The organism is Citrobacter sp. MGH 55 (assembly GCF_016906145.1).
GTDB classification, from domain to species: Bacteria; Pseudomonadota; Gammaproteobacteria; order Enterobacterales; family Enterobacteriaceae; genus Citrobacter_A; species Citrobacter_A amalonaticus.
Window position 1 is genome coordinate 4,619,643 of sequence record NZ_CP070239.1, and the last position, 115,343, is coordinate 4,734,985.

The 115,343-nt window shown below is 54.2% G+C and carries 110 protein-coding genes and 3 tRNA genes (2 of these 113 cut by a window edge); 71 read left to right on the plus strand and 42 right to left on the minus strand.

Going from position 1 to position 115,343, the window contains the following annotated elements; all coding sequences use genetic code 11:
* The 4 genes in view from sdhB to sdhC are tightly spaced (at most 15 nt apart) and all read right to left on the minus strand, a layout consistent with a single transcriptional unit that may run on beyond the window.
* On the minus strand, positions 1–566 hold the 5' portion of the coding sequence (gene sdhB / locus JTI98_RS19240; RefSeq protein WP_216081680.1) for a succinate dehydrogenase iron-sulfur subunit SdhB. Its footprint begins 151 nt before the window's first position; the window shows 566 of its 717 coding nt (coding positions 1–566); the start codon lies at positions 564–566; its stop codon lies off the left edge, out of view.
* A 15-nt stretch (positions 567–581) separates the two neighbouring features.
* Complete coding sequence (sdhA, locus tag JTI98_RS19245; RefSeq protein ID WP_043001369.1) at positions 582–2,348, minus strand: succinate dehydrogenase flavoprotein subunit; 1,767 nt, start codon at positions 2,346–2,348, stop codon at positions 582–584.
* The gene (gene sdhD / locus JTI98_RS19250; RefSeq protein ID WP_043001370.1) at positions 2,348–2,695 is read right to left on the minus strand and encodes a succinate dehydrogenase membrane anchor subunit; all 348 of its coding nucleotides are present in this window, start codon (positions 2,693–2,695) and stop codon (positions 2,348–2,350) included. Before sdhD ends, sdhA begins: the two co-directional genes overlap by 1 nt.
* On the minus strand, positions 2,689–3,093 hold the full coding sequence (sdhC, locus tag JTI98_RS19255) for a succinate dehydrogenase cytochrome b556 subunit (protein ID WP_043001371.1): 405 nt from the start codon (positions 3,091–3,093) through the stop codon (positions 2,689–2,691). Before sdhC ends, sdhD begins: the two co-directional genes overlap by 7 nt.
* Positions 3,094–3,787: 694 nt before the next feature.
* On the opposite strand from sdhC, the gene JTI98_RS19260 reads away from it, so the two are divergent.
* A complete protein-coding gene (locus JTI98_RS19260; RefSeq protein WP_043001372.1) occupies positions 3,788–5,071 on the plus strand; it encodes a citrate synthase in 1,284 nt (427 codons plus the stop codon).
* 186 nt (positions 5,072–5,257) lie between these two features.
* Positions 5,258–6,304: an AbrB family transcriptional regulator gene (locus JTI98_RS19265; protein ID WP_216081681.1), complete on the plus strand. Its 1,047-nt coding sequence runs from the start codon at positions 5,258–5,260 to the stop codon at positions 6,302–6,304.
* On the opposite strand, the gene nei is transcribed toward JTI98_RS19265, so the two are convergent.
* The 11 genes from nei to JTI98_RS19320 all read right to left on the minus strand — a co-directional run bounded on the left by nei (position 6,301) and on the right by JTI98_RS19320 (position 15,509).
* Positions 6,301–7,092: an endonuclease VIII gene (gene nei / locus JTI98_RS19270; RefSeq protein ID WP_058587804.1), complete on the minus strand. Its 792-nt coding sequence runs from the start codon at positions 7,090–7,092 to the stop codon at positions 6,301–6,303. The genes JTI98_RS19265 and nei overlap by 4 nt on opposite strands.
* Before the next feature lie 23 nt (positions 7,093–7,115).
* Positions 7,116–7,760: a pyroglutamyl-peptidase I gene (gene pcp / locus JTI98_RS19275; RefSeq protein ID WP_044327590.1), complete on the minus strand. Its 645-nt coding sequence runs from the start codon at positions 7,758–7,760 to the stop codon at positions 7,116–7,118.
* Positions 7,761–7,769: 9 nt separating this feature from the next.
* The gene (locus JTI98_RS19280; protein WP_044256564.1) at positions 7,770–8,765 is read right to left on the minus strand and encodes a DUF979 domain-containing protein; all 996 of its coding nucleotides are present in this window, start codon (positions 8,763–8,765) and stop codon (positions 7,770–7,772) included.
* Positions 8,762–9,490 (minus strand): DUF969 domain-containing protein, encoded by a 729-nt coding sequence (locus JTI98_RS19285; RefSeq protein ID WP_043001377.1) that lies wholly within the window; start codon positions 9,488–9,490, stop codon positions 8,762–8,764. The genes JTI98_RS19280 and JTI98_RS19285 overlap by 4 nt, the downstream gene beginning before the upstream one ends.
* Positions 9,491–9,567: 77 nt before the next feature.
* Positions 9,568–10,302, minus strand: a complete 735-nt coding sequence (pxpA, locus tag JTI98_RS19290; RefSeq protein ID WP_216082271.1) for a 5-oxoprolinase subunit PxpA — start codon at positions 10,300–10,302, stop codon at positions 9,568–9,570.
* Complete coding sequence (gene pxpC, locus JTI98_RS19295; protein WP_044327592.1) at positions 10,292–11,224, minus strand: 5-oxoprolinase subunit PxpC; 933 nt, start codon at positions 11,222–11,224, stop codon at positions 10,292–10,294. The genes pxpA and pxpC overlap by 11 nt, the downstream gene beginning before the upstream one ends.
* Positions 11,218–11,874 (minus strand): 5-oxoprolinase subunit PxpB, encoded by a 657-nt coding sequence (gene pxpB, locus JTI98_RS19300; RefSeq protein ID WP_043001379.1) that lies wholly within the window; start codon positions 11,872–11,874, stop codon positions 11,218–11,220. The genes pxpC and pxpB overlap by 7 nt, the downstream gene beginning before the upstream one ends.
* 21 nt (positions 11,875–11,895) lie before the next feature.
* On the minus strand, positions 11,896–12,639 hold the full coding sequence (gene ybgI, locus JTI98_RS19305) for a radiation resistance protein YbgI (protein ID WP_043001380.1): 744 nt from the start codon (positions 12,637–12,639) through the stop codon (positions 11,896–11,898).
* 175 nt (positions 12,640–12,814) lie between these two features.
* Positions 12,815–14,233: a deoxyribodipyrimidine photo-lyase gene (gene phrB / locus JTI98_RS19310; protein WP_216081682.1), complete on the minus strand. Its 1,419-nt coding sequence runs from the start codon at positions 14,231–14,233 to the stop codon at positions 12,815–12,817.
* A gap of 21 nt (positions 14,234–14,254) precedes the next feature.
* On the minus strand, positions 14,255–15,208 hold the full coding sequence (locus JTI98_RS19315) for a 2-thiouracil desulfurase family protein (RefSeq protein ID WP_044327594.1): 954 nt from the start codon (positions 15,206–15,208) through the stop codon (positions 14,255–14,257).
* A gap of 94 nt (positions 15,209–15,302) precedes the next feature.
* Positions 15,303–15,509 carry a YbfA family protein gene (locus JTI98_RS19320; protein WP_043001383.1) on the minus strand — a complete coding sequence of 69 codons (207 nt, stop codon included), beginning with the start codon at positions 15,507–15,509 and terminating at the stop codon, positions 15,303–15,305.
* 308 nt (positions 15,510–15,817) lie between these two features.
* Here JTI98_RS19320 and kdpF point away from each other — a divergent pair, with 308 nt between their 5' ends.
* The 9 genes from kdpF (at position 15,818) to potE (ending at position 27,744) form a co-directional block, all read left to right on the plus strand.
* Positions 15,818–15,907 carry a K(+)-transporting ATPase subunit F gene (kdpF, locus tag JTI98_RS19325; protein WP_042285393.1) on the plus strand — a complete coding sequence of 30 codons (90 nt, stop codon included), beginning with the start codon at positions 15,818–15,820 and terminating at the stop codon, positions 15,905–15,907.
* Positions 15,907–17,586, plus strand: a complete 1,680-nt coding sequence (kdpA, locus tag JTI98_RS19330; RefSeq protein ID WP_044327930.1) for a potassium-transporting ATPase subunit KdpA — start codon at positions 15,907–15,909, stop codon at positions 17,584–17,586. Before kdpF ends, kdpA begins: the two co-directional genes overlap by 1 nt.
* Positions 17,587–17,605: 19 nt before the next feature.
* Entirely contained in the window at positions 17,606–19,654 is a 2,049-nt protein-coding gene (gene kdpB, locus JTI98_RS19335) for a potassium-transporting ATPase subunit KdpB (RefSeq protein WP_044327929.1), read from the plus strand.
* Between the two features lie 8 nt (positions 19,655–19,662).
* Positions 19,663–20,238, plus strand: coding sequence for a potassium-transporting ATPase subunit KdpC (gene kdpC, locus JTI98_RS19340; RefSeq protein WP_216081683.1), 576 nt, complete (start codon positions 19,663–19,665; stop codon positions 20,236–20,238).
* Positions 20,228–22,915, plus strand: coding sequence for a two-component system sensor histidine kinase KdpD (gene kdpD, locus JTI98_RS19345; RefSeq protein WP_044327927.1), 2,688 nt, complete (start codon positions 20,228–20,230; stop codon positions 22,913–22,915). The genes kdpC and kdpD overlap by 11 nt, the downstream gene beginning before the upstream one ends.
* The gene (gene kdpE / locus JTI98_RS19350) at positions 22,912–23,589 is read left to right on the plus strand and encodes a two-component system response regulator KdpE (protein ID WP_043001388.1); all 678 of its coding nucleotides are present in this window, start codon (positions 22,912–22,914) and stop codon (positions 23,587–23,589) included. The genes kdpD and kdpE overlap by 4 nt, the downstream gene beginning before the upstream one ends.
* Before the next feature lie 278 nt (positions 23,590–23,867).
* A complete protein-coding gene (gene speFL, locus JTI98_RS19355) occupies positions 23,868–23,972 on the plus strand; it encodes a leader peptide SpeFL (protein ID WP_114149115.1) in 105 nt (34 codons plus the stop codon).
* A 257-nt stretch (positions 23,973–24,229) separates the two neighbouring features.
* The gene (gene speF / locus JTI98_RS19360; protein WP_046401512.1) at positions 24,230–26,428 is read left to right on the plus strand and encodes an ornithine decarboxylase SpeF; all 2,199 of its coding nucleotides are present in this window, start codon (positions 24,230–24,232) and stop codon (positions 26,426–26,428) included.
* Complete coding sequence (gene potE, locus JTI98_RS19365) at positions 26,425–27,744, plus strand: putrescine-ornithine antiporter (RefSeq protein WP_044256569.1); 1,320 nt, start codon at positions 26,425–26,427, stop codon at positions 27,742–27,744. The genes speF and potE overlap by 4 nt, the downstream gene beginning before the upstream one ends.
* 56 nt (positions 27,745–27,800) lie before the next feature.
* On the opposite strand, the gene pgm is transcribed toward potE, so the two are convergent.
* Positions 27,801–29,441 (minus strand): phosphoglucomutase (alpha-D-glucose-1,6-bisphosphate-dependent), encoded by a 1,641-nt coding sequence (gene pgm / locus JTI98_RS19370; protein ID WP_044266360.1) that lies wholly within the window; start codon positions 29,439–29,441, stop codon positions 27,801–27,803.
* 23 nt (positions 29,442–29,464) lie between these two features.
* A complete protein-coding gene (gene seqA, locus JTI98_RS19375; protein ID WP_043001391.1) occupies positions 29,465–30,010 on the minus strand; it encodes a replication initiation negative regulator SeqA in 546 nt (181 codons plus the stop codon).
* Positions 30,011–30,200: 190 nt separating this feature from the next.
* Here seqA and ybfF point away from each other — a divergent pair, with 190 nt between their 5' ends.
* The 8 genes from ybfF to tcuC all read left to right on the plus strand — a co-directional run bounded on the left by ybfF (position 30,201) and on the right by tcuC (position 37,839).
* Positions 30,201–30,974, plus strand: a complete 774-nt coding sequence (ybfF, locus tag JTI98_RS19380; protein WP_043001990.1) for an esterase — start codon at positions 30,201–30,203, stop codon at positions 30,972–30,974.
* 128 nt (positions 30,975–31,102) lie between these two features.
* Entirely contained in the window at positions 31,103–31,396 is a 294-nt protein-coding gene (gene ybfE / locus JTI98_RS19385; protein ID WP_043001392.1) for a LexA regulated protein, read from the plus strand.
* A gap of 149 nt (positions 31,397–31,545) precedes the next feature.
* Complete coding sequence (gene fldA / locus JTI98_RS19390) at positions 31,546–32,076, plus strand: flavodoxin FldA (RefSeq protein ID WP_003022839.1); 531 nt, start codon at positions 31,546–31,548, stop codon at positions 32,074–32,076.
* 280 nt (positions 32,077–32,356) lie between these two features.
* Positions 32,357–32,803 (plus strand): ferric iron uptake transcriptional regulator, encoded by a 447-nt coding sequence (gene fur / locus JTI98_RS19395; RefSeq protein ID WP_216081684.1) that lies wholly within the window; start codon positions 32,357–32,359, stop codon positions 32,801–32,803.
* A gap of 132 nt (positions 32,804–32,935) precedes the next feature.
* Positions 32,936–33,862 (plus strand): tricarballylate utilization LysR family transcriptional regulator TcuR, encoded by a 927-nt coding sequence (gene tcuR, locus JTI98_RS19400; protein ID WP_044326664.1) that lies wholly within the window; start codon positions 32,936–32,938, stop codon positions 33,860–33,862.
* Between the two features lie 97 nt (positions 33,863–33,959).
* Positions 33,960–35,363 carry an FAD-dependent tricarballylate dehydrogenase TcuA gene (gene tcuA / locus JTI98_RS19405; RefSeq protein ID WP_216081685.1) on the plus strand — a complete coding sequence of 468 codons (1,404 nt, stop codon included), beginning with the start codon at positions 33,960–33,962 and terminating at the stop codon, positions 35,361–35,363.
* The gene (gene tcuB, locus JTI98_RS19410) at positions 35,350–36,489 is read left to right on the plus strand and encodes a tricarballylate utilization 4Fe-4S protein TcuB (RefSeq protein WP_216081686.1); all 1,140 of its coding nucleotides are present in this window, start codon (positions 35,350–35,352) and stop codon (positions 36,487–36,489) included. Before tcuA ends, tcuB begins: the two co-directional genes overlap by 14 nt.
* A gap of 54 nt (positions 36,490–36,543) precedes the next feature.
* The gene (gene tcuC, locus JTI98_RS19415) at positions 36,544–37,839 is read left to right on the plus strand and encodes a tricarballylate/proton symporter TcuC (protein WP_216081687.1); all 1,296 of its coding nucleotides are present in this window, start codon (positions 36,544–36,546) and stop codon (positions 37,837–37,839) included.
* Between the two features lie 52 nt (positions 37,840–37,891).
* Here tcuC and chiQ read toward each other — a convergent pair whose 3' ends face one another.
* The 4 genes from chiQ to nagE form a co-directional block, all read right to left on the minus strand.
* Positions 37,892–38,224, minus strand: coding sequence for a ChiQ/YbfN family lipoprotein (gene chiQ / locus JTI98_RS19420; protein WP_044256579.1), 333 nt, complete (start codon positions 38,222–38,224; stop codon positions 37,892–37,894).
* Positions 38,225–38,273: 49 nt separating this feature from the next.
* A complete protein-coding gene (gene chiP / locus JTI98_RS19425) occupies positions 38,274–39,680 on the minus strand; it encodes a chitoporin (RefSeq protein ID WP_043001399.1) in 1,407 nt (468 codons plus the stop codon).
* A 438-nt stretch (positions 39,681–40,118) separates the two neighbouring features.
* Positions 40,119–41,786 (minus strand): glutamine--tRNA ligase, encoded by a 1,668-nt coding sequence (gene glnS, locus JTI98_RS19430; protein WP_058587796.1) that lies wholly within the window; start codon positions 41,784–41,786, stop codon positions 40,119–40,121.
* Positions 41,787–41,974: 188 nt separating this feature from the next.
* Entirely contained in the window at positions 41,975–43,990 is a 2,016-nt protein-coding gene (gene nagE, locus JTI98_RS19435; RefSeq protein ID WP_216081688.1) for an N-acetylglucosamine-specific PTS transporter subunit IIBC, read from the minus strand.
* Positions 43,991–44,314: 324 nt separating this feature from the next.
* Here nagE and nagB point away from each other — a divergent pair, with 324 nt between their 5' ends.
* The 8 genes from nagB to JTI98_RS19475 all read left to right on the plus strand — a co-directional run bounded on the left by nagB (position 44,315) and on the right by JTI98_RS19475 (position 50,850).
* The gene (gene nagB, locus JTI98_RS19440; protein ID WP_043001402.1) at positions 44,315–45,115 is read left to right on the plus strand and encodes a glucosamine-6-phosphate deaminase; all 801 of its coding nucleotides are present in this window, start codon (positions 44,315–44,317) and stop codon (positions 45,113–45,115) included.
* Positions 45,116–45,173: 58 nt separating this feature from the next.
* Entirely contained in the window at positions 45,174–46,322 is a 1,149-nt protein-coding gene (nagA, locus tag JTI98_RS19445; RefSeq protein ID WP_043001403.1) for an N-acetylglucosamine-6-phosphate deacetylase, read from the plus strand.
* 8 nt (positions 46,323–46,330) lie between these two features.
* A complete protein-coding gene (nagC, locus tag JTI98_RS19450) occupies positions 46,331–47,551 on the plus strand; it encodes a DNA-binding transcriptional regulator NagC (RefSeq protein ID WP_156595408.1) in 1,221 nt (406 codons plus the stop codon).
* Positions 47,552–47,597: 46 nt separating this feature from the next.
* Positions 47,598–48,350 carry a ribonucleotide monophosphatase NagD gene (gene nagD / locus JTI98_RS19455; RefSeq protein ID WP_042320681.1) on the plus strand — a complete coding sequence of 251 codons (753 nt, stop codon included), beginning with the start codon at positions 47,598–47,600 and terminating at the stop codon, positions 48,348–48,350.
* A gap of 254 nt (positions 48,351–48,604) precedes the next feature.
* Positions 48,605–50,269 (plus strand): asparagine synthase B, encoded by a 1,665-nt coding sequence (gene asnB / locus JTI98_RS19460; protein ID WP_043001405.1) that lies wholly within the window; start codon positions 48,605–48,607, stop codon positions 50,267–50,269.
* A gap of 223 nt (positions 50,270–50,492) precedes the next feature.
* A tRNA-Met gene (locus JTI98_RS19465) sits at positions 50,493–50,569 on the plus strand.
* 47 nt (positions 50,570–50,616) lie between these two features.
* A tRNA-Gln gene (locus JTI98_RS19470) sits at positions 50,617–50,691 on the plus strand.
* Between the two features lie 84 nt (positions 50,692–50,775).
* A tRNA-Gln gene (locus JTI98_RS19475) sits at positions 50,776–50,850 on the plus strand.
* Between the two features lie 95 nt (positions 50,851–50,945).
* On the opposite strand, the gene ubiF is transcribed toward JTI98_RS19475, so the two are convergent.
* Positions 50,946–52,121, minus strand: a complete 1,176-nt coding sequence (gene ubiF / locus JTI98_RS19480; RefSeq protein WP_054176136.1) for a 3-demethoxyubiquinol 3-hydroxylase — start codon at positions 52,119–52,121, stop codon at positions 50,946–50,948.
* A 145-nt stretch (positions 52,122–52,266) separates the two neighbouring features.
* Here ubiF and miaB point away from each other — a divergent pair, with 145 nt between their 5' ends.
* The 10 genes from miaB (at position 52,267) to rihA (ending at position 62,596) form a co-directional block, all read left to right on the plus strand.
* A complete protein-coding gene (gene miaB / locus JTI98_RS19485; protein ID WP_043001407.1) occupies positions 52,267–53,691 on the plus strand; it encodes a tRNA (N6-isopentenyl adenosine(37)-C2)-methylthiotransferase MiaB in 1,425 nt (474 codons plus the stop codon).
* Positions 53,692–53,900: 209 nt separating this feature from the next.
* On the plus strand, positions 53,901–54,950 hold the full coding sequence (locus JTI98_RS19490; RefSeq protein WP_043001408.1) for a PhoH family protein: 1,050 nt from the start codon (positions 53,901–53,903) through the stop codon (positions 54,948–54,950).
* Entirely contained in the window at positions 54,947–55,414 is a 468-nt protein-coding gene (gene ybeY / locus JTI98_RS19495; protein ID WP_044326656.1) for an rRNA maturation RNase YbeY, read from the plus strand. The genes JTI98_RS19490 and ybeY overlap by 4 nt, the downstream gene beginning before the upstream one ends.
* 98 nt (positions 55,415–55,512) lie before the next feature.
* Positions 55,513–56,391, plus strand: a complete 879-nt coding sequence (corC, locus tag JTI98_RS19500) for a CNNM family magnesium/cobalt transport protein CorC (protein ID WP_054176134.1) — start codon at positions 55,513–55,515, stop codon at positions 56,389–56,391.
* A 23-nt stretch (positions 56,392–56,414) separates the two neighbouring features.
* Complete coding sequence (lnt, locus tag JTI98_RS19505) at positions 56,415–57,953, plus strand: apolipoprotein N-acyltransferase (RefSeq protein ID WP_216081689.1); 1,539 nt, start codon at positions 56,415–56,417, stop codon at positions 57,951–57,953.
* Between the two features lie 379 nt (positions 57,954–58,332).
* Positions 58,333–59,241: an amino acid ABC transporter substrate-binding protein gene (locus tag JTI98_RS19510; RefSeq protein WP_216081690.1), complete on the plus strand. Its 909-nt coding sequence runs from the start codon at positions 58,333–58,335 to the stop codon at positions 59,239–59,241.
* 163 nt (positions 59,242–59,404) lie between these two features.
* On the plus strand, positions 59,405–60,145 hold the full coding sequence (gltJ, locus tag JTI98_RS19515) for a glutamate/aspartate ABC transporter permease GltJ (RefSeq protein WP_044256590.1): 741 nt from the start codon (positions 59,405–59,407) through the stop codon (positions 60,143–60,145).
* Positions 60,145–60,819, plus strand: a complete 675-nt coding sequence (gene gltK, locus JTI98_RS19520; protein ID WP_043001414.1) for a glutamate/aspartate ABC transporter permease GltK — start codon at positions 60,145–60,147, stop codon at positions 60,817–60,819. The genes gltJ and gltK overlap by 1 nt, the downstream gene beginning before the upstream one ends.
* A complete protein-coding gene (gene gltL / locus JTI98_RS19525) occupies positions 60,819–61,544 on the plus strand; it encodes a glutamate/aspartate ABC transporter ATP-binding protein GltL (protein ID WP_043001415.1) in 726 nt (241 codons plus the stop codon). Before gltK ends, gltL begins: the two co-directional genes overlap by 1 nt.
* 116 nt (positions 61,545–61,660) lie before the next feature.
* Positions 61,661–62,596 carry a pyrimidine-specific ribonucleoside hydrolase RihA gene (gene rihA, locus JTI98_RS19530; RefSeq protein WP_216081691.1) on the plus strand — a complete coding sequence of 312 codons (936 nt, stop codon included), beginning with the start codon at positions 61,661–61,663 and terminating at the stop codon, positions 62,594–62,596.
* A 90-nt stretch (positions 62,597–62,686) separates the two neighbouring features.
* Here the strand turns inward: rihA and JTI98_RS19535 are convergent, their stop codons facing one another.
* Positions 62,687–63,169 (minus strand): zinc ribbon-containing protein, encoded by a 483-nt coding sequence (locus tag JTI98_RS19535; protein WP_043001417.1) that lies wholly within the window; start codon positions 63,167–63,169, stop codon positions 62,687–62,689.
* Between the two features lie 234 nt (positions 63,170–63,403).
* On the opposite strand from JTI98_RS19535, the gene leuS reads away from it, so the two are divergent.
* From leuS to nadD, 4 genes are read left to right on the plus strand one after another with little or no spacing between them, the layout of a single operon-like run.
* A complete protein-coding gene (gene leuS / locus JTI98_RS19540) occupies positions 63,404–65,986 on the plus strand; it encodes a leucine--tRNA ligase (RefSeq protein ID WP_216081692.1) in 2,583 nt (860 codons plus the stop codon).
* A 14-nt stretch (positions 65,987–66,000) separates the two neighbouring features.
* Complete coding sequence (lptE, locus tag JTI98_RS19545; protein WP_044328083.1) at positions 66,001–66,591, plus strand: LPS assembly lipoprotein LptE; 591 nt, start codon at positions 66,001–66,003, stop codon at positions 66,589–66,591.
* Positions 66,591–67,622 carry a DNA polymerase III subunit delta gene (gene holA / locus JTI98_RS19550; RefSeq protein ID WP_216081693.1) on the plus strand — a complete coding sequence of 344 codons (1,032 nt, stop codon included), beginning with the start codon at positions 66,591–66,593 and terminating at the stop codon, positions 67,620–67,622. Before lptE ends, holA begins: the two co-directional genes overlap by 1 nt.
* Before the next feature lies 1 nt (position 67,623).
* The gene (gene nadD, locus JTI98_RS19555; protein WP_080343225.1) at positions 67,624–68,265 is read left to right on the plus strand and encodes a nicotinate-nucleotide adenylyltransferase; all 642 of its coding nucleotides are present in this window, start codon (positions 67,624–67,626) and stop codon (positions 68,263–68,265) included.
* Here nadD and cobD read toward each other — a convergent pair.
* A complete protein-coding gene (gene cobD, locus JTI98_RS19560; RefSeq protein ID WP_058587789.1) occupies positions 68,240–69,325 on the minus strand; it encodes a threonine-phosphate decarboxylase CobD in 1,086 nt (361 codons plus the stop codon). The genes nadD and cobD overlap by 26 nt on opposite strands.
* 97 nt (positions 69,326–69,422) lie before the next feature.
* Between cobD and JTI98_RS19565 the strand changes: the two genes are divergently transcribed.
* The 11 genes from JTI98_RS19565 to lipA all read left to right on the plus strand — a co-directional run bounded on the left by JTI98_RS19565 (position 69,423) and on the right by lipA (position 80,155).
* Positions 69,423–70,034, plus strand: a complete 612-nt coding sequence (locus JTI98_RS19565) for an adenosylcobalamin/alpha-ribazole phosphatase (protein WP_044328080.1) — start codon at positions 69,423–69,425, stop codon at positions 70,032–70,034.
* A 258-nt stretch (positions 70,035–70,292) separates the two neighbouring features.
* Positions 70,293–70,610, plus strand: a complete 318-nt coding sequence (gene rsfS / locus JTI98_RS19570; RefSeq protein WP_012904988.1) for a ribosome silencing factor — start codon at positions 70,293–70,295, stop codon at positions 70,608–70,610.
* Positions 70,611–70,613: 3 nt separating this feature from the next.
* Positions 70,614–71,081, plus strand: a complete 468-nt coding sequence (gene rlmH, locus JTI98_RS19575) for a 23S rRNA (pseudouridine(1915)-N(3))-methyltransferase RlmH (RefSeq protein ID WP_216081694.1) — start codon at positions 70,614–70,616, stop codon at positions 71,079–71,081.
* A gap of 29 nt (positions 71,082–71,110) precedes the next feature.
* Positions 71,111–73,012, plus strand: a complete 1,902-nt coding sequence (mrdA, locus tag JTI98_RS19580; RefSeq protein ID WP_043001424.1) for a peptidoglycan DD-transpeptidase MrdA — start codon at positions 71,111–71,113, stop codon at positions 73,010–73,012.
* A gap of 2 nt (positions 73,013–73,014) precedes the next feature.
* Positions 73,015–74,127 (plus strand): peptidoglycan glycosyltransferase MrdB, encoded by a 1,113-nt coding sequence (mrdB, locus tag JTI98_RS19585; RefSeq protein WP_044328079.1) that lies wholly within the window; start codon positions 73,015–73,017, stop codon positions 74,125–74,127.
* A gap of 10 nt (positions 74,128–74,137) precedes the next feature.
* Positions 74,138–75,253: an endolytic peptidoglycan transglycosylase RlpA gene (gene rlpA, locus JTI98_RS19590; protein WP_216081695.1), complete on the plus strand. Its 1,116-nt coding sequence runs from the start codon at positions 74,138–74,140 to the stop codon at positions 75,251–75,253.
* A 148-nt stretch (positions 75,254–75,401) separates the two neighbouring features.
* Positions 75,402–76,613: a D-alanyl-D-alanine carboxypeptidase DacA gene (gene dacA, locus JTI98_RS19595; RefSeq protein WP_043001427.1), complete on the plus strand. Its 1,212-nt coding sequence runs from the start codon at positions 75,402–75,404 to the stop codon at positions 76,611–76,613.
* Positions 76,614–76,720: 107 nt separating this feature from the next.
* Complete coding sequence (ybeD, locus tag JTI98_RS19600; RefSeq protein WP_042320704.1) at positions 76,721–76,984, plus strand: DUF493 family protein YbeD; 264 nt, start codon at positions 76,721–76,723, stop codon at positions 76,982–76,984.
* A gap of 102 nt (positions 76,985–77,086) precedes the next feature.
* Positions 77,087–77,728 carry a lipoyl(octanoyl) transferase LipB gene (lipB, locus tag JTI98_RS19605; RefSeq protein ID WP_216081696.1) on the plus strand — a complete coding sequence of 214 codons (642 nt, stop codon included), beginning with the start codon at positions 77,087–77,089 and terminating at the stop codon, positions 77,726–77,728.
* Positions 77,729–78,027: 299 nt separating this feature from the next.
* Positions 78,028–78,981, plus strand: coding sequence for a YbeF family transcriptional regulator (locus JTI98_RS19610; RefSeq protein ID WP_216081697.1), 954 nt, complete (start codon positions 78,028–78,030; stop codon positions 78,979–78,981).
* A gap of 208 nt (positions 78,982–79,189) precedes the next feature.
* Positions 79,190–80,155 carry a lipoyl synthase gene (gene lipA, locus JTI98_RS19615; RefSeq protein WP_044328687.1) on the plus strand — a complete coding sequence of 322 codons (966 nt, stop codon included), beginning with the start codon at positions 79,190–79,192 and terminating at the stop codon, positions 80,153–80,155.
* 97 nt (positions 80,156–80,252) lie between these two features.
* On the opposite strand, the gene tatE is transcribed toward lipA, so the two are convergent.
* Complete coding sequence (gene tatE, locus JTI98_RS19620; RefSeq protein WP_043001430.1) at positions 80,253–80,456, minus strand: twin-arginine translocase subunit TatE; 204 nt, start codon at positions 80,454–80,456, stop codon at positions 80,253–80,255.
* A gap of 129 nt (positions 80,457–80,585) precedes the next feature.
* A complete protein-coding gene (locus JTI98_RS19625) occupies positions 80,586–81,374 on the minus strand; it encodes a deaminated glutathione amidase (protein WP_216081698.1) in 789 nt (262 codons plus the stop codon).
* Between the two features lie 90 nt (positions 81,375–81,464).
* Between JTI98_RS19625 and crcB the strand changes: the two genes are divergently transcribed.
* Entirely contained in the window at positions 81,465–81,848 is a 384-nt protein-coding gene (crcB, locus tag JTI98_RS19630; protein WP_043001432.1) for a fluoride efflux transporter CrcB, read from the plus strand.
* A 53-nt stretch (positions 81,849–81,901) separates the two neighbouring features.
* Here the strand turns inward: crcB and cspE are convergent, their stop codons facing one another.
* Together cspE and pagP are read right to left on the minus strand one after the other, a co-directional pair.
* A complete protein-coding gene (cspE, locus tag JTI98_RS19635; RefSeq protein ID WP_000034826.1) occupies positions 81,902–82,111 on the minus strand; it encodes a transcription antiterminator/RNA stability regulator CspE in 210 nt (69 codons plus the stop codon).
* 173 nt (positions 82,112–82,284) lie between these two features.
* Positions 82,285–82,863, minus strand: coding sequence for a lipid IV(A) palmitoyltransferase PagP (gene pagP, locus JTI98_RS19640; RefSeq protein ID WP_043001433.1), 579 nt, complete (start codon positions 82,861–82,863; stop codon positions 82,285–82,287).
* A gap of 446 nt (positions 82,864–83,309) precedes the next feature.
* On the opposite strand from pagP, the gene dcuC reads away from it, so the two are divergent.
* A complete protein-coding gene (gene dcuC, locus JTI98_RS19645; protein ID WP_043001434.1) occupies positions 83,310–84,695 on the plus strand; it encodes an anaerobic C4-dicarboxylate transporter DcuC in 1,386 nt (461 codons plus the stop codon).
* Positions 84,696–84,751: 56 nt separating this feature from the next.
* On the opposite strand, the gene dpiA is transcribed toward dcuC, so the two are convergent.
* Complete coding sequence (gene dpiA, locus JTI98_RS19650) at positions 84,752–85,429, minus strand: two-component response regulator DpiA (protein WP_043001435.1); 678 nt, start codon at positions 85,427–85,429, stop codon at positions 84,752–84,754.
* Positions 85,398–87,059 (minus strand): sensor histidine kinase DpiB, encoded by a 1,662-nt coding sequence (dpiB, locus tag JTI98_RS19655; protein ID WP_043001436.1) that lies wholly within the window; start codon positions 87,057–87,059, stop codon positions 85,398–85,400. The genes dpiA and dpiB overlap by 32 nt, the downstream gene beginning before the upstream one ends.
* A 389-nt stretch (positions 87,060–87,448) precedes the next feature.
* Between dpiB and citC the strand changes: the two genes are divergently transcribed.
* The 8 genes from citC (at position 87,449) to rna (ending at position 95,108) form a co-directional block, all read left to right on the plus strand.
* Complete coding sequence (gene citC, locus JTI98_RS19660; RefSeq protein WP_044327616.1) at positions 87,449–88,525, plus strand: [citrate (pro-3S)-lyase] ligase; 1,077 nt, start codon at positions 87,449–87,451, stop codon at positions 88,523–88,525.
* Positions 88,522–88,818 (plus strand): citrate lyase acyl carrier protein, encoded by a 297-nt coding sequence (gene citD / locus JTI98_RS19665; RefSeq protein WP_043001438.1) that lies wholly within the window; start codon positions 88,522–88,524, stop codon positions 88,816–88,818. Before citC ends, citD begins: the two co-directional genes overlap by 4 nt.
* On the plus strand, positions 88,815–89,723 hold the full coding sequence (gene citE / locus JTI98_RS19670; protein ID WP_044256612.1) for a citrate (pro-3S)-lyase subunit beta: 909 nt from the start codon (positions 88,815–88,817) through the stop codon (positions 89,721–89,723). Before citD ends, citE begins: the two co-directional genes overlap by 4 nt.
* Positions 89,724–89,733: 10 nt before the next feature.
* Positions 89,734–91,266 (plus strand): citrate lyase subunit alpha, encoded by a 1,533-nt coding sequence (gene citF / locus JTI98_RS19675; RefSeq protein ID WP_216081699.1) that lies wholly within the window; start codon positions 89,734–89,736, stop codon positions 91,264–91,266.
* A 3-nt stretch (positions 91,267–91,269) separates the two neighbouring features.
* Positions 91,270–91,821 (plus strand): citrate lyase holo-[acyl-carrier protein] synthase, encoded by a 552-nt coding sequence (gene citX / locus JTI98_RS19680; RefSeq protein WP_181628245.1) that lies wholly within the window; start codon positions 91,270–91,272, stop codon positions 91,819–91,821.
* Positions 91,793–92,701: a triphosphoribosyl-dephospho-CoA synthase CitG gene (gene citG / locus JTI98_RS19685; RefSeq protein WP_044256616.1), complete on the plus strand. Its 909-nt coding sequence runs from the start codon at positions 91,793–91,795 to the stop codon at positions 92,699–92,701. The genes citX and citG overlap by 29 nt, the downstream gene beginning before the upstream one ends.
* 25 nt (positions 92,702–92,726) lie before the next feature.
* Complete coding sequence (gene citT / locus JTI98_RS19690) at positions 92,727–94,190, plus strand: citrate/succinate antiporter CitT (RefSeq protein ID WP_043001443.1); 1,464 nt, start codon at positions 92,727–92,729, stop codon at positions 94,188–94,190.
* Positions 94,191–94,301: 111 nt separating this feature from the next.
* A complete protein-coding gene (rna, locus tag JTI98_RS19695) occupies positions 94,302–95,108 on the plus strand; it encodes a ribonuclease I (RefSeq protein ID WP_044266403.1) in 807 nt (268 codons plus the stop codon).
* A gap of 38 nt (positions 95,109–95,146) precedes the next feature.
* Here rna and JTI98_RS19700 read toward each other — a convergent pair whose 3' ends face one another.
* Together JTI98_RS19700 and JTI98_RS19705 are read right to left on the minus strand one after the other, a co-directional pair.
* Positions 95,147–95,770, minus strand: coding sequence for a flavin reductase family protein (locus JTI98_RS19700; protein WP_043001445.1), 624 nt, complete (start codon positions 95,768–95,770; stop codon positions 95,147–95,149).
* Positions 95,771–95,866: 96 nt separating this feature from the next.
* Positions 95,867–96,703 (minus strand): alpha/beta fold hydrolase, encoded by an 837-nt coding sequence (locus JTI98_RS19705; RefSeq protein ID WP_044328660.1) that lies wholly within the window; start codon positions 96,701–96,703, stop codon positions 95,867–95,869.
* A 274-nt stretch (positions 96,704–96,977) separates the two neighbouring features.
* Between JTI98_RS19705 and rnk the strand changes: the two genes are divergently transcribed.
* The 3 genes from rnk (at position 96,978) to uspG (ending at position 98,164) form a co-directional block, all read left to right on the plus strand.
* The gene (rnk, locus tag JTI98_RS19710) at positions 96,978–97,388 is read left to right on the plus strand and encodes a nucleoside diphosphate kinase regulator (protein WP_043001447.1); all 411 of its coding nucleotides are present in this window, start codon (positions 96,978–96,980) and stop codon (positions 97,386–97,388) included.
* Positions 97,389–97,535: 147 nt separating this feature from the next.
* Positions 97,536–97,625, plus strand: a complete 90-nt coding sequence (yldA, locus tag JTI98_RS21360; RefSeq protein WP_272482625.1) for a small membrane protein YldA — start codon at positions 97,536–97,538, stop codon at positions 97,623–97,625.
* 110 nt (positions 97,626–97,735) lie between these two features.
* Complete coding sequence (uspG, locus tag JTI98_RS19715) at positions 97,736–98,164, plus strand: universal stress protein UspG (protein ID WP_043001448.1); 429 nt, start codon at positions 97,736–97,738, stop codon at positions 98,162–98,164.
* 77 nt (positions 98,165–98,241) lie between these two features.
* On the opposite strand, the gene ahpF is transcribed toward uspG, so the two are convergent.
* Together ahpF and ahpC are read right to left on the minus strand one after the other, a co-directional pair.
* The gene (gene ahpF / locus JTI98_RS19720) at positions 98,242–99,807 is read right to left on the minus strand and encodes an alkyl hydroperoxide reductase subunit F (protein ID WP_044266406.1); all 1,566 of its coding nucleotides are present in this window, start codon (positions 99,805–99,807) and stop codon (positions 98,242–98,244) included.
* Positions 99,808–100,050: 243 nt separating this feature from the next.
* The gene (gene ahpC, locus JTI98_RS19725) at positions 100,051–100,614 is read right to left on the minus strand and encodes an alkyl hydroperoxide reductase subunit C (RefSeq protein WP_002894394.1); all 564 of its coding nucleotides are present in this window, start codon (positions 100,612–100,614) and stop codon (positions 100,051–100,053) included.
* Positions 100,615–100,990: 376 nt separating this feature from the next.
* On the opposite strand from ahpC, the gene dsbG reads away from it, so the two are divergent.
* The 3 genes from dsbG to JTI98_RS19740 all read left to right on the plus strand — a co-directional run bounded on the left by dsbG (position 100,991) and on the right by JTI98_RS19740 (position 103,894).
* Positions 100,991–101,737 carry a thiol:disulfide interchange protein DsbG gene (gene dsbG, locus JTI98_RS19730; protein WP_044328661.1) on the plus strand — a complete coding sequence of 249 codons (747 nt, stop codon included), beginning with the start codon at positions 100,991–100,993 and terminating at the stop codon, positions 101,735–101,737.
* Between the two features lie 331 nt (positions 101,738–102,068).
* On the plus strand, positions 102,069–103,292 hold the full coding sequence (locus tag JTI98_RS19735; RefSeq protein WP_216081700.1) for a phosphoadenosine phosphosulfate reductase: 1,224 nt from the start codon (positions 102,069–102,071) through the stop codon (positions 103,290–103,292).
* The gene (locus JTI98_RS19740; RefSeq protein ID WP_044326974.1) at positions 103,277–103,894 is read left to right on the plus strand and encodes a ParB/RepB/Spo0J family partition protein; all 618 of its coding nucleotides are present in this window, start codon (positions 103,277–103,279) and stop codon (positions 103,892–103,894) included. Before JTI98_RS19735 ends, JTI98_RS19740 begins: the two co-directional genes overlap by 16 nt.
* Before the next feature lie 48 nt (positions 103,895–103,942).
* Here JTI98_RS19740 and JTI98_RS19745 read toward each other — a convergent pair whose 3' ends face one another.
* The 7 genes from JTI98_RS19745 to entC all read right to left on the minus strand — a co-directional run bounded on the left by JTI98_RS19745 (position 103,943) and on the right by entC (position 111,323).
* Positions 103,943–104,140, minus strand: a complete 198-nt coding sequence (locus tag JTI98_RS19745) for a YbdD/YjiX family protein (protein ID WP_043001453.1) — start codon at positions 104,138–104,140, stop codon at positions 103,943–103,945.
* A 57-nt stretch (positions 104,141–104,197) separates the two neighbouring features.
* Positions 104,198–106,303 (minus strand): pyruvate/proton symporter CstA, encoded by a 2,106-nt coding sequence (gene cstA / locus JTI98_RS19750; protein ID WP_043001454.1) that lies wholly within the window; start codon positions 106,301–106,303, stop codon positions 104,198–104,200.
* 185 nt (positions 106,304–106,488) lie between these two features.
* Entirely contained in the window at positions 106,489–106,902 is a 414-nt protein-coding gene (gene entH, locus JTI98_RS19755) for a proofreading thioesterase EntH (RefSeq protein WP_043001455.1), read from the minus strand.
* Positions 106,903–106,904: 2 nt separating this feature from the next.
* Positions 106,905–107,660, minus strand: coding sequence for a 2,3-dihydro-2,3-dihydroxybenzoate dehydrogenase EntA (gene entA / locus JTI98_RS19760; RefSeq protein ID WP_216081701.1), 756 nt, complete (start codon positions 107,658–107,660; stop codon positions 106,905–106,907).
* Entirely contained in the window at positions 107,660–108,517 is an 858-nt protein-coding gene (locus JTI98_RS19765; protein WP_044326716.1) for an isochorismatase, read from the minus strand. The genes entA and JTI98_RS19765 overlap by 1 nt, the downstream gene beginning before the upstream one ends.
* A gap of 13 nt (positions 108,518–108,530) precedes the next feature.
* Positions 108,531–110,138, minus strand: a complete 1,608-nt coding sequence (gene entE, locus JTI98_RS19770) for a (2,3-dihydroxybenzoyl)adenylate synthase EntE (protein ID WP_216082272.1) — start codon at positions 110,136–110,138, stop codon at positions 108,531–108,533.
* A 9-nt stretch (positions 110,139–110,147) separates the two neighbouring features.
* Positions 110,148–111,323 (minus strand): isochorismate synthase EntC, encoded by a 1,176-nt coding sequence (entC, locus tag JTI98_RS19775; protein WP_216081702.1) that lies wholly within the window; start codon positions 111,321–111,323, stop codon positions 110,148–110,150.
* A 184-nt stretch (positions 111,324–111,507) separates the two neighbouring features.
* On the opposite strand from entC, the gene fepB reads away from it, so the two are divergent.
* Positions 111,508–112,446, plus strand: a complete 939-nt coding sequence (gene fepB, locus JTI98_RS19780; RefSeq protein WP_043001460.1) for a Fe2+-enterobactin ABC transporter substrate-binding protein — start codon at positions 111,508–111,510, stop codon at positions 112,444–112,446.
* Positions 112,447–112,495: 49 nt separating this feature from the next.
* On the opposite strand, the gene entS is transcribed toward fepB, so the two are convergent.
* Positions 112,496–113,734 carry an enterobactin transporter EntS gene (gene entS, locus JTI98_RS19785; RefSeq protein WP_216081703.1) on the minus strand — a complete coding sequence of 413 codons (1,239 nt, stop codon included), beginning with the start codon at positions 113,732–113,734 and terminating at the stop codon, positions 112,496–112,498.
* A gap of 111 nt (positions 113,735–113,845) precedes the next feature.
* On the opposite strand from entS, the gene fepD reads away from it, so the two are divergent.
* Both fepD and fepG read left to right on the plus strand, forming a co-directional pair.
* Positions 113,846–114,850, plus strand: a complete 1,005-nt coding sequence (fepD, locus tag JTI98_RS19790; RefSeq protein ID WP_044326712.1) for a Fe(3+)-siderophore ABC transporter permease — start codon at positions 113,846–113,848, stop codon at positions 114,848–114,850.
* Positions 114,847–115,343 carry the 5' portion of an iron-enterobactin ABC transporter permease gene (fepG, locus tag JTI98_RS19795; protein ID WP_109739989.1) on the plus strand. It continues 496 nt past the right edge of the window, so the window shows 497 of its 993 coding nt (coding positions 1–497); its start codon is at positions 114,847–114,849; its stop codon lies beyond the right edge, outside the window. Before fepD ends, fepG begins: the two co-directional genes overlap by 4 nt.

The window sequence follows — 115,343 nt, forward strand, 5'->3', positions numbered from 1 at the left end:
TCGGTATCACGGCTGTCGATCAGGAAGCGATAGGCCGCTAACAGACCCGCCGGACCGATAAACTTATCCGGATTCCACCAGAAGGATGGGCAAGACGTTGAGCAGCAGGCGCACAGAATGCATTCATACAGCCCATCGAGTTTTTCCCGCTGCTCTGGCATCTGTAAATGCTCACGAGCCGGAGGATTTTGCCCATTATTCAATAAGTAAGGCTTAATCTTCTCATATTGTGCATAGAATTGCCCCATGTCTACTACCAAATCGCGGATCACCGGCAAACCAGGCAGCGGACGGATAACAATTTTCTTACCGGGCTGAACCAGCGCTGATACCGGCGTGATGCAGGCCAGACCGTTCTTCCCGTTCATGTTCAGACCATCTGAACCACACACGCCTTCACGGCAGGAGCGGCGGAAAGAGAGACTGGGGTCTTTCTCTTTGAGCTGCATCAACGCATCCAGCAGCATCATGTCACGCCCTTCTTCGCCTTCCAGGGTGTAATCCTGCATGCGCGGAGCGTCATCAACATCCGGGTTATAGCGATAAATTGAAAACTCGAGTTTCATTGTCCTGTCTCCGCATTAGTATGTACGAATCTTCGGCGGGAATGCCGGGCGCAGTTTCGGTTCCATGTTGACTTCACGTCGGGTCATGGATTCCGTCTCTGGCAGATACAGGGAATGGCACAGCCAGTTTTCATCATCACGCTCCGGGAAGTCGAAGCGACTATGCGCGCCACGGCTCTCGGTACGGAAGTTGGCGGATACTGCGGTGGCATAGGCAGTTTCCATCAGGTTATCCAGCTCCAGACACTCTACGCGCTGGGTGTTGAATTCGCTGGAGGTGTCGTCCAGACGGGCATTTTTCAACCGCTCGCGGATGGCTTTCAGCTCTTCCAGACCTTTTGCCATCGCATCGCCTTCACGGAAGACCGAGAAGTTATGCTGCATACATTCCTGCAGCGCTTTGCGAATCACTACCGGATCTTCACCATCACGGTTATTGTTCCAGCGGTTCAGACGCGCCAGGGACGCGTCGATTTCGTCTTCTGTGGCATCGCGTAGTTCACCCTGCTCGGCGATAGATTCCTGCAGATGCAGACCGGCCGCACGACCGAAGACCACCAGATCCAGCAGCGAGTTACCACCCAGACGGTTAGCGCCGTGTACCGATACGCAGGCGATTTCACCCACCGCAAACAGCCCCGGAACCACCACGTCTTCACCCTGCTCGTTCACCGTCAATGCCTGACCGGTCACTTTGGTCGGAATACCGCCCATCATGTAGTGACAGGTTGGGATAACCGGAATCGGCTCTTTCACCGGGTCAACGTGTGCAAACGTACGGGACAATTCCAGAATGCCCGGTAGACGGGATTCGAGGACGTCTTTACCCAGATGGTCAAGTTTCAGTTTAGCGTGCGGACCCCAAGGACCATCGCAGCCGCGACCTTCACGGATTTCGATCATGATGGAACGCGCCACCACGTCACGGCCCGCCAGGTCTTTCGCATTCGGCGCATAACGCTCCATAAAGCGCTCACCGTGTTTATTCAGCAGGTAACCGCCCTCACCGCGGCAGCCTTCTGTTACCAGCACGCCCGCACCGGCAATCCCGGTTGGGTGGAACTGCCACATTTCCATATCCTGAACCGGAACACCGGCACGGATTGCCATCCCCACGCCGTCGCCGGTATTGATATGCGCGTTAGTGGTGGACTGATAAATGCGGCCTGCGCCGCCGGTGGCCAGCACGGTTGCACGGGCTTTGAAGTAAACCACTTCACCGGTTTCGATGCACAGTGCGGTACAACCGACCACTGCGCCATCGGCGTTTTTGACCAGATCCAGCGCATACCACTCGGAGAAAATGGTGGTGTGGTTTTTCAGGTTCTGCTGATACAGCGTATGCAGCAGCGCGTGACCGGTACGGTCAGCTGCCGCTGCGGTGCGTGCCGCCTGCTCACCGCCGAAGTTTTTCGACTGGCCGCCAAACGGACGCTGATAGATACGACCGTCGTCGAGACGGGAGAACGGCAGCCCCATATGTTCCAGTTCCAGAATCGCTTCCGGACCGGTTTTACACATATATTCGATAGCGTCCTGGTCACCAATGTAGTCCGACCCTTTCACGGTGTCGTACATGTGCCATTCCCAGTTATCTTCATGGGTATTACCGAGCGCAACGGTGATGCCACCCTGCGCAGATACGGTATGGGAACGGGTTGGGAACACTTTGGACAGCAGCGCACAGGTCTGGCCGCTCTGGGAAATTTGCAGCGCCGCACGCATACCTGCGCCGCCTGCACCAATGACTACAGCATCAAATTCTCTGACTGGCAGTTTCATTACACACCCCACACCACAACAAATCCATAAATCACGTAAACCACCAGTGCAACGACGATAGCCAGTTGCAGCGACAACCGAATTGCCAGCGGTTTAACGTAGTCGGTCAACACCTGCCACATGCCGATCCAGGCATGAATCAAGATGGAGAAGAGTGCCAGCAGGGTGAACACTTTGGTGAAAGCCGATGAGAAGAAACCGGTCCAGACTTCCCAGGTCAGTTCGCCGCTTGTGGCGAAGAATCCCACCATATAGATGATGTATAACGTCAGAACGATAGCGGTAGCACGGACCAGGATGAAGTCATGTACGCCATTGCGTCCTAGTGCGGAGGCGTTGCTTACCATACGAGGACTCCTGCGAGAAGTGAAAGCACGACAGTGATAACAAAAGAGATTTTGGCTGAGCGTTTACCCGCTTCGAATGTTTCTTCCAGATAGCCAAAATCCATCATCATGTGACGAACACCGACCACGACGTGATACGCCAGCGCGGTAAGGATGCCCCACATAATAAATTTAACAAAAAAGCTACCCATGATGGCGGATGCCTGCTGGAATCCTTCAGGGGAAGAGAGGCTGGTGCCCAGTAACCACAACAGGATCCCGACCGCCACAAAGGTGATCACTCCGGAAACGCGATGGAGAATGGACGCTATCGCCGTGATTGGGAACCGGATCGTTTGCAGATCCAGATTGACAGGTCTTTGTTTTTTCACATTTCTTATCATGAATAACGCCCACATGCTGTTCTTATTATTCCCTTTGGACTTCGGGTACAGAGAGTGAATCACCTGTAGCCTGAAAGACGACGGGATTTCCTTCCTCCGGTCTGCGTGCGGGTCAGACAGCGTCCTTTCTATAACTGCGCGTCATGTAAAACACTGCTTCCAGTTGCTAAAACGACACGTTACAACGCTGGGTGGCTCGGGATTGCAGGGGTTTCCGGAGACCTGGCGGCAGTATAGGACGTTCACAAAATCATTACAATTAACCTACATATAGTTTGTCGGGTTTTATCCCGAACAGTGACATAGGTCACGATAACAACATTTATTTAATTTTTAATCATCTGATTTGACAATCATTAAACAAAGTTGTTACAAACAACACCAGAAAAGGCATATAATGCGTAAAAGTTATGGGGTCACTCTTTAACCTGCAAATAAGTTATGTAACAGTAGGAAGATATTGACCGATCCCTTCAGTACAGTTAATAGTGATAGACAGGTTGAATAATTCGGATTGCTAAGTTGTTGATTTGTTGCTAATTCACCATGAGTTAACTGATTTACCTGCAAGCGCCCATTGCTCTGTACCCTGGTTTCTCCTCTATCCAGAGCGGCGAGCCGAATAACAAACTGGTAACGGTTGATTGATGTATCGATGGCAAATCTCACCTGAGTAGTCTTAAGCAATAAGGCGCTAAGGAGACCGTAAATGGCTGACACAAAAGCAAAAATCACCCTAAATGGTGATACGGCTATTGAACTGGATGTGCTGAAGGGCACGCTAGGTCAAGATGTTATTGATATTCGTAGCCTGGGTTCGAAGGGGATGTTTACTTTTGACCCTGGTTTCACCTCTACTGCATCCTGCGAATCCAAAATTACGTTCATCGACGGCGATGAAGGCATTTTGTTGCATCGCGGCTTCCCTATCGATCAGTTAGCCACCGAGTCTAACTATCTGGAAGTATGCTACATCCTGCTGAACGGCGAAAAACCGACGCAAGCAGAGTACGACGCGTTCAGAACCACCGTGACTCGCCATACCATGATCCATGAGCAAATCACCCGTCTGTTCCACGCTTTCCGTCGCGATTCACATCCAATGGCGGTCATGTGCGGGATCACTGGTGCGCTCGCCGCGTTCTATCACGACTCTCTGGATGTTAACAATCCGCGCCACCGCGAAATCGCCGCATTCCGCCTGCTGTCCAAAATGCCGACAATGGCGGCGATGTGTTACAAATATTCTATCGGCCAGCCGTTTGTTTATCCGCGTAACGACCTCTCCTACGCCGGTAACTTCCTGAACATGATGTTCTCCACGCCGTGTGAAACCTATGAAGTGAACCCGGTACTGGAACGCGCAATGGACCGTATCCTGATCCTGCATGCCGACCATGAACAGAACGCCTCCACCTCAACGGTACGTACTGCTGGCTCGTCTGGCGCGAACCCGTTTGCCTGTATTGCTGCGGGTATTGCATCCCTGTGGGGACCGGCGCACGGCGGCGCGAACGAAGCGGCGCTGAAGATGCTGGAAGAAATCAGCTCGGTTAAACACATTCCGGAATTCGTTCGTCGTGCGAAAGACAAGAATGACTCTTTCCGCCTGATGGGCTTCGGTCACCGTGTTTACAAAAACTACGATCCGCGTGCCACCGTGATGCGTGAGACCTGCCACGAAGTGCTGAAAGAGCTGGGTACCAAAGATGACCTGCTGGAAGTGGCGATGGAGCTGGAACACATCGCGCTGAACGACCCGTATTTCATTGAGAAGAAACTTTACCCGAACGTCGACTTCTACTCCGGTATCATCCTGAAAGCGATGGGTATCCCGTCTTCCATGTTCACCGTGATCTTCGCCATGGCGCGTACCGTCGGCTGGATTGCGCACTGGAGCGAAATGCATACCGATGGCATGAAAATCGCGCGTCCACGTCAGCTGTACACCGGCTACGAAAAACGCGATTTTAAATCTGACCTTAAGCATTAATCGTCAGACTGCCGGATGGTGACGCGACTGCGTCTTATCCGGCCTACGGTTGTCAATTCGTAGGCCGGATAAGTATTAGCGCCATCCGGCAACTTCCCTACCTTTTCTTGACCCTCGCTATATTAATCTTCTCCGCCCTTCTCTATGATTTACGGATAGTTTGTTCATTTCTTCCGGGAGCACAGGATGCCAGTTCTGCAGTGGGGCTTGTTGTTTTTGCTGTCACTCCTTCTGTCCCTGCTCTTTCTCAGCATTCATCTTCCGGCGGCGTTACTGCTCGGCCCGATGATCACCGGTATTCTGTTTAGTCTTCGCGGTATCTCACTAAAGCTTCCTCGCTGTACGTTCCTCGGTGCGCAAGCCATTCTTGGCTGTATGATCGCGCAGAATTTGTCAGGCTCATTATTAACGACGCTGGCGGCAAACTGGGTAGTGGTGCTGGCGGTTCTGCTGGTGACGCTGCTCTCCAGTACGGTCGTTGGCTGGTTACTGGTTCGCTACAGTTCACTCCCTGGCAATACCGGCGCGTGGGGCTCATCTCCCGGCGGTGCGGCGGCAATGGTCGCGATGGCGCAAGACTACGGCGCCGATATCCGCCTGGTCGCCTTTATGCAATATCTGCGGGTACTGTTTGTTGCTGGCGCAGCAGTGCTGGTGACGCGGTTTATCATGGGCGAAAGCGCAGAAGCCGTCAGCCAGCAGATTGAGTGGTTCCCGCCGCTGAGCGGCAATCTGTTCACGACGCTGCTGTTAGCGACGGTTGCCAGTGTTGTCGGTCGGGTGCTGCGCATTCCCTCCGGTACCATGCTGGTGCCGATGCTGGTAGGCGCTCTGCTGCACGCAAGCGGCGTGATGGTGATTGAACTGCCGGAATGGCTGCTGGCGATAGCGTATATGCTTATTGGCTGGCAGATTGGTCTCGGATTCGACAAGCAGGTCTTCTTTATGGCGCTGCGACCGTTGCCGCAAATCCTGCTCTCTATCTTCGCCCTGCTTGCCATTTGCGCAGCAATGGCCTGGGGAATGACCCACTATATGCAGATTGATTTTTTAACCGCCTATCTCGCCACCAGCCCCGGCGGACTGGATACGGTTGCGGTCATTGCCGCCGGCAGTCACGCCGACATGTCGCTGATCATGGCGATGCAAACCCTGCGGCTGTTCAGTATTCTTCTCACTGGCCCTGCCATCGCCCGTTTTATTTCAGCCAAAGCGCCGCGACAAGCGCATTAATGCTGGCAATGTGGACACCAGTAGAACGGCCGTGAGGAGAGCGTGGTTTTCTCGATGATCCCGCCACAACGTTCGCAAGGTTCACCGTCGCGGTGAAACACCTTAAAGCGAAACAGCGCGCCATGATGCTTATTTTCGTCGACCTGCCCACGCGTGGTGTAGGATAAGCGCGGAATATCCAGTAGCGCATGGGATAACGCCGTCAACTGCGCATCGCTGAGATCGCGGGCTTTATGCTGACCGGTTATCCCCACCTGCCAGAGGATCTCCACCCGCAGATAGTTTCCCAGCCCGGCGAGAAAAGCCTGATCCAGCAACAGACCGGAAAACTGGCGATTGCGAAAACGCGGCAAGAGTAACCGGGCTTTCACCGCGTCAGGCGTCAGACGCGGGTCCAGCACGTCCGGCCCAACCCGTTGCAGGAAGGGATGGATAGTGAGCTGTTCCGGCGTCAACATCTCAATGTCAGACGCGCTATAAAGCAGAATAGTTTTATCCGCAGTTTGCAGTTTAACGCGCAGAATACGGGTGGTGTGCGGCATGTCGCCACTGTCCACCACGCGCCAGACGCCATACAGCTGATTATGGCTGTAGAGCGTCAGACCCGCGGAAAAATGGGTCAGCAACGCTTTGCCGCGCGTCTCCATCGCCGTGACGGTCTGCCCCACCAGTGTGGATTGATACGGTTTTAACTGCGCAAAGGCAAACCAGACATCCGTCAGGGGTTTGCCTTTGATCGCCGCCTCCAGGCTATCCGCTGCGCGGCGGATCTCCGGGCCTTCAGGCATGGTTCTGTCCTTATCTGAGAAGATTAATGCGTGGCACCACCTGTCACGGCGATGTCATCGTCAACCTGCAATGCGGTAGCGATCGCCACCTCCAGCGCCAGACGCACCGTTTCCGCCGCCATACTGGGCGCCCCCGGATGCGCCACCGCCTGCTGCGGCAGATAAGGGATATGGATGAATCCCCCCTTCACCTCCGCGATGCCGCTCAGTTTGTGGAGCAATCCGTACATCACATGGTTGCAAACAAATGTCCCCGCCGTCTGTGAGACCGACGCTGGCACACCGGCTTCACGCATCGCCGCCACCATGGCTTTGACTGGCAGCGTGCTAAACCAGGCCGCTGGTCCACCAGCAACAATCGGCTCATCCACCGGCTGTTGGCCTTTATTATCCGGAATACGGGCGTCGTCGACGTTGATCGCCACGCGCTCAACGGTAATATCGGTCCGTCCGCCCGCCTGTCCGATGGCCAGCACCAGCGATGGAGAGAGCGTATCAATGGCGGAATTCAGCACACTGAGCGACTCGCCAAACACACACGGCAACTGACGCGCCACCACGCGGCACCCGGCGATGATAGCATTGTCGAGCTGCGAGACCACTTCCCAGGAAGGGTTAATCTGCTCGCCGCCGAAGGGCTCAAATCCGGTGATTAATACCGTTTTCATCCGTCCTCCTTACAGGAACATCAGGAAATACATCAGGAACACGTTGACTAGCAGCAACAGTATGCCGGTTGGCACCTGCGCTTTAATGACCGCGTTTTTATCTGGCAGTTCCAGCAGCGCGGCGGGCACGATGTTGAAATTTGCCGCCATCGGCGTCATCAGCGTACCGCAATAGCCGGAGAACATCCCGATAGCCGCCATCACCGCCGGGTTGCCACCGTGCTGAAGCACCAGAATCGGAATGCCAATTCCCGCCGTGACAATCGGGAAGGCGGCAAACGCATTGCCCATCACCATCGTTAACAGCGCCATCCCAATGGTATACACCGCCACCGCGATAAAGCGGCTGTCGACGGCCAGATACTCTTGAGTAAGATACGAAATGCCACTGCCAACGCCTGCCGCCGTAAACAGCAGTCCTAACGTTGCTAGGATCTGCGGTAAAATAAATGCCCAGCCGATGGAATCCAGCAGGCGGCGCGCCTCCTGAATCGGCTGATGCACCTTCTCATGGGTCATTTTGATAGCCATACCGAGACCAATCAGTGAGCCTGCGGTCATCGAGAACAGCGTCACCAGCGTGGCATGATTACCCGGTCCAAACAGAGCGTCCTGCAACCCCGGAATGTGATTGAACATCAGTACGCCAATCACGGTGACGACCGGAATGGCCAGCGCCGGGTAAAACAGGCGGTTACCCAGACGCGTCGCGCTCTCTTCCCGCTGCTCGCGGGTGCGCTGATGATAACTGCCCAGCTTGACGCCGCCAAAACCGGCGATCAACGCCATGATCACCACCGCGACACCGACGGCAATGTTGACTGTACGTTTGTCGCCCACCAGTTGATACGTCCAGTCGCCCAGCAGGAACAACAGCCCGTAGACGCCCCAGAATAACCCGGTCGTTAACCGACGCGGATTAGCTTTATCCTGCCAGGACATAATGGCGACAATCAGCAGCACGATCCCCGCGAGCCAGTAGAGGTAGCTTTGTTGAAAATTCATTGCGCCTCTCCTTTGCGGGTGTCAACAGAACCGGCTTTCGCCATTTCGCGTTGCAGATAATTATCCAGCCGCCACAGGCGCGTACCATGGATCACGAAGGCGCACAGGGCCGTTGGGATCCCCCATAAGGCAATGTGCAGCGGTTCGGTCTGAATACCGCCGGACTCCAGCATAAAGTTGTGCATGAAGATAATCGCGCCGAACGCGACGAAGATATCCTCACCAAAAAAAAGTCCCACGTTATCCGTCGCCGCCGACATCGCTCGCAGACGGTAGCGCACCGCGCCGGGCAATGCCCCATACGTTTTCTCCGCCGCCCCTTCCGCCATAGGCGCTAACAACGGACGCACCATTTGCGGGTGACCGCCCAGGCTGGTCAGCCCCAGCGCAGCAGTGGCTTCACGAATAAACAGATAGACGATCAGCAAGCGACCTGACGTAGCGCTTTTAATCCTGGCAATCCACGCCTGGGCGCGCTCTTTCAGCCCGTGACGCTCGAGCAGGCCAATAACCGCCAGCGGGATCAGCAGGATAAACGGCAGGTTGCGGGTGTTGAGAAAACCTTCACCCAGCTTTTCGAGGATCGTGGCGATCGGCATTTGTGCCGCCAGTCCAGTGACGATCCCGGCGACAATAACCACCAGCACCGGGTTAAAACGTAAAAGAAATCCAACCACAATGACGGCGATGCCCATCAGTGGCCAGAGCGTTATTGCATCTCCCATAATCCATTCCTGTATGTTGTGTTTTGTTGTGGTGTTTTTATATGCGCAACCCCTCTATGGAGGCTGCGTCAGTGTGCTCAGGCAACAATGGTGATTCTGCGGGCTTCAAACGCCGAGCGTAAACGTCGGGCGAAGGCCAGCGCGTGTTCGCCATCGCCATGAATACAAACCGTTTGCGCCACCACGCTTGTCCATTCACCGGTAATGCTTTTCACGCGTCCGGTTTCCACCATTCCCAGCGTTTGCGCCAGCGACTGGTCCTCGTCTTCAATCAGCGCGCCCAGCTGCGTGCGTGGCACCAGACTGCCGTCCGCCTGATAACCGCGATCGGCGAACACCTCCTGGCGCGTGACGAGACCGTAACGCTCACCCGCACGGACAAGCTCACTTCCCGCCAGGCCGACCAGAATCAGTGCCGGATCGCAGGCGTACACCGCTTTGGCAATGGCATCTGCCAGTTGCGGATCTTTCGCCGCCTGATTGTAGAGCATGCCATGCGGTTTCACGTGCCGCATGACGCCCCCCTCCGCCCGGGCTATTGCCGCCAGCGCGCCGATTTGATACAGCGTTTGCGCGTACACCGTTTCCACAGGCAGCGTCATCGCCGTGCGGCCAAAGTTTTCCCGATCCGGAAAGCTCGGGTGCGCCCCAATGGCTACACCATTTTTCAGCGCCTCGCGCACGCTGGTCAGCATGGTTTGCGCATCGCCGGCATGAAAGCCGCAGGCAATGTTGGCCGATGAGACCAGCGTCAACAGTTCTCCATCGCTGGCGCAGCCTTCGCCGAGATCCGCATTTAAATCAATGTTCATCATTGAGTCGCCATGTGAGTTGTTCCAGATAGCGCTGTTGGTCCTGCCGCGCTTTCAGCGCCTCCTCCAGCGAACACTGAACAAAGTGAATGGGTTGACCGAGCGGGATCTGCGCCAGATGGTACATGTCTGCCTCGATTATGCAGGCAATGCGCGGATAGCCGCCGGTCGTCTGGGCATCGTTCATCAATACAATCGGCTGCCCGTTGTGCGGAACCTGAATCACGCCAGGCAGCAGACCGTGCGACACCAGTTCCCGATCCGTCGTTCGCATCAGCGGTTGTCCCTGCAGGCGGTAGCCCATCCGGTTACTCTGCGGACTGAGATGCCACGGCGATCGCCAGAACGACTCCTGCGAAACGGCGTCAAATTCGTGGTATTCCGGCCCCGGCAGCGCCCGAATGCGATTCCCCCATAGCAGTTGTTTTACCCCTCGCGCTTCCAGGAACGTCCGTCGGGGTTTGCCGGTCGCCAGCCGGTCGCCGTCTTTCAGCAGGCGTCCTTCCAACCCGCCGATGCCCACTTTGAGATCGGTACTGCATGACCCCATCACTTCCGGCACGTCGATACCGCCCGCGACGGCAAGATAGCTGCGCATACCGTGCTGCGGACGTTTTAGCACCAGACGCTGGCCCGCTTTCACCGGCAGACGCCAGCCCGTCCAGACGGGGTGATTATCCAGCCGCGCTTCGCATCCCGCACCGGTCAGGGCAAACCAGCTGTCGGTTTCAAATTCCACAACCAGTTGTCCGAGGGTAATTTCCAACACCGGAGCACTGGCCTCATTACCCACCAACAGGTTAGCGATTTGCATCGCCGGTTTATCCAGCGCACCGCAGTGGCTAACGCCTGACTGACGAAAACCGTGACGACCGCCATCCTGAACGGAGGTGTACAATCCCGCGCGAATAATATTCAGCATACCCCCTCCTTCTGCGGGATAAAGCGCACGCTATCGCCAGGGCGCAGGAGAACCGGTTCCTCTTTTTTCGGGTCGAACAAGGCCTGCGAGGTATGACCAATCAACTGCCAACCGCCAGGCGTTGGCAGCGGATAAATACCGGTTTGCGGTCCGCCGATACCCACCGATCCAGCCGGAACGATCAGCCGCGGCTCAGCGCGCCTGGGCGTGTGCAGTTGTTCCGGTAAGCTACCGAGATACGGGAATCCCGGCTGAAAACCTAAAAACCAGACCACATACTCGACCGACGCGTGCAGCTCCACTACCTGCTTTTCGCTCAGGCCGCTATGGCGGGCAACGTCCGCCAGATCGGGACCACCTGCGCCGCCGTAGGTCACCGGAATTTCGATATAGCGTGAGTCTGGCTCCAGCGCCTCACTCTCCTCCCACCAGCGTTGCAGGCGTTCAATCGCATCCAGCGCCAGCGTTTGCGGGTCGCGTAGGATCACGGTGATATTGTTCATTCCCGGAATCGCCTCGACCACGTTTGGCGTCTCAACCAAACGTTGCGCCAGACGCCAGATACGTTTCTGGCTCGCCAGCGTCACCGGCGGCTCAAGCTCCAGCACTACCGCCGTTTCACCTAACAGATAACAACGCGCTCGTTGCACTTGCATTCCTCTTGTTTTTATTTATGCCGGGTTTGGAATATCAATAAACGTCACATCCAAATCGGTGTTCTCCGTCAGCCATTCGCTGAGCGCACGGATCCCGCCGCGTTCAGTGGCGTGATGCCCGGCGGCGTAAAAATGCAGTCCCTGTTCACGGGCTGAGTGGATGGTTTGTTCGGAAACTTCACCGGTGATAAAGGCGTCAACGCCAGCCTGCGCGGCGCTGTCGATGAAGCTTTGCCCGCCGCCAGTGCACCAGGCGACACGTTTGATGGTATCCGGCCCGGTATCACCGCACCATAACGGCCTGCGTCCAAGACGTGCTTCAATCCACGACGCCAGTTCCAGCCCAGGGACCGGCATCGTCAGTTCGCCCCAGGGAACCAGCGGCTCAATTTCTCCCATCACGGTGATCCCCAACAGGGCCGCCAACTGTGCGTTGTTGCCCAGTTCGGGATGCGCATCCAGCGGGAGATGCCAGCCGTAGAGGTTAATGTCATTCGCCAGCAGCGTTTTCAGGCGATTGCGCTTCATCCCGCGAATCACCGGAGATTCGCCTTTCCAGAAATAGCCATGATGAACGATGACCGCATCAGCCTGCAGACGCACCGCTTCATCCAGTAACGCCTGACTGGCGGTCACACCGGTGACGATTTTTTGCACCGTTTCTTTGCCTTCAACCTGCAAACCGTTTGGCGCGTAGTCGCTGATGGCGGCGCTGTTCAGTTTCTCGTTGATCAGTTGTTCCAGTTCGGTGTTTTTCATCATCGATCCCTTGTTTATTTATGCACTCCGTTAACATAGCGTCCCTGTGGCGGTTCGTCGATAGACAATTATTAGCCATATTAAGAAACCATCACCCCGTTCTTAGCCATAAAAAAAGGGGCGTATTTACGCACCTCTTTATGAATAGTTATGGCGTCAGGCCGCATAGCCACCGTTAGTTCTTTCGCGCGGCCTCATACGCGGCAAGCGTCTGCTGGCGCGCCAGTTTGTGATCGACAATCGGCTGCGGGTAGTCGAGCGTGATGCTTTCTTTGATCGCCCATTTCCACGGCTCGTGAATCGCCTTGCCCGGTACATCGCGCAACTCAGGGATCCACCGGCGGATAAACTCCCCGTCTCTGTCGAACTTTTCGCCCTGTGTCGTGGGGTTAAAAATGCGGAAATACGGCGCGGCGTCGGTTCCGGTAGAGGCCGCCCACTGCCAGCCGCCGTTATTCGCAGCGAGATCGCCATCAATCAGTTGCGACATGAAATAGCGTTCACCTTTACGCCAGTCAATCAGCAGATCTTTGACCAGGAAGCTGGCCGCAATCATCCGCAGACGGTTGTGCATCCAGCCGGTGACGTTCAGTTGCCGCATCGCCGCATCAACAATCGGATAACCCGTTCTCCCCTCCTCCCAGGCCTGTAAATCTTCCGCTCGATCCCGCCAGCGCACGCGATCGGTCCAGAGAATAAAGGGGCGGTGTTTGCACAGATTGGGATGGTACGTCATCAGATGGCGATAAAACTCACGCCAGATAAGTTCGTTCAGCCAGACACTGCCCGCGCCGCCGTCCAGCGCCTGCGGCTGTTCCGCCAGCAGGCGATGCAGACACTGGCGCGGCGATAAGCCACCGGTAGTAAGACTGGCGGATAAACGACTGGTGCCCTCAATGGCCGGGAAGTCGCGACATCCGTCGTACTCTCCTGCCCCCTGTTGGCAAAACTGGCGTAACCGGGCAATTGCGGCTTTTTCTTCGGCGGGAAAAAGGGCTGTGTCGAATTCCTGTTGCGGATAGTGAAGGTTAATCGGCACCAGCGCAGAAGAAACACTACCGTTCTCCCGGCGGGCCGGTGCGGATACGCACTCCGGCATCCCCTCCTTCAGCCGTTTTAACCAGGCGTTTTTAAACGGCGTGAAGACTTTATACATCTCATGATTTCCCGTCGTCACCGCACCTGGCGGCAGGATCACGCTGTCATCAAACCCTTCGCAAACCACTTGCGGCAGCGCCTTTTCTACCGCCGCATCGCGTTCACGCTCGTTCACTTCATACTGATAGTTATAAAACAGGTGGCTGACGTCATGCTGTTCGCACACCGCTTTCACCGTTTCGATACTGCCCGCGAAGTCATCGACTTCCTCAAACAGCAGCGGAATGCCTTTTTCCGCCAGCGCCTGTTGTAAAGCGTTTAGCTGAGCCTGGATAAAGGCGGCCTGACGCGGTGACATGACGTGATTCTTCCACTGCTCAGGCGTGGAGATAAATAACGCCACAACGCGCGCGGCGCGGTGGCGGCAGGCGGCGGCGAGGGCAAGATTGTCATGCAGACGGAGATCGCGACGAAACCAGACCAGATGGGTGGACATAACACTCCCGAATGAAAAAAATCAACTCCCGTAGCGCAGCCGCAGGGCTTCCGGCCAGGGATCAAAATAGCGTTGCCCGGAGAGATACGCATCCGGATATTCCGCCATATAGTGTTTGAGCAGCGTCACAGGCGCAAGCAGTGGCTGCGTAGCGCGTCGGTAACCGTCAATAAGGGAAGCCAACTCTTGCCGCTGACGGGCATTGAGCTGTTTGCGAAAATAGCCCTGAACGTGCATCAGGACATTGGTATGGTTACGCCGGGTGGCAGGATGGGACATCAATTTCATCAGACGCAGACGATATTCAATGAAAAAGTCATCAAGGCTCTCCCACTCGTAAAGCGCAGCGACAAAGCGCCCCAGCTCGCGGTATTCCGGCTGTGAATGGGCCAGCAGCAACAGTTTATAGCGGCTGTGATAGTCAATCAGCGCGCCACGCGTGAGTCCTTGTTGCCGCAATCCATGCAATTCATGCAGGGCATAAATCCGCGCGACAAAATTTTCCCGTAATTGTGGATCGTGCAATCGCCCGTCCTCTTCAACAGGGAGCCACGGATAAGACGCCATCAGGATTGAGGTAAAGATACCGCGACCGGCTTTGCGATTGTTTTTCCCATCGGCGTCATAAACACGAACGCGTTCCATGCCGCAACTTGGGGATTTCGCACAGACAATATAACCACAAAGGTGTTCGAAACGACTGACACGTTCTTCACTGAACGCGGTCATCGCCTGGGTTAAATCGCCCTCGCGCCGGTCACTGAAACGCAGTGCAATTGCCTCTTCCATTTTGACTAAGCGCAATGCAGGACGCGGCACCGGCAGGCCGATCGCCATTTCCGGACAGACGGGTTCAAAGTGCACCCACGGTGAAAGTTCTTCGACTGCAAAGGGCAGGCGTTTGTGTCCACCATCAAAGCGAACCGCCTCCCCTAACAAACAAGCGCTAATGCCAACAGGGATTTTCTCGCTCATGATGTCTCCTTTTCCATTTCTGAAATAAGTGTAGACACAGAGACATAAAAAAACCGCCACATTGCTGTTGGCGGTTTTTCTGAACGCGATGCGCTTAATAGAAATCGCAGGTGGCTTTTTCAGCCTGATCCATCCACACGGGTTTATCGCTGGTTTTTGACCACACGCGGTGTAGATAGCTATAAAAACGGGCGCGGTCTTTCCAGAACAGCATGACCGGTAGTGCCAGCACCCCAGCCACGACGGCGAAAGTACGGCGTAACAATACAACATGTGCTGGATATTCTTTGTACAACTCCATGATTCTCTCCCCTTTATCTGGCCGGTAATCATCACCGGTAAAGTCAAATTGGTTATCTGCTGAAAATAGTACCGCTTTGCGTGTAATTTTACTACTCATCCGACCACTTATTTTTAGCTATTTACGCTTTATTTATCTTTATCGCGTAATTAAGTTACAAAAAAGTTAAATTAATACTAATCATTAGTTAAATAATGGTCTTTGCCATTTTTATACTTTTTTTACACCCCCGACGTCGATTTTTGCGAAATCTTTGCAGGCAGATATTTACGCTTTGTTTATCACATTTATGCCACGGGAGGTGCGCTGTGAGTGCAGGCGTGATAATCGGCATCGTGCTGATTTTCTTATTATTAGGTTACCTGGTATATGCATTAATCAATGCGGAGGCGTTCTGATGGCTGCGCAAGGATTTTTACTCATCGCCAGTTTTCTGCTGATTCTGTTCGTGCTCGCCAGGCCGTTAGGCGCGGGCCTGGCACGGCTGATCGGCAACCATTCGCTGCCTGGTACCGCGAGGGTTGAACGCCTGATCTGGCGCGGTCTGGGCATTTCGACAGACGAGATGAACTGGAAGCAGTACCTGCTGGCGATCCTCGCGTTGAATGTGCTGGGGTTGACGCTCCTGTTCCTGCTGTTGTTGTGGCAACACCTTCTGCCGCTGAATCCACAGCAGTTGCCCGGTCTGCCCTGGCATCTGGCGCTTAATACGGCGGTGAGTTTTGTTACCAATACCAACTGGCAGGCTTACAGCGGGGAAACCACCTTAAGCTATTTCAGCCAGATGGCCGGGCTGACGGTACAAAACTTCCTGTCCGCCGCGACCGGCATTGCGGTGGTGTTCGCGCTGATCCGCGCCTTTACCCGCCAGAGCATGAATACGCTGGGCAATGCGTGGGTCGACCTGGTGCGTATTACCTTGTGGATTTTATGCCCCATCGCGCTGGTGATTGCGCTGTTCTTTATTCAGCAAGGCAGCCTGCAAAATCTGCTGCCCTATCAGACTTTCACTACTCTGGAAGGTGTGCAGCAACTGCTGCCGATGGGGCCGGTGGCCTCGCAGGAAGCCATCAAGATGCTGGGGACCAACGGCGGCGGCTTCTTTAACGCCAACTCGGCACACCCGTTCGAAAACCCCACCGCGCTGACCAACATGGTGCAAATGCTGGCCATCTTTTTAATTCCAGCCGCGCTCTGTTTCGCGTTTGGCGACGCGGCAGGCGATCGCCGTCAGGGGCGGATGTTGCTGTGGGCCATGTCGCTCATCTTCACCGTCTGCGTGGCGGTGGTGATGTGGGCGGAGGTCCAGGGCAACCCCCATCTGCTGCAATTTGGCGCAGATTCCACTCTTAATATGGAAGGCAAAGAGAGCCGCTTTGGCGTGCTGGTGAGCAGTCTGTTTGCGGTAGTAACGACAGCGGCCTCCTGCGGGGCGGTGATCGCCATGCACGACTCGTTTACCGCGCTGGGCGGCATGGTGCCAATGTGGCTGATGCAGATTGGCGAAGTGGTGTTCGGCGGCGTTGGTTCGGGCCTTTACGGCATGCTGTTGTTCGTGCTGCTGGCGGTGTTTATCGCCGGACTGATGATTGGCCGCACGCCAGAATACCTGGGCAAAAAGATCGACGTTCGCGAGATGAAAATGACCGCACTGGCGATTCTGGTCACCCCTGCGCTGGTTTTACTCGGCACCGCGCTTGCCATGATGACCGATGCGGGACGCAGCGCCATGCTCAACCCTGGTCCACACGGCTTTAGCGAAGTCCTGTACGCCGTCTCTTCCGCCGCCAACAACAACGGCAGCGCCTTTGCTGGTCTGAGCGCAAACACCCCGTTCTGGAACTGCCTGCTGGCGTTTTGCATGTTCGTCGGTCGCTTCGGGGTCATCATCCCGGTGATGGCGATTGCCGGATCGCTGGTGGCGAAAAAGAGCCAACCGGCCAGTCCCGGCACCCTGGCGACCCACGGCGCGCTGTTTGTCGGTTTACTGATCGGCACGGTGCTGTTAGTCGGCGCCCTGACCTTTATTCCTGCACTGGCGCTTGGCCCAGTCGCTGAACACCTTTCCTTACGCTAAGCGATGCGGAGCAAATGTTATGAGTCGCAAACAACTGGCGCTGTTCGAACCGTCTCTGGTCGCTCAGGCGCTGATGGACGCAGTGAAAAAATTAAGCCCACATACCCAGTGGCGCAACCCGGTGATGTTCATTGTCTGGATGGGTAGCCTGCTGACCACCGTGATTACCGTTGCGATGGCGACAGGACAGATGGCCGGCAGCGCGCTGTTTACCGGGGCGATCAGTCTGTGGCTGTGGGTCACTGTACTGTTTGCCAACTTTGCGGAAGCGCTCGCCGAAGGGCGCAGTAAAGCACAGGCCAACAGCCTCAAAGGAGTGAAAAAGACGGCCTTTGCCCGCAAACTGCGCGAGCCGAAGTACGGCGCGAAAATGGATCACGTTCCGGCCGATGAGCTACGCAAAGGCGACATCGTGCTGGTGGAAGCAGGTGATATCATTCCCTGTGACGGCGAAGTCATTGAAGGCGGCGCCTCCGTGGATGAAAGTGCGATTACCGGCGAGTCTGCGCCGGTCATCCGCGAATCCGGCGGCGATTTCGCCTCGGTGACTGGCGGGACGCGCATTCTCTCCGACTGGCTGGTGATCGAGTGTAGCGTGAACCCCGGCGAAACTTTCCTTGACCGGATGATCGCCATGGTCGAAGGCGCCCAGCGTCGTAAAACGCCCAACGAGATCGCCCTGACCATTCTGCTGGTAGCCCTGACGATTGTCTTTTTGCTGGCAACCGCCACGCTGTGGCCGTTTTCTGCCTGGGGCGGTCACGCGGTCAGCGTCACGGTGCTGGTCGCCCTGTTGGTTTGTCTGATCCCAACGACAATCGGCGGGTTACTCTCCGCGATTGGCGTCGCCGGGATGAGCCGTATGCTCGGTGCGAACGTCATCGCCACCAGTGGACGCGCGGTGGAAGCCGCAGGCGACGTGGACGTATTGCTGCTGGACAAAACCGGCACCATTACTCTCGGTAACCGTCAGGCCTCGGACTTCCTGCCTGCGCAGGGTGTCGACGAAAAAACGCTGGCCGACGCCGCACAGCTTTCGTCGTTAGCCGATGAGACGCCGGAAGGTCGCAGTATTGTGATCCTCGCCAAGCAGCGCTTTAATCTGCGCGAACGTGACGTGCAGTCGCTGCATGCCACCTTCGTCCCCTTTACCGCCCAGAGTCGTATGAGCGGTATTAACATCGACAACCGGATGATTCGTAAAGGTTCCGTCGACGCCATCCGTCGCCACATAGAAGCCAGCGGTGGCCAGTTCCCGGCGGATGTCGAGCAGAAAGTGGACAGCGTCGCCCGTCTGGGCGCCACGCCGCTCGTGGTGGTGGAAGGTTCCCGGGTGCTAGGCGTGATCGCGCTGAAAGATATCGTCAAAGGCGGGATAAAAGAGCGTTTTGCCCAGTTGCGTAAAATGGGCATTAAAACGGTGATGATCACTGGCGATAATCGCCTGACCGCCGCCGCCATCGCCGCCGAGGCGGGTGTGGATGACTTTCTTGCCGAAGCGACACCGGAAGCCAAGCTGGCGCTCATCCGTCAGTATCAGGCGGAAGGCCGCTTAGTGGCGATGACCGGTGATGGTACCAACGACGCCCCGGCGCTGGCCCAGGCCGATGTCGCGGTAGCAATGAACTCCGGTACGCAGGCGGCAAAAGAAGCGGGCAACATGGTCGATCTCGACTCTAACCCCACCAAGCTTATCGAAGTGGTGCACATCGGCAAACAGATGCTGATGACGCGTGGTTCACTGACCACGTTCAGTATCGCCAACGACGTGGCGAAGTATTTTGCGATCATTCCGGCCGCGTTCGCCGCGACCTATCCGCAACTGAATGCGCTGAACATCATGCGTCTGCATTCGCCGGACTCGGCCATTCTGAGTGCGGTGATCTTTAACGCCTTGATCATTGTCTTTCTGATCCCGTTGGCGCTGAAAGGCGTGAGCTACAAACCGCTTTCCGCCTCCGCCATGCTGCGCCGTAACCTGTGGATTTACGGTCTGGGGGGGCTGGTGGTGCCGTTTATTGGCATCAAAGTAATTGATTTGCTGCTGACCCTGCTGGGTCTGGTGTGAGGTGTCTGATGAGTGCTTTACGTCCGTTGTTTTCAACACTGATTTTCCTGCTGCTGCTGACGGGCGGTGCGTACCCGCTGCTGACCACCGCGCTGGGGCAATGGTGGTTCCCGTATCAGGCCAACGGTTCACTGATTCGGGATGAGCATGGGGTGCGGGGTTCTGCGCTGATCGGGCAGAACTTTACCTCTGAAGGCTATTTCCAGGGACGGCCTTCGGCCACCGCTGAAATGCCCTATAATCCCATGGCATCCGGCGGCAGTAACCTCGCCGCCAGTAACCCGGAACTGGATAAACAACTGCAAAACCGGGTCGCCACCCTGCGCGCCGCCAACCCGCAGGCCAGTCGTAACGTACCGGTGGAACTGGTTACTGCCTCCGCGAGCGGTCTGGACAACAACCTGACGCCCGCCGCGGTGGCGTGGCAAATCCCCCGCGTGGCGCAGGCTCGTCATCTGACCATTGAACAGGTGACGCAACGGGTTGCAGAATACACGCAGAAACCACTGGTGAGCTTTATCGGTCAACCGGTCGTAAATATTGTCGAACTCAATTTAGCGCTGGACAACATGAATGGCGAATAGTGAACCAGTACGCCCCGATCCCGATCGCCTGCTTGAGCAGGCGGTCGCCCCCCATCGGGGAAAACTAAAAATCTTCTTCGGCGCCTGTGCGGGCGTCGGGAAAACCTGGTCGATGCTGGCTGAAGCCCAGCGCCTGCGCGCACAGGGACTCGACATCCTGATTGGCGTGGTGGAGACCCATGGACGCAAAGAGACCGCCGCCCTGCTGGATGGTCTCAGCATTCTGCCGTTGAAACGCCAGGCGCGCCACGGACGTCATATCAGTGAATTCGATCTCGATGCCGCGCTCGCACGCCGTCCGGCGCTGATCTTAATGGATGAACTGGCGCACAGTAATGCGCCGGGTTCACGCCATCCCAAGCGCTGGCAGGACATTGAAGAACTGCTCGACGCCGGTATTGATGTCTTTACCACCGTCAACGTGCAGCATCTCGAAAGCCTGAACGATGTGGTCAGCGGCGTGACGGGGATTCAGGTGCGCGAAACCGTACCGGATCCGTTTTTTGACGCTGCCGACGAGGTGGTGCTGGTCGATTTACCACCTGACGATCTGCGCCAGCGCCTGAAAGAGGGCAAAGTCTATATTGCGGGACAAGCCGAGCGTGCTATTGAACACTTTTTCCGTAAGGGTAATTTAATCGCGCTACGCGAACTGGCGCTGCGCCGCACCGCCGATCGGGTGGACGATCAGATGCGCGCATGGCGCGGTCGTCCGGGTGAAGAGAAGGTCTGGCATACCCGCGACGCCATACTGCTCTGCATTGGTCACAACACCGGCAGTGAAAAACTGGTGCGTACTGCCGCACGACTGGCGTCGCGACTGGGCAGCATCTGGCACGCCGTCTACGTCGAAACCCCCGCGCTGCATCGCTTGCCGGAAAAGCAGCGGCGCAATATTCTGCACGCCTTGCGACTGGCGCAAGAGCTGGGCGCGGAGACCGCCACGCTATCCGATCCCAGCGAGGATAAAGCGGTGGTCCGCTACGCTCGCGAGCATAATCTGGGAAAAATAGTGCTGGGGCGAACGTCAACGCGACGCTGGTGGCACCGGGAGTCGTTTGCCGATCGGCTGGCGAAACGCGCCCCTGAGCTGGATTTGATGGTGGTCGCCCTCGATGAGCCGCCGGTGCGGACGCTGTCGTCCCTGCCCGATAACCGCGCCTTTAAAGACAAGTGGCGGGTGCAAATTCAGGGCTGTCTGGTTGCCGTTGCACTCTGCGCTCTGACAACATTTATCGCCAGCCAGTGGCTGGCCGCCTTTGATGCCGCAAACCTGGTGATGCTCTATCTGCTCGGTGTGGTGGTCATCGCCCTCTTCTATGGTCGCTGGCCGTCGGCGTTTTCCACCTTTATTAGCGTGGTCAGCTTTGATCTGTTCTTCATTGCGCCGCGCGGCACGCTCGCCGTCTCGGACGTGCAGTATCTCCTCACCTTCGGCGTCATGCTGACGGTTGGACTGGTCGTGGGTAACCTGACGGCGGGCGTGCGCTATCAGGCTCGCGTTGCGCGCTACCGGGAACAGCGAACTCGTCATCTTTATGAGATGTCGAAAGCGTTGGCGATGGGGCGCAGTGCGCAAGACATCGCCAGTACCAGCGAACAATTTATTGCCTCCACCTTTCATGCCCGCAGCCAGATTTTATTGCCGAATGAAGAGGGCAAACTGGCCGCCCTCACCCACCAGCAGGGAATGACCCCCTGGGATGATGCGATCGCTCGCTGGAGTTTTGACAAAGGGTTACCGGCAGGCGCTGGCACCGATACCCTGCCAGGCGTGCCGTACCAGATCCTGCCGTTACGTAGCGCCGACAAAACCCACGGCCTGGTGGTTGTCGAACCCGGCAATCTGCGTCAGTTAATGATCCCCGAGCAGCAGCGACTGTTGGAAACCTTCACTTTGCTGGTGGCGAATGCGCTGGAACGTCTGACCTTAACGGCCAGCGAAGAGCAGGCGCGGCTGGCCAGCGAACGGGAAAGCCTGCGCAACGCTCTGCTCGCGGCACTTTCTCACGACCTGCGCACCCCGCTGACCGTGCTGTTTGGTCAGGCGGAAATCCTCACGCTCGACCTCGCCAGCGAAGGCTCGCCTCATGCCAGACAGGCCAGCGAAATTCGCCAGCATGTACTGAATACCACCCGTCTGGTGAATAACCTGTTGGATATGGCGCGGATTCAGTCCGGTGGTTTCAACCTCAAAAAAGAGTGGCTGACGCTGGAAGAAGTAGTGGGCAGCGCGCTGAAAATGCTGGAGCCAGGCCTGGTTCATCCGGTAAACCTTTCCCTGCCCGCGCCGCTGACCCTCATTCACGTCGATGGCCCCCTGTTCGAACGGGTACTGATTAATCTGCTGGAGAATGCCATTAAATATGCCGGACCGCAGGCGGAGATCGGCATCGACGCGCACGTTGAAGACGAACATCTGCAACTCGACGTCTGGGATAATGGGCCAGGCATTCCACAAGGACAGGAGCAGCGCGTGTTCGATAAATTCTCACGGGGGAACAAAGAGTCGGCGGTGCCGGGCGTCGGGCTGGGGCTGGCCATTTGTCGGGCGATAGTGGAAGTGCATGGTGGGTCAATTGCCGTCTATAATCGCCCTCAGGGCGGTGCCTGTTTCCGTGTTACACTGAGGCAAGACGCTCCACCAGAACTTGAAGATTTTCATGAGGATATGTGACAAACGTTCTGATTGTTGAAGATGAGCAGGCCATTCGCCGCTTTCTGCGTACCGCGCTGGAAGCCGATGGGTTGCGCGTGTACGACGCCGAGACGCTTCAGCGTGGTTTGCTGGAGGCGGCAACGCGCAAGCCCGATCTCATTATTCTCGATCTCGGCCTGCCGGATGGTGACGGCATCGATTTCATTCGCGACCTGCGACAGTGGAGCGCCGTCCCGGTGATCGTGCTCTCTGCACGTAGCGAAGAGAGCGATAAAATTGCCGCGCTCGACGCCGGTGCCGACGACTACCTGAGCAAACCGTTTGGCATTGGCGAGTTACAGGCACGTCTGCGCGTCGCCCTGCGCCGTCATTCTGCAACACCCTCTCCTGAGCCGGTGGTACGCTTTTCCGATGTGGTCGTCGATCTCGCCGCGCATCTGATTCATCGCGGAGAAACAGAAATCCATTTAACACCGATTGAGTTTCGCCTGCTGGCCGTGTTGCTCAACAACGCCGGGAAAGTGCTGACCCAGCGCCAGTTGTTGAACCAGGTCTGGGGACCGAACGCCGTCGAGCACAGCCACTATTTGCGTATTTATATGGGTCACCTGCGACAGAAACTGGAGCGTGATCCCGCGCGCCCCCGCCACTTTATTACCGAAACCGGTATTGGCTATCGTTTTATGCCATGAATGGTTATTCATTATTTTTAAATAAATCTTAAAATTAATTTTTATTATTCTTACTTAGCCGAAATTATATTAATTCGGGTATTTAAGATTTTCCACAAAATTAAGAAATACAGAATTATAACAAATAATAAACAAAACGATATCTTATCGCCAGCCATGCATAAAAAACGACTAAATATTTTGCGAATGATCGTTTTTTATTGATCTCCTTCACGGATCAGGCCGTTTTCCTGGATAAAATACCTTCACCTTCTACTGATAAAGAAAAGGTAATCAAAATGGAAAACAATAGCCGTACTATGCCACATATCAGGCGGACAACACATATTATGATGTTTGCCCACCGTAATAGTTTTGACTTTCATTTCTTTAATGCCCGTTAGTCTTTCGACTATGGGCACTCCAGCATACAGGTCTTCCTGACTCGCTGTATCGCAGGCTCACGCCTGTATTCCTCAGTGCTCACTCTGCTTAAGCCTTGATTTGCCTGTGACCGGACAGGTAAGGTTTTTTGCATCCTGAAAAAAAGCAATTTACTGATTTATTTATCAGGGGACACACTTTGCTTTTATTCCGGCGTTATCAGTTTCTCATTCGGGAAATTGAGGACCTGCTATTATCTGAAAATAAAGAGATGAAAATGTCTGAATTAAAAATTGCCGTGAGTCGTTCTTGCCCTGACTGTTTTTCTACACAACGCACGATTGTGAATGTTGATGAAAGTAATTTTATTGATGTCGCTGCCGTCGTGTTGTCTGTCAATGATATTGAACGTGGGAAGCTCGATGAAATTGACGCGACCGGATACGGTATTCCGGTATTTATCGCAACCGAAGAGGAAGAGCGCGTTCCGGCAGAACATCTGCCGCGCATTTCGGGCGTATTCGAATGCAATGAAGCCCGTACCGCTTTCTACGGTCGTCAGTTAGAAACGGCAGCCAGTCATTACGAAACACAATTACGACCACCGTTCTTCCGCGCGCTGGTTGATTATGTAAACCAGGGAAACAGCGCCTTCGACTGCCCCGGACATCAGGGCGGCGAGTTTTTCCGCCGTCACCCGGCAGGTAACCAGTTCGTGGAATATTTCGGCGAAACGCTTTTCCGCTCCGACCTGTGCAATGCTGACGTAGCAATGGGCGATTTGCTGATCCATGAAGGCGCACCGTGCATCGCCCAGCAACATGCCGCGAAGGTTTTTAATGCCGATAAAACCTACTTTGTGTTAAACGGAACCTCTTCGTCTAACAAAGTGGTGCTGAACGCACTGCTGACTCCGGGCGATCTGGTGCTCTTCGACCGTAACAACCACAAGTCAAACCACCACGGCGCGTTATTGCAGGCGGGCGCAACGCCGGTCTATCTGGAAACCGCACGTAACCCGTACGGCTTTATCGGCGGGATCGATGCCCACTGTTTTGAAGAGAGCTATCTGCGCGAACTGGTCAGCGAAGTGGCACCGCAACGGGCTCGTGACGCACGTCCATTCCGTCTTGCCGTTATCCAGTTGGGCACCTACGACGGCACGATTTATAACGCCCGTCAGGTGGTGGATAAAATTGGTCACCTTTGCGATTACATTCTGTTCGACTCCGCCTGGGTGGGCTATGAGCAGTTTATCCCGATGATGGCGGATTGTTCTCCGCTGCTGCTGGAACTGAACGAAAACGATCCGGGCATTCTGGTGACGCAGTCCGTTCACAAACAGCAAGCGGGCTTCTCCCAGACCTCGCAAATTCACAAAAAAGACAGCCATATCAAAGGTCAACCGCGCTATGTGCCGCATAAGCGCATGAATAACGCGTTCATGATGCACGCCTCCACCAGCCCGTTCTATCCGCTGTTTGCCGCACTGGATATTAACGCCAAAATGCACGAAGGCGTCAGTGGCCGCAACATGTGGATGGACTGTGTCGCCAACGGTATCGACGCCCGTAAGCTGATCCTTGATAACTGCCATCATATCCGTCCCTTTGTTCCGGAACTGGTTGATGGCAAACCGTGGCAGTCTTATCCGACTGCGGAAATCGCCAACGATCTGCGCTTTTTCCACTTCGTCCCTGGCGAACACTGGCATGCGTTTGAAGGTTACGCCGAGCATCAATACTTTGTTGACCCCTGCAAACTGTTGTTGACCACTCCGGGTATCAACGCACGCAATGGCGAGTACGACACCTTCGGCGTCCCGGCGACTATTCTTGCCAACTTCCTGCGTGAAAACGGCGTGGTCCCGGAAAAATGCGACCTCAACTCGATCCTGTTCCTGCTGACCCCGGCGGAAGACATGGCGAAACTGCAACAACTCGTCGCCCTGCTGGTGCGTTTCGAGCGCCTGCTGGAATCTGACGCACCGCTGGCGGACGTTCTGCCGTCTATCTACAAACAGCACGAAGCGCGTTATGCCGGTTACACCCTGCGCCAGTTGTGTCAGGAGATGCACGACCTGTATGCGCGTCACAACGTGAAACAACTGCAAAAAGAGATGTTCCGTAAGTCCCATTTCCCGCGCGTCAGCATGAACCCACAAGATGCCAACTACGCCTATCTGCGTGGTGAGGTGGATCTGGTGCCGCTGCCTGAGGCCGAAGGCCGTATTGCCGCTGAAGGCGCGCTCCCTTACCCGCCGGGTGTGCTGTGCGTGGTTCCTGGGGAAGTCTGGGGCGGTGCGGTACTGCGTTACTTCAGCGCACTGGAAGAAGGGATCAACCTGCTGCCCGGTTTCGCGCCGGAACTTCAGGGTGTGTACATCAACGAGTGCGATGGTCGCAAACAGGTGTGGTGCTACGTGATTAAACCGCGTGAAGCACAAAGCGACCTGTTGAAAGGAGAAGCATTATGAGTAAAGCCAAATCCAATAAAATGGGCGTGATGCAGCTCACCATCCTGACCATGGTCAATATGATGGGCTCCGGGATCATCATGCTGCCGACCAAACTGGCTGAAGTCGGCACCATTTCAATTATTTCCTGGCTGGTGACAGCCGTCGGGTCCATGGCGCTGGCCTGGGCGTTCGCCAAGTGCGGAATGTTCAGCCGTAAAGCCGGCGGGATGGGGGGCTACGCAGAATATGCGTTTGGTAAATCCGGTAACTTTATGGCGAACTACACCTATGGGGTATCGCTGTTGATTGCCAACGTCGCCATTGCCATCTCCGCCGTGGGTTACGGTACCGAACTTTTCGGCGCCACCCTCTCCCCGGTGCAAATCGGTCTCGCCACCATCGGTGTACTGTGGATCTGTACGGTCGCGAACTTTGGCGGTGCGCGCATTACCGGGCAGATCAGCAGTATCACTGTCTGGGGAGTGATCATTCCGGTGGTCGGCCTGTGCATCATCGGCTGGTTCTGGTTCAGCCCAACGCTGTATGCCAACTCGTGGAACCCACATCATGTACCGTTCTTTACCGCCGTCGGTTCATCTATCGCGATGACGCTGTGGGCGTTCCTTGGTCTGGAATCAGCCTGTGCGAACGCGGAAGTGGTGGAAAACCCGGAGAAGAACGTACCGATTGCCGTACTGGGCGGGACGCTGGGCGCGGCGGTGATCTACATCGTCTCTACCAACGTGATTGCCGGGATTGTGCCTAACATGGATCTGGCTAACTCCACCGCACCGTTTGGTCTGGCGTTCGCGCAGATGTTCACACCGGAAGTGGGTAAAGTGATCATGGCGCTGATGATCATGTCCTGCTGTGGTTCATTGCTGGGCTGGCAGTTCACCATTGCGCAGGTCTTTAAATCCTCTGCCGATGAAGGCTATTTCCCGAAAATCTTTTCTCGCGTGACCAAAGTCGATGCGCCGGTTCAGGGGATGCTGACGATTGTTATCATCCAGAGTGGCTTATCGCTGATGACCATCAGCCCGTCGCTGAACAGCCAGTTTAACGTGCTGGTCAACCTGGCCGTGGTGACGAATATCATTCCGTATATTCTGTCGATGGCCGCACTGGTGATCATCCAGAGAGTGGCGAACGTTCCGCCGTCAAAGGCGAAGATGGCAAACTTTGTCGCCTTCATCGGTGCGATGTACAGCTTCTATGCGCTCTACTCGTCAGGTGAAGAAGCGATGTTGTATGGTTCCATCGTGACCTTCCTCGGCTGGACGCTGTACGGCCTGGTATCACCACGCTTTGAACTGAAGAATAAGCACGGTTAAGGCTAGCCAAACAAAAAAGGAGCCTTTCGGCTCCTTTTTTAATTCAGTGGTACAACTCAGGCGTTTTTCAGCACTTCGCTGACGATTTCGACCGCTTCTTTCTCGATCTGCTTGCGATGTTCTTCGCCAAGGAAGCTCTCGCAATAGATCTTGTACGCATCTTCCGTACCCGAAGGGCGTGCCGCGAACCAACCGTTGTCGGTCATGACTTTCAGACCGCCAATCGACGCACCGTTACCGGGAGCCGCCGTCAGACGTGCTGTGATCGGGTCACCGGCCAGCGTACTGGCGCTGACCATCTCCGGAGACAGTTTAGACAGCGCCGCTTTCTGTGCCGATGTTGCGCCAGCCTGCAGACGGTTGTAGCTCGGCGCACCAAAACGGGCGGCAAGCTCGTTGTAGTGCTCCTGCGGGTTCTTCCCGGTGACGGCAGTAATTTCTGCTGCCAGCAGACACATGATGATCCCGTCTTTATCAGTAGACCACGGCGTACCGTCGAAACGCAGGAAGGATGCCCCCGCGCTCTCTTCGCCGCCAAAGCCGAAGCTGCCGTCAAACAGACCATCAACAAACCATTTAAAGCCCACCGGAACTTCAACCAGTTTACGCCCCAGATCGTTAACCACGCGGTCAATCATTGCCGACGAAACCAGCGTCTTACCGACAGCCACGTCTTTGCCCCACTGCGGACGATGCTGGAACAGGTAGTTGATAGCTACCGCCAGGTAGTGGTTTGGATTCATCAGCCCCGCCGGAGTGACAATACCGTGACGGTCATAATCCGGATCGTTAGCGAACGCCAGGTCGAACTTATCGCGCAGCGCCAGCAAACCGGCCATGGCACATTCAGACGAACAGTCCATACGGATTGCGCCATCTTTATCGAGATGCATAAAGCGGAAAGTCTGATCAACCTGATCGTTTACGATGGTCAGATTCAGTTTGTAATGCTCTGCGATGCGCTTCCAGTATTCAATACCGGAGCCGCCCAGCGGATCCACACCCAGCGTCAGACCGGCTTTCTGAATCGCCGCCATATCGACGATATCAGCCAGCCCCTCAACGAACGGCTGTACCAGGTCCTGCTCTTTGACATGACCGGACGCCAGCGCCGCATCCAGAGAAATGCGCTTCACGCCTTTCAGATCGTCAGCCAGCAGCGCATTCGCCCGATCTTCCACCACTTTCGTGACGTTGGTATCTGCCGGGCCACCATTAGGCGGGTTGTATTTAATGCCACCATCTTCTGGCGGGTTGTGGGACGGGGTAATCACAATACCGTCAGCCAGCGGACCGCCTTTTTTGTTGTGAACCAGAATGGCATTTGACACAGCGGGTGTTGGGGTAAAACCGTTGTTCTCCTGAACAATCACATCAACACCGTTCGCGGCGAGCACTTCCAGCACGGAGATAAACGCCGGTTCAGACAGTGCATGGGTATCTTTCCCCACGTAGCATGGACCCGTAATACCATTTTTTGCACGTTCTTCCGCGATAGCCTGCGCAATCGCCAGAATGTGGGGTTCGTTGAAGCTATGACGGCCTGCACTGCCACGGTGTCCGGAGGTGCCGAACTTCACCGCGTGTTCCGCATTTCCTTTTGCGGGCTTCAGTACATAGTATTGTGACGTCAGTTGCGCGACGTTAATCAAATCACTCTGTTGCGCAGGTTTACCTGCACGGTCGTGGATTGCCATTGCCTGGTCCTTTTCTGCATGGATTAAATTGTTCCGCAAACCTTTTCAATCAATTCCGCCGGGAATTGCATTGACTGCATGATGTGCTCAATCATGCTGCATTTACGGCCGGTGTTGGTGTTGGTGATCACCCAATACGGCGTGCCGGGCACGTGTTTTGGTTTGGTTTGGTTACCGTTTTTCAGTAGCGTCTGTTCATCAGCCGCGAAGTAGACACGCGTACGGCCATGCAACGATTCGGTTGCCTCAGCAAACGCGTGCTGATCCAGTGTATAGAGTGTAGTCAGCACCAGCATAAAGCGGTTAACGGCCTTCTTCTGTTCCGCATATTCATCGGACAGAAGCAGCTCACGCATAGCGCGCACTTTATCTTTGACAAGATTGACGGGTTTCGCCTCAGCAACAACCGGTTGCGCAGCGCGAACCTCTTTTGTCACTGGCGTGACGGGCTGTGATGCGGCGGAAAACTTCAACATACGCCGTAAAATCTCGGATGCGCTCTCGCCGATATGCTTCGTGTGGCTGGCAATATAGCTGTAGAGTTCATCATCAACTTCAATCGTTTTCATCTTAATCCAGTGCGGTGTCTTATCTGATCTGAAATACAAATCGTTGGGAGTATAGGAGCAAATCCCAACAGCGAATAGCGTCAAACCCGGCTGAACAAAAAACTCGGAGAAAACCGAAGTGGTTGCAGCCCAGTGGCAGAATGGTCAACATAATACCCTAACCCGACAGAGCGAAAAAAAGAACTTTGCCATGAAATTGAATATCCGAGCGCAATCCGCACAAAACCTGCACAATAATTCTCCCATCGTACTGGTTCACGGTTTATTTGGCAGTCTGGACAATCTGGGCGTGCTTGCTCGTGATCTGGTGAACGACCATGACATCATCCAGGTCGATATGCGTAACCACGGTCTCTCTCCTCGCGACCCGGTGATGAACTACCCGGCGATGGCGCAGGATCTGCTGGATACGCTGGATGCGCAACACATCGAAAAAGCCACCTTCATTGGCCACTCGATGGGGGGTAAAGCGGTGATGGCGCTCAGTGCGCTGGCACCGGAACGCATCGATCGCTTAGTGGCTATCGATATCGCCCCGGTGGACTATCATGTCCGCCGCCACGACGAAATTTTCGCGGCTATCAACGCGGTGACGGCATCAGCGGCAAAAACTCGCCAGCAGGCGGCAGCGGTCATGCGCGAACATCTTAATGAAGAAGGCGTGATTCAATTTTTGCTGAAATCGTATGTTGACGGCGAGTGGCGCTTCAACGTGCCGGTACTGTGGGAACAATATCCGCATATCGTCGGCTGGGAGACAATTCCCGCCTGGAATCATCCGGCGCTGTTTATCCCCGGCGGCAACTCCCCATACGTCACCGAGGCGTATCGCGACGATTTACTGGCACAGTTTCCGCAAGCACGTGCGCATGTGATTGCCGGGGCCGGTCACTGGGTGCATGCCGAAAAACCGGAGGCGGTGTTGCGCGCCATCCGTCGTTATCTTAATGAAACAGCTAACTGATTAAAAACTCAGCGTCCGTGCGCGATTACGCGTGTGAACGTTGGCGCGCCTCATTCGCTGATGTATGATGGCGCGCTATCCATCCGGGCAGAGGCCTGGCTGATTGTTTCCCCGAAGTCACCAATATCATGGCCAAAGAACAAACGGACCGTACGACACTAGATCTGTTCGCGCACGAGCGTCGCCCGGGACGACCGAAAACCAATCCGCTTTCACGCGATGAACAGCTGCGCATTAATAAGCGTAATCAACTCAAACGCGACAAAGTTCGCGGTCTTAAGCGTGTCGAACTCAAACTCAACGCAGAAGCTGTTGACGCGTTGAATGAGCTGGCGGAATCCCGAGAGATGAGCCGCAGTGAACTGATCGAAGAGATATTGATGGCCCAACTGGCAACGCTACGCGGCCAGGATCTCGCCTGAAATTATCCTCTCTCCCACTTTCGTGTAGCATGGAGTGCACTCGTATGCGTTTGCTATTTCCGCATACCTGACTGTTCTGCTATGATTGCCCTTATCTGTGGGCAATTCGCCACCACCATTTCAATAAGTTTCAAGAGGTTACTTTACTCATGGCAATCACTGGCATCTTTTTCGGCAGCGACACCGGGAATACCGAAAATATCGCAAAAATGATTCAAAAACAGCTTGGTAAAGACGTTGCCGATGTGCATGACATTGCAAAAAGCAGCAAGGAAGATCTCGAAGGTTATGACATTCTGCTGCTTGGCATCCCAACCTGGTACTACGGTGAAGCGCAGTGCGACTGGGACGACTTCTTCCCTACTCTCGAAGACATCGATTTTAACGGTAAACTGGTCGCACTGTTCGGCTGCGGCGATCAGGAAGATTATGCAGAATACTTCTGCGACGCGTTAGGCACAATCCGCGATATCATTGAGCCACGCGGTGCAACCATCGTGGGTCACTGGCCGACCGCTGGCTATCATTTTGAAGCCTCCAAAGGTCTGGCGGATGATGACCATTTTGTCGGTCTGGCGATTGACGAAGACCGTCAGCCGGAACTGACCGCCGAGCGCGTGGAAAAATGGGTGAAGCAGATCTCTGAAGAATTGCACCTTGATGAGATCATCAACGCCTGATGTACGGCGGCGCAGACAAGGTTTGCGCCGCATCAATAGACAGAACCAATCAAAATAATTGCTACAAATTTGTAACTTTCTTGCCCATCCCTGTACAATGTGCGGGAGTTTTTAGGTGGCGCTCTCATTTCAAGGCAATACCGACTATTTATTAACATTTGCCAGAGGCTTGCAGTTTTCATTTAGACGCGGCAGTCCTATAATGAAACGCATTATCCCGAGTGCAATTTCTGTCACTTCTTGTATGAAGTGAATCGTTTAGCAACAGGACAGATTCCGCATGACTGACAACAATACCGCATTAAAGAAGGCTGGCCTGAAAGTAACGCTTCCACGTTTAAAGATTCTGGAAGTTCTTCAGGGACCGGATAACCATCACGTCAGTGCGGAAGATTTATACAAACGGCTGATCGACATGGGTGAAGAAATTGGTCTGGCGACCGTGTATCGCGTGCTGAACCAGTTTGATGACGCCGGTATCGTAACCCGCCACAATTTTGAAGGCGGCAAATCCGTTTTCGAGCTGACCCAGCAGCATCATCACGATCACCTGATTTGCCTTGATTGCGGCAAAGTGATCGAATTTAGCGATGAGTCTATTGAAGCGCGCCAGCGTGAGATCGCGTCGAAGCATGGCATTCGTCTGACGAACCATAGCCTCTACCTCTATGGCCACTGCGCTGAAGGCGATTGCCGCGAAAACGAACACGCGCATAACGCGAAATAATCTGCATTATTCTGAAAAGCCAACCTGCCGGTTGGCTTTTTTTATGCCTGCCATTCCCTACTCAGCGCTTTCTTCTGCCTGCATGTTGCTTTAATGTAAAATATCTTACCCTGCTTCGTCCGGAGAATCGAAATGGAACTTCGCCAGCTACGTTACTTTGTCCGTATTGTAGAAACCGGCAGTATGGGCAGCGCGGCGCTCGATCTCGACATCGGCGTGTCCGCCCTGAGCCAGCAGATGACGCGGCTGGAAAACGAACTCGCGATCCGCCTGTTGCAGCGAACCTCGCGCGGCGTCACGCCCACTAACGCCGGTCTGGCCTTTTATTCACAAGCGCAACTGGCGCTACGTCACGCCGATGATGCGATCCTGGCCGCTCGCGAGGCGCGTCTCTCGGGACACGTCAGCGTCGGCATGGCCCCCAGCACCGCCTCCATCCTGGGAATACCGTTTATTCATGCCATGCGGGAACATTACGCCGACGTTCGCCTGCATGTGGTGGAAAGCCTGTCGGGTAATCTGGAACGGATGATCAACACGCGCCAGATTGATCTGGCGGTCGTGTTTCAAAAAGAGAAGATCCTGCGCTGGAGCGCCAGACCGGTTCTTGAGGAGCGCCTGTTTCTGATTGGCACACACGAGCTGCTGGCGGATATTCCGGATGACACCATAATGCCTGCTCAACTGGCGAATATTCCCCTGATTATGCCAAGCCAGGGACACGGCCTGCGTGGCAGACTGGAAGCCATCTGTCAGGAACACGGACTGAAGGTCGATATTGCCACGGAAATTGACGGCCTGACGTTACTGATGCGCGCCGTTGGCAGCGGACTCGGCGCCACGCTGCAACCCGGTGCAGCCATTTCGCATCTTGAGAGGGAAGCGCTGAGAGTGATCGGCGTCCATAATCCCGTCCTCAGCCGCCCCAATTTTCTGGTCAGTCTGTCGGACGATGAACTCACCCCTGCCGGTCTTGCAGCCCGCGTAATACTCACAAAAGTCATGCGTGAACTCGTTGAAACCGGTCATTGGCCGGGCGCGACACTTTACGCTCCCTAAACCCCTCTTTAGCTATTCGTCATAGCGCCCATACAATCAGCACGTATACATTTCAATTACAAATTTAACAAATAGTTAAATGGTAATGGAGTAGACGATGGTTGATGTACTGGTGATTGGCGGTGGTAATGCCGCGTTATGTGCCGCCTTAACCGCCCGTGAGGCAGGAGCTTCCGTGCTGCTGTTAGAGGCTGCGCCCCGGGAATGGCGCGGCGGGAATTCCCAACACACGCGCAATTTACGCTGTATGCACGATGCACCACAGGATGTGCTGGTCGAGAGTTATCCCGAAGAGGAGTTCTGGCAGGATCTCTGGCGTGTCACCGAAGGCAATACCAATGAAGCGTTGGCGCGACTGGTGATCCGGACCTCTTCCCAGTGTCGCGACTGGATGCGTCAGCACGGCGTTAATTTTCAGCCTCCGCTCTCTGGCGCGCTGCACGTGGCGCGTACCAATGCCTTCTTCATGGGCGGCGGTAAAGCCCTCGTGAACGCTTATTACCGCAGCGCAGAAAAACTGGGGGTACAGATTCGCTACAACACGCCGGTACAGGCACTTGAACTGCACAACGGCGAATTCATCGCAGCCCTGGCAGGTCACGAGCGCATTGAGGCGAAAGCCTGCGTACTCGCCGCCGGTGGATTTGAATCCAACCGCGAATGGCTGCGCGACGCCTGGGGAGAGAACGCTCGTGGCGAATGGCCAGCCGATAACTTCCTCATTCGCGGCACCCGCTTTAATCAGGGCGTCTTGCTCAAATTTATGATCGATGCCGGTGCTGACATTATCGGCGATCCGTCTCAGTCCCACTGTGTGGCGATTGATGCCCGGGCTCCGTTGTACGACGGCGGCATTTGTACCCGCGTGGATTGCGTCTCACTGGGTGTGGTAGTCAACCGGGACGCGGAGCGCTTTTACGATGAAGGCGAAGATTTCTGGCCGAAACGCTATGCCATCTGGGGGCGTCTGGTTGCCCACCAGCCGGGGCAGATTGGCTACTCCATTATCGACAGCAAAGCGATCGGTCACTTTATGCCGCCGGTTTTCCCCGGCGCACAGGCCAATACGCTGAGTGAACTGGCCCGCCAGTTGGGGTTGGATCCCGAACGCTTTACCCATACCGTGGAGCACTACAATCAGGCCTGTCAGCCGGGTCAGTTTGATCACACGAAGCTGGACAACTGCGCGACGCAGGGCATGACGCCACCGAAAACGCACTGGGCGCGGCCTATTGATACGCCCCCCTACTACGGTTATGCCCTGCGACCGGGGATCACCTTTACCTACCTGGGACTGAAAGTGAATGAACACGCTGCGGTCCACTTCGCAGGCGCCCCCAGCCGTAACCTGTTCGTTGCCGGTGAGATGATGGCTGGCAACGTACTGGGCAAGGGCTATACCGCCGGTGTCGGCATGTCCATCGGCACCACGTTTGGTCGCATCGCAGGTAAAGAAGCCGCGCAGGCAGCACGTAAGGAGGCACATCATGAAGCAGCTTGAAAAACTGATCATCGAGGCCAAAATTCTCACCGAGCCAGAAGCTGAAGTCGAGCGGGTGATGCAGGTGTGTAATGCCTGTCGCTATTGCGAAGGGTTTTGCGCCGTGTTCCCGGCGATGACTCAGCGACTGGAATTTAGCAAAGCCGACATTAACTATCTGGCAAACCTGTGCCATAACTGCGGCGCCTGCCTGCACGCCTGCCAGTATGCGCCGCCCCATGAGTTTGCGATCAACGTGCCGAAAGCAATGGCGGAAGTGCGTCTGGAAACGTATCAACACTACGCGCAACCGGCGGCCTTCGGGGCGCTGTATCGCCAGGCTGGCGTCACCGTGACGCTGGCTCTGGTCTTTAGTCTGATCCTCTTTTTACTCCTCGCGATGGGGCTGAAGGGATCGCTAATCCATCCGCCGCTGGCCGGTGATTTCTACCAAATCTTCCCGCACAACCTGCTGGCATGGATGTTTGGATCGGTTTTCATGCTGGCGATCGGTTTACTGATGGCTGGGGTGATCCGCTTCTGGCGCGAGATCTCTCCCGTCGGGCCGCGTCCGGCGGAAATTGCCGAAGCGTCGCACAACGCGCTGACGCTGAAATACCTCGACGGCGGACATGGCAAAGGCTGCAACGAGGCGGACGATGCTTTCACATTGATGCGTCGTCGTTTCCACCATTTCACCTTCTACGGCTTTATGCTCTGTTTCGCCGCGACCGTGGTGGCGACGGGTTACCACTACTTCGCCGGCTGGGAAGCCCCCTACCCGTTCTTCAGCGTGCCGGTCATGCTTGGCACGCTCGGAGGAATCGGTTTAATTGTCGGCCCGGCAGGCCTGCTGTGGTTAAACCTTAAGCGCTCGCCACTGCATGGCGACGCGCGACAGAAACCGATGGATCGCGGTTTTATTTTACTGCTGCTCCTGACCAGCCTGACCGGTATAGGTTTGCTGGCGGGAAGAGACACCTCATGGATGGGGATCCTGCTTGCCATCCATCTTGGCGTGGTCATGGCGCTTTTTTTGACCATTCCATACGGAAAATTTGCCCACGGATTTTACCGCTGCGCGTCTTTACTCAAATGGGCGATTGAGAAGCGCCGTGGAAAACAGGCGGGGGTCGCAGGCGACTAACCCGCAAACTCTTACCTCTATACATAATTATGATAAGACAGTGGAGCAACTTCAATGACTCAACAACCATCGCGCGCTGGCACGTTCGGCGCAATACTGCGTGTGACCAGCGGTAATTTTCTCGAACAGTTCGATTTTTTCCTGTTTGGTTTTTACGCCACTTATATCGCAAAGACGTTTTTTCCTGCCGAAAGTGAGTTTGCCGCATTAATGCTTACTTTTGCCGTTTTTGGCTCCGGATTTTTAATGCGCCCTATCGGGGCCGTGGTATTGGGCGCATATATCGACAGGATCGGCCGACGGAAAGGGCTGATGGTCACCCTGGCGATTATGGGCTGCGGCACGCTGCTCATCGCCCTCGTGCCGGGTTATCAGACTATCGGCCTGCTGGCTCCCGTGCTGGTCCTGGTGGGGCGTCTGCTACAGGGATTTTCTGCTGGCGTCGAACTGGGCGGCGTCTCTGTTTATCTTTCTGAGATCGCCACGCCAGGCAATAAAGGCTTTTACACCAGTTGGCAATCGGCCAGCCAGCAGGTGGCGATTGTCGTCGCCGCGCTGATCGGCTACGGTCTGAATGTCACGCTGGGACACGATGAAATCTCCGAATGGGGGTGGCGAATCCCGTTCTTCATGGGCTGCATGATTATTCCGCTGATTTTTGTTCTTCGACGTTCGCTACAGGAAACTGAAGCCTTTTTACAACGTAAACACCGTCCGGACACTCGGGAAATTTTTACCACCATTGCTAAAAACTGGCGCATCATCACCGCGGGTACCCTGCTGGTGGCGATGACGACCACGACCTTTTATTTTATTACTGTCTATACCCCCACTTACGGGAGAACGGTGTTGAACCTGAGCGCGCGTGACAGCCTGGTAGTCACCATGCTGGTAGGGATTTCTAACTTCATCTGGCTGCCGATTGGCGGCGCTATCTCTGATCGGATCGGGCGACGCCCGGTGCTGATGGGCATCACCTTGCTCGCCCTCGTTACCACCTGGCCGGTGATGAACTGGCTTACCGCTGCCCCTGACTTCACCCGCATGACGCTGGTGCTGCTCTGGTTCTCGTTCTTTTTTGGCATGTATAACGGCGCGATGGTGGCGGCCCTGACCGAAGTGATGCCGGTTTATGTCCGAACCGTGGGTTTTTCGCTGGCCTTTAGTCTTGCGACAGCGATTTTCGGCGGCCTGACGCCTGCTATCTCCACCGCATTGGTCCAGTTGACCGGCGATAAGAGTTCTCCGGGGTGGTGGCTCATGTGCGCGGCGCTGTGCGGGCTCGCCGCAACGGCAATGCTGTTTGTTCGTCTCAGCCGTGGTTATCAGACAGCAGAGAATAAGCTCTGAAATGCAAGCGGGCGGAGAGATCTCTCCGCCCGCTTTATGTTGTCTCTGACGTTTACTTCGCCGTATTGTTACTGCGAATTTCCTGCCAGATCTTATCGCAATCGGCTTTGACAGCCTGATCGTTACCGGTACGTGTCGCCTGAATACACTGCTGGTAATCCAGCACACGAACACTTTCCTGATTTGCAAACTGTTGATGTTGTTTTTCTTTTTTCAGCACATCCAGCACGCTCTGGCAGGCTTCGATTTTCTCGGGCGATCCCTGTGCCGTGTTGATACAGGCGCTATACGCCTCTTTCAACCGACTATCTTCTTTCGGCGCCGTTGACGGTGCACAGGCCACCAGTCCCGAGGCCATTACGGCGATGAGTATCAGTTTTTTCATAGCATGGTCCTCAACGAGGCGGCAGGCCCAAGGCCTGCCGCTGTTGGCATTAGAAGATGGTGAACGGTGCAATCACAATGAACTTCACGTCGCGCTCATCCTGGAAGATGTTGCCGTAACCGCCGCCCCAGCTCGGGATGTTGGAGTGGTTGTCATATTCGGTGAAGTGCAGTTTAAACATGGTGCCTTTCGCACGACCATCCTGCAGGGTGTAGACCGCATCCAGGCTGTATGACGATTCTTCGATGGTACGGTTTTTGTCGTAGTACGCATCCGGGTTGCTCTGCCAGGTAGACGGTTTCGCGTCCCAGGCATACACATAAGAAGCCCCGACGGCCCAGCCTGGCAGGTTCCAGTTCTTCAGGTCATACATCGCGCCAAAGAAGACCGCTTTTTCGCCGTTGGCGTTGAAGTCTGAACGGTTATCCCACCAGATATCCAGACGACCGTTGGATGACGCATAGGTCGGCGTCATACGTTGCAGGAAGAACCCTTGCTGCCCTTCGGCCTTAACCCAGGTCCCTTCCAGACGCAGGTCAACCACTTCCGCCACTTTATAGCCGAAGGTCAACGCCTGCAGCCAGGCGGTTCCGTCATAGATATCGCTGGCGCTGCGGTCATCAACTTTGTCACGCGCACCGTAGAACTGGTAGCTGGTGGAGAACGGATTGCCACCTAAATCAAACTTGTAGCTGGCTTTGGCGAAGTACTGATCGACGTAGCCTTCGGACTGACCAAAGGCGGCTTCCAGCACCAGGTCATTTTTGAAATCATACTTTGCGCCGACAGAATGGAGATAATCGACTTTGGTCTTTTTATCGCCCTGGTAGAATTTATCAACCTCAGTGTGCCATGGCGCTTTATATTCGTTGGCCCACATGTAGGAGAAACTCAGTGCGCCTGCATCGCCGTAGTCAAAGTTTGCGCCCGCTTCAGCACCCTGATAGGTACCCGGCATAAAGCTCCAGTGCGGTGCTAACAGCGTCTGACCGGTAGGCTGAATATAACCGGCACGCGCCCAGGCTGGACCGTATTTGAATTTCGCGGCGGCCTTGTACAGACTGATTCCGCTCTTATCACCGGAATAGTCTTCATCGTAGCCTTTGTTCTTTTTCGAGAACGCGATTTCGTTTGGATGGCCGCTGTCGCCGTTTTCTGCCATTTCAATTGCCGTAAACGCCGCCACATCGAGACCGAACATATCTGCTGCATAGCCGGACTGGAAATCCAGGTTGGCGTTCCAGGTCGCGTGAGAAAGGTTGGTTTTGTACTTATCTCCGTCGGTGACATCTTTACGGTCGCGCTCACGCTGCCAGTAATAAATGCCGCCCGTCAGGGTTGAATCATCGATAAAGCCTTCAGCCTGTGCCTGCGGAACAACGACCAGACCTGACAGTGCTGTGATACCGGCGATAGCCAACGCCAGCGCACTACGTTTGCCACTAAACGTACGCATATGTTAATCCTCTTTGACGTATAAATTGCTGTTGCCAAAGGCAAAACAGCGAAAAAATAAAAAAGTAAAAGTAGCACTGAAAAAAAACCTCACTGACTACAGTGATAGACTATTTTTCGCGACGCGAATTATCAATACCTTTCTGTAACGAGAATGTAAGAGTATGAGCAACCGCACATAATTCATTGCTTCCTGTTACATTTTATTCATCCATCAAAAAATACCGTAAAAGATGCATATTCTCTTTGTTTTCCAGAAAGATGAACGCGATTTCATGCCATTATCTGTTTTTTTGCGAGCGTTATCGATAACAGACGGTTGTTAATGGCTTTATTTTGTGAATGGGAATTAATTCGCTTCGCAAAGCGAGATATTTCGTTGAACAGAAGATAAAAAAACGCCGCAGAATGCGGCGCTTGAAGGTAGCATTGTGGCAGCTTATTCGCCGACTTTCGCCCAGGTGTCACGCAGGCCAACGGTGCGGTTAAACACCAGCTTCTCTGCGCTGGCGTAACGGCTGTCCAGGCAGAAGTAACCTTCGCGCTCAAACTGGAACGCTTTCCCTGCTACCGCGGCTTTCAGCGACGGTTCAGCAAACCCCTGTTTGATCACCAGCGATTCCGGGTTCATCACAGAGAGGAAATCTTCCGCCGCGCCTGGATTTGGTACGCTGAACAGACGATCGTAGAGACGAATTTCGACTGGCAGCGCGTGTGCGGCGCTAACCCAGTGGATCACACCTTTCACTTTACGGCCATCTGCCGGATCTTTGCTCAGGGTATCTGCATCATAGGTACAGAAGATGGTGGTAATAGTGCCTTCCGCATCTTTTTCCACGCGTTCTGCTTTCACCACGTAGGCGTTGCGCAGACGCACTTCTTTACCCATCACCAGACGCTTGTACTGCTTGTTGGCTTCTTCGCGGAAATCAGCGCGATCGATCCAGATTTCACCGCTGAAAGGAACTTCACGCGCGCCCATTTCCGGTTTGTTCGGATGGTTAGGCATGGTGACCATTTCGCTTTCACCCTGCGGGTAGTTCTCGATAACCAGTTTCACCGGATCAATAACCGCCATCGCACGCGGGGCGTTTTCGTTCAGATCTTCGCGGATACAAGATTCCAGCGACGCCATTTCGATCGTATTGTCCTGCTTGGTCACGCCGATGCGTTTGCAGAATTCACGGATCGCCGCTGCGGTATAGCCACGACGACGCAGACCAGAGATCGTCGGCATACGCGGATCGTCCCAGCCTTCAACGTGCTTGTCAGCCACTAGCAGGTTCAGCTTACGCTTGGACATCACCGTGTATTCCAGATTCAGGCGCGAGAATTCATACTGGCGCGGATGAACCGGAATCGTGATGTTATCGAGCACCCAGTCGTACAGACGACGGTTGTCCTGGAATTCCAGGGTACACAGAGAGTGGGTAATACCTTCCAGCGCATCGCTGATGCAGTGGGTGAAGTCGTACATCGGGTAGATGCACCACTTGTTGCCGGTCTGATGGTGCTCGGCAAATTTAATGCGGTACAGAACCGGATCGCGCATCACGATAAACGGCGACGCCATGTCGATCTTCGCACGCAGGCAGGCTTTACCTTCTTCAAAACCGCCGGTACGCATTTTTTCAAACAGCGCGAGGTTCTCTTCGATGCTGCGATCGCGGAACGGACTGTTTTTGCCAGGCTGAGTCAGCGTGCCACGGTATTCGCGGATCTGCTCCGGCGTCAGCTCATCAACATACGCCAGACCTTTGTTGATCAGTTCAACCGCATAAGCGTGCAGTTGATCAAAGTAATCTGAGGAGTAGCGAACGTTGCCAGCCCAGTGAAAACCTAACCACTCAACGTCGTTTTTGATCGAATCAACGTACTCGATATCTTCTTTTACCGGGTTGGTGTCATCGAAACGCAGGTTGCACTGGCCCTGGTAGTCTTGCGCGATACCAAAGTTCAGGCAGATGGATTTCGCGTGGCCAATGTGCAGATAGCCATTTGGCTCCGGCGGAAAACGGGTATGGACTGTGGTGTGCTTACCACTGGCCAGATCTTCATCGATGATCTGACGAATAAAGTTACTCGGGCGGGCTTCAGCCTCACTCATCGTGGATTCCTCAAAGCGTAAACAACGTATAACGGCGTATGATCTTATAAGCCGGACTGACTGACAACCTTTAGTTACTGAAAAAGTGGCGTTGATGAAAAATAGGAGGGATTTTGCTGCAAAAAAAAGCGGCGGAGGTTTCCCCCGCCGCTTCATGTTGCCGGATGGCGTCTTATACCTTATCCGACCTACCCTTTGATCTCATACAGTGGCGTTTGACCGGCAACCACGTGACCGTCGGCTTTAATCACCAAGCCGCTGAAATCGTCGATGTTGCTGCATACCACCGGACTAATCATAGAGCGCGCGTTTGCGTTCAGGTAATCCAGATCCATTTCCAGAATCGGCTGACCCGCGGTCACTTCCGCGCCCTCTTCTACCAGACGCGTGAAGCCCTGGCCGTTCAGCGCGACGGTATCGATACCCATGTGGACAACGATTTCCGCGCCTTTCTCGGTTTCCAGACAGAACGCATGATTGGTATTGAAGATTTTCACAATCGTGCCCGCTGCCGGAGAAACTACGGTTTTATCCGTTGGTTTTACCGCAACACCGTCACCCACCGCTTTGCTGGCGAACGCTTCGTCAGGCACCTGCTCCAGCGCAACCACATCACCGGTTACCGGAGAAAGCAGTTCGGCAATGGTCACCGCATTTGGAACCGCCTGCGGTTTAGCTGCTGCCTGGGCAACAGGCGCAGCAGAGGCTTCAGCCGCCGCAACCGGACCGGTGGTTTTCATCGCGTTAGCGATTTTCTCAGCCACGAAGCCGACGATAATCTGCACGCTGGTTTTGTTCAGACGAATCACACCAGAAGCACCCAGGCGTTTCGCCAGACCTTCATTCACCAGCGACGAGTCTTTTACGCTCAGACGCAGACGGGTGATGCAGGCGTCAATACCGGTGAGGTTATCAGAACCACCGATGGCGGCGATGTACTGACGCGCCAGGGCAGAAACGTCCTGCTCTTTATCGCTGCTCACATTGAGGTCCTGACCGTCCGCTTCGCTGCCAGCCACAGCCAGTTCGCGACCCGGCGTCATCAGGTTGAATTTGGTAATAACGAAACGGAACACCACGTAGTAGATGGCAAAGAACACCAGACCCTGCGGGATCAGCATCCACCACTGGGTCGCCAGCGGGTTACGGGAAGAAAGCACCATATCCACCAGACCCGCGCTGAAGCCGAAGCCAGCAATCCAATGCATGCTCGCTGCGATGAATACAGAGATCCCGGTCAGGACGGCGTGAATCACATACAGAACCGGCGCAACGAACATGAAGGAGAATTCCAGCGGTTCAGTGATACCGGTAAAGAATGCCGCAAACGCACCGGCCATCATAATACCCAGCACTTTCGCCTTGTTCTCAGGACGCGCGCAGTGGTAGATAGCCAGCGCCGCACCCGGCAGACCAAACATCATGATTGGGAAGAAGCCCGCCTGATAACGACCGGTAATCCCGACAACTGCTTTACCCGATTCAATAGACTGGGCGCCGCCGAGGAAGTTAGGAATGTCGTTAATCCCCGCAACGTCGAACCAGAATACGGAGTTCAGGGCGTGATGCAGACCCACCGGAATCAACAGACGGTTAAAGAAGGCGTAGATACCCGCACCGGTTGAGCCCAGTTTTTGAATGTGTTCACCGAAGTTAACCAGACCGTCGAAAATTACCGGCCAGATGTACATCATGATGAACGCCACAACGATCATCACAAAAGAGGTGAGGATCGGTACCAGACGGCGCCCGCTGAAGAAGGAGAGCGCTTTCGGCAGCTCAACGCTACTAAAGCGGTTGTACAGTTCAGCAGAGATAATACCGACAAGGATACCCACGAACTGGTTGCTGATCTTACCGAAAGCAGCAGGCACCTGGTCTGCAGGGATCTTCTGAATCATGGAAACCGCCGCCGGAGAACAGAGCGTGGTCAGCACCAGGAAGCCCACAAAACCGGTCAGCGCCGCAGCACCGTCTTTATCTTTAGACATACCGTAAGCCACACCGATAGCAAACAGTACGGACATGTTATCGATAATGGCGGAACCGGACTTAATGAAGAACGCCGCAAGGGCGTTGTCTCCACCCCAACCTACCGGGTCGATCCAATAGCCGACCCCCATCAATATTGCCGCCGCAGGCAGCGTGGCGACCGGCACCATTAGCGCACGGCCTACCTTTTGCAGATAACCTAGAATACTCACTTTCTTCCCCCTTTGAGACCCCGTTAAGGCTCGCTTTAAGCTGTGTTTTTATTTTGTCACTAACTTATTGAAATTCAGTTGTTGCTTTACTGGCATTGTGAGTGTGTAAAAATTTAATTCGTACCGCAAATTAAAAGCGTGTTTTTTGTGAGTTTAGTCACCAAATATCGTTATATTCACTCCCTTTTACTGGCTATGTGGGAAAACTTATTTTATCATTCAAAAAATCAAGACAGATTGACCCAACTGATGCATGCCAGGTTACGCTTTGCCATGCACCTGAACAATCCGTCAACGGCTTACATTTACTTTCTGAGGTGAAGAATGAGACTGATTCCCCTGACTTCCGCTGAACAGGTCGGCAAATGGGCGGCACGCCATATCGTTAATCGCATCAACGCGTTCAAACCGACAGCCGATCGTCCGTTTGTTCTGGGTCTGCCGACAGGCGGCACGCCGTTGACAGCGTATAAAGCCTTAGTCGAAATGCACAAAGCGGGCCAGGTTAGCTTCAAACACGTCGTGACGTTCAATATGGACGAATATGTCGGCTTGCCAAAAGAGCATCCGGAAAGCTACTACAGCTTCATGCATCGCAATTTCTTTGACCATGTTGATATTCCAGCAGAAAATATCAACCTGCTCAACGGCAACGCGCCGGACATCGACGCCGAATGCCGTCAGTATGAAGAAAAGATCCGTTCCTACGGTAAAATCCACCTGTTCATGGGTGGTGTCGGTAATGATGGTCATATCGCCTTTAACGAACCGGCTTCGTCGCTGGCTTCTCGTACCCGTATCAAAACCCTGACGCATGACACCCGTGTGGCAAACTCCCGTTTCTTTGACGGCGACGTGGATCAGGTACCGAAGTACGCGCTGACCGTTGGCGTGGGTACCCTGCTGGACGCTGAAGAAGTGATGATTCTGGTGCTGGGTTCGCAGAAAGCGCAGGCGCTGCAGGCTGCGGTGGAAGGCAATGTAAACCACATGTGGACCATCAGCTGTCTGCAACTGCATCCGAAAGCGGTTGTGGTGTGCGATGAGCCATCCACAATGGAACTGAAAGTTAAGACACTGAAATATTTCAACGAGTTAGAAGCCGAAAATATCAAAGGTCTGTAATGTAGTCTCCGCCCTGTTTTATGTTCAGGGCGGCATTTTTTTGAAATCGGGGGTCGGAATGTATGCTTTAACCCAGGGCCGGATCTTCACCGGTCACGAAATTCTTGATGACCATGCGATTGTTGTCGCCAATGGCCTGATTGACCGCGTTTGTCCTGTGGCAGAACTGCCGCCAGAGATCGAACAACGTTCAGTGAACGGGGCCATTCTTTCCCCCGGCTTTATCGATGTCCAGCTCAACGGCTGCGGCGGCGTGCAGTTTAACGACACGGCAGAAGCCGTCACCGTTGAAACGCTGGAGATCATGCAGAAGGCCAACGAGAAATCGGGCTGCACCAACTACCTGCCTACGCTGATTACCACCAGCGATGATCTCATGAAGCAAGGCATTCGCGTGATGCGTGAATACCTGGCCAAACATCCGAATCAGGCGCTGGGTCTGCACCTGGAAGGCCCGTGGCTGAACCTGGTGAAAAAAGGGACGCACAATCCGAGCTTTGTCCGTCAGCCTGACGCTGCGCTGGTCGATTTCCTGTGCGATAATGCCGACGTAATCACCAAAGTGACGCTGGCGCCGGAAATGGTTCCTGCAGAAGTGATCAGCAAGTTGGCGAATGCCGGGATTGTAGTCTCCGCCGGGCACTCCAACGCCACGCTGAAAGAAGCGAAAGCCGGGTTCCGTGCAGGTATCACCTTTGCTACACATCTGTTCAATGCGATGCCTTATATCACCGGACGCGAACCGGGCCTGGCAGGTGCGATTCTGGATGAAGCTGATATCTATTGCGGCGTGATTGCCGACGGTCTGCACGTTGACTACGCCAATATCCGCAACGCCAAACGGCTGAAAGGCGACAAACTGTGCCTGGTGACGGATGCGACTGCGCCGGCAGGGGCAAATATTGAACAGTTCATTTTTGCTGGTAAAACAATATACTACCGCAATGGACTCTGTGTAGATGAGAACGGAACGCTGAGCGGTTCATCACTAACCATGATTGAAGGCGTGCGTAATCTGGTTGAACATTGCGGTATCGCACTCGACGAAGTGCTGCGCATGGCGACCCTCTACCCTGCGCGTGCCATCGGTGTTGAGAAACACCTCGGCAGTATCGCGGCGGGTAAAGTGGCGAACCTGACCGCTTTCACACACGACTTTAAAATCATCAAGACCATCGTTAATGGTAACGAGGTCGTTACTGAGTAAGAGAAAGTATGACACCAGGCGGACAAGCTCAAATAGGTAATGTTGATCTCGTAAAACAGCTTAACAGCGCGGCCGTTTACCGCCTGATTGACCAGCATGGGCCAATCTCGCGGATCCAGATTGCCGAACAAAGCCAGCTTGCCCCCGCCAGCGTAACCAAAATTACGCGTCAACTGATTGAACGCGGACTGATCAAAGAAGTCGATCAACAGGCCTCCACCGGAGGCCGCCGCGCCATCTCTATCGTCACCGAAACCCGCAGTTTCCACGCCATTGGCGTGCGTCTTGGCCGCCACGACGCGACCATCACCCTGTTCGACCTGAGCAGCAAAGTGCTGGCGGAAGAGCACTATCCTCTGCCCGAACGGACGCAGGAAACGCTGGAACACGCGTTGCTCAATGCCATTACCGCTTTTATTGACAGCAATCAGCGCAAAATCCGCGAGCTCATCGCCATTTCCGTGATTCTGCCGGGGCTTGTCGATCCGGAAAGCGGCAAGATCCACTATATGCCGCATATTCAGGTGGAGAACTGGGGACTGGTTGAGGCACTGGAAAAACGGTTCCTCGTCACCTGTTTTGTCGGTCACGATATCCGCAGTCTGGCGCTGGCAGAGCACTACTTTGGTGCAAGTCAGGATTGCGAAGATTCCATTCTGGTGCGCGTCCACCGCGGAACAGGCGCCGGAATCATCTCTAACGGGCGAATTTTTATTGGTCGTAACGGCAACGTTGGCGAGATTGGTCACATCCAGGTTGAACCATTGGGCGAGCGCTGCCACTGCGGCAACTTCGGTTGTCTGGAAACCATTGCTGCAAACGCGGCGATTGAACATCGCGTTCTTAATCTGCTCAAGCAAGGTTACCAGAGCCGTGTTCCGCTGGACGACTGCACGATCAAAACCATCTGCAAGGCGGCAAATAAGGGCGACAGCCTGGCTTCTGAGGTGATCGAGCACGTCGGGCGTCATCTGGGCAAAACCATTGCGATCGCCATCAACTTGTTTAATCCGCAAAAAGTCGTGATTGCCGGTGAGATCACCGAAGCCGATAAAGTGCTCTTACCCGCCATTGAAAGCTGCATTAATACGCAGGCGCTGAAGGCGTTTCGCACGAATTTGCCCGTGGTGCGTTCTACGTTGGATCACCGCTCGGCCATCGGTGCGTTTGCGCTGGTAAAACGCGCTATGCTCAACGGTATTTTGCTCCAGCATTTGCTGGAAAACTGATGCGCTCTTATAGTATCGGATTAATAACACATCTCCTGGGTAGTTCATGACCATTAAGAATGTCATTTGTGATATCGACGGCGTGCTAATGCACGACAACGTCGCCGTACCGGGTGCGGCGGAATTTTTGACTGGCGTAATGGAAAAAGGCCTGCCGCTGGTGCTGTTGACCAATTACCCGTCGCAGACCGGCCAGGATCTGGCGAACCGTTTCGCGACGGCTGGCGTCAATGTGCCGGACAGCGTGTTTTATACCTCGGCAATGGCGACTGCCGATTTCCTGCGTCGTCAGGAAGGGAAAAAGGCATATGTGGTCGGCGAAGGCGCACTGATCCACGAATTGTATAAAGCCGGTTTCACCATTACCGATGTAAACCCGGATTTCGTAATCGTTGGCGAGACCCGTTCCTACAACTGGGACATGATGCACAAAGCAGCTTACTTTGTGGCAAACGGCGCACGCTTTATCGCTACCAACCCGGACACTCACGGTCGCGGGTTTTATCCGGCCTGTGGCGCGCTCTGTGCAGGTATCGAAAAAATCTCCGGTCGTAAACCGTTCTACGTTGGTAAACCCAGTCCGTGGATCATTCGCGCGGCGTTAAATAAAATGCAGGCGCACTCGGAAGAGACGGTCATTGTTGGCGATAACCTGCGCACCGATATTCTCGCGGGCTTCCAGGCGGGACTCGAAACCATTCTGGTGCTCTCCGGCGTTTCCACGCTGGATGACATCGACAGTATGCCGTTCCGCCCGAGCTGGATTTATCCCTCCGTCGCTGAAATCGATGTTATTTAAAGCGAACCACGTCTCAGGACGTGGTTCTTCATTTCTGCCTCATGAAAAAAACACTCCATTCAACAAAAGTGGCAAAAAACTGATAATCCATCAATGAATATGCTCAATACGTAATCTTTTTTCACCATTCAGCAATAGCCATTGCGTTTTTTCTTTTTCAGACCGCAAACCCCTTGCGCCTCTTGTTTCTTTGCGGCATTTTCTTTAGCAAGCAAACACTAAAAGCATTACGCAACAGGTTAACGGAGAAGGTTATGTGTTCAATTTTCGGCGTATTCGATATTAAGTCAGATGCAGGTGAACTGCGTAAAAAAGCGCTTGAGCTGTCACGCCTGATGCGCCATCGCGGCCCGGACTGGTCCGGTATTTATGCCTGTGATAAGGCCATTCTGGCCCATGAACGTCTGTCGATTGTCGACGTCAACGCCGGTGCGCAGCCGCTGTATAACGAAAAGAAAACCCACGTGCTGGCCGTCAACGGTGAAATCTATAACCACCAGGCGCTGCGTGCAGAATATGGCGATCGCTACGCGTTCCAGACCGGCTCTGACTGCGAAGTGATCCTCGCGCTGTATCAGGAAAAAGGCGTAGAGTTTCTTGACGACCTGCAAGGGATGTTTGCCTTCGCGCTGTATGACAGCGAGCAGGATGCATATTTGATTGGTCGCGACCATATCGGCATTATCCCGCTGTATATGGGCTACGACGAATTCGGCAACCTGTATGTGGCGTCAGAAATGAAAGCGCTGGTGCCGGTGTGCCGCACCATTAAAGAGTTCCCGGCGGGAAGCTATCTGTGGAGCAAAGACGGTGAAATCCGTCAGTACTATCAGCGTGACTGGTTCGATTTTGACGCGGTAAAAGATAACGTTACCGACAAAAACGAACTGCGTCAGGCGCTGGAAGATTCCGTTAAAAGCCACCTGATGTCAGACGTGCCTTACGGCGTGCTGCTCTCTGGCGGCCTGGACTCTTCCGTTATCTCAGCGATCACCAAAAAATTCGCCGCTCGTCGTGTCGAAGATGACGAACGTTCTGAAGCCTGGTGGCCGCAACTCCACTCCTTCGCCGTCGGTCTGGAAGGCTCTCCGGATCTGAAAGCCGCGCAGGAAGTGGCGAACCATCTGGGGACCGTACACCATGAGATTCACTTTACGGTACAGGAAGGGCTGGACGCGATCCGCGACGTGATTTATCACATCGAAACTTACGATGTCACCACCATTCGCGCCTCCACGCCGATGTACTTAATGTCGCGTAAGATCAAGGCGATGGGCATCAAAATGGTGCTGTCTGGCGAAGGGTCAGATGAAGTGTTCGGCGGCTATCTCTATTTCCATAAGGCGCCAGACGCCAAAGAACTGCACGAAGAGACCGTACGTAAACTCCAGGCGCTGCACATGTTCGACTGCGCCCGCGCCAACAAGGCGATGTCGGCCTGGGGGGTGGAAGCACGCGTCCCGTTCCTGGATAAAAAATTCCTCGACGTGGCGATGCGCATCAACCCGGAAGATAAAATGTGCGGCAACGGCAAGATGGAAAAACATATCCTTCGCGAATGTTTTGAATCCTATCTGCCGGCAAGCGTCGCATGGCGTCAGAAAGAGCAGTTCTCCGACGGTGTGGGTTACAGTTGGATCGACACCCTGAAAGAGGTGGCCGCTAAGCAAGTTTCCGATCAGCAACTGGAAACCGCCCGCTTCCGCTTCCCGTACAACACGCCGTCCTCAAAAGAAGCGTATCTGTACCGCGAGATCTTCGAAGAGTTGTTCCCGGTACCAAGCGCTGCAGAATGTGTACCGGGTGGCCCTTCCGTCGCCTGCTCTTCTGCTAAGGCGATCGAATGGGACGAAGCGTTCAAAACCATGAACGATCCATCCGGTCGCGCAGTGGGTGTTCACCAGTCCGCTTATCAATAAGCCACGCTGATGAAAAAGGGCCTTTCGGGGCCCTTTTTTGATCCTGAAAAACGGTTCAGAAAGCGATTAATAACCAATAATTGCCGAATATTGCGCCACGCTGTTCGCAACCTAACCAAACAGTCACATTCCGGGCGTTTTCGATGAAAAAGGGGTTGACGCTTCAAGGCTCAATACGCATAATGCGCCCCGCAACGCCGATAAGGTAAGCGCGAAAAAAGAGGGCTACGTAGCTCAGTTGGTTAGAGCACATCACTCATAATGATGGGGTCACAGGTTCGAATCCCGTCGTAGCCACCATATTCAGAACACGTTAGTTTCTTTAAACGGGTTCAAAAACAATTTGTTGGGGTATCGCCAAGCGGTAAGGCACCGGATTCTGATTCCGGCATTCCGAGGTTCGAATCCTCGTACCCCAGCCAAATTTCAAGATGTACTGCACTATTGGATATCTCCAGGCTGTAAAGCACCGGGCTGAGTCCGGCGCGAGATAACCGACATACCATTGGGGTATCGCCAAGCGGTAAGGCACCGGATTCTGATTCCGGCATTCCGAGGTTCGAATCCTCGTACCCCAGCCACATCAGAAAAGCTCGCTTCGGCGAGCTTTTTGCTTTTCTGCTAGTGACCAACGAACAGGCCTGATAAGCGTACCGCCATCAGGCCTTTATCAACGCTACAGCCCTAATGCGTATTTCAGCGCCTGACGTTTTAACACGCCAGCGCGTTCAGCCGCCATTAGTCCAAGGTTACGAATAATTCGCAGCGGCTGCAGATCATTACTGAATCCGGCGTAGAACAGATCCATCCCGCTTTGCATGATGAAGTTATCCGCCATGCGCCGGGTCTGGTAACGTTTCAGAACCGGCTGACTCGCCCAGGCCTCGCCATAACTGCGGGCATTCACCAGCACATCAATCAGCGCATCCACGTCGCGATAGCCCAGGTTTACCCCCTGCCCGGCCAGCGGATGAATGGTGTGCGCCGCATCACCAACCAGCGCCAGCCCCGGCTGCACATATTGCAGGGCATGACGGCGCGTCAGCGGAAACGCACCTGCCGCGACGGGCATCACCTGTCCCAGACGCGCCGGGAAATGCTTCGCGATCTCCGTCTGAAGCTGCGACATACTTAGCCCCTGCAACTGACGGATCCGCGCCGGTGAGTCATACCACACCAGCGATGCCCAGTTGTCGAACAGCGGCAGAAACGCGCGCGGCCCCTCCGGCGTAAACTGCTGCCAGGTGCTGTCACCAGGGTCATTCTCGCACTGAACGGTAATCAGCATACAGGATTGCGCATACTGCCAGGCGTGAATGCCAATGCCGGCCATCTGCCGCACCTGCGAATTTGCGCCATCCGCGCCAATCACCAGTTTTGCGGTGATTCGCTCGCCACCGGCCAGTTCCAGCTCATGACGTTCGTTATGGCGATGCAGCGCAATCAGCGAAGCCGGAACCCGCAGCGTCACTTTCGGATGCGCTTCCAGCGCTTGCCAGAGCGCCTGTTGCAAAACGTTGTTTTCAACCATATACCCAAGTAGCGGCAGCTTCAGTTCGCTGGCGTCAAACACCACATGTGCGTTTTCCCATTCCCAGGTTTCCAGTCGACGATAGGGATGACTGCGCATCCCCTGCACGGCATCCCAGACGCCGAGTCCCTTCAGCAGTGAAACCGAGGCGGCGCTGATCGCCGAAATACGCACGTCCGGCTGGCTGTGTGCAACAAACGGCGCAGGCGCGGCGTGTTCAATCACCGTTACTGTGAAGCCGTGTTGGGCCAGTCCCAGCGCCAGTGCGCCACCGACCATTCCCCCGCCGACAATGGCAATTTCCGTTGGTTGATTTGTCATGGTCAATCATCCTGTTGCATGAATAAGACAAGTTTACAGGATTTTTTACCCCTTGAGGCTGATAACGGTCATACTGGTCACCAGGGCAGCAAAGCATTACACTATGCGCCCTGCAATTCAGCCACTATTTCGCAAGAGCAAGTCGATGACCAAAAAACTCCATATTAAAACCTGGGGCTGTCAGATGAACGAATACGATTCATCGAAGATGGCCGATCTGCTGGATGCCACTCACGGGTATCAACTGACCGATGTGGCGGAAGAAGCGGATGTGCTGCTGCTGAATACCTGCTCAATCCGCGAGAAGGCTCAGGAAAAAGTCTTCCATCAGTTGGGCCGCTGGAAGCTCTTGAAAGAGAAAAATCCCGATCTGATCATCGGCGTCGGCGGGTGTGTGGCGTCTCAGGAAGGCGATCATATCCGCCAACGCGCGCATTATGTCGACATTATCTTCGGGCCGCAAACGCTGCATCGCCTGCCGGAAATGATTAACTCCGTTCGCGGCAACCGTAGTCCGGTTGTTGATATTAGCTTCCCGGAGATCGAGAAGTTTGACCGCCTGCCAGAACCGCGTGCGGAAGGTCCGACCGCGTTTGTCTCTATTATGGAAGGCTGCAACAAATATTGTACTTACTGCGTGGTGCCTTACACCCGCGGTGAGGAAGTCAGCCGTCCGTCTGATGACATTCTGTTTGAAATCGCCCAGCTCGCCGCTCAGGGCGTCCGTGAAGTCAATCTACTTGGCCAGAACGTCAACGCCTGGCGCGGACAAAACTACGACGGTACCACCGGTTCGTTCGCCGACCTGCTGCGTCTTGTTGCCGCCATTGACGGTATCGATCGCATCCGCTTCACCACCAGCCATCCGATCGAGTTCACCGACGACATTATCGACGTCTATCGCGACACGCCGGAACTGGTGAGCTTCCTGCACCTGCCGGTACAGAGCGGTTCGGATCGCGTACTGAACCTGATGGGACGAACCCACACGGCGCTGGAATATAAAGCGATCATTCGCAAGCTGCGTGCGGCACGTCCGGACATTCAGATAAGCTCCGACTTCATCGTCGGCTTCCCGGGTGAAACCACCCAGGACTTCGAGCAGACCATGAAGCTGATTGCTGACGTTAATTTCGACATGAGCTACAGCTTCATCTTCTCTGCACGTCCGGGAACGCCAGCCGCCGATATGGTCGATGATGTGCCGGAAGAAGAGAAGAAACAGCGTCTGTATATTCTTCAGGATCGCATTAACCAGCAGGCGATGGCCTGGAGCCGTCGTATGCTCGGCACCGTTCAGCGTATTCTGGTAGAAGGAACGTCGCGTAAGAGCATCATGGAACTGTCTGGTCGTACCGAAAATAACCGCGTGGTGAACTTCGAAGGCACGCCGGAGATGATTGGTAAATTTGTCGATGTGGAAATTACCGATGTCTGGACCAACTCACTGCGCGGGAAAGTGGTGCGTACCGAAGACGAAATGGGTCTGCGCATTGCAGAAACCCCGGAATCGGTGATTGCGCGAACCCGTAAAGAGAACGAGATTGGCGTCGGGTTCTGGCAGCCTTAATTCTGCTGAAAACATCAAAATGCCCGATAACGCTGCGCTTATCGGGCCTACAAAGCACGACGCTTCATAGGCCCGATAAGGCTCTTGTATTTCCTCTCTGCGCCCCCATCTTTATTCCAGTGCTTGCGCCTTTCACCTGTGGCGTGAATAATTTCCTGACAGGCCGGTGAATGTTCGCCTTCCGGCTCCCTATGCATAAGAGGAACAGTTTGAACACAGACACTCGCGAAATTACCCTTGAGCCCGCAGACAACGCCCGCCTGCTGAGCCTTTGCGGCCCGTTTGACGACAACATCAAACAGCTGGAACGCCGTCTCGGCATCGAGATTAACCGCCGTGACAACCATTTTAAACTGACCGGTCGCCCGATTTGCGTCACCGCTGCGGCAGATATCCTGCGCAGCCTGTATGTGGATACTGCGCCGATGCGCGGCCAGACGCAGGATATCGAACCGGAACAAATCCACCTTGCGATTAAAGAAGCGCGTGTGCTTGAGCAGAGCGCTGAGAGCGTTCCCGAGTACGGCAAAGCGGTCAATATCAAAACCAAGCGTGGTGTGATTAAACCGCGTACACCTAACCAGGCGCAGTACATCGCCAACATTCTCGACCATGACATCACCTTCGGCGTCGGTCCTGCCGGTACAGGGAAAACCTACCTCGCCGTTGCCGCTGCCGTGGATGCCCTTGAGCGCCAGGAGATCCGCCGTATTCTGCTGACCCGTCCGGCGGTTGAAGCCGGGGAAAAACTGGGCTTCCTGCCAGGCGATTTGAGCCAGAAGGTCGACCCGTATCTGCGCCCGCTGTATGACGCCCTGTTCGAAATGCTCGGCTTCGAGAAAGTTGAAAAGCTGATTGAGCGCAACGTGATTGAAGTGGCTCCGCTGGCCTATATGCGCGGACGTACACTGAACGATGCCTTTATCATTCTTGATGAAAGTCAGAACACCACTATCGAACAGATGAAGATGTTCCTGACCCGTATCGGCTTTAACTCGAAGGCGGTGATTACCGGCGACGTCACGCAGATTGACCTGCCGCGCAACATCAAATCGGGTCTGCGCCATGCCGTTGAGGTGCTGGCAGAGGTCGACGAGATCAGCTTTAACTTCTTCCACAGCGAAGACGTCGTGCGCCACCCGGTGGTAGCCCGTATCGTTAACGCCTATGAAGCCTGGGAAGAAGCCGAACAAAAACGTAAAGCCGAGCTGGCTGCCGAGCGCAAGCGTGAAGCTCAGGAACAACAGGAACAGAAATGAGTCAGGTGATCCTTGATTTGCAACTGGCGTGTGAGAACAACAGCGGTTTGCCAGAAGAGAGCCAGTTTCAGACCTGGTTGAATGCGGTTATCCCGCAATTTCAGGAAGAATCAGAAGTGACGATTCGCCTGGTGGACGAGGCCGAAAGCCACGACCTCAATCTGACCTATCGTGGGAAAGATAAGCCGACCAACGTGCTCTCTTTTCCGTTTGAAGCGCCGCCAGGGATTGAAATGCCGCTGCTCGGTGATTTGATCATCTGCCGTCAGGTAGTTGAACAGGAAGCCCGGGATCAAGGTAAGCCGCTGGATGCCCACTGGGCGCACATGGTCGTCCACGGCAGCCTGCATTTGCTGGGTTACGATCATATCGAAGACGACGAGGCAGAAGAGATGGAATCCCTCGAGACAGAGATTATGCTTGCTCTGGGCTATGAGGATCCGTACATTGCCGAGAAGGAATAAGCGACCGGGCGAATGCCCGGTGGTTTCTGGTGATGCCATGCGCTGAGTTTGCGCGCATTGAGCAAGAGATTAACTAACAAGAGAACCCATACGACGCCATGAGCGACGACAATTCACACAGTAGTGACACGTTAAGCAGCAAGAAGGGATTTTTCTCCCTGTTACTGAGCCAACTTTTCCACGGTGAACCGAAAAACCGTGATGAATTGCTGGCGCTGATCCGTGATTCCGGGCAGAACGACCTTATCGATGAAGATACGCGCGATATGCTCGAAGGGGTGATGGACATTGCGGACCAGCGCGTTCGCGACATCATGATTCCCCGCTCCCAGATGATTACCCTGAAACGCAACCAGACGCTGGACGAATGCCTCGATGTCATCATCGAGTCCGCCCACTCGCGTTTTCCGGTGATCAGCGAAGACAAAGATCACATTGAAGGGATTCTGATGGCCAAGGACTTGCTGCCGTTTATGCGCAGCGATGCCGAAGCCTTCAGCATGGAGAAAGTGTTACGCCAGGCCGTTGTCGTCCCGGAGAGCAAACGCGTTGACCGTATGCTCAAAGAGTTTCGCTCTCAGCGTTACCATATGGCTATCGTCATCGACGAATTCGGCGGTGTCTCTGGTCTGGTCACCATTGAAGATATCCTCGAACTGATCGTCGGTGAAATCGAAGATGAATACGACGAAGAAGATGATATCGACTTCCGTCAGCTCAGTCGCCATACCTGGACCATTCGCGCGCTCGCGCCGATCGAAGACTTCAATGATGCCTTCGGCACCAGCTTTAGCGACGAAGAGGTCGATACCATTGGGGGTCTGGTGATGCAGGCGTTTGGTCACCTGCCCGCACGGGGTGAAACCATTGATATCGATGGTTACCAGTTCAAAGTGGCCATGGCCGACAGCCGTCGTATTATTCAGGTTCACGTCAGAATTCCGGATGACTCCCCCCAGCCAAAACTGGACGAATAACACCGAACGGGAAGAAGAACTCAATGGCTTTTGCCTCATTACTTGAACGCCAGCGCATTCGCCTGCTGCTGGCGTTATTATTCGGTGCCTGCGGTACGCTGGCTTTTTCTCCTTATGACATCTGGCCCGCTGCGATTGTGTCGCTGATGGGCTTGCAGGCACTCACCCTGAATCGTCGCCCGCGTCAGTCAGCTGCTATCGGCTATTTCTGGGGACTGGGACTCTTCGGTACAGGTATCAACTGGGTTTACGTCAGTATCGCGCAGTTTGGTGGGATGCCAGGCCCGGTGAACGTCTTCCTTGTGGTGCTGCTCGCGGCATACCTTTCGCTGTATACCGGACTGTTTGCTGGCGTACTTACGCGTCTGTGGCCAAAAACCAGCTGGCTGCGGGTTGCTATTGCTGCGCCGGTGGTCTGGCAGCTAACGGAATTTCTGCGTGGCTGGGTGCTGACCGGATTTCCATGGCTGCAGTTCGGCTACAGTCAGATCGACGGCCCGCTGAAAGGGCTGGCACCGGTCATGGGTGTCGAAGCCATAAACTTCCTGTTGATGATGGTCAGCGGATTGCTGGTTCTCTCGCTGGTCAGCCGTAACTGGCGTCCGCTGGTGGTCGCCATCGTTCTTTTCGCGCTCCCTTTCCCACTGCGCTATATCCAGTGGTTCACCCTGGAGCCGGAAAGAACAACCCGCGTGTCGCTGGTTCAGGGCAATATCCCGCAGTCGTTGAAATGGGACGAAGGCCAGTTGATGAATACGCTCAAGATCTATCTGGATGCGACGCAGCCCGAAATGGGGAAATCGCAGCTGATCATCTGGCCGGAATCCGCCATTCCGGATCTGGAAATCAACCAGCAGCGCTTTCTGGGCATGCTGGATGACCTGTTGCGTTCGAAGAACAGCTCGTTGATTACCGGTATTGTCGATGCGCGACTGAACAAGCAAAACCGTTACGACACCTACAACACCATCATCACGTTGGGGAAAGACAATCCTTACCGTTATGACTCCACCAACCGCTACAACAAAAACCATCTGGTGCCGTTTGGTGAGTTTGTGCCGCTGGAATCCATTCTTCGCCCCTTAGCGCCGTTCTTTGACCTGCCGATGTCCTCGTTCAGCCGTGGCCCGTACATTCAGCCGCAGCTGCATGCGCACGGTTTAGCACTGACCGCCGCGATTTGCTACGAGATCATTCTGGGTGAACAGGTACGCGATAACTTCCGCCCGGACACGGACTTTCTGCTAACCATCTCCAACGATGCGTGGTTTGGTAAGTCGATTGGTCCTTGGCAGCATTTCCAGATGGCGCGGATGCGCTCGCTGGAGCTGGCACGCCCCCTGCTGCGCAGTACTAACAACGGTATTACAGCGGTGATTGGTCCGCAGGGCGAGATTCAGGCGATGATCCCGCAATTTACGCGCCAGGTGTTAACCGTCGATGTAACGCCAACAATGGGCTTAACGCCATATGCTCGCACCGGCAACTGGCCGCTGTGGCTCCTGACCGCGCTGTTCGGTTTTGCCGCCGTGTTAATGAGTTTGCGTCAACGTCGTAAATAATCGATTTCTCCCTGTATCAGGCCGGATAACCGCGCTTACGCGTCTTATCCGGCCTACCATTCTCCATCCTCTTCTTCCATTCTGGCACGCCTATTGCTTTGTTAACAAAGGCAAACCTGTTTTTGGCGTTCAGCGCAACGTCGTCGCACTAAAGCAGTTCACCAGTAGCACCGAAACGGTGCAACGAGGGATTTTTGCCTCTAAACGGTGCGGCGCACTTCGCAAAAATAAACAATAACGCAGCAATATCTTTACATTAAGCCAGACTAAATGTTAACAAACAGGTAAAACACTGCACGCTTAAGTTGCAGGTGATAACAACACAGACACTCACAATAGGTATCACTGCGTCGACGGCGCAGACGATAAGGAGTTGGATATGCAATTACGTAAGCTAGCCGCAGCAATGCTGGTAATGGGAATGTCAGCCGGTCTGGTACATGCGGAAGATGCGCCCCCTGCCGCAGGCAGCACGCTGGACAAGATCGCCAAAAACGGCGTTATCGTCGTCGGTCACCGTGAATCCTCCGTGCCGTTCTCTTATTACGACAATCAGCAGAAAGTGGTGGGTTATTCTCAGGATTACTCCAACGCCATCGTTGAAGCCGTGAAGAAGAAGCTGAACAAGCCCGATCTGCAGGTGAAGCTGATCCCGATTACGTCGCAGAACCGTATTCCGCTGCTGCAAAACGGCACTTTCGACTTTGAGTGCGGGTCCACCACCAACAACCTTGAGCGCCAGAAACAGGCCGCTTTCTCTGACACCATCTTTGTCGTCGGCACCCGTCTGCTGGCGAAAAAAGGCGGCGACATTAAAGACTTCCCGGACCTGAAAGGCAAAGCGGTTGTTGTCACCTCAGGTACCACCTCTGAAATTCTGCTGCACAAGCTGAACGACGAGCAAAAAATGGATATGCGTATCATCAGCGCTAAAGACCACGGTGACTCTTTCCGTACCCTGGAAAGCGGTCGCGCCGTTGCCTTTATGATGGATGATGCCCTGCTGGCCGGTGAACGCGCGAAGGCGAAGAAACCGGACAACTGGGAAATCGTCGGCAAACCACAGTCTCAGGAAGCTTACGGCTGCATGCTGCGTAAGAACGATCCTGAGTTCAAAAAGCTGATGGATGACACCATCGCCCAGGCGCAGACTTCAGGCGAAGCCGCGAAATGGTTTGATAAGTGGTTCAAAAATCCGATCCCACCGAAAAACCTGAACATGAACTTCGAACTGTCGGACGAAATGCAAGCGCTGTTCAAAGAACCGAATGATAAAGCACTTAACTAACTAGAACGAAATGGGGCGGGAACTCCTTGCCCTCTCGATTGCTATGCAGCACGGACAGACTATATGCCTGATGGTCGTTCCCCATCAGGCCTGAAAACCGAAGTACGCTGGATAACAATCTTCGAGGGTAGCGCTGCTACCCTTATTTTTTCGGAGTAGATGTATGTCAATAGACTGGAACTGGGGCATCTTTTTACAACAGGCCCCATTCGGCAACACCACCTATCTCGGCTGGCTCTGGAGCGGTTTCCAGGTTACCGTCGCACTTTCCATCACCGCCTGGATCATTGCCTTCCTGGTCGGTTCTTTATTTGGCATTTTACGCACCGTCCCGAATCGCTTCTTTTCCGGGATCGGCACCCTGTATGTAGAACTGTTCCGTAACGTACCGCTGATCGTCCAGTTCTTCACCTGGTATCTGGTGGTGCCTGAACTGCTGCCAGAAGATCTTGGCATGTGGTTTAAGGCAGAACTGGATCCCAATATTCAGTTCTTCGTATCGTCCATGCTCTGTCTGGGGCTGTTTACCGCCGCGCGCGTTTGCGAACAGGTTCGTGCCGCCATTCAGTCACTGCCACGCGGTCAAAAAAACGCAGCGCTGGCGATGGGACTGACCCTGCCGCAGGCCTACCGCTACGTGTTGTTGCCTAACGCCTATCGGGTGATCGTCCCGCCGATGACCTCTGAGATGATGAACCTGGTGAAAAACTCCGCCATCGCCTCGACCATCGGTCTGGTCGATATGGCCGCGCAGGCCGGGAAGCTGCTCGATTACTCGGCGCATGCCTGGGAGTCATTTACCGCCATTACCCTGGCGTACGTGTTGATTAATGCCTTCATCATGCTGGTGATGAGTCTGGTGGAACGTAAAATCCGCCTGCCTGGCAATCTGGGAGGCAAATAATGTACGAATTCGACTGGAGTTCAATTGTCCCTTCCCTGCCCTATCTGCTGGATGGGCTGCTCATTACGCTGAAAATTACCGTCACCGCGGTGATTATCGGTATTGTCTGGGGCACTATTCTCGCCGTTATGCGCCTTTCCAGTTTTGCGCCTGTCGCCTGGTTTGCTAAAGCGTACGTTAACGTCTTCCGCTCCATCCCGCTGGTGATGGTACTGTTGTGGTTCTACCTGATTGTGCCGGGGCTATTACAGGACGTACTGGGGCTGTCGCCGAAAACCGATATTCGCCTGATTTCAGCAATGGTCGCATTTTCGATGTTTGAAGCCGCCTATTACTCCGAAATTATCCGTGCGGGCATCCAGAGTATTTCCCGCGGACAGTCAAGTGCGGCGCTGGCGTTGGGGATGACCCACTGGCAGTCAATGAAGCTCATCATTTTGCCGCAGGCGTTTCGCGCAATGGTGCCGCTGCTGCTGACGCAGGGTATCGTCCTGTTCCAGGATACGTCTCTGGTGTACGTCTTAAGTCTCGCGGATTTCTTCCGCACTGCGTCTACGATTGGCGAGCGTGATGGTACACAGGTCGAAATGATCCTGTTTGCCGGTGCCGTTTACTTTGTTATCAGCCTGAGCGCGTCGTTGTTGGTCAGCTATTTGAAGAAAAGGACAGTTTAATGATTACCCTGAAAAATGTTTCTAAATGGTATGGTCACTTTCAGGTGCTGACCGACTGCTCCACGGAAGTGAAAAAAGGCGAAGTGGTGGTCGTCTGCGGCCCGTCAGGTTCCGGAAAGTCGACGCTGATCAAAACCGTTAACGGTCTGGAGCCGGTGCAAAAAGGTGAAATCACCGTGAACGGTATCATGGTCAACGACAAAAAAACCGATCTGGCGAAGTTACGCTCACGCGTCGGGATGGTGTTCCAGCACTTTGAGCTGTTCCCGCATCTGTCGATTATTGAAAACCTGACCCTGGCGCAGGTAAAAGTGCTTAAGCGTGATAAAGCCCCGGCGCGTGAAAAAGCGCAGAAGTTGCTGGAACGCGTGGGCCTTGCCGCGCATGCCAATAAATATCCAGCGCAGCTTTCCGGCGGCCAGCAGCAGCGTGTGGCGATTGCCCGCGCGCTGTGTATGGATCCTATCGCCATGCTGTTCGATGAGCCCACTTCGGCGCTTGATCCAGAGATGATCAACGAAGTACTGGACGTTATGGTTGAACTGGCCAACGAAGGGATGACCATGATGGTGGTGACCCATGAAATGGGCTTTGCCCGCAAAGTGGCGAATCGGGTGATCTTTATGGACGAAGGAAAAATCGTTGAGGACTCACCGAAAGAAGAGTTCTTCGCTAACCCGAAATCCGAACGCGCAAAAGACTTCCTCGCCAAAATCCTGCATTAATCTTTTCGGCGCGCATGTCAGAGTGCGCGCCATCTCACGCTTTCTTGCCTCGCTCCTCGAATCATTTTCACCCCAGCGTTACCCTTGCCACAATGTAGCATTCATAAGGAGCAACAATGGCACTGCCAATAATTATAGATTGCGACCCGGGTCATGATGACGCGATCGCACTGGTTCTCGCCCTCGCCTCACCGGAACTTGACGTTAAAGCCATCACCTCATCCGCAGGAAACCAGACACCCGATAAAACGCGACGCAACGTATTGCGAATGTTAACGCTGCTGAACCGCACGGACATTCCAGTGGCGGGCGGCGCGCCCAAGCCCCTGATGCGTGAACTGATCATTGCCGATAACGTCCACGGTGAAAGCGGACTGGATGGCCCGGCGCTACCGGAACCCGCCTTTGCGCCGCAGCCATGCACCGCCGTTGAGCTAATGGCAAAGACGTTGCGCGAGAGCACACAACCGGTCACCCTTGTCTCAACCGGGCCGCAAACCAACGTCGCACTGTTACTGAATAGCCATCCTGAACTGCGTGACAAAATCGCCCGTATCGTGATCATGGGCGGCGCGATGGGGTTGGGCAACTGGACGCCTGCCGCCGAATTCAATATTTATGTCGACCCTGAAGCCGCAGAAATCGTCTTCCAGTCGGGGATTCCGGTGGTGATGGCCGGTCTGGACGTCACGCATAAAGCACAAATTCATGTCGCAGATACCGAACGCTTCCGCGCCATTGGTAACCCGGTTTCCACGATCGTTGCTGAACTACTCGACTTCTTCCTCGAGTATCATAAAGACGAGAAATGGGGATTTATCGGCGCACCGCTGCACGACCCGTGCACCATCGCCTGGCTGTTGAAACCCGAACTGTTTACCACCGTTGAACGCTGGGTTGGGGTGGAAACTCAGGGGAAATACACTCAGGGGATGACCGTGGTGGACTATTACTTCCTGACGGGCAATAAACCGAATGCCACCGTGATGGTGGATGTCGATCGTCAGGGATTTGTAGACCTGCTGGCAGAACGGCTACAGTTTTACGCGTGACCAATGCCGGACGGTGCTGACGCTTATTCGGCCTACGTAATGAGTCACCGTAGGCCTGATAAGATGCGTCAACCTCGGCATCAGACTAGATTACGGTTCAAACGGACGACGCTGGAACTGGTCGTGTCCGCATTTTGGGCACAATGGCAACACGTCCGGCGTATACACCGCTAAGTGAAAATGGCACTTCTCACACACCAGATTGCCCAGCCCCACCACTTCGCCGCTGTGATATACCCCGTGATGACTTAGATCCTGAAACACTTCACGCCATTCGAGCTGCGTTTTGTCGGTGATATCCGCCAGTTCCTGCCACAGGCTCTCTTTGATTACCCGCATAAAGACGCTGTCGGACTCCTCTTCCAGACTCTCTTCGTAGCTGATGGCAAACTCTTCCAGGTCACGTCTGACAGCGCGCGTCAGTTCGTCCACTTCGGTTCGCGTTAACTCCCCGGCCTGCAAAACCTGCTGCCGCGCCTGTTCCACCAGCGCATCGATATCACGCTCGCCATTGCGCAGACGTTCACTTAATGACGCCACCAGTTCACGGTAGTATTGAGCAACCTTGTTCATCGTTTCGCCTCCTGGGTCGTTAACTGTCTATAATAATAGACGTTATTTGGGTTACGCTTTGCAAGACTGTCCACAGAGTGTGTAAATTCGTGCAAGGATTATCGTGGCGTGAATTCGAACCTGAATGCGCGAAAGGCTGTTTTGACGCGGGCGTTTGGGCTATGCTATGCGGATCTGAAACACCACATCGAAGCTACGTTTGTAGCTGTATTGAAAACAGGACCACTGGCTGCCATGCAAGAGCAATACCGCCCGGAAGAGATAGAATCCAAAGTACAGCTTCACTGGGATGAGAAGCGCACATTTGAAGTTACCGAAGACGAGAGCAAAGAGAAGTATTACTGCCTGTCTATGCTTCCCTATCCTTCTGGTCGACTACACATGGGCCACGTACGTAACTACACCATCGGTGACGTGATCGCCCGTTATCAGCGCATGCTGGGCAAAAACGTGCTGCAGCCTATCGGCTGGGACGCATTCGGCCTGCCTGCAGAAGGCGCGGCGGTGAAAAACAACACCGCGCCGGCACCGTGGACCTACGATAATATCGCCTACATGAAGAACCAGCTCAAAATGCTGGGCTTTGGCTATGACTGGAGCCGCGAGCTGGCGACCTGTACCCCGGAATACTATCGCTGGGAGCAGAAATTCTTCACCGAACTGTACAAAAAAGGTCTGGTCTACAAAAAGACCTCTGCGGTCAACTGGTGCCCGAACGATCAGACCGTACTGGCGAACGAACAGGTTATCGACGGCTGCTGCTGGCGCTGCGACACCAAAGTTGAGCGTAAAGAGATCCCGCAGTGGTTTATTAAAATCACCGCCTATGCCGATGAACTGCTCAACGATCTGGATAAACTGGATCACTGGCCTGACACCGTGAAAACGATGCAGCGCAACTGGATTGGTCGTTCTGAAGGCGTGGAAATCACCTTCAACGTGAACGATTATGACAACACGCTGACCGTTTACACCACCCGCCCGGACACCTTTATGGGTGCCACCTACCTGGCGGTTGCCGCTGGTCACCCGCTGGCGCAGAAAGCGGCAGAGAACAACCCTGAACTGGCAGCCTTTATCGACGAATGCCGTAACACCAAAGTGGCCGAAGCTGACATGGCGACCATGGAGAAAAAAGGCGTCGATACCGGCTTTAAGGCGGTTCACCCGCTGACTGGCGAAGCAATCCCGGTCTGGGCGGCTAACTTTGTGCTGATGGAATACGGCACCGGCGCGGTCATGGCCGTACCGGGTCACGATCAGCGCGACTACGAATTTGCCACCAAATACGGCTTAACCATTAAACCGGTTATCCTGGCAGCCGATGGTTCAGAGCCGGATCTTTCCGAACAGGCGATGACCGATAAAGGCGTTCTGTTTAACTCTGGCGAATTTGACGGTCTGGCCTTCGACGCGGCCTTCAACGCCATTGCCGATAAGCTGGCCGCCAAAGGCGTGGGCGAGCGTAAGATCAACTACCGTCTGCGCGACTGGGGCGTTTCCCGTCAGCGTTACTGGGGTGCGCCGATCCCGATGGTCACGCTGGAAGACGGCACCGTGCTGCCAACGCCGGAAGATCAATTGCCGGTGATCCTGCCGGAAGATGTCGTGATGGACGGTATCACCAGCCCAATTAAAGCCGATCCTGAATGGGCAAAAACCACCGTCAACGGTCAGCCTGCGCTGCGTGAAACCGACACCTTTGACACCTTTATGGAGTCATCCTGGTACTATGCACGCTACACCTGTCCGCAGTATCAGGAAGGGATGCTGGATTCCAAAGCGGCAAACTACTGGCTGCCGGTAGATATTTACATTGGCGGTATCGAACATGCCATCATGCACCTGCTCTACTTCCGCTTCTTCCACAAACTGATGCGCGATGCCGGCATGGTGAACTCTGACGAACCGGCGAAACAGTTGCTGTGTCAGGGGATGGTACTGGCGGATGCGTTTTACTATGTGGGCGAAAACGGCGAGCGTAACTGGGTTTCTCCGGTGGATGCGATCGTTGAACGCGACGAGAAAGGCCGTATCGTGAAGGCGAAAGACGCGGCGGGCCATGAGCTGGTGTATACCGGCATGAGCAAAATGTCCAAGTCGAAAAACAACGGTATCGACCCGCAGGTAATGGTTGAGCGTTACGGCGCGGATACCGTGCGTCTCTTTATGATGTTCGCCTCTCCGGCTGATATGACGCTGGAATGGCAGGAGTCCGGCGTGGAAGGCGCTAACCGCTTCCTGAAACGTGTCTGGAAACTGGTGTATGAACACACTTCCCGTGGCGATGTTGCGCCGCTGAACGTTGACGCGCTGACAGAAGATCAGAAAGCGCTGCGTCGCGATGTACACAAAACGATCGCCAAAGTGACCGATGATATCGGCCGCCGTCAGACCTTCAACACCGCGATTGCCGCCGTGATGGAGCTGATGAACAAGCTGGCGAAAGCCCCGCAGGATGACGAGCAGGATCGCGCGCTGATGCAGGAAGCGCTGCTGGCAGTAGTCCGGATGCTTAACCCGTTCACCCCACACGTCTGCTTTACGCTGTGGCAGGCGCTGAAAGGCGAAGGCGACATCGACAACGCGCCGTGGCCGGTCGCGGACAATGCTGCAATGGTCGAAGACTCCACGCTGGTCGTGGTTCAGGTTAACGGCAAGGTGCGCGGTAAAATCACCGTTCCGGTGAATGCGACAGAAGAGCAGGTTCGTGAACGTGCGGGCCAGGAACATCTGGTCGCTAAATATCTTGATGGTGTTACCGTGCGTAAAGTGATTTACGTACCGGGTAAACTCCTCAATCTGGTCGTTGGCTAAGCGCGGGAGGAAGCGTGCGATATCTGGCAACATTGTTGTTATCTCTGGCGGTGTTAACCACCGCCGGATGTGGCTGGCACCTGCGCAATACCACGCAGGTTCCGGACACCATGAAAACCATGATTCTGGACACGGGGGATCCGAACGGTCCGCTAAGCCGTGCGGTGCGTAACCAACTGCGTCTGAACGACGTTGAGCTGCTGGATAAGAGTACGCTGCGTAAAGACGTACCGTCTCTGCGTCTGGGTCGGGTCAGCATTTCGAAAGATACCGCATCTGTCTTCCAGAATGGGCAGACAGCGGAATATCAGATGATTATGACGGTTAATGCGTCAGTATTGATTCCTGGTCACGATATTTATCCTATCAGCGTCCGGGTATTCCGTTCGTTCTTCGACAACCCACAGATGGCGCTGGCGAAGGATAACGAGCAGGATATGATCATCAAAGAAATGTACGACAGAGCGGCGGAGCAATTAATTCGTAAGCTGCCAAGCGTACATGCTGCGGATCGTCTCTCATCGCAAGAAGAGGTTGCCGTTGACGATAAAGAAGCGGCTTCCGCTTCCTCTTCAACGCGTGTCTCCAGCACGCTGGGTAACTGATGATTCGGTTGTACCCTGAACAACTCCGCGCGCAACTCTCTGAAGGGTTGCGCGCGGCGTATCTGCTCCTTGGAAACGACCCATTGTTGTTGCAGGAAGGCCAGGATGTCATCCGTCAGGTTGCGGCAACGCAGGGGTTCGACGAACACCACACGTTTACTCTCGACAACAATACCGACTGGAACGCATTGTTCTCGCAATGCCAGGCGATGAGTCTGTTCGCCAGCCGTCAGACGCTGTTGTTGCTGCTGCCCGAAAACGGTCCGAATGCCGCGATTAATGAACAACTGGCAACGTTGGTTCAGTTGCTGCATGACGATCTGCTGCTGATCGTACGCGGTAACAAGCTCAGCAAAGCCCAGGAAAATGCCGCATGGTTTAAAGCGCTGACCGATCGAAGCGTACAGATCAGTTGTCAGACGCCGGAGCAGGCGCAACTTCCCCGCTGGGTGGCGGCGCGCGCAAAACAAAATAATTTGCAGCTGGACGACGCAGCAAATCAACTGTTGTGCTATTGCTATGAAGGTAACCTGCTGGCGCTGGCGCAGGCGCTGGAACGTTTGTCCTTGTTGTGGCCCGACGGTAAGCTCACCCTGCCTCGCGTCGAGCAGGCCGTTAATGATGCCGCCCACTTCACCCCATTCCATTGGGTGGATGCGCTGATCATGGGCAAAAGTAAGCGCGCACTGCACATTCTTCAGCAGTTACATCTGGAAGGCAGCGAACCGGTTATTTTGCTGCGAACCCTGCAACGTGAACTGTTGCTGCTGGTTACGCTGAAACGCCAGTCGGCCCATACCCCGCTGCGCACGCTTTTTGATAAGCATCGCGTCTGGCAAAACCGTCGGGGCATGATTGGCGACGCGCTGAACCGACTGAGTCCGGCGCAGTTACGTCAGGCGGTCCAGTTACTGACACGTACGGAAATCACGCTGAAGCAGGACTATGGCCAGTCGGTCTGGGCGGAGCTTGAAGGGCTCTCACTGCTGATTTGCCACAAAGCGCTGGCTGAAGTTTTTATTGATGGCTGATATGAAATCGTTACAGGCACTCTTTGGCGGCACCTTTGATCCGGTGCACTATGGTCACCTCAAACCCGTGGAAACGCTGGCCAATCTGATTGGTTTATCACGGGTCATCGTGATGCCTAATAATGTTCCTCCTCATCGCCCGCAGCCAGAGGCGACGAGCGAACAGCGCAAAACTATGCTTGAACTGGCAATTGCCGACAAGCCGTTGTTTATCCTTGATGAGCGCGAACTAAAGCACGACACCCCTTCCTATACGGCGCAAACGCTAAAGGCCTGGCGTGAAGAGCAAGGTCCAGATGCCCCACTGGCGTTTATCATCGGCCAGGACTCGTTGCTGACCTTCCCGACCTGGCACGACTACGAAACCATTCTCGACAATACCCATCTGATTGTCTGCCGCCGTCCGGGCTATCCGCTTGAAATGGCGCAGGAACAGCATCAGCATTGGCTGGATCAACATCTGACGAATACGCCGGACGATCTGCACCAGCTACCGGCAGGGAAAATTTATCTCGCCGAGACGCCGTGGTTCAATATTTCCGCCACGATCATCCGCGAGCGGCTGGAAAACGGCGAACCGTGTGATGATCTGATGCCGCACGCGGTGCTGGACTATATCAATGAGCATGGGCTGTATCGCTAAGCACTTCGGTTAACGCCGCCAGCAGGCGGTTGTTCTCTTCCTGACTGCGTATTGCCACGCGGAAATAGCGTCCATCAAGACCTGGGTAATTGGCGCAACTGCGGATCAGAATATGTCGCGTCAGCAAAGCGCGCTGGAGATCGGTTTCGCAACGCAGCAGAAGATAATTCGCCTGACCGGGATAGACCGTTAGTCCCGACAGCGCACACAGCTGCTGATAAAAACGTCCGCCCTCTTCCCGCAACCACTGCCATGTCGCCTGTTGATACGCGGTATCCTCCAGCACCTGTTCCCCTGCCAGTACAGCAAAAGCGTTGATCGACCACGGCATCTGGCGCGCCCTCATCGCCGCGACCGCCTGCACATCGCTGTTAAGGAGATATCCCAGCCGCAGTCCCGGGATGGCATAGAATTTTGTCAGTGAACGCAGAACCCAGATATGCGGGTTATCCTTTAACAGCGGAATAAATCCCGCTTCGTCTGCGATAAAATCGATAAATGCCTCATCAAGAATCAGCGCAATATTTAGCGCCTGACAGCGCCCGGCAATCGCCTCGAGTAACGCCCGCTCCGGCAGTAATCCGGTGGGATTGTTAGGCGTGCACAAAAACAGACAGTCCAGTTCTGCCGTTAACGCATCGAGAATCGCCCCGGTCAGTTGCCAGCCATCCTCTTCACGCAGCATGAACGTATCAATGACGCATTCGCTCCACTGCAACGCGCGGCGGTATTCGGCAAATCCCGGCGCGACGATCATCGCTCGCCGCGGTTTCAAACCGTTTACCAGGGTGAAGATCGACTCCGTCTCACCGTTTCCGGCGAGGATCCATTCGACGGGAACCTGATGATGTCGGGCCAGTGCCTGATGCAGGTGGCGGTAATCGACGTCAGGATAGCGCTCGGCTAGGTGTAAATTGTCGACAATGGCGCGTTTTACCGTTTCAGGCATACCCAGTGGATTAATATTCGCGCTAAAATCCAGCAACTTCTCGGGCGAGATCCCGAGGAACTCAGCCGCCTCACGGATATTACCGCCGTGGGCGCTTTTGAATAGAGACATCGTGCCGCTCCTGGCAAAAGAGGCTATTTTAGAGAAATTAGCGCGCGCATTCAGGGCGAATATCATGTTTTGCGCGAATACGTATCACGAGGGATAAATGCGACTCTGGTTAGTTCGTCATGGTGAAACCGAGGCTAATGTGGCGGGATTGTACAGCGGTCATGCCCCCACACCGTTGACCGGGCGCGGCGTGGCGCAAGCGCAAACGCTGAATACACTGCTTCGCCAGGTTCCCTTTAAGCAGGTGCTGTGTAGCGAACTGGAGCGCGCGCAGCACACGGCGCGCTTAGTGCTTCAGGGACGTGAACTGCCGCTACAGGTGAAGCCTGAGCTCAATGAGATGTTTTTTGGTGACTGGGAGATGCGTCATCACCAGGATCTGGCCCGCGAAGATGCCGAGAACTACGCGGCCTGGTGCAACGACTGGCAAAATGCCGTTCCCACCAATGGGGAAGGATTTCAGGCTTTCGCCCAGCGCGTTGAGCAGGCAATTTCGATCCTTGCTGACTATCAGCACCATGATCATGTGCTGATAGTCAGCCATCAGGGTGTTCTCAGCCTGTTAATCGCCCGGTTGCTTGCCATGCCCGCCGCGGCGATGTGGCATTTTCGCGTTGAGCAAGGCTGCTGGAGTGCTATTGATTTTACTGGCGATTTTGCCACGCTTCGGGTTCTCAACAGCAGAGCGATATGGGCACCCGGCGAGTAAAATATCTGTTTTTTACCGCCAGCAACGCTCCGCCCATTGACACCCCCGGACAGGCTGCTATTCTCCGCTGCCAGACTTTTCCCACCCTTCAGCGTTTTGCAGAAATTGTTTTACAAAAATGGCGATGCATTCTGTTGCATGGGGTGGGATGATAGCCCACTTTCCAAAACCGCCCGGTGACATTTGTCCCGAAAAGCCGGTGGGTTAAGGTATACTGACAGGCTTATTAATACTCATTCATGCACCCAGGGGGAAAACTTGCAGGGTAAAGCACTCCAGGATTTTGTTATCGACAAAATTGATGACCTTAAAGGTCAGGACATCATCGCCTTAGACGTTCAGGGCAAATCCAGTATCACCGACTGCATGATCATCTGTACCGGTACTTCCAGCCGTCACGTTATGTCTATTGCTGACCACGTCGTGCAGGAATCTCGCGCTGCGGGAATGCTGCCGCTGGGCGTGGAAGGTGAGAGCGTCGCCGACTGGATCGTCGTTGACCTGGGTGAAGTGATTGTCCACGTTATGCAGGAAGAGAGCCGTCGCCTGTATGAGCTGGAAAAACTCTGGAGTTAATGCGTGAAGCTTCAACTTGTCGCGGTAGGCACGAAAATGCCCGACTGGGTACAAACCGGTTTTACCGAGTACCTGCGGCGTTTTCCCAAAGACATGCCTTTTGAGCTGATCGAAATTCCGGCCGGCAAACGCGGCAAGAACGCGGATATCAAGCGTATTCTCGACAAAGAGGGTGAGCAGATGCTGGCTGCCGCTGGCAAAAATCGCATCGTCACCCTGGATATTCCCGGTAAGCCCTGGGACACGCCGCAACTGGCGACCGAACTGGAACGCTGGAAACTGGACGGTCGTGATGTCAGCCTGTTAATTGGCGGGCCGGAGGGATTATCCGCTGCCTGCAAAGCCGCGGCAGAACAAAGTTGGTCGCTCTCTGCACTCACGCTTCCCCATCCGCTAGTCCGGGTGCTGGTGGCAGAGAGCCTGTATCGGGCGTGGAGCATTACCACTAATCACCCTTATCACCGTGAGTGATCATTGAGCTTGAGTAGACTAAGCAGCGGATGAAATTACAGAATTCTTTTCGCGACTATACGGCTGAGTCCGCGCTATTTGTGCGCCGGGCGCTGGTCGCTTTTTTGGGTATCTTACTGCTCACCGGCGTGCTTATCGCCAATCTGTATAACCTGCAGATCGTCCGTTTTACCGATTACCAGACTCGCTCGAATGAGAACCGGATTAAGCTGGTGCCTATCGCCCCCAGCCGCGGCATTATTTATGACCGTAATGGCATTCCTCTCGCCCTGAACCGCACCATTTATCAGGTCGAAATGATGCCCGAGAAGGTTGATAACGTGCAGCAAACGCTGGATGCCCTGCGCAGCGTTGTCGACCTGACCGATGACGATATTGCCGCCTTCAAGAAAGAGCGCGCACGTTCCCACCGCTTTACCTCTATTCCCGTCAAAACCAACCTCACCGAAGTACAGGTTGCGCGTTTTGCCGTGAACCAGTACCGCTTCCCGGGTGTGGAAGTGAAAGGGTATAAGCGCCGGTTCTACCCGTACGGTTCCGCGCTTACCCACGTCATTGGTTACGTGTCGAAGATTAACGATAAAGACGTTGAGCGACTGGATAAAGACGGCAAACTGGCCAACTACGCCGCGACGCATGACATCGGGAAACTGGGGATTGAGCGCTACTACGAAGATGTGCTGCACGGTCAAACCGGCTACGAGGAAGTCGAGGTCAACAACCGTGGCCGCGTCATCCGTCAGCTCAAAGAAGTCCCCCCACAGGCCGGACACGACATCTACCTGACGCTGGATCTCAAACTGCAGCAGTATATCGAGACGCTGCTTGCCGGTAGCCGCGCGGCCGTGGTGGTCACCGACCCGCGCACCGGCGGCGTACTGGCCCTGGTTTCAATGCCCAGTTACGACCCGAACCTGTTCGTCGACGGTATCTCCAGTAAAGACTATTCCGGTTTGCTTAACGATCCGAACACGCCGCTGGTCAACCGCGCAACGCAGGGGGTTTATCCACCTGCGTCGACGGTGAAACCGTATGTCGCGGTGTCTGCATTAAGCGCGGGCGTTATCACCCGTAATACCAGCCTGTTTGACCCTGGCTGGTGGCAGTTGCCCGGCTCGGAAAAACGCTACCGTGACTGGAAGAAATGGGGTCACGGACACCTGAACATTACTAAATCACTGGAAGAATCGGCGGATACCTTCTTCTATCAGGTCGCCTATGACATGGGGATCGATCGCCTCTCCGAGTGGATGGGCAAATTCGGTTACGGTCACTATACCGGTATCGACCTGGCGGAAGAGCGTTCCGGCAACATGCCTACCCGCGAATGGAAGCTCAAACGCTTTAAAAAACCCTGGTATCAGGGCGATACCATTCCGGTCGGCATCGGTCAGGGCTACTGGACGGCAACGCCGATTCAGATGAGTAAGGCGCTGATGATCCTGATTAATGACGGCGTCGTGAAGGTGCCTCATCTGCTGATGAGTACCGCAGAAAACGGCAAGAAGGTTCCCTGGGTACAACCGCAGGAGCCACCGGTCGGCGATATTCACTCTGGTTATTGGGAACTGGCGAAAGACGGCATGTATGGCGTCGCCAACCGTGGCAACGGGACCGCGCATAAATATTTTGCCAGCGCGCCATATAAAATTGCCGCTAAATCCGGTACCGCACAGGTCTTTGGCCTGAAAGCCAATGAAACCTATAACGCGCATAAAATTGCCGAGCGTCTGCGTGACCATAAACTGATGACCGCATTTGCACCGTATAACAACCCGCAGGTGGCCGTCGCCATCATCCTGGAAAACGGGGGGGCGGGCCCGGCGGTGGGGACCATTATGCGTCAGATTCTTGACCACATCATGTTGGGCGATAACAACACCGATCTGCCAGCGGAAAACCCGGCGGTTGCAGCGGCGGAGGATCAATAACCATGACGGATAATCCGAACAAAAAAACATTCTGGGATAAAATCCATATTGATCCCACCATGTTACTGATTTTGCTGGCGCTGTTGGTTTACAGCTCACTGGTTATCTGGAGCGCCAGCGGCCAGGACATTGGCATGATGGAGCGTAAAGTCGGTCAGATTGCGATGGGTCTGGTGATCATGGTGGTCATGGCGCAGATCCCGCCGCGCGTCTATGAAGGTTGGGCGCCGTATCTCTATATTTTCTGTATTATTCTGCTGGTGGCGGTCGATGCATTCGGGGCAATATCCAAAGGCGCGCAGCGTTGGCTGGATCTCGGCATTGTACGTTTTCAGCCTTCTGAAATCGCCAAAATCGCGGTTCCTCTGATGGTCGCCCGCTTTATCAACCGCGACGTCTGTCCGCCGTCCCTGAAGAACACGGCCATCGCGCTGGTGCTGATTTTTATGCCGACGCTGTTGGTGGCGGCACAGCCTGACCTCGGAACCTCGATTCTGGTCGCGCTTTCCGGCCTGTTCGTGCTGTTCCTCTCGGGTCTGAGCTGGCGTTTAATTGGCGTCGCTGTGCTGTTGCTCGCGGCGTTCATTCCGATCCTGTGGTTCTTCCTGATGCACGATTATCAGCGTCAGCGTGTAATGATGTTACTCGACCCGGAAACCGACCCGTTGGGTGCCGGTTACCACATCATTCAGTCTAAAATTGCGATTGGTTCCGGCGGTCTTAGCGGTAAGGGATGGTTACACGGTACCCAGTCGCAACTGGAATTTTTACCCGAACGCCACACCGACTTTATCTTCGCTGTCCTGGCGGAAGAGCTGGGTCTGATTGGGATACTGATCCTGCTGGCGCTGTATATACTGCTGATTATGCGTGGCCTTTGGATCGCCGCCCACGCACAAACCACCTTTGGTCGCGTGATGGCCGGTGGCTTAATGTTGATTTTGTTCGTTTATGTCTTCGTTAATATTGGTATGGTGAGTGGGATTCTGCCTGTTGTAGGCGTTCCGCTTCCGTTGGTCAGTTACGGAGGCTCAGCACTGATCGTGTTGATGGCCGGGTTCGGGATTGTCATGTCGATCCACACCCACAGAAAAATGTTATCGAAAAGCGTGTAAGGGGTGCGCAATGCGTAAGCAGTTGCCTGGAGTCTGCGTCGTAGCAGGAATTATGCTGCTCGCGGCATGTACGAGTGATGATGGTCAGCAACAGAACACCGTCGCGCCGCAGCCGGCGGTATGTAATGGGCCCGTCGTTGAAATCAGCGGAGCCGATCCGCGTTTTGAACCTCTCAACCCGAGCGCTAATCAGGATTATCAGCGAGACGGGAAGAGCTACAAGATAGTGCAGGATGTCTCGCGCTTTAGTCAGGCAGGGTTCGCGGCGATCTACGATGCCGAGCCCGGTAGCAATCTGACCGCCTCAGGCGAAACGTTCGATCCTATGCAGCTCACCGCTGCGCATCCGACGTTACCGATCCCGAGCTATGCGCGGATCACTAACCTCGCCAATGGACGGATGATCGTGGTGCGCATTAACGATCGCGGTCCCTATGGCAACGATCGCGTGATTTCGCTGTCGCGTGCCGCTGCCGACCGTCTGAACACCTCCAATAACACCAAAGTACGTATCGACCCAATTATTGTCGCGCAGGATGGTTCATTGTCTGGTCCGGGTATGGCCTGTACCACCGTGGCCAAACAGACTTATGCCCTGCCCTCACGTCCTGATCTGAGCGGCGGCATGGGCAGCGCCTCCTCCGCACCGGAAGCGATGCAGCCTCAGGGTGACGTTCGCGCCATCAGCAATTCCACGTTGCAAAGTGAAGATAATGCCGGCGCACCGGTTCAGAGCAGTGGATTCCTGGGTGCCCCGACGACCCTGGCTGCAGGTGTACTGGAAGGCAGTGAACCGACGCCAGCGCCACAGCCCGCGGCTGCAGCTCCCGTTAGCGCGCCAGTCAGTGCACCGGCAGCAACACCTGCTGCGACGGCTGCGCCTGCCGCCGCTTCCGCCAGCGGCAGTTACGTAGTCCAGGTCGGCGCGGTGAGCGATCAGGGGCGTGCCCAACAATATCAACAGCGCTTAGGCCAGCAGTTTGGCGTACCTGGACGCGTCACGCAGAACGGCGCCGTGTGGCGTATTCAGCTCGGGCCGTTCGCCAGTAAAGCACAAGCCAGTGTGCTGCAGCAGCGCTTACAATCTGAAGCCCAATTACAGTCCTTCATTACCGGCGCACAGTAACGTAACAAGGGCATCTGAAGTGTCAATTTCTGTAAATGACGTTAACTACGTTAACAAAGTCATGCGGAAAGTCAGATGCCTGCCGGTATTGCATTTGCTATAGTAGGGCACTTTTTTTAATTCCATCACGGACGTCGTAGTTCAGACCATGAAGACCACTTTTTCCGCTCGTTTCCTGCAGCGCATGGCGCTCACCACGGCTCTTTGTACAGCCGCTATTTCAGGCGCGCATGCCGATGACCTGAATATCAAAACCATGATCCCGGGTGTTCCGCAGATCGACGCGGAGTCTTACATCCTCATTGACTATAACTCCGGTAAAGTGCTGGCCGAACAAAACGCCGATACGCGTCGCGACCCGGCCAGTCTGACCAAAATGATGACCAGTTACGTTATCGGTCAGGCAATGAAAGCGGGCAAATTTAAAGAAACGGATCTGGTCACTATCGGTAATGATGCCTGGGCCACGGGTAATCCGGTCTTTAAAGGCTCATCGCTGATGTTCCTGAAGCCGGGTATGCAGGTTCCGGTATCGCAACTGATTCGCGGGATTAACCTGCAGTCTGGTAACGACGCCTGCGTCGCGATGGCTGACTTTGCGGCGGGCAGTCAGGATGCGTTTGTCGGTCTGATGAACAGCTATGTGAATGCGCTGGGTCTGAAAAATACCCATTTCCAGACGGTTCACGGTCTGGATGCCGACGGTCAGTACAGTTCCGCTCGTGATATGGCGCTGATTGGACAAGCGCTAATCCGCGACGTTCCTAACGAATATTCCGTCTATAAAGAGAAAGAGTTCACCTTTAACGGCATCCGTCAGTTGAACCGTAACGGTTTGCTGTGGGACAACAGCCTGAAAGTAGATGGCATCAAGACTGGTCATACCGATAAAGCAGGCTACAACCTGGTGGCCTCGGCGACCGAAGGTCAGATGCGTTTGATCTCCGCGGTCATGGGCGGGCGTACCTATAAAGGACGTGAAACGGAAAGCAAAAAACTGCTGACCTGGGGTTTCCGTTTCTTCGAAACGGTTAACCCGCTGAAAGCAGGCAAAGAATTCGCCTCTGAACCGTCCTGGTTTGGTGATACCGATCGCGCCTCCTTAGGGGTTGATAAAGATGTGTATCTGACCATTCCGCGTGGCCGTATGAAAGACCTGAAAGCCAGCTATGTACTGAACAGCACGGAGCTGCATGCGCCGCTGCAGAAAAATCAGGTGGTCGGTACCATCAACTTCCAGCTTGACGGTAAAACCATTGAGCAGCGCCCTCTGGTCGTGCTGCAGGAAATCCCGGAAGGTAACTTCTTCAGCAAAATCATTGATTACATTAAGTTAATGTTCCATCACTGGTTTGGTTAAAAATTGAACACTTGAAAGTGTGATTTCCATCCCCATATACTAAGCATCAGTAAAACTCCCGCCCTCTGGCGGGAGTTGTTATTTATTTACGTTACGCCGGAGCTGACATGAAAACCAAACTTAACGAACTGCTTGAATTCCCTACTCCTTTTACTTACAAAGTTATGGGGCAGGCGTTACCTGAGCTGGTTGAACAGGTGGTTGAAGTGGTACAGCGCCATGCGCCAGGTGATTACTCTCCGACGGTAAAACCCAGCAGCAAAGGCAATTACCACTCGGTCTCGATTACCATCAACGCGACCCATATTGAGCAGGTTGAAACGCTGTACGAAGAACTCGGTAACATCGAAATCGTCCGTATGGTTCTGTAATACAGGTTCGGGCCCCGACCATGTTCGGGCGCCCACCTCGCCTCCTCTTCACTGTGATATACTTCCCTCCCCCATTGATTACTTCTCTACGGAGATGCTGTTTTGTCTCAGGATAAAATACTGGTCCGCCAGCTCGGTCTTCAACCCTACGAACCCGTCTCCCAGGCCATGCACGACTTTACCAACACCCGCGATGAACAGACTCCCGATGAAATCTGGCTGGTTGAGCACTATCCGGTTTTCACCCAGGGTCAGGCAGGGAAAGCGGAACATGTTTTAATGCCCGGCGATATTCCGGTCATTCAAAGCGATCGCGGTGGGCAGGTCACTTACCATGGGCCAGGTCAACAGGTTATGTACGTTTTGTTGAACCTGAAGCGACGTAAACTGGGCGTGCGGGAATTGGTCACGTTGCTGGAACAGACTGTCGTGAATACTTTGGCTGAACTGGATATTGACGCTCACCCGCGTGCAGATGCCCCTGGCGTTTATGTCGGTGAAAAGAAAATATGTTCCCTCGGTTTGCGTATTCGTCGCGGTTGCTCATTCCATGGACTGGCATTAAACGTTAATATGGATCTCTCGCCTTTCTTACGAATTAATCCCTGCGGTTATGCCGGCATGGAAATGGCAAAAATATCTCAATGGGATAGTCAGGCCACGACAGATAATATCCGACCACGATTATTAGCCAATATTTTAGCACTGCTAAATAATCCCCCTTGCGAATATATTTCCGCTTAACTTATTGAATGCAATGGCCCAAAAAATCGGGGGCCATTGTCACCCTTCCGGCTCAAATGCTTTACAATGTCTCCTGGTTTCTATATTTTCTGTTTGTCTTAGTTTGAATTTTTAACGATTTTTCTCCGTCATAAAAAACGACGTAGGATTTTTCTTTATACGAACGTTAAACCTTCAATCCATTGCTATAAAAAAGGTTATCGATACCGCGAGATGAACAATAGTGGTGCAAAACGCATGCTTACAACAAATACAAGCATCACTATTATTTATAAAGTGAATTAAATTGGAGTTAGAACGTGAGTGAAAATAGTAAGCCGAAAGGACATTTCTACGAACACCGACCCGAAGATAAGCCGCAAATTTTCAGAACGCTGAGAAATATAGACCTGAACCTGCTGACTATTTTTGAAGCCGTTTATGTTCATAAAGGAATCGTCAACGCCGCGAAAGTTCTCAATCTGACTCCCTCAGCGATCAGCCAGTCCATTCAGAAACTGCGCACAATATTTCCCGATCCCCTGTTTATTCGAAAAGGCCAGGGCGTGACGCCCACGACTTATGCCACCCATCTGCATGAATATATCAGCCAGGGGCTGGAATCCATTCTCGGCGCGCTGGATCTCACCGGCAGCTACGATAAACAACGGACGATAACTATCGGGACCACTCCGTCTATCGGCGCGCTGGTCATGCCGACAATTTATCACGCCATCAAAACGAGCCATCCACAACTGCATCTGCGTAACATTCCCGTCCATGATGCCGAAACGCAACTCAGTCAGTTTCAGAGTGATTTGATTATTGATAACCACATCTACAGCAACCGCGCAGTAGAGAACCATGTTCTGTTTTCTGACAAAATCGAACTGGTCTGCCGCCAGAACCACCCTTCCCTGACGCGTACCCTGACCCCCGAAGCCCTCGATGACGCTGAACATAGTCTGCTGATGATCGAAGGACAAAGCTTCACGCTCCTGCGCCAACGTATCCAGGAATTGTTCCCCGATCGGCAAATCAGCTTTAGCAGCTACAACATTTTCACGCTGGCATCACTCATTGCTCACAGCGATCTGGTGGGTATTATGCCCGCGCGTTTCTTCACGCTGTTCAGCCACTGCTGGCCGCTTCAGCGGATCCCCCATCCATCCCTGAACCATGAGAAAATCGACTTCTCACTGCATTACAACAAGCTGAGCTTACGCGATCCGATACTGGAGAACGTAATCGCAGTGATCCGTGACGCCTTCTGAAAATGAAATGTTGCGACCAGGTCAAAACTGATGCCAGGCAAATGGCACAAAACAACAACTATTTTACATTTTGCCGGTCACTCAGGCTGCTTTCAGGCCCGTTTAAATGATATACTGCGTGTAGTGAATTCAAAAATAGTTGATAAATACAACATTCCCTTGAATCGAAACGCTTTCCCTCGTTATTCGCAACTGGAACACGCACGCTATGAGTAAACCCATTGTGATGGAACGCGGTGTTAAATACCGCGATGCCGATAAGATGGCCCTTATCCCGGTCAAAAATGTGGCAACAGAGCGCGAAGCCCTGCTGCGCAAGCCGGAATGGATGAAAATTAAGCTTCCAGCGGACTCCACTCGTATCCAGGGCATCAAAGCAGCAATGCGTAAGAATGGCCTGCATTCTGTTTGTGAAGAAGCCTCTTGCCCAAACCTGGCGGAGTGTTTCAACCACGGTACCGCCACGTTTATGATCCTCGGCGCTATTTGTACCCGTCGCTGCCCGTTCTGTGATGTGGCCCACGGCCGACCTGTAGCGCCGGACGCCAACGAACCGGTTAAGCTGGCACAAACGATTGCCGACATGGCCCTGCGCTATGTCGTTATCACCTCAGTTGACCGTGATGACCTGCGTGACGGTGGCGCTCAGCACTTTGCCGATTGCATTGCCGCTATTCGTGAGAAAAGTCCTACGATTAAGATTGAAACGCTGGTCCCCGACTTCCGCGGTCGTATGGATCGTGCTCTGGAAATTCTGACCGCCACTCCGCCGGACGTTTTCAACCATAACCTTGAGAACGTGCCGCGCATTTATCGTCAGGTTCGCCCGGGCGCTGACTACAACTGGTCGCTCAAATTACTGGAACGCTTTAAAGAAGCGCATCCGGAGATCCCGACCAAATCCGGTCTGATGGTGGGTCTCGGTGAGACGAATGCGGAAATCATTGAAGTGATGCGCGATCTGCGTCGTCACGGCGTGACTATGCTGACGCTGGGACAGTATCTGCAGCCGAGCCGTCACCATCTGCCCGTTCAGCGCTATGTCAGCCCGGACGAATTTGAAGAGATGAAAGCGGAAGCCATGGCGATGGGCTTTACCCATGCGGCCTGCGGACCGTTCGTCCGTTCGTCTTACCATGCTGACCTGCAGGCGAAAGGGATGGAAGTGAAGTAATTTCGAAATAAATACTTACATTTCGCCTATAAAAAACCCGCTTAATCGCGGGTTTTTTCTCATCAGGGTAAAACGGACAGGCGTTTAGCTCCGGGTATTACTCTTTATGAGAGAGTTTCTCAGCCTGAATGCTGCCGTCTGCGTCTTTTTTCGCGCCCGCATCTTCATCATTCATCGCTTTCTTGAAACCCTTAATTGCCGTGCCCAGGTCTCCACCCAGTGTACGTAACTTCTTGGTACCAAACAGCAGAACGACCAGTGCGGCCACCACCAGCAATTTGGTAATACTAATCTCACCCATAGATACCTTCTTAACTTAAAACAGGCAGCGTAGCGCGCCCTTAGTAACCTGAGAATATTAACGGTCATTTGACGCGCGCACACAATAGCAATCTGTAACAAGGTGAATCAAGCAGTGTTTAAAAAAACGTCATAATAATTGCGGTGGCACAAATCTGCGGTTGCGTAATACCGGTAATTGCGCCCGCACCTGGCGAATTCGCTCAGCGGTGATCTCGGCCATGATAAGCGTCGGGACGTCTGCCGCAGCCGCAATCGTCACCCCAAGGGGATCGATAATACGACTCTGCCCGATATTTTTGTTACCACACTCCCCTGCGGCAATCATATAGCAGGTGGTATCGAGCGCGCGGGCAGCCAGTAGTGTCGACCAGTGATGTTCCTTCAGCGCCCCTCTGACCCATGCCGCCGGTAGCACCAGCACTTCAGCGCCCTGCAACGCAAGCGCCATCGACAGCTCGGGAAAACGCAGATCGTAGCAGGTCATCAGCCCCACTCTGAGTCCATCCACGTCAAGCAGCGGTGCGATTACGTTACCCGCATCAACATTGCGGGACTCCTGAATGGAGAAAGCATCATAGAGGTGTAGCTTGGCGTAGCTTGCCACAATTTTCCCCCCACGCAGCGCCACCAGCGTGTTTACCGCACGACCGGGACGCGAAGGAACATGAACAGTGAGAATAGTGGCCATCGTATTCGACGCGCTTTCCCGCAACAGTTGTTGCAGGAATTTCCCCTCGAGAGACTGGGCGGATTTCACCGACAGGTCGGGATCTGTATCGTCTCGCGCCAGTAATGCCTCAGGCAGAACCAGCAATGACGCGCCGTTTCCCGCCGCCTGCGACATGAGCATGACGCAGGTTTCTGCGTTTTTTTCCCACACAGGACTGACGGCAAATTGCCCTGCAGCAACTAGCATAATTCCTCCGGTCAGGTTTATCAGGCTCGCCAACGATGATTATTCAGCGTTACACTTATCTTATATACCAACCAAAAGCAGGATTATGCAGTGTTACAACTTCTTTTAGCGGTTTTTATTGGCGGTGGCACAGGAAGTGTAGCGAGATGGATGCTCAGTATGCGGTTTAATCCCATGCATCAGGCGATTCCGATAGGAACCCTGACCGCAAATTTACTGGGTGCATTCATCATTGGTGTGGGACTGGCATGGTTTAGTCGAATGACTAATATCGATCCAGTATGGAAAGTCTTGATCACAACCGGCTTTTGTGGCGGCCTGACAACCTTTTCTACCTTTTCGGCGGAAGTGGTCTTTTTGCTGCAGGAAGGTCGAGTGGGCTGGGCAATGCTGAATGTGTTGGTCAACCTGTTGGGATCATTTGCGATGACGGCGTTAGCATTCTGGCTATTTTCCGCCTCCAGCGCGCACTAAAGACCAAAAAAAACCCGCTAATAAGCGGGTTTTGAAATCTTGCTGACGTAAGCTTACAGAGCAGTTACGTTTGCAGCAGAAGGGCCTTTGGCACCGTTAGTGATTTCGAACTCTACACGCTGACCTTCAGCCAGAGTTTTAAAACCATTGGTCTGGATTGCAGAGAAGTGTACGAACACGTCTTTGCTGCCATCTTCCGGAGTAATGAAACCGAATCCTTTGGACTCATTAAACCACTTAACGTTACCTTTAATCTTAGACATCAAAATTACCTTTACATGAAAAATAGACACAAATGCTGTGTCGGGTACCAGTACACCAATTGTGGTTCACTTTGTCCAGTCGAACTTTGGCAAAAAGTGATAAATGTCGCGTTATTTTTTGACATAAGCTTATATCACTTTGTTTTATATGAAATTTATTGCCATTAATTGGTTCAGAACTGAAAACGCATCCACGCAAAGTATACGTTACCGTTGTTATAAGTACCGGGGATATAGGTCATCTGAAACGTTGCCGGACCGTAACCGATGGAAGCCAGCGGCAGCAGGACAGGAAGAGGAATGTAGTTCCAGTTATCACGCGCCGTCACACCGGCGGTAAAACCTAACCCCAGGTGGAAATTGTCATCCGGCAGAGGTCGCCAGGTGCTCTCCCAGCCATAACCACCGATCGGCTCCCATTTATTCCATGAATCTTTGAAAGCCATGATATAAAGGCCGTGCCAGTTTCCCTTTTCATCCCAGCGCGACTGGCCAAAACCACCGCCCCACGGACGCTCGTTATAACGATCGGTTTTTTCTTTGTCATAGGCAAAACGCGCATGCCAGGTTATCGCGGGAATATATAAATCATAGTGCTCAGGTTGCTGCCAGGTTTCGGCAACATTGTCTGTAAAGGTATTAAACCACCCTTTTTCTTCTGCCACTGCACGCGGCAGCATCGCTAACTGAATAAAAAGAAATGAAAAAAGGAGAAAATATTTTTTAGCTGTACTCACAACGTTTATTACCATTCTTAAGTTCAGTCTTGATTATACCAAAAATAACTTGAATGAAACCTTAACAGCGGCAATGCAGACCTGAATCAGATTGTTCTAAGATTTTGAATGCCGTAATTAAACCCTATCTTTTGCAGTATTATTTATCGCTGGATTATCAGTCAGATATTGTATGCTTTTCACTCTGTTACGTTGAAAGCACTCTTTCGCCGTTATTCATTAACAGCAACGCTGCATAAACAAAACAAAAATGAAACAACAAGGAATTTTCCTGGAGACCGGAAAATAAAATATTTCACCTCCATCACGGCAACGAAAAAAATAGCCGCTGACCGACGACTAATCGTTCTGTTTATTGATTTTAATCAGCAAGTAGCAAACACTTATTCGGCACATTTTTACCCCAACTTATTGGTATTATCTTAATTTCACTTCTGGGTGTCTACGCGACAGGGGAAACAATGTTGACATTTATCGAACTCCTTATTGGAGTTGTGGTTATTGTGGGTGTAGCGCGCTACATCATTAAAGGGTATTCGGCAACCGGCGTGCTCTTTGTTGGCGGTCTGGTGCTGCTGATTATCAGCGCCCTGATGGGCCATAAAGTGCTGCCTTCCAGCGAGACCACGACGGGTTATTCCGCGACGGATATCGTTGAATACATCAAGATCCTGCTGATGAGCCGTGGTGGCGACCTTGGCATGATGATCATGATGCTCTGCGGATTTGCCGCTTACATGACCCACATCGGCGCGAACGATATGGTCGTGAAACTGGCGTCGAAGCCTTTGCAGTACATTAATTCACCTTATTTGTTGATGATTGCCGCCTATTTTGTTGCCTGTCTGATGTCCCTGGCGGTGTCATCCGCTACCGGACTCGGCGTATTGTTGATGGCGACGCTTTTCCCGATCATGGTCAACGTAGGCATCAGCCGCGGTGCCGCGGCGGCCATTTGTGCCTCGCCTGCCGCAATTATCCTTTCCCCTACCTCCGGTGACGTCGTGCTGGCTGCCAAAGCAGCCGAAATGCCACTGATCGATTTTGCCTTTAAAACCACACTGCCGATCTCCATTGCGGCAATCATCGGGATGGCGATAGCCCACTATTTCTGGCAACGTTATCTGGATAAAAAAGAGAACGCGGCCCACGAAATGCTGGACGTAAATGAAATCACCACCACGGCACCGGCGTTCTACGCCATTCTGCCATTTACGCCGATTATCGGAGTGCTGATTTTTGATGGTAAGTGGGGACCGCAATTGCACATCATTACGATTCTGGTGCTCTGTATGCTTATTGCGGCAGTGCTGGAGTTCGTCCGGGGTTTCAACACCCAGAAAGTGTATTCAGGTCTGGAAGTGGCGTATCGCGGTATGGCCGATGCGTTTGCGAACGTGGTGATGCTGTTAGTTGCGGCGGGTGTTTTCGCACAGGGTCTGAGCACGATTGGCTTCATCCAGAGCCTGATCTCCATCGCCACTTCGTTTGGCTCAGCGAGCATCATTTTGATGCTGGTACTGGTGATTCTGACCATGCTGGCAGCGATGACCACCGGTTCCGGTAACGCGCCGTTCTACGCTTTCGTGGAAATGATTCCTAAGCTGGCACAATCATCGGGTATCAACCCGGCGTATCTGTCGATTCCGATGCTACAGGCATCCAACCTGGGCCGTACGATCTCCCCGGTCTCCGGCGTGGTCGTGGCGGTAGCCGGGATGGCAAAAATCTCGCCTTTTGAAGTGGTAAAACGCACCTCCGTACCGGTCATGGTCGGGCTGTTGATCGTTATCATTGCAACCGAAGTAATGGTGCCAGGTACCTCTTCCGCAGTAACGGGAGGCTGATTCAGAACCCTTGCCGGATGAGGGCGCGCTATGTCTCATCCGGCCATACGCCGCGATTAACCGTGGTAAATTCGCTGCGGTCTCCCCACCTTGCCGTGCACAATTTCCGCAATAACCAAATGCCGACTGGCACAATATTCGAGGTACCGTCTGGCGGTCGTACGGCTGATGGTCAGCGCCTGCGCGACGGTTTCGGCGGTGTGCTGTACCTGAGGATCAGCAAACAGCTTTTTAACCGCATTCAACGTTAACGCATCAATGCCGGTGGGCAGCTCATCTTTCGGCTCGCCTCGCGCATAGGCATTAAACATCTCATCAATTTGTCGCTGACTGGCGCTGTCGTTTTCTGCCAGCATCCGTCTGCGCTGTTGGTAACGGGTGAGCGTCTGTCCCAGACGCTCATAGGCGATAGGTTTGATCAAATAATCAAACGCCCCGCTGCGTACCGCGTCGGCCACCGTTTCCATATCGCTGGCCGCGGTGGTAAAAACCACCCCACCGGGATAATGCGACGCCGTCAGCTCATGCAGCAGCGTGATCCCCTTCCCGTCCGGAAGGTAGTTATCCAGTAAAATGAGACCCGGTTTAAACCGTTCAATCATCATTCTCGCCTGCGCCAGATTACCGGCTAACCAGATCTGATTAAAACCGGGAATATGGCGGATGTACTCTGCGTGCATCTCGGCAAGCAGCATTTCATCTTCAACGATTAATAGGGTTAATGGTTCCGTCATTGTTCTTTTTCACTTTCGGAATAAAAAGAGAGAATAAGGTGCCGCAGGGATCGTTATCTTCCAGAGTAATCGTTCCGCCACAGCGCCCCACATAACTTGCAATCAGGTACAGTCCGATGCCGTGCTCACCCGGCTCATCGGAACGGGTGCTTACACCCTGTTCGAATATTTTTTCACGCAGTGCCTCAGGGACGCCGCATCCCTGGTCGGCCACTTCTATCACCACATCGTCGCCTTCATCGCTCAGATACAGTTCCACGACCTTATTCCCCTGCTCGGTACGCAAACTGGCGTCAAACGCGTTGTCGAGAAGATTTCCGACAATCGCCGCAAATTCGGTACTGTCCAGCCCTTCCGGCAACTGCTGAAGCTGACTGCCAGGAACGATCGTCATTTTGAGCCCCAGTTCGCGCGCGCGCTGAACCTTACCAAACAGCAGGCCCGCCACCTGGCGATCGGCAAACGCCTCGCGCAGGCTATCAATCAACTGTTGCTGCGCCTGCGATTCCCCCTGCACCATCTCTCTGACCCGATCGTACTCTTTCATTTGCAGCAGGCCATTGAGCGTTGACATCCAGTTTAGATGCTCATGGCGCAACGTTCGCAGACTCTCCACATATTGCTTAATCTGTGTCAGTTGCGCGTTCAGGGTGGCGATCTCATCTTTGCTGCGAAAGCTGATAATCGCGCCCAGCAACTCATCCCCTGAACGGATCGCCTCACGGTTGGCAATAACGCTCAGACCATTGAAGTTGACCATCGCGTCCACACGCCTTTCGGCAATCTGTTCGGTAAAGAAATCGGATGGGTTAACCACCTCATGAATCGGTTTGCCCAACCATTGTCGACCTGGCGAACGCAGGCCGAGCATCTTTCTCGCACTACGGTTAATGGCCGTAATATAGCCGTCAGGGTCCACGGCAATCAGCCCTTCATAAACAGAACTGAACAGCGCCTCCTGCTGACGAACTACCCGGGCAATTTGCTTCGGTTCCATCCCCATCATCTGACGGCGAATATGAGCGGCAAAAAACCAGGAAAGCAACATCAGTACCACCAGCAGCAAAACAAACACGCCGGCCATCGGTAGAATGAAGTCCAGCCGCCAGCTGTCAATTTTGCTGACCAGATAACCGATGGAGACCACGCCAATAACGTTGCCGTCATCATCAAAGATTGGCGTTTTCGCCCGCATTGCCAGGCCGATGGAGCCCGTCCCGGTAATGAAATAGCTTTCTCCCCTCTCCAGCGCGCCAGGCTTGGTAAACTGCATCGGGTAGCCAATTTTCTCCGGGTTAGGATGATAAAGCCGGATAGAGTGACTATCGCCGATCACCACATAGTCAAAATCAGTATCGCTCTGCAGTTTTCCGGCAATGGTTGCCAGCCGTTTGTAATCGCGATCCTTCACCGCCGCAATGATGCTGTCGTTGGCGGCAATAATCTTCGCCTGGTTCATCGCCATATCGCGAACATGCGTACTCAAGTAATCTTCAAAGCTCGCGGAAAAATACTGTGCCAGCGCGGCAATAATGAACACCGAAAAAACGAGAATAAGCAGAAAAATGCGCAACGGAAATGCCAGTCGGCGAAAAAAAGAAAACGGCTTTTTATTTTTTTGAACCAACATGACGGTTCCTTAATGGGCATAATTCGGTAAAAGCCGCCAGCATATGTAATGAAATTGTTTTATACAGACAGGCAGCAAATAAAGACAATCGTTACAGATTCACCACATTAAATCAATTAAGTCATTTAACACCACGTCACAATCTGTAATAAGAATAATTAAAAAACTTAAAACCATTAAACTCATAAAAACCATCTAAGTGTTTGTGAAATAAATCAAAATTTACCTCGAAAATACTCCTTACGATGTATGCACTCCGGAAAAAAAGAAATAGGTCGTTGCAAAATCGTCTTTTCCCCGGAATGAAAACAAAACGTTATAAAATCGTATTCTCGTACAACATACATACAAAACCGGCAACAACAATATATCTTCAGGACTTATCCACTATGTTTGGTAATAATGTGTTCACGCGCGTCAAACGCTCAGAAAATATAAAGATGGCGGCGATCACGCAATTCCTGAAAGAAAATGATCTGAGCGTCGATACCACCGTTGAGGTTTTTATTACCGTGACTCGTGATGAAAAACTCATCGCCTGCGGCGGTATCGCCGGAAATATCATCAAGTGTGTGGCCATTAGTGAATCGGTACGCGGCGAGGGGTTAGCGCTCACGCTGGCGACAGAACTTATCAATCTCGCCTACGAAAGGCACTGCACGCATCTCTTCATTTATACCAAAACTGAGTATGAATCGTTGTTCCGCCAGTGCGGATTTTCAACGCTGACCCGCGTTCCCGGCATCATGGTGCTAATGGAAAACAGCACCACACGTCTGAAACGCTACGCGGAGTCCTTAAGCAAACTGCGTCATGACGGCAAGAAAATCGGCTGCATCGTGATGAATGCCAATCCGTTCACCAATGGACACCGCTATTTAATCCAACAGGCGGCAGCGCAGTGCGACTGGCTTCATCTGTTCCTAGTGAAAGAAGATACCTCCCGTTTCCCGTATGAGGACCGACTCGACCTGGTGCTCAAAGGCACCGCAGACATCCCGCACCTCACCGTTCATCGCGGGTCGGAATACATCATTTCGCGCGCCACGTTCCCGTGTTACTTCATTAAAGAACAAAGCGTCATCAACCATTGCTACACCGAAATCGATTTAAAAATTTTTCGTCAGTATCTGGCACCTGCGCTGGGGATCACCCATCGCTTTGTCGGTACGGAACCGTTTTGCGGCGTAACCGCCCAGTATAACCACGACATGCGTTTCTGGCTGGAAACGCCGACTCTTCCCGCCCCGCCCATTGAACTGGTGGAAATCGAGCGACTGTGTTTCCAGGGGACGCCGATCTCTGCGTCTCTGGTGCGCAAACTGCTCGTGAAAAAAGATCTCACGGCTATCGCGTCGCTGGTGCCTTCAGCCACTTTGCAATACCTGCAAAGCATGCCTGAGCGCACACCCGCTCACGCGACAGTCCGCCAAAAGACCCCCGCATTAGTAACAGGTGAAAAATGAAAATAAACCAGGCTGCCGTCGCAGGCACACTAGAGTCCGGTGATGTGATGATACGCATCGCCCCTCTCGATACGCAGGAGATTGACCTGCAGATCAACAGCAGCGTTGAGAAACAGTTTGGCGAGGCCATTCGCGCCACCATTCTGGATGTTCTAACGCAGTATGACGTGCGCGGCGTGCAATTGAATGTCGATGATAAAGGCGCACTGGACTGCATTTTACGTGCACGACTGGAAGCATTACTGGCGCGCGCCAGCGGTATCCCGGCCCTGCCCTGGGAGGATCGCCAATGATTTCCGCTTCTCTGCAACAGCGCAAAACGCGCACTCGCCGCAGCATGCTGTTTGTTCCCGGCGCCAATGCCGCGATGGTCAGCAACTCGTTTATCTATCCGGCAGATGCCCTGATGTTTGACCTGGAAGACTCCGTCGCGCTGCGTGAAAAAGACACCGCTCGTCGTCTGGTCTACCACGCACTGCAGCATCCGCTGTATCGCGATGTCGAAACCATCGTGCGCGTTAACGCACTGGATTCCGAATGGGGGATCAACGATCTGGAAGCCGTCGTTCGCGGCGGCGCTGACGTGGTTCGTCTGCCGAAAACCGATACCGCTCAGGATGTTATCGATATCGAAAGCGAAATTCTGCGCATTGAAAAAGCCTGCGGTCGCGAGCCGGGCAGCACGGGTCTGCTGGCCGCCATCGAGTCACCGTTAGGCATCACTCGCGCCGTGGAAATCGCCCACGCCTCTGAACGTCTGATCGGGATCGCGCTGGGCGCGGAAGACTATGTACGCAACCTGCGCACGGAACGTTCGCCGGAGGGGACTGAATTACTGTTTGCCCGTTGTTCTATTTTGCAGGCCGCGCGCTCTGCCGGGATTCAGGCCTTCGATACCGTCTATTCCGATGCCAACAACGAAGCGGGCTTCCTGCACGAAGCCGCCCACATCAAACAGCTGGGTTTTGACGGCAAATCGCTGATCAACCCACGCCAGATTGACCTGCTGCACAACCTGTATGCCCCGACGCAAAAAGAAGTGACGCACGCGCGTCTGGTCGTGGAAGCCGCAGAAGCCGCCGCCCGTGAAGGCCTCGGGGTGGTCTCCCTGAACGGCAAGATGGTCGACAGCCCGGTGATCGAGCGCGCACGTCTGGTGCTCTCCCGTGCAGAACTTTCCGGCATCCGCGAAGAATAAGGCAAAAACAATGACCCAGAAAAACGAACAGTCTCAACGACAGGAACGGGTAGCAGCCTGGAGCCGCCAGGCTGAAAGCGACCTTTCCACCTATACCAACGCCGCAAAGCAGGCCCTGCAGGAACAGAAACCGCGCGATCAGAAACTGTGCGCCAGCCTGGAAGAGGCAATCCGCCGTTCCGGTTTGCAGGATGGCATGACTATCTCCTTCCACCATGCGTTTCGCGGCGGCGACCTGACCATTAACCTGGTGATGGCAACCCTCGCCAGCATGGGATTTAAAAACCTGACGCTGGCTTCCAGCTCCCTGAGCGATTGTCACGCGCCGCTGGTCGACCATATCCGTAACGGCGTCGTTAACCGTATTTACACTTCCGGTCTGCGCGGACCACTGGCAGAAGAGATCTCTCGCGGCCTGCTCGCCGCACCCGTTCAGGTTCACTCCCACGGCGGCCGCGTGCATCTGGTTCAGAGCGGCGAACTTAACATTGATGTGGCCTTCCTCGGCGTCCCGTCCTGCGATCCGTTCGGTAACGCTAACGGCTACACCGGTAAAGCCTGCTGCGGTTCACTCGGCTATGCCCGCGTTGACGCTGAAAGCGCTAAACAGGTGGTGCTACTGACGGAACAACTGCTGCCTTATCCGCACAACCCGGCCAGCATTACCCAGGATCAAGTTGATCTGATCGTCCAGATAGACCAGGTCGGCGATGCCGATAAAATCGGAGCTGACGCCACCCGAATGACCACCAACCCGCGCGAACTGCTGATTGCCCGCAGCGCGGCAGAGGTCATCGCCCACTCCGGCTATTTCAAAGAAGGCTTTTCACTGCAAACCGGTACTGGCGGCGCCTCACTGGCGGTCACGCGCTTTTTGGAAGACAAAATGCGTCGCCGCGATATCCGCGCAGACTTCGCGCTGGGCGGTATCACGGCCACCATCGTCGATCTGCATGAAAAAGGGTTGATTCGCAAACTGCTGGACGTACAGAGCTTCGACCGCAATGCCGCAGAGTCGCTGGCGCGCAACCCGAATCACATCGAAATCAGCGCGAACCAGTATGCCAACTGGGGTTCAAAAGGCGCCTCCGTTGACCGTCTGGATGTGGTCGTGCTGAGTGCGCTGGAAGTCGACACCCAGTTTAACGTCAACGTGCTGACCGGTTCTGACGGCGTCATTCGCGGCGCGTCCGGCGGACACTGCGATACCGCCGTCGCCGCTGCGTTGTCAATCATCGTCGCACCGCTGGTGCGGGGTCGCATTCCGACGCTGGTGGATAACGTGTTGACCTGCGTCACGCCGGGTTCCAGCGTCGATATTCTGGTTACCGATCATGGTATTGCGGTTAACCCGGCACGTCCGGAACTGGCGGAACGCCTGAAAGAAGCCGGGATGAAGGTGGTCTCCATCGAGTGGCTGCGTGAACGTGCGCAACAGCTCACTGGTGAACCCCGTCCCATCGAATTCACCGACCGTGTGATTGCCGTGGTGCGCTATCGCGACGGTTCAGTGATCGATGTTGTTCATCAGGTGAAGGAATAAGCCATGCACCTGCTCCCTGAACTTGCCACCCGCCACGCCGTTTCAATTCCCGAGCTGCTCGTCAGCCGTGATGCGCGACAAGCACGGCAACACGTCTGGCTAGCGCGCCATCCCATTCCACTGGTCTCCTTTACCGTGGTAGCGCCTGGCCCGATTAAAGACAGCGAGCTCACCCGTCGCCTCTTTAATCATGGCGTGACTGCGCTGCGTACGCTGGCGGCACAGGCGGACTGGCATATCAGGGAGCAGGCTGCACTGGCCTCAGCATGCGGGCCGGAAGGCATGCTCTCGATTGAGGCACCGGCCCGTGACATCAAGCTCGCAACCATTGAGCTCGAACATACACATCCTCTGGGACGTTTGTGGGATATCGATGTGCTCACACCCGGAGGCGACATTCTCTCCCGCCGCCATTTCGCCCTTCCCGCCCGCCGCTGCCTGCTTTGCGAGCAGAGCGCTGCCGAATGCGCGCGTGGGAAAACTCATACGCTCTCCGATCTGATCGCCCACATGGAGGCGCTGCTGCATGCTGCCGATTCCCAATATGCCCGTTGAAACGACCGCTCTTCCTCGTACGCTGTTTGACGCATATGGCCATCTGGCGTGGCGTGCAATGCTGACGGAAGTCAATCTGTCGCCAAAACCAGGGCTGGTCGATCGTCTGAACTGCGGCGCGCATAAAGACATGTCGCTGACGGATTTTCATCGCAGCGCGCTGGCGATTCAGGCCTGGCTTCCGCGTTTTATTGAATACGGTGCATGCAGTGCGCAGATGCCGGCCGATGCCGTATTAACCGGCTTACGCCCGTTAGGTATGGCCTGTGAAGCGGACATGTTTCGCGCCACCGCTGGTGTGAACACCCATAAAGGCAGCATTTTTTCTCTCGGTCTGCTGTGTGCCGCCATTGGCCGACTGCATCAGCAGCAGCAGCCCATCACCCCGGAAACGATCTGTACCACCGCCGCCCACTTTTGCCGCGGCCTGACAGAGCGCGAACTGCGCAACAACAACCAACAACTCACGGCAGGCCAGCGACTCTATCAGCAACTGGGGTTAACCGGCGCACGTGGCGAAGCCGAAGCGGGATATCCGTTGGTCATCCGCCATGCGCTTCCGCACTATCGCGCCCTGTTAGCCGAGGGACGCGATCCCGAGCTGGCGCTGCTGGACACCTTACTCCTGCTGATAGCGCGCAACGGCGATACCAACGTGGCCTCGCGCGGCGGTGCGGCAGGCCTGCGCTGGATACAGCAGCAGGCAAACGCATTGTTACAACAAGGGGGCATCCGAACCCCCGCCGATCTCGATCATCTGCATCAGTTCGACAGCCACTGCATTGAACGCAATCTCAGCCCTGGCGGCAGTGCCGACCTGCTGATCGTCACGTGGTTTTTAGCCCAGATTTCTCAAGTTAAACATTTACACAATTATTGAAAAGATCCTTTCCGGAGAATCACTTATGTCTTTATCGAAAGATAGTATATGGAAGTTGTTGGCTCCCCTGGTCGTCATGGGTGTCATGTTTCTTATCCCTGTCCCGGACGGCATGCCCCCTCAGGCATGGCATTACTTCGCCGTTTTCGTGGCGATGATCGTCGGTATGATCCTGGAGCCGATCCCGGCTACCGCGATCAGCTTTATCGCCGTGACCATCTGCGTCATTGGTAGCAACTACCTGCTCTTTGATGCCAAAGAGCTGGCGGACCCGGCATTCGATGCCGGTAAACAGGCGCTGAAATGGGGTCTTGCGGGTTTCTCCAGTACCACCGTCTGGCTGGTGTTCGGTGCGTTTATCTTTGCGCTGGGCTACGAAGTTACGGGTCTTGGCCGTCGTATCGCGCTGTTCCTGGTGAAATTCATGGGCAAACGCACCCTGACGCTGGGCTATGCGATTGTCATCATCGATATTCTGCTGGCGCCGTTTACGCCATCTAACACCGCCCGTACCGGGGGCACCGTGTTCCCGGTAATCAAAAACCTGCCGCCGCTGTTTAAATCGTTCCCGAACGATCCGTCCGCACGTCGTATCGGCGGTTACCTGATGTGGATGATGGTCATCAGTACCAGTCTGAGTTCTTCGATGTTCGTTACGGGTGCTGCGCCAAACGTACTGGGTCTGGAATTTGTCAGCAAAATCGCCGGTGTGCAGATTAGCTGGCTGCAGTGGTTCCTGGGCTTCCTGCCGGTCGGTATCATTTTGCTGATCGTTGCGCCGTGGCTCTCTTATGTTCTCTACAAGCCTGAAATCACACACAGTGCGGAAGTCGCCGCGTGGGCGGGTGACGAACTCAAAACTATGGGTACCTTGACGCGTAAAGAGTGGACGCTGATCGGTCTGGTTCTGTTGAGCTTAGGGTTATGGGTCTTTGGCGGTGAAATGATCGACGCCACCGCCGTCGGTTTGTTAGCCGTTTCACTGATGCTGGCGCTGCATGTGGTGCCGTGGAAAGACATTACCAAATACAACAGCGCCTGGAACACGCTGGTGAACCTTGCCACCCTCGTGGTCATGGCAAACGGTTTAACCCGCTCCGGTTTTATTGACTGGTTCGCCAGTACTATGAGCACCCATCTGGAAGGGTTCTCGCCTAACGCGACGGTAATTGTGCTGGTGCTGGTGTTCTACTTTGCCCACTACCTGTTTGCCAGCCTGTCGGCGCACACGGCAACCATGCTGCCGGTGATTCTGGCGGTCGGTAAAGGAATCCCGGGCGTGCCGATGGAACATCTGTGTATCCTGCTGGTGCTGTCCATCGGGATCATGGGCTGTCTGACGCCGTACGCAACAGGCCCAGGGGTCATTATCTACGGCTGCGGCTATGTTAAATCCAAAGACTACTGGCGTCTTGGCGCCATCTTCGGGGTGATTTACATTGCGATGCTGTTGCTGGTTGGCTGGCCGATTCTGGCGATGTGGAACTAGTTCTGACGTAAAACACTGAATGGATCAAGGCCCGCAGGGTAAAGACACCTCGCGGGCTTTTTTTATGGTTAAATAGATACTATTCAGATTTTATATAAGTTCAGAATCATCATGAAACCGACCTGGCAAAAATGGGTGTGGCTCGCCGCCCCACTCCTCCCCCTTTCTACCGCAACCGCCAACGAATTACAGGCAACGCAGTACGGTGACTTTGACCGTTATGTGCTGGCGCTCTCCTGGCAGACAGGCTTCTGTCAGAGCCAGCACGATCGGGACCGCCGTGAGCCTGACGAGTGTCGCCTGCAAAAAGAGACCGCCAACAAAGTCGATTTTCTGACCGTTCACGGATTGTGGCCAGGATTACCGAAATCGGTCGCTTCACGCGGAGTCGATGAACGCCGCTGGATGCGCTTTGGCTGCGCCACGCGTCCGATCCCTAACCTGCCGGAAGCTCGTGCCAGTCGCAAATGTTCTGCGCCAGAAACAGGACTTTCGCTGGAAACCGCCGCTAAACTCAGTGACGTTATGCCAGGAGCAGGCGGACGTTCTTGCCTCGAACGCTATGAATACGCGAAACACGGCGCCTGTTTTGGCTTCGACCCGGATGCGTACTTCGGCACCATGGTGCGGTTGAACAAAGAGATCAAGGCCAGCGAATTAGGGGCATTTCTGGGCGAGAATTACGGTAAGAGCGTCAGTCGCCGCGCCTTCGATGCAGCGGTGGCCCAACGCTGGGGAAAAGAGGCCGTCAAAGCAGTAAAACTGAGTTGTCACGGCAATCCGGCTTATCTGACGGAGATCCAGTTCTCGCTGAAGGCCAGTGCCATCAACGCGCCGCTCTCCGCCGACTCGTTTGCCCCGCAACCCCATCCGGGAAACTGTGGTAAGCAGTTCGTCATCGACAAAGTAGGTTACTGATCTTTTGACCCGACGTGAAATCCGCGCCGGGTCAAAAATCAACGTTTCGCACGCGCATCCGGGCGCACCAGATCAAAACGGTGCGACTCGCTGATCGCATAGTAGGCCGTAGGGCCGCCAGCACGCAGCACGGGCTGTGCTTTTGCGGTCTGGTAAATCCCCTCTTCCAGCAGCGTTTCGGCAATATGAATCCCGACAACCTCACCGAGGATCAGCCAGGTTTCGATGGCTTCACCCTGCGCGGTCGTCAGTTGAATACTCTGCGACAGGCGACATTCAAAATTCACCGGGCTTTGCGCAACGCGTGGCACTTTTACCAGCCGACTTTCCGCCTTCGTCAGCCCGGCAGCGAAAAATTCATCTTCGCCATGCGGCAGACTGGCAGAGGTTTCATTCATCGCGCTGGCTAATTCTCGGGTGGTCAGGTTCCAGACAAACTCTCCGGTTTCCATGATGTTACGCACGCTATCTTTCCAGCCGGTGCTGGCAAAACCGATAATGGGCGGCTGATAATTGAAACAGTTAAAGAAGCTATAAGGCGCCAGATTATCCCGGCCTGCGGTGTCCTGAGAAGCGATCCAGCCAATTGGCCTGGGGCCAACAATGGCATTCAGCGGGTCGTGCGGCAGGCCGTGTCCCTGCGAGGGTTGATAGAAATACATAGTATTCTCTGATGAATTTAACGTCGGCGAAGCACGAAATGCGCTCCGCTCATCCCCCTGATGGAAGAGGATCAGCGTAGAGCAATCCGTTAAAGATTACGACTGAATAAAGTTGAGCAGATCCTGATTTATCTGCTGCTTATGGGTGGTGCAGATGCCGTGGGAACCACCCGCGTAGACTTTCAGTTGCGCGTCGGGCAAGATTTGCGCCGCCACTTTGCCGCAGGTTTCAAGCGGGACAATCTGATCGTCATCGCCATGAATGACCAGCGTCGGAATGGTCATTTTGCGCAAGTCTTCACGCAGATCTGTTTCCGAGAACGCCTTGATGCAGTCGTACAGCGCTTTTATTGAGCCCTGTAATCCCTGCTCAACAAAACTCTCGCGCACGGCTTTCGACTCTTTCGCTCCCGGACGGTTATAGCCGTAGAAGGCGGCAGTGAGTTCATAGAAAAAGGCGGCACGGTCATTGACAACGCCTTCACGGATACCGTCGAACACCTCTTTTGGCACACCGTTTGGGTTGAAATCCGTTTTCACCATGATAGGCGTCACCGCGCCAATCAATACCGCTTTCGCCACCCGCTGCGTCCCGTGTCGCCCAATATAACGCGCCACTTCGCCACCGCCCGTCGAGTGACCGACGTGCACCGCATTTTGCAGGTCCAGGTGTGCGGTCAGTTCAGCCAGATCGTCGGCATACTGATCCATCGTGTGCCCCTCCCACGGTTGCGCGGAACGCCCATGCCCGCGCCTGTCGTGGGCGATCACCCGATATCCTTTCGACCCCAGAAAAAGCATCTGATCTTCAAAGGCATCTGCCGTTAACGGCCAGCCGTGGCTGAAGACAATGGGCTGTCCACTGCGATCACCCCAGTCCTTAAAATACAGATAGCTGCCATCTTTGAGAATAATTTTGTCGTACTGGCTCATGAGATCTCCTGTAGCGGAACGCTGAGAAAGTGACGCGCTCGCGGCGCGCGCTTAAAAAGCATAATGCAAATTTGAGAACGATCACGTTTATCGAATAAAATTCATACCAGCGATGCTTTTTTAGCTATTTACCCGAATGTGAACTAAATCACTTCAAACCCAGGGTAAGTCTCAGTATCATCGGGAGAGTTAAACCCTTGCCGCCAGACGGTGAGGGTTTTCTTTTGGGAATATTACCTGCGGCAAAACGCAGTACTGACGACATGGAGTAAAAATGTCCAGACCAACTATCATCATTAACGACCTTGATGCAGAACGCATCGATCGCTTACTGGAGCAACCCGCGTATGCAGATTTACCCATTGCCGACGCGTTAAATGCCGAGCTGGATCGTGCCCAAATGTGTTCGCCAGAGACCATGCCGCATGACGTCGTGACCATGAACAGTCGTGTTAAATTCCGCAATCTGAGCGATGGCGAAATTCGCGTGCGCACGTTGGTTTATCCTGCGGCGATGACCGACAGCAGTACGCAACTTTCAGTGATGGCGCCAGTGGGGGCAGCGCTGTTGGGCGTGCGTGTGGGCGACACCATTCACTGGGAACTTCCGGGCGGCGTATCCACCCACCTCGAAGTGCTGGAGCTGGAATACCAGCCAGAAGCTGCTGGCGACTTCCTGCGTTAATCCCATCTGCATAAGCGACTTTCCGCTTTACCCAGAGGATGCACTCGCATCCTCTTTCCGGCATCTTCCGTAAAATCACCCTTTCTTCCTGGTTCGCCTTTCTCCTGACTCGTCCACACTGAATCGGTTTCATTGGCAGGTGCGGTCATGAACGATACATTCAGCATATTACTGGGATTCTTCATTATGGCGGCGATCATCGTCGGCGCCGTGCTTTACCTGGAGAATCACTGGTAGCGAATGAACAAGGAATCGCCGCACATGTGAAAAATACCCTGCAGAAAGCAGACAGAATTATTATTATATGCTTGAATGATTTAAGTATTAATTAACAGGGAGAAACGGGTATGTATAAGACAATCATTATGCCGGTTGATGTTTTTGAAATGGAACTCAGCGATAAGGCGATTCGCCACGCTGAATTTCTGGCGCAGCAGGATGGCGTCATTCATCTTTTGCATGTGCTGCCTGGTTCTGCCAGCCTGAGCCTGCATCGCTTCGCCGCCGACGTTCGTCGTTTTGAAGAACACTTACAGCATGAAGCCGAAACCCGACTGCAAACGATGGTCGGTCACTTCAGTATCGATCCTTCCCGTATTAAGCAGCATGTCCGCTTTGGCAGCGTCCGTGACGTGGTCAATGAGCTGGGTGAAGAACTGAATGCTGACGTAGTGGTCATTGGTTCACGTAATCCGTCAATTACCACACACCTGCTGGGTTCTAACGCCTCAAGCGTGGTACGTCATGCCACGCTGCCGGTACTGGTTGTGCGTTAATCATCTGATGACTGACAAAAAAAGAGGTGCCAGTCGGCACCTCTTTCATTTTGCAGGTGTAGTCTTACTTTCTTTTTTTATGCCGTCTTCGTACGAATCAGGTAATCAAAGGCGCTCAGGGAGGCTTTCGCCCCTTCGCCGGTCGCGATGATAATCTGCTTGTACGGTACGGTGGTGCAGTCGCCCGCCGCAAATACGCCCTTCACACTGGTTTCGCATTTCGCGTCGATGATGATTTCACCCATCCGGTTGCGTTCAATCGCCCCTTCCAGCCAGGTGGTGTTTGGCAACAGGCCAATCTGGACGAAGATCCCCGCCAGTTCAACGTTGTGAACGTCGCCGCTCACACGGTCGCGGTATTCCAGACCAACCACTTTCGTGCCATCGCCTTTCACTTCTGTCGTCTGCGCGTTCAGAATAATATCGACGTTTTTCAGGCTGCGAACTTTGTCCTGCAGTACCTGGTCCGCCTTCATTTCCGGGGCAAATTCCAGCAGGGTCACGTGTTCCACAATCCCTGCGAGATCAATCGCCGCTTCTACGCCGGAGTTACCGCCGCCGATCACCGCCACACGCTTGCCTTTAAACAGCGGACCATCGCAGTGCGGGCAATAGGTGACGCCTTTGGTACGATACTGATCTTCGCCCGGAACGTTCATGTTGCGCCATTTCGCACCGGTAGCAATGATAATGCTGCGCGCTTTCAGTACCGCACCGGAAGCGGTTTCAATCTGATGCAAACCGCCTTCGCTGGCCGCTGGCACCAGTTTGCTGGCGCTCTGGCTGTCGATGACATCCACGTCATAATCATCGACGTGCGCCTTCAGTGCACCAGCCAACTTCTGCCCTTCCGTTTTCGGGACAGAGATGTAGTTTTCGATATCCACAGTATCGAGTACCTGGCCGCCAAAACGCTCACCCATCAGGCCGGTACGAATCCCTTTACGTGCGGAGTAAACCGCTGCAGCTGCCCCCGCAGGGCCGGAACCGACAATCAGAACATCATAAGCATCACGCTGGCTCAGTTCTTCTGCGGCGCGTTTTTCAGCGCCAGTATCCACTTTCGCCACGATTTCCGTCAGCGTCATCCGACCCTGACCAAACTCTTTCCCGTTAACGTAGACAGCCGGTACGCCCATCACGTTACGCTCAGTGATCTCGTTCTGGAACGTGCCGCCATCAATCGCCGTATGCTTGATACGCGGGTTCAGCACCGCCATCAGGTTCAGTGCCTGCACCACGTCAGGGCAGTTATGGCAGGAGAGTGAGTAATACGTTTCAAATTCAAAATCGCCGTCAATCTCGCGGATCTGCTCGAGCAGAGACTGCGCTTCTTTTGACGGGTGTCCACCGGTCCACAACAGCGCCAGAACCAGCGACGTAAATTCATGTCCCAGCGGAGAACCTGCAAAACGCGGCCCCTGCGTTGAACCCGGATTGGTGATCAGGAAAGAGGGTTTGCGCACCGACAGGCTGTTGTCTTCTTTAAAGGTGACTTTCTCTGACAGTCCAGCGATTTCAGCCAGCAGTTCCTTGATTTCCGCCGATTTAGCGCTGTCATCCAGCGTCGCAATCAGCTCAACAGGTTTCGTCAGTTTCTCAAGATAAGCCTTGAGCTGGGTTTTCATATTTGTGTCGAGCATTGTTCTTCCCTCTCTGAAAACATCATCATGCAAGCTGATTTGGCTGAGTCTGCATTAATACAACTTGCGTCATGGTGCTGAATAAAACGGGCACCCATAAGCACCCGTATGTGAGGTAAATTCCCTGTATTCCTTGTCACAGGAAGGCGGCAATCTTATGAATCCCCGGGAGCTTACATAAGTAAGTGACCGGGATGAATAAGCGCAGCCAACACACCTGTGGCATGAAAAACGCCGGAATTTTTAGATTTTACCGACCAGATCAAGGGATGGAGCCAGCGTCGCTTCGCCTTCTTTCCACTTAGCCGGGCACACTTCGCCTGGGTGAGAAGCAACATACTGAGCGGCTTTGATTTTACGCAGCAGGTCAGAAGCATCACGGCCGATACCTTCAGCGGTAACTTCGATCGCCTGGATGATACCCTGCGGGTCAACAACGAACGTCGCGCGGTCTGCCAGACCTTCGTCTTCACGCATGTTGTCGAAGTTACGGGTCAGGGCGCCAGTCGGGTCGCCGATCATCGCATATTTGATTTTAGCGATGGTCTCTGAGCTGCTGTGCCATGCTTTGTGGGTAAAGTGGGTGTCGGTAGAGACGGAGTAAACGTCTACGCCCAGCTTCTGCAGTTCTTCGTAATGGTCTGCAACGTCACCCAGTTCGGTCGGGCATACGAAGGTAAAGTCAGCCGGATAGAAGAAGAAGACGCTCCAGCGGCCTTCGGTATCTTTCTCGGTCACTTCGATGAATTCACCGTTTTTGAACGCCTGGTTTTTAAAAGGTTTAATTTTGGTATTAATCAAAGACATCTGTACTTCCTCCATGTTTTCGTTGAGAGATAAGTTACCGAAGATTGACTGACAGGGCTAATGCGTTTCCTTTATCAAATCAATAAGCGTTAGCTAACAAACCTCTCAATTCAACGTTGTGAACGTGCTACGACGCAAAGTAAAAAGGGCCACCTTTGCAGGCAGCCCCGTTACCTGAACTACCCGTGGGTAACTTCAGCGCCAGTGAAACTGGCTATGTGTTGCGCTCTACATTACCTTAACAAAGGCTGTAACAGCGAGAATGATTACACCACCCCACTCCTCAAAGGGCAACGTTCCAGCCTGAGGTCTTATCTATGGCTGTGATAGGTTTCCCCACCGTTCTCGCAATCGCTCTGATTTATAAGGATAAATGATGTTAAAACGTACGCTTTTGCTCTCCCTGCTCCCTCTTTTTGCCTGGGCCGAAGACCTGCCTGCGCCCGTTAAAGCGATAGAAAAACAAGGGATTACCATTATAAAGTCGTTCGATGCGCCCGGCGGGATGAAAGGCTATCTTGGGAAATATCAGGATATGGGGGTCACTATCTACCTGACACCTGATGGCAAGCAGGCCATTTCAGGCTACATGTACAATGAAAAAGGCGAAAACCTGAGCAATCAATTGATAGAGAAAGAGATCTATGCGCCTGCCGGACGGGAAATGTGGCAGCGCATGGAAAAAGCCGACTGGCTTCTCGATGGCAAAAAAGAGGCTCCGGTGGTGCTGTATGTTTTTGCTGATCCTTTCTGTCCGTATTGCAAACAGTTCTGGCAACAGGCCCGCCCATGGGTGGAGTCCGGCAAAGTCCAATTGCGAACGCTACTCGTCGGCGTCATCAAACCAGAGAGCCCAGCTACCGCCGCTGCCATTCTGGCATCGAACGATCCGGCAAAAACCTGGCATGATTATGAAGCCTCTGGCGGAAATATGGCGCTCACGGTGCCCAAAGCGATTTCTCCGGCACACATGAAAATCCTTAATATGAACCAAAAAATCATGGATGATTTAGGCGCAAACGTCACGCCCGCAATTTATTATATGAATAAAGATAACGTTCTTCAGCAGGTCGTTGGCTTGCCTGAAAAAGCGCAACTGGATGCCATGATGACACATCCATAAGTAATACGGGTAATTATATGCCATTAGATATAATTACCCTGAATATTTCTCATAACACGTTGTAAAAATCACTTCGTCATTTAAGTTTTACTTAAGTAACACTCAAACCAGAAAGAAATATTTCTTTGCAAAACTCCTTTGTTTTTAACCACGCCAGCTTGTATAGCGAACATGTAATATCAATTGAAATATATTCAAAACGGATATATTTAAGATAATTTAATTAATTCATTGAATTTATTTAAGCATTGCACGTTCCCAAAAAAGGCTTATATTATAGAGGGATATCTATTTCAGGCGAATGACTTTAACGTTTAAGGATAAGCGATACATGTCCGTTTATAAAATATCATTAAACCAAAATGTTCTTGAAGCCGCTGAAGAACGCATCACCTGGACTCTCGAAAATCTTCCCCGCGTATGCGTCTCCTTTTCCGGTGGTAAAGATTCTGGCTTGATGTTGCATCTGACGGCCAATATTGCCCGTAAGCTACACAAAAAAATCAATGTGTTGTTCATTGACTGGGAAGCGCAATTTTCCTGTACCATTAGTTATATTACCGCGTTGCGCGAAATGTATGCCGATGTCATCGACCATTTTTATTGGGTTGCCCTTCCGCTCACCACCCAAAACTCACTGTCACAGTTTCAACCTGAATGGCAGTGTTGGGAACCCAATACCCAGTGGGTTCGTCAACCGCCGCCAGACGCCATCACCGATCCGGGTTATTTTCCCTTCTATCAATCCGGCATGACCTTCGAACAGTTTGTACGTGAATTTGCCGACTGGTTTTCGAATAAACGCCCGGCAGCGATGATGATCGGGATTCGGGCCGATGAATCCTATAACCGTTTTGTGGCAATCGCCAGTTTACGTAAACAGCGTTTTGCCGATGACAAACCCTGGACGACCGCCGCACCAGGCGGACATACCTGGTATATCTATCCGCTGTATGACTGGAAAACAGCTGATATCTGGACCTGGTTTGGTCGCACCAATTTGCCCTGTAATCCGCTCTACAACCTGATGTATCAGGCCGGTGTTCCGGCCCGTTACATGCGTATTTGTGAACCATTTGGCCCTGAACAGCGCCAGGGATTATGGCTCTATCATGTTGTTGAACCGGAAAGATGGGCCGCGATGTGCGAGCGCGTGAGTGGCGTCAGGAGCGGCGGGATCTACGCCGGGCAGGATAATCACTTCTATGGTCATCGAAAAATTCTCAAGCCCGATCACTTGAGCTGGCAGGACTACGCCATGCTGTTACTGCTCAGCATGCCCATCTCCACGGCAGAGCATTACCGCAACAAAATCGCCGTCTATTTACAGTGGTACAAGAAAAACGGCCTCGGTGAGATCCCGCAAACGCAGACGGGTGATATCGGTTCGAAAGATATTCCCTCCTGGCGACGCATCTGCAAAGTGTTATTGAACAATGATTACTGGTGTCGGGCGCTCTCTTTCAGCCCAACTAAACCGAAAAGTTACCAGCGTTATAGCGAACGCATGAAAGCGAAACGCAAGGAATGGGGAATTTTATGCAACAACGATTAACTCAGGACCTCCTTAGCTATCTTTCTGGCTTATCTGATGACGAAAGAATTAAAGCCATCAATGAGTTCAGAAAGGCGATTCACAGCGTCAGTCCATTTCGCGACGAGCCGGTTGACTGTGTGCTATGGATAAAAAACGATCACATTTCGCCTAACGATTACAATCCTAATAACGTCGCTCCGCCGGAGAAAAAGCTGCTGCTGAAATCCATTGAGGCGGATGGCTTTACCCAACCTATTGTTGCCACCCAATCCAGTCCAGAAGAGTATGAGATCGTCGACGGTTTTCACCGCCATGAACTGGGGAAAAGCAAAGCCTCGCTTAAATCCCGTCTCAAAGGCTATTTACCCATTACTTGTCTGGAAGGGGAGCGGCATGACCGCATGGCAGCAACTATTCGTCATAACCGTGCCCGTGGTCGTCATCAGATCCACGCGATGTCGGAGATCGTACGTGAACTGGCATTACTGGGATGGGAAGACGAAAAAATCGGTAAGGAACTGGGGATGGACGAGGACGAAGTCCTGCGCCTGAAACAGATCAACGGTCTTCAGGAGCTGTTTGCCAGTCGTCGGTTTTCAAAAGCGTGGACGGTGAAATAACCTGATTATGCCGGATGACGTGCTTATCCGGCCCGAAGATCCTTGAGTTTAACAGCAGCGCGCCCCGCCCTTTCCGCCATAGCGCGCATCCTGACGCTCACGGAAAAACTCCTCATAGGTCATAGGCGTCTGATCCGGATGGGTGATCCGCATATGCTCGACATAGTTGTCATAGTCCGGCACGCCAATCATGAGTTTCGCGGCCTGGCCCAGATATTTCCCGGCTTTCGAAAGCGTATCAAACATCATTACCACCTGTCAGAAAATCCCCTCTCCCGATCGGGAGAGGGGCATAATTACACGTTAGTGTGCGCCTTTGGCCTGCGCAACGATCTCTTCCACATTTTCCGGCATCGGCTCATACGGCGTCTCTTTTGCCGTCGGCTTGTCCTCTTTGAGAGCGGCGAGCGCCGTCTTAATGGAGAACAGTGCCAGTACCACGACCACCACCATGAAGAAGATAGTCAGGCCCGCATCCAGACGGTTGTTAAACACCAGTTGCGCCAGTTGCGATTCCGTGTACTGCGGCGGGATATTGCCGCTGTCGATCATCGCCTGGAACTTATTGGCAATCGCCAGGAAGCCCACTTTTGTATCTGGGCTGAAGGATTTCTGCCAGCCCGCCGTCAGGGTACAAATCAGCAACCATGCAGTCGGCACCAACGCCACCCACGCATAACGCTGACGTTTCATCTTGAACAGGACAACCGCGCAGAGCATCAGTGCCATACCTGCCAGCATTTGGTTAGCGATACCAAACAGCGGCCACAGGGTGTTAATGCCGCCTAACGGATCCACCACGCCCTGATGCAGGAAGTAGCCCCACGCCAGCACGCACAGTGCGGTCGCCAGCAGGTTGGCAGGCAATGAGTCCGTACGTTTAAGGCCTGGAGAAACGACACCCAGCAGATCCTGCAACATGAAGCGCGCGGCACGCGTCCCCGCATCGACCGCCGTCAGAATAAACAGCGCTTCGAACAGAATGGCGAAGTGATACCAGAAGGCCACATCCATCATCCCACCCAGCGCGCCGTGCAGGATATAGGCCATGCCCACCGCCAGCGTAGGCGCACCACCCGCACGGGAGATAATCGACTGCTCACCCACCTCGTTAGCAATCTGATGCAGCGTGTCCGGCGTAATCGCAAAGCCCCAACTGCTGACCACCTGAGCGGCAGACGCCACCACATCCGCCGTGCCGGCAGGCGCCAGCACGGCCATTGGGCTGTTCATAGCGAAGTAGACGCCCGGATCGATGATGCAGGCAGAAACCAGCGCCATGATGGCGACAAACGATTCCATCAGCATACCGCCGTAGCCAATGAAGCAAGCCTGACCTTCGTTTGCCAGCATCTTCGGCGTCGTGCCGGAGGAGATCAGCGCGTGGAAACCCGAAACGGCGCCACAGGCGATAGTGATAAACAGGAACGGGAACAGGTTACCTGTCCACACCGGCCCGGTACCATCAACGAATTTGGTCAGCGCAGGCATCGTCAGCGTTGGACGCATGATCAAAATGCCAACCGCCAGACCAACAATGGTCCCGATTTTCAGGAAGGTTGAGAGGTAGTCACGCGGCGCCAGCAGCAGCCACACCGGCAGTACCGCCGCCACGAAGCCGTAACCCACCAGCATCCAGGTTAACTGAACGCCAGTGAAGTCAAAGTACGGCGCCCAGGTAGGACTTTCCGCAACCCAGCCGCCGGAAATAATCGCAAACACGAGGAACACCAGACCGATAACCGACACTTCGCCGATACGACCCGGACGCAGATAGCGCAGATAGATCCCCATAAAGATCGCCAACGGAATCGTAAACGCGACGGTGTAGGTTCCCCACGGACTGTGGGTCAGCGCTTTCACCACGATCATCGCCAGCACCGCAAGGATAATCACCATGATCATGAAACAGGCCACCAGCGCAATCACCCCTGCGGTTGGGCCCATCTCTTCTTTGACCAGTTCACCCAGCGAGCGGCCATCGCGACGCGTCGACACGAAGAGCACCATGAAATCCTGTACCGCCCCGGCTAAAACCACGCCAGCCAGCAGCCAAATCATGCCCGGCAAATAGCCCATTTGCGCCGCCAGTACCGGCCCGACTAACGGACCCGCGCCGGCAATCGCCGCAAAATGGTGACCAAACAAGACTTTTTTATCGGTGGGGACGTAGTCGAGCCCGTCGTTATGGCGTACTGCAGGCGTCATCCGCGTCGGGTCAACCGCCAGCACATTTTTGGCGATGTACAGACCGTAAAAACGATAGGCAATGAGATAGACACAGACCGACGCCACGACTATCCACAGTGCGTTGATCTGTTCCCCACGGTTTAGCGCAATATAACCCAGAGCAAATGCACCCATTACCGAGAGCACTGTCCAGATGAGGTATTTCCCTGATTTATTCATGGTTGTTATCCGTTTGCGTGTTCCAGAGAAGAGAGATGTTACATTTTGTTTCTATAACATCTTTTCTGGTTTTAACAACCTGACAACCCAATAAACCTGAAGTATCACCGACTATTTACATTGCATTGTTAACTGGATCACTCCATTCACCCGTTAACGCTGCAATCACATAACATTAAGCGTGCTCAGCCCAACACTGCGGTTCCCAGTCGGCAAGTACAGCAACGCCGCCCTTGCTCATCAAACACCACGATTTCCCAGCTCTGGCTTTGACGCCCCAGATGCAGCGGCTGGCAGACACCGCGCACCTTACCCTGCGAAACCGCCCGGTGATGAGTGGCATTCAGTTCTGTCCCAACCACGCATTGCCCGTCGCGGGTCATCAGATAACCCGCCATTGAACCTAACGTTTCGGCCAGCGCCGCTGAGGCTCCGCCGTGCAGTAAACCAAAGGGCTGGTGTGTGCGGGTATCCACCGGCATTTCGGCTTCCAGCACGTCGTCACCAAGTCGGGTATAGATAATGCCCAGATGCGCCACCATCGTGTTCTGACTGGTGGCGTTCAGTTCATCAAGCGTGAAATGACGTTTCCAGATCATCGTTACGCTCCCAGCGTGGAGCCGCCGTCCACCACGATGTCCTGCAGCGTAATGTGGCTGGCCAGATCGGAGGCAAGGAACAGAATGGTGTTAGCGATCTCCTGCGGTCGGGCAATTTTGCCTAAAGGAATACCGAGCTTAAACTGCTCACCAAAGCCGCGAATGCGCTGCTGTTCCGCATCATCACTGACCCACAGCATGCGCTGCATGTCAGTATCCGTTGATCCTGGCGACACCAGATTACAGCGCACTCCGCTGCCCGCCAGTTCCAGCCCGACGGTCAGCGCCAGACTTTTCAGCGCCGCCTTCGACGCCCCATAGGCGCTCATGCCTATACGTGGCGTATGCGCGGCGTCTGAAGCCACGGTCACTATCGCCCCACCCCGCTGATGGCGAAACTGCGCCATCGTCTGCTGGAACAGATTAAAAGCACCTCCAACGTTAACTGCAAACGTCTGCTGCCAGTCGCGCGGACTCAGCGCGTCGGTCGCGCCCATGCGTAAAATCCCGGCAGCATTCACCAGCACGTCCAGCCGGTCGGTTTGCACCAGCAGGCGCTGACAGACCTCAGCCACCTGTCCGGCATCCGCCACATCCATCACCTCGGTAACAAACGGGTAATCCTGCAAAGTGAACTCACGATCGAAGCCCGTGACCTGTGCTCCGGCCTCAACAAACGCCAGCGCCGTGGCATAACCAATGCCTTTACCTGCGCCGGTGACCCACACCGTTTTGCCGTGAAAATCGAATCCAGCCATCAGCGCACCTCACGAGAGAGTAGCGCCCACCAGGCATCAATGGTCGGGTTTTTCGCCAGCATCACGAAGTCGATATCACCATGCACTTTCCGCCAGCGTGCTGCCAGCGCCATCATCCGTACCGAGTCGAGACCGTAATCGATCAGGTTCTCGTCATCCATCGGTTCATCGGACTCATCGAGCAGCGGTAAAATCAGCGCGCGCAGTTCATCTTTGCTGGTTGGTACCGGCGCGGGCAACAACTCCTGAGTCATTACGACGCGACCTGAACGTCCCGCAACATACTTCAGCGACATCAGGTGCTCTTCACGGCTAAAGTCGGCCAGCGCGTCCGCTACCATGAACGGCTTGATATCGCGCATAAAAGCATCCGTCGCGGTGGTCATGCAACCAATGTGCGCATATACCCCGGTGATAATCAGCTGATCGCGACCGGTTTCTTTCAGCATCAGTTCCAGCGGAGAACGGTGAAACGCGCTGTAACGCCATTTCACCAGTACATTATCAGCTTCATCCGGCGCCAACGCGGCAACCACTTTTTGCTGCTCTGGTGAGCGTGTCAGTCCCGGCCCCCACATGTCGTTAAGCAGGGCACGATCTTCATCGCTCTGCTCCTTCGGCTGTGCGGTGTAATAAACCGGAATATTATGGACTTTACAGTAATTGCGCAGCGCGGCGATATTGGCGATCACCTGTTCCATCATCGGACAGTTTTCACCCCAGAAGCTGACGAAGTAGTCCTGCATATCGTGGATCAGCAGCGCTGCACGGTCCGGCTCGAACGTCCAGTTGACCTTATTGACCGGAATATCGAGCGCGGTTGGCAGCGCGTAAGCCTGCAGTTTAGGAATTGCCATTGCGTGTTCTCCTTCAGGCCGAACGTGTTGCCAGCCACTGACGTAATTGTTTTTTATCGACTTTACCCACCGGGGTCAGAGGCAGCGCCTCAACGGTTTCCACCCGGTCCGGTAACTTGAATTCAGCGACGCCCTGCTCACGCAGAAAGCGGCGAACCTGTACCGCGCGCAGCGGTTCTTTCACCACCAGATACGCGCAGCTTTTCTCCCCCAGCAGCTCGTCTTCCATACTGACCAGCGCCGCATGGATCACCGCCTGATGACGCAGTAACAGGTTTTCGATCTCTTCCGCGGCAATCTTCTCGCCGCCACGGTTGATCTGATCTTTCTCTCGTCCCTGAACGGTGATGTAGCCATCCTCGTCGATGGCGATCAGATCGCCTGAGCAGTAAAAACCGTTGTCGTCAAATGCGCTGGCGTTATGCTGCGGGCTTTTGTAATAACCGCGGAAGGTATAGGGACCACGTGTCATTAGCCGTCCCGTTTCCCCTTGTGGCAGCGGGTTGCCGTCGGCATCTGCCACCCACACTTCATCATCCGGACACATCGGACGCCCCTGGGTATTGATTACCCGCTCCGGGTTGTCGTCGAGACGGGTATAGTTCACTAAACCTTCCGCCATTCCGAAAACCTGCTGCAACTGGCAGCCGATTTCGGCTGGGATCCGCGCCGCCAGGGATGCGGAGAGGCGCGCACCGCCAACCTGTAACAGCTTCAGCGAAGCCAGTTGCGCATTGCTGCCCCATTCATTAATCGCCTGTAACCACAGGCTGACCGCTGGCGGCACCAGCGCCGTCGCGTTGATCTGATGTTTTTCAATCAGCGGGAAGCACAGCGTGGCGCTCGGGTCCGCGGCCAGTACGACCGTTCCCCCCGCCAGAAATACGCCCAGCGATCCGGGTGAACTCATGGCGTAGTTATGCGCAGCAGGGATGGCGCATAAAAAACGCGTATCGGCGGTGAAGTGACAGATTTCATTACTACGACGCACGCTGTAGTAATAGTCGTTGTGGGTTCGCGGGATCAGCTTCGGCGTCCCGGTCGTGCCGCCAGAGAGCTGGAAGTACGCCACCTCATCCGCAGGCGATGGCGTAGTGGTAAACGCGTCTGCCGGCTGGTTTATCGCCGCTTGCAGGCAGTGCTCGCCACTGTCATTGAGCAGATGCACCACGCGAATAGAATTATGCTGAGCAATAAACGTATTCAGAAAATCATTGTCGGCAAACAGCGCGTGCTGACGATCGGCAATCAGCAGCGCGGGCTCGATCTGCGTCGTATACGCGGTAAGTTCGGTGCGTTGATGACTGAACAGCGCAAGCACGGGCGCGACGCCAAGCTTCAGCAGCGCAAAGAACGTGATATACAACTCCGCCACGTTGCCCAGTTGTACCAGCGCGGTTTCGCCGGATTTGATCCCCTGACGGCGCAGCGTACAGGCGAGGTTATCCACCGCCTGGTTCAGTTCACGATAGCTCAACTGGCGCTCACCCTCGATGACCGCCGTATGGTCGCTTTCTGCATGGCGGGTCAAAATATCCGTCAGCGGCAGATCCTGCCAGTAGCCTTTTTCGCGGTACCGACGGGCAAATTCGTCAGGCCACCGGGTGAAAGGAATGCTCATCATCGCTCCTTAATGCAATCCAAAAACGTTCAACATGGTGGAAAGTTTGACGCCGGTTTCACGCCATTCCCCCACCGGTGAAGAGGCCGGGACGATCCCTGCGCCTGCAAACAGACGCACCTGGTTTTTCCGTAATGTCGCGCAGCGGATGGTCACTACCCACTCTCCGTTGCCTTCGGCGTCACACCAGCCGACGATGCCACCAAACAGTTCGCGATCAAACGGCTCCAGTTCGGCAATCAGTTGTTTTGCCACCTGATGCGGGAAACCGCTCAACGCAGGCGTCGGGTGCAGCAGACAAGCCAGCGTCAGGGCGTTTTCTCCGGCATTGGCTGTGCCTTCAAACGGCGTGCCGAGGTGCCAGAGCGTGGGCGTGGTGATGAGCTGCGGTGAAGACGGTAGTTGTAGATCCTGACAGCGATCGCGCAGTACGGTTTTCATCGCCTGCGTAACCAGCTCATGTTCATGGCGATCTTTTTCAGAGGCCAGCAGGCGGTTTCCGGCTTCCCGATCCAGCAGGTCATCAGGCTGACGGCGCGCGGAGCCCGCCAGCGGCAGCGAGCTGAAGCGATCGCCTTCTTTGCGCAGCAACAATTCTGGGCTCGCGCCGAGCAAAATGCCGCCATCGCGCAGTGGGACATGGAAGTTGTAACTAACCGGGTTTTGCGCCACCAAACGTTCCAGCAGCGCACCGCTGTTGATCTCAGCGTCGGTGGTGATGTCAATCAGTCGTGACAGCACCACTTTGTCGACTTCAGGCGTCGCTGTCAGCGCAGCGGCGCGCGCGACCATCGCTTCGAACGTCTCCTGCTCGGGAATCGCGTTACGCGCCGTGACGTTGAGTGTTTGATGATCGGTAAAGTAACGTGATGATCGCTGCTTTTCCTGACGAGAAAAGGTCTGCCAGCGCTGAGGAATAAACAGCGACGATGGCTGGCGAGTATCGAACGGAATCGCCCCCACCATAACCGGGTTTGCGATACCCTGCGCTTTGGCATCGGTGAACAGTGCGTGTAATTTTTGTTGGAAGGGGCTGTCTGGCGAATCACCGTTAATGGCGGGTTCATCGAAGCGGGCGAAGCATCCTGACGTCGTGAAACTCCGATACGGCGACATAAAGAAAAAACACTGGGGTGCAAGTGTTGCCATGGTCTGCTGAACTTCCTCGGCCAAAGACGTATCCATATCATCCTCCAAAAATGATAAAGGTTTTAATAATGATTATCATTTATATTTTCGGGCGCTAACCTAAAAGCAAACAGGCGACATGTCAACTCTTGAGGTAGCACAATGTGCGACTAACGCTTGCATCCCTTACGCTTAATAATGAAAATGAGAAGCATTAATAACTCAGCACAGGAACTGATTTGTGAGACTGCCTTCCCTGCTCGTTACGCTCTTCGTTTTCGGATTCTCCTCAGCTCATGCGGCGGACTGGCCGCGTCAGGTGACCGACATTCGCGGCAACCATACGCTGGAACACAAACCTGAACGCATCGTCTCTACCAGCGTCACGCTGACCGGTTCATTACTGGCGATTGATGCACCGGTGGTCGCCAGCGGGGCGACAACCCCCAATAACCGCGTGGCTGACGATCAGGGTTTCTTACGTCAGTGGGGCGACGTGGCAAAAGCACGCAAGTTGACGCGCCTGTATATTGGTGAACCGAACGCCGAAGCGGTGGCAGCACAAATGCCCGATCTCATTCTGATTAGCGCGACCGGCGGCGACTCCGCCCTGGCGCTGTACGATCAGCTCTCGCCTATTGCCCCGACGCTTATCATCAATTACGACGATAAAAGCTGGCAGTCGCTGCTGACGCAGTTGGGCGAGATTACCGGCCAGGAGAAACAGGCCTCCGCACGTATTGCCGAATTTGATAAGCAGCTAACCATCGTTAAGCAGCAGTTGACGTTGCCGCCACAACCGGTGAGCGCGCTGGTCTACACCGCCGCCGCCCACAGAGCCAATCTGTGGACGCCAGAGTCTGCGCAGGGAAAAATGCTGGAGCAACTCGGCTTTACGCTGGCAACGTTGCCTGGCGGACTGCAGCCCAGCCAAAGCCAGGGGAAACGTCACGATATCATTCAGCTTGGCGGTGAAAATCTGGCGGCCGGACTGAACGGCGAGGCGCTGTTCCTGTTTGCCGGTGACGAGAAAGATGAGCAGGCGATCTACGCCAACCCACTGCTGGCGCACCTGCCTGCAGTACAGAACAAGCGCGTCTACGCCCTGGGCACCGAGTCTTTCCGTCTGGATTATTACAGCGCGATGCAGGTGTTAAACCGTCTCGCCACACTGTTTTAATTGTCATTACCGGATGGCGGAGATAACGCGTTATCCGGCCAGTCTCATACTATGCCGGTTCCGGCGGCGTTTGCCGGAATCGACGTAATTCACTGAGTAACAGCAGCAGTAGCAGTCCCACAATCACCAGACCAAAGCCGCTAACGCTCGCCGACGCCACCGGCGTCATGATCGCTCCCAGACCGCCTAATAACGCCGCACCAATGGCGTCCCCGGTGACGTTTTGCGCCGTCCACAAACCGTTGATGCGCCCTAACATATTTTCCGGCGTCTGCGTTTGCAGCATCGTGTACTGCAACAGCGAACTAATAGCGCTCAGCCAGCCGAATAGCGCCAGACACACCACGCCTAACGCCCAGACGGGCATCAGGGCAAACAGGCCAATCGCCAGAAACGACCCGATGGTCGTGGCCAGCATAATTAACCCCGGACGCAGGCTGTGCGCCAGTTTCCCGCTGGTGAGCGCGCCAACCGCCGCCCCAAGCGGGATGGCGGCGTACAGCATGCCAATCTGTGCCGCTGACATCTGCCAGCTAATCGCCAGTGCCGGATAGAGCACGCGCACAGCGCTTGCCATCGTCATCAGGCCGCCGAGCAGCGCAATACCGCCGACAAGCGGACTGGCAAGCAAGAAGCGAAACGCCGCGAGTAGCGCATTCAGCGGATGTTCACGCGGCTGTGGCGGTGGCGGCAGTGCCGGAAGACTTAACAGCGGCAGTAAGGTGATAAAGGTACCTGCCGCCGCCAGACCGTAATTCCAGGCCACACCGCCGGTGGCGAGCAACAGCCCACCCAGCATGGGCGAAATCACCGAGCCCAGACGCACGGTCAGCATGGTAATCGCCCCTGCCTGCATCAGGTTTTCACGCCCCACCAGCGCAGGCGTCGCCGCCAGCAATGCCGTCACGCCCAGCGAGGCAAAAAAGCCGTCCCACAGACCCAACAAATAAATGGCAATCAACGAAGGCTCCGGCAGCATGGCGTTCAGGCACAGACCGATGAAGCCAATACCGCAGGTACCGCGCGCCAGCAGGATCACTTTTTTACGTTCATAGCGATCGGCGAGGACACCACCGACCATCAACCCGACAAACATCGCGCTGCCGGTCAGCGTTACCGAAAGCCCCACCTGCCAGGTGGAATGCGTCATCATCTGGATCTGTACGGGTACCGCGACGCCGAGCAGTCCGAGCGAAACAATAGAGATAAAACGGGCCAGGAAGACCGCGCGAAATGCCGGGTGTGTCTTCAGCAAACTGAGGTTCAGCAGCCAGGATTGTCGATTCATTACAACGCCTTAATGCGATCTTTTTTTCATTATCCATTCAATGGCTGCACATGCTAACATAATCAAATAAGATCGATAACGATAATTACTATCATTATCAGGGAAGTTGATATGTCATGTTCTGTTTCCGTGACGCGTGCCCTTGCCGTGCCCGGATTGTTGTTATTACTGGTTATTGCCACGGCTTTAAGTCTGACCATCGGTGCAAAATCCTTACCCGTCTCCGTGGTGATGGAAGCGCTCACCGGCACCTGTCAAAGTGCCGATTGCACTATCGTGCTGGACGCCCGCCTGCCGCGAACGCTCGCAGGATTGCTGGCCGGAGGCGCGCTGGGACTCGCCGGGGCGTTAATGCAAACGCTCACCCGCAATCCGCTGGCCGATCCTGGGCTGCTTGGCGTCAATGCCGGAGCCAGTTTTGCCATCGTGCTGGGGGCAGCGCTGTTCGGCTTTTCCACACCGCAGGAACAACTGGTGATGGCCTTTATCGGCGCGCTGGTGGCGTCACTGATTGTGGCGTTTACGGGCAGTCAGGGTGGCGGTCAGTTGAGCCCGGTACGTCTGACGCTGGCGGGCGTCGCGCTCGCCGCGGTTCTGGAAGGTCTCACCAGCGGTATTTCCCTGCTGAATCCTGACGTCTACGATCAGCTTCGTTACTGGCAGGCCGGTTCACTGGATATCCGCAATCTGCAAACCCTCAAGGTGGTTATTCTGCCGGTGCTGATAGCCGGTACCACTGCGCTGATGCTCAGTCGGGCGTTGAACAGCCTGAGTCTGGGAAGTGATACCGCCACCGCGCTTGGTAGCAAAGTCGCGCGTACGCAACTGATTGGTCTGTTAGCCATCACCGTCCTGTGCGGGAGTGCCACGGCGATTGTTGGGCCGATTGCGTTTATCGGCCTGATGATGCCGCATATGTCGCGCTGGCTGGTTGGTGCCGACCACCGTTGGTCGCTCCCGGTGACGCTTATCGCCACGCCTGTTCTGTTGCTTTTTGCCGATATCATTGGCCGCCTGATTGTTCCCGGCGAGCTGCGCGTGTCAGTTGTGAGCGCCTTTATTGGCGCTCCGGTGCTGATCTTTCTGGTTCGTCGTCGTCCGCGAGGTACCGCATGATGTACGTATCGCGTCGCCTGCTGATCGCGTGCCTGCTGCTAACGGTCGGCAACCTGATCTTCGCGCTCTGGGGTCTGCGCAGTGGCGCAGTGACACTGGAAACCTCACAAATTATTGCTGCTTTTACCGGCGATGCGCCGCGCAGCCTGACGATGGTAGTGACCGAGTGGCGCTTGCCACGCGTGTTGATGGCGCTACTGATTGGCGCGGCACTCGGCGTCAGTGGAGCAATTTTTCAGTCCCTGATGCGTAACCCGCTCGGCAGCCCGGACGTGATGGGCTTTAACACCGGCGCCTGGAGCGGCGTACTGGTCGCGATGGTGCTGTTTGGCCAGCATCTGACGGCTATCGCGCTGGCGGCGATGGCTGGCGGGATCCTGACGTCACTGGTGGTCTGGCTGCTGGCCTGGCGTAACGGTATTGAAACCTTCCGTCTGATCATTATCGGCATCGGCATTCGTGCCATGCTGTTTGCGTTTAACACCTGGCTGTT

What these genes read in the sequence shown, in the direction of transcription:
- sdhA (WP_043001369.1), bottom strand. Translation starts at nt 2,348, where the DNA reads ATGAAACTGCCAGTCAGAGAATTTGATGCTGTAGTCATTGGTGCAGGC.
- sdhD (WP_043001370.1), bottom strand. Translation starts at nt 2,695, where the DNA reads ATGGTAAGCAACGCCTCCGCACTAGGACGCAATGGCGTACATGACTTC.
- sdhC (WP_043001371.1), bottom strand. Translation starts at nt 3,093, where the DNA reads ATGTGGGCGTTATTCATGATAAGAAATGTGAAAAAACAAAGACCTGTC.
- JTI98_RS19260 (WP_043001372.1), top strand. Translation starts at nt 3,788, where the DNA reads ATGGCTGACACAAAAGCAAAAATCACCCTAAATGGTGATACGGCTATT.
- JTI98_RS19265 (WP_216081681.1), top strand. Translation starts at nt 5,258, where the DNA reads ATGCCAGTTCTGCAGTGGGGCTTGTTGTTTTTGCTGTCACTCCTTCTG.
- nei (WP_058587804.1), bottom strand. Translation starts at nt 7,092, where the DNA reads ATGCCTGAAGGCCCGGAGATCCGCCGCGCAGCGGATAGCCTGGAGGCG.
- pcp (WP_044327590.1), bottom strand. Translation starts at nt 7,760, where the DNA reads ATGAAAACGGTATTAATCACCGGATTTGAGCCCTTCGGCGGCGAGCAG.
- JTI98_RS19280 (WP_044256564.1), bottom strand. Translation starts at nt 8,765, where the DNA reads ATGAATTTTCAACAAAGCTACCTCTACTGGCTCGCGGGGATCGTGCTG.
- JTI98_RS19285 (WP_043001377.1), bottom strand. Translation starts at nt 9,490, where the DNA reads ATGGGAGATGCAATAACGCTCTGGCCACTGATGGGCATCGCCGTCATT.
- pxpA (WP_216082271.1), bottom strand. Translation starts at nt 10,302, where the DNA reads ATGAACATTGATTTAAATGCGGATCTCGGCGAAGGCTGCGCCAGCGAT.
- pxpC (WP_044327592.1), bottom strand. Translation starts at nt 11,224, where the DNA reads ATGCTGAATATTATTCGCGCGGGATTGTACACCTCCGTTCAGGATGGC.
- ybgI (WP_043001380.1), bottom strand. Translation starts at nt 12,639, where the DNA reads ATGAAAAACACCGAACTGGAACAACTGATCAACGAGAAACTGAACAGC.
- phrB (WP_216081682.1), bottom strand. Translation starts at nt 14,233, where the DNA reads ATGTCCACCCATCTGGTCTGGTTTCGTCGCGATCTCCGTCTGCATGAC.
- JTI98_RS19315 (WP_044327594.1), bottom strand. Translation starts at nt 15,208, where the DNA reads ATGAGCGAGAAAATCCCTGTTGGCATTAGCGCTTGTTTGTTAGGGGAG.
- JTI98_RS19320 (WP_043001383.1), bottom strand. Translation starts at nt 15,509, where the DNA reads ATGGAGTTGTACAAAGAATATCCAGCACATGTTGTATTGTTACGCCGT.
- kdpA (WP_044327930.1), top strand. Translation starts at nt 15,907, where the DNA reads ATGGCTGCGCAAGGATTTTTACTCATCGCCAGTTTTCTGCTGATTCTG.
- kdpB (WP_044327929.1), top strand. Translation starts at nt 17,606, where the DNA reads ATGAGTCGCAAACAACTGGCGCTGTTCGAACCGTCTCTGGTCGCTCAG.
- kdpC (WP_216081683.1), top strand. Translation starts at nt 19,663, where the DNA reads ATGAGTGCTTTACGTCCGTTGTTTTCAACACTGATTTTCCTGCTGCTG.
- kdpD (WP_044327927.1), top strand. Translation starts at nt 20,228, where the DNA reads ATGGCGAATAGTGAACCAGTACGCCCCGATCCCGATCGCCTGCTTGAG.
- speFL (WP_114149115.1), top strand. Translation starts at nt 23,868, where the DNA reads ATGGAAAACAATAGCCGTACTATGCCACATATCAGGCGGACAACACAT.
- speF (WP_046401512.1), top strand. Translation starts at nt 24,230, where the DNA reads ATGTCTGAATTAAAAATTGCCGTGAGTCGTTCTTGCCCTGACTGTTTT.
- potE (WP_044256569.1), top strand. Translation starts at nt 26,425, where the DNA reads ATGAGTAAAGCCAAATCCAATAAAATGGGCGTGATGCAGCTCACCATC.
- pgm (WP_044266360.1), bottom strand. Translation starts at nt 29,441, where the DNA reads ATGGCAATCCACGACCGTGCAGGTAAACCTGCGCAACAGAGTGATTTG.
- seqA (WP_043001391.1), bottom strand. Translation starts at nt 30,010, where the DNA reads ATGAAAACGATTGAAGTTGATGATGAACTCTACAGCTATATTGCCAGC.
- ybfF (WP_043001990.1), top strand. Translation starts at nt 30,201, where the DNA reads ATGAAATTGAATATCCGAGCGCAATCCGCACAAAACCTGCACAATAAT.
- ybfE (WP_043001392.1), top strand. Translation starts at nt 31,103, where the DNA reads ATGGCCAAAGAACAAACGGACCGTACGACACTAGATCTGTTCGCGCAC.
- fldA (WP_003022839.1), top strand. Translation starts at nt 31,546, where the DNA reads ATGGCAATCACTGGCATCTTTTTCGGCAGCGACACCGGGAATACCGAA.
- fur (WP_216081684.1), top strand. Translation starts at nt 32,357, where the DNA reads ATGACTGACAACAATACCGCATTAAAGAAGGCTGGCCTGAAAGTAACG.
- tcuR (WP_044326664.1), top strand. Translation starts at nt 32,936, where the DNA reads ATGGAACTTCGCCAGCTACGTTACTTTGTCCGTATTGTAGAAACCGGC.
- tcuA (WP_216081685.1), top strand. Translation starts at nt 33,960, where the DNA reads ATGGTTGATGTACTGGTGATTGGCGGTGGTAATGCCGCGTTATGTGCC.
- tcuB (WP_216081686.1), top strand. Translation starts at nt 35,350, where the DNA reads ATGAAGCAGCTTGAAAAACTGATCATCGAGGCCAAAATTCTCACCGAG.
- tcuC (WP_216081687.1), top strand. Translation starts at nt 36,544, where the DNA reads ATGACTCAACAACCATCGCGCGCTGGCACGTTCGGCGCAATACTGCGT.
- chiQ (WP_044256579.1), bottom strand. Translation starts at nt 38,224, where the DNA reads ATGAAAAAACTGATACTCATCGCCGTAATGGCCTCGGGACTGGTGGCC.
- chiP (WP_043001399.1), bottom strand. Translation starts at nt 39,680, where the DNA reads ATGCGTACGTTTAGTGGCAAACGTAGTGCGCTGGCGTTGGCTATCGCC.
- glnS (WP_058587796.1), bottom strand. Translation starts at nt 41,786, where the DNA reads ATGAGTGAGGCTGAAGCCCGCCCGAGTAACTTTATTCGTCAGATCATC.
- nagB (WP_043001402.1), top strand. Translation starts at nt 44,315, where the DNA reads ATGAGACTGATTCCCCTGACTTCCGCTGAACAGGTCGGCAAATGGGCG.
- nagA (WP_043001403.1), top strand. Translation starts at nt 45,174, where the DNA reads ATGTATGCTTTAACCCAGGGCCGGATCTTCACCGGTCACGAAATTCTT.
- nagC (WP_156595408.1), top strand. Translation starts at nt 46,331, where the DNA reads ATGACACCAGGCGGACAAGCTCAAATAGGTAATGTTGATCTCGTAAAA.
- nagD (WP_042320681.1), top strand. Translation starts at nt 47,598, where the DNA reads ATGACCATTAAGAATGTCATTTGTGATATCGACGGCGTGCTAATGCAC.
- asnB (WP_043001405.1), top strand. Translation starts at nt 48,605, where the DNA reads ATGTGTTCAATTTTCGGCGTATTCGATATTAAGTCAGATGCAGGTGAA.
- ubiF (WP_054176136.1), bottom strand. Translation starts at nt 52,121, where the DNA reads ATGACAAATCAACCAACGGAAATTGCCATTGTCGGCGGGGGAATGGTC.
- miaB (WP_043001407.1), top strand. Translation starts at nt 52,267, where the DNA reads ATGACCAAAAAACTCCATATTAAAACCTGGGGCTGTCAGATGAACGAA.
- ybeY (WP_044326656.1), top strand. Translation starts at nt 54,947, where the DNA reads ATGAGTCAGGTGATCCTTGATTTGCAACTGGCGTGTGAGAACAACAGC.
- corC (WP_054176134.1), top strand. Translation starts at nt 55,513, where the DNA reads ATGAGCGACGACAATTCACACAGTAGTGACACGTTAAGCAGCAAGAAG.
- lnt (WP_216081689.1), top strand. Translation starts at nt 56,415, where the DNA reads ATGGCTTTTGCCTCATTACTTGAACGCCAGCGCATTCGCCTGCTGCTG.
- JTI98_RS19510 (WP_216081690.1), top strand. Translation starts at nt 58,333, where the DNA reads ATGCAATTACGTAAGCTAGCCGCAGCAATGCTGGTAATGGGAATGTCA.
- gltJ (WP_044256590.1), top strand. Translation starts at nt 59,405, where the DNA reads ATGTCAATAGACTGGAACTGGGGCATCTTTTTACAACAGGCCCCATTC.
- gltK (WP_043001414.1), top strand. Translation starts at nt 60,145, where the DNA reads ATGTACGAATTCGACTGGAGTTCAATTGTCCCTTCCCTGCCCTATCTG.
- gltL (WP_043001415.1), top strand. Translation starts at nt 60,819, where the DNA reads ATGATTACCCTGAAAAATGTTTCTAAATGGTATGGTCACTTTCAGGTG.
- rihA (WP_216081691.1), top strand. Translation starts at nt 61,661, where the DNA reads ATGGCACTGCCAATAATTATAGATTGCGACCCGGGTCATGATGACGCG.
- JTI98_RS19535 (WP_043001417.1), bottom strand. Translation starts at nt 63,169, where the DNA reads ATGAACAAGGTTGCTCAATACTACCGTGAACTGGTGGCGTCATTAAGT.
- leuS (WP_216081692.1), top strand. Translation starts at nt 63,404, where the DNA reads ATGCAAGAGCAATACCGCCCGGAAGAGATAGAATCCAAAGTACAGCTT.
- holA (WP_216081693.1), top strand. Translation starts at nt 66,591, where the DNA reads ATGATTCGGTTGTACCCTGAACAACTCCGCGCGCAACTCTCTGAAGGG.
- nadD (WP_080343225.1), top strand. Translation starts at nt 67,624, where the DNA reads ATGAAATCGTTACAGGCACTCTTTGGCGGCACCTTTGATCCGGTGCAC.
- cobD (WP_058587789.1), bottom strand. Translation starts at nt 69,325, where the DNA reads ATGTCTCTATTCAAAAGCGCCCACGGCGGTAATATCCGTGAGGCGGCT.
- JTI98_RS19565 (WP_044328080.1), top strand. Translation starts at nt 69,423, where the DNA reads ATGCGACTCTGGTTAGTTCGTCATGGTGAAACCGAGGCTAATGTGGCG.
- mrdA (WP_043001424.1), top strand. Translation starts at nt 71,111, where the DNA reads ATGAAATTACAGAATTCTTTTCGCGACTATACGGCTGAGTCCGCGCTA.
- mrdB (WP_044328079.1), top strand. Translation starts at nt 73,015, where the DNA reads ATGACGGATAATCCGAACAAAAAAACATTCTGGGATAAAATCCATATT.
- rlpA (WP_216081695.1), top strand. Translation starts at nt 74,138, where the DNA reads ATGCGTAAGCAGTTGCCTGGAGTCTGCGTCGTAGCAGGAATTATGCTG.
- dacA (WP_043001427.1), top strand. Translation starts at nt 75,402, where the DNA reads ATGAAGACCACTTTTTCCGCTCGTTTCCTGCAGCGCATGGCGCTCACC.
- ybeD (WP_042320704.1), top strand. Translation starts at nt 76,721, where the DNA reads ATGAAAACCAAACTTAACGAACTGCTTGAATTCCCTACTCCTTTTACT.
- lipA (WP_044328687.1), top strand. Translation starts at nt 79,190, where the DNA reads ATGAGTAAACCCATTGTGATGGAACGCGGTGTTAAATACCGCGATGCC.
- tatE (WP_043001430.1), bottom strand. Translation starts at nt 80,456, where the DNA reads ATGGGTGAGATTAGTATTACCAAATTGCTGGTGGTGGCCGCACTGGTC.
- JTI98_RS19625 (WP_216081698.1), bottom strand. Translation starts at nt 81,374, where the DNA reads ATGCTAGTTGCTGCAGGGCAATTTGCCGTCAGTCCTGTGTGGGAAAAA.
- cspE (WP_000034826.1), bottom strand. Translation starts at nt 82,111, where the DNA reads ATGTCTAAGATTAAAGGTAACGTTAAGTGGTTTAATGAGTCCAAAGGA.
- pagP (WP_043001433.1), bottom strand. Translation starts at nt 82,863, where the DNA reads ATGGTAATAAACGTTGTGAGTACAGCTAAAAAATATTTTCTCCTTTTT.
- dcuC (WP_043001434.1), top strand. Translation starts at nt 83,310, where the DNA reads ATGTTGACATTTATCGAACTCCTTATTGGAGTTGTGGTTATTGTGGGT.
- dpiA (WP_043001435.1), bottom strand. Translation starts at nt 85,429, where the DNA reads ATGACGGAACCATTAACCCTATTAATCGTTGAAGATGAAATGCTGCTT.
- dpiB (WP_043001436.1), bottom strand. Translation starts at nt 87,059, where the DNA reads ATGTTGGTTCAAAAAAATAAAAAGCCGTTTTCTTTTTTTCGCCGACTG.
- citC (WP_044327616.1), top strand. Translation starts at nt 87,449, where the DNA reads ATGTTTGGTAATAATGTGTTCACGCGCGTCAAACGCTCAGAAAATATA.
- citD (WP_043001438.1), top strand. Translation starts at nt 88,522, where the DNA reads ATGAAAATAAACCAGGCTGCCGTCGCAGGCACACTAGAGTCCGGTGAT.
- citE (WP_044256612.1), top strand. Translation starts at nt 88,815, where the DNA reads ATGATTTCCGCTTCTCTGCAACAGCGCAAAACGCGCACTCGCCGCAGC.
- citF (WP_216081699.1), top strand. Translation starts at nt 89,734, where the DNA reads ATGACCCAGAAAAACGAACAGTCTCAACGACAGGAACGGGTAGCAGCC.
- citX (WP_181628245.1), top strand. Translation starts at nt 91,270, where the DNA reads ATGCACCTGCTCCCTGAACTTGCCACCCGCCACGCCGTTTCAATTCCC.
- citG (WP_044256616.1), top strand. Translation starts at nt 91,793, where the DNA reads ATGCTGCCGATTCCCAATATGCCCGTTGAAACGACCGCTCTTCCTCGT.
- citT (WP_043001443.1), top strand. Translation starts at nt 92,727, where the DNA reads ATGTCTTTATCGAAAGATAGTATATGGAAGTTGTTGGCTCCCCTGGTC.
- rna (WP_044266403.1), top strand. Translation starts at nt 94,302, where the DNA reads ATGAAACCGACCTGGCAAAAATGGGTGTGGCTCGCCGCCCCACTCCTC.
- JTI98_RS19700 (WP_043001445.1), bottom strand. Translation starts at nt 95,770, where the DNA reads ATGTATTTCTATCAACCCTCGCAGGGACACGGCCTGCCGCACGACCCG.
- JTI98_RS19705 (WP_044328660.1), bottom strand. Translation starts at nt 96,703, where the DNA reads ATGAGCCAGTACGACAAAATTATTCTCAAAGATGGCAGCTATCTGTAT.
- rnk (WP_043001447.1), top strand. Translation starts at nt 96,978, where the DNA reads ATGTCCAGACCAACTATCATCATTAACGACCTTGATGCAGAACGCATC.
- yldA (WP_272482625.1), top strand. Translation starts at nt 97,536, where the DNA reads ATGAACGATACATTCAGCATATTACTGGGATTCTTCATTATGGCGGCG.
- uspG (WP_043001448.1), top strand. Translation starts at nt 97,736, where the DNA reads ATGTATAAGACAATCATTATGCCGGTTGATGTTTTTGAAATGGAACTC.
- ahpF (WP_044266406.1), bottom strand. Translation starts at nt 99,807, where the DNA reads ATGCTCGACACAAATATGAAAACCCAGCTCAAGGCTTATCTTGAGAAA.
- ahpC (WP_002894394.1), bottom strand. Translation starts at nt 100,614, where the DNA reads ATGTCTTTGATTAATACCAAAATTAAACCTTTTAAAAACCAGGCGTTC.
- dsbG (WP_044328661.1), top strand. Translation starts at nt 100,991, where the DNA reads ATGTTAAAACGTACGCTTTTGCTCTCCCTGCTCCCTCTTTTTGCCTGG.
- JTI98_RS19735 (WP_216081700.1), top strand. Translation starts at nt 102,069, where the DNA reads ATGTCCGTTTATAAAATATCATTAAACCAAAATGTTCTTGAAGCCGCT.
- JTI98_RS19740 (WP_044326974.1), top strand. Translation starts at nt 103,277, where the DNA reads ATGCAACAACGATTAACTCAGGACCTCCTTAGCTATCTTTCTGGCTTA.
- JTI98_RS19745 (WP_043001453.1), bottom strand. Translation starts at nt 104,140, where the DNA reads ATGTTTGATACGCTTTCGAAAGCCGGGAAATATCTGGGCCAGGCCGCG.
- cstA (WP_043001454.1), bottom strand. Translation starts at nt 106,303, where the DNA reads ATGAATAAATCAGGGAAATACCTCATCTGGACAGTGCTCTCGGTAATG.
- entH (WP_043001455.1), bottom strand. Translation starts at nt 106,902, where the DNA reads ATGATCTGGAAACGTCATTTCACGCTTGATGAACTGAACGCCACCAGT.
- entA (WP_216081701.1), bottom strand. Translation starts at nt 107,660, where the DNA reads ATGGCTGGATTCGATTTTCACGGCAAAACGGTGTGGGTCACCGGCGCA.
- JTI98_RS19765 (WP_044326716.1), bottom strand. Translation starts at nt 108,517, where the DNA reads ATGGCAATTCCTAAACTGCAGGCTTACGCGCTGCCAACCGCGCTCGAT.
- entE (WP_216082272.1), bottom strand. Translation starts at nt 110,138, where the DNA reads ATGAGCATTCCTTTCACCCGGTGGCCTGACGAATTTGCCCGTCGGTAC.
- entC (WP_216081702.1), bottom strand. Translation starts at nt 111,323, where the DNA reads ATGGATACGTCTTTGGCCGAGGAAGTTCAGCAGACCATGGCAACACTT.
- entS (WP_216081703.1), bottom strand. Translation starts at nt 113,734, where the DNA reads ATGAATCGACAATCCTGGCTGCTGAACCTCAGTTTGCTGAAGACACAC.
- fepD (WP_044326712.1), top strand. Translation starts at nt 113,846, where the DNA reads ATGTCATGTTCTGTTTCCGTGACGCGTGCCCTTGCCGTGCCCGGATTG.